Origin of the sequence: Microbacterium sp. CGR1 (assembly GCF_051062835.1) — a bacterium.
Classification (GTDB): Bacteria; Actinomycetota; Actinomycetes; order Actinomycetales; family Microbacteriaceae; genus Microbacterium.
Genome location: NZ_JAOTPG010000001.1, coordinates 2,936,844 through 3,031,235, shown reverse-complemented (window position 1 = coordinate 3,031,235; position 94,392 = coordinate 2,936,844). Strand labels below are relative to the sequence as shown.

85 protein-coding genes and 1 pseudogene (1 of these 86 cut by a window edge) are annotated in these 94,392 nt (G+C 68.7%); 34 read left to right on the top strand and 52 right to left on the bottom strand.

The genetic code is table 11. The features are described from left to right. The coding region (locus tag OD997_RS15010; protein ID WP_434332298.1) for a DEAD/DEAH box helicase at positions 1-668 on the bottom strand (668 nt) is incomplete at its 3' end. Between the two features lie 91 nt (positions 669-759). On the opposite strand from OD997_RS15010, the gene OD997_RS15005 reads away from it, so the two are divergent. Next, entirely contained in the window at positions 760-1,077 is a 318-nt protein-coding gene (locus tag OD997_RS15005) for a GNAT family N-acetyltransferase (RefSeq protein WP_434332297.1), read from the top strand. Between the two features lie 28 nt (positions 1,078-1,105). Here OD997_RS15005 and OD997_RS15000 read toward each other — a convergent pair whose 3' ends face one another. Beyond that, a complete protein-coding gene (locus OD997_RS15000; protein ID WP_434332296.1) occupies positions 1,106-1,483 on the bottom strand; it encodes a hypothetical protein in 378 nt (125 codons plus the stop codon). A gap of 64 nt (positions 1,484-1,547) precedes the next feature. Here OD997_RS15000 and OD997_RS14995 point away from each other — a divergent pair, with 64 nt between their 5' ends. Further along, positions 1,548-2,513, top strand: coding sequence for a pirin family protein (locus tag OD997_RS14995; RefSeq protein WP_434332295.1), 966 nt, complete (start codon positions 1,548-1,550; stop codon positions 2,511-2,513). A gap of 66 nt (positions 2,514-2,579) precedes the next feature. Here OD997_RS14995 and OD997_RS14990 read toward each other — a convergent pair whose 3' ends face one another. The 7 genes from OD997_RS14990 to OD997_RS14960 all read right to left on the bottom strand — a co-directional run bounded on the left by OD997_RS14990 (position 2,580) and on the right by OD997_RS14960 (position 12,174). Beyond that, a complete protein-coding gene (locus OD997_RS14990; RefSeq protein WP_434332294.1) occupies positions 2,580-5,612 on the bottom strand; it encodes a S8 family peptidase in 3,033 nt (1,010 codons plus the stop codon). A 171-nt stretch (positions 5,613-5,783) separates the two neighbouring features. Continuing rightward, positions 5,784-7,241, bottom strand: a complete 1,458-nt coding sequence (locus OD997_RS14985; protein ID WP_434332293.1) for a cation acetate symporter — start codon at positions 7,239-7,241, stop codon at positions 5,784-5,786. Beyond that, complete coding sequence (locus OD997_RS14980) at positions 7,238-7,648, bottom strand: heavy metal transporter (protein ID WP_434332292.1); 411 nt, start codon at positions 7,646-7,648, stop codon at positions 7,238-7,240. Before OD997_RS14980 ends, OD997_RS14985 begins: the two co-directional genes overlap by 4 nt. After that, positions 7,645-8,364, bottom strand: a complete 720-nt coding sequence (locus tag OD997_RS14975; protein ID WP_434332291.1) for a LytR/AlgR family response regulator transcription factor — start codon at positions 8,362-8,364, stop codon at positions 7,645-7,647. Before OD997_RS14975 ends, OD997_RS14980 begins: the two co-directional genes overlap by 4 nt. Before the next feature lie 9 nt (positions 8,365-8,373). Next, positions 8,374-9,555 (bottom strand): histidine kinase, encoded by a 1,182-nt coding sequence (locus OD997_RS14970; RefSeq protein WP_434332290.1) that lies wholly within the window; start codon positions 9,553-9,555, stop codon positions 8,374-8,376. Positions 9,556-9,632: 77 nt separating this feature from the next. Then, the gene (locus OD997_RS14965; protein WP_434332289.1) at positions 9,633-9,878 is read right to left on the bottom strand and encodes a YbdD/YjiX family protein; all 246 of its coding nucleotides are present in this window, start codon (positions 9,876-9,878) and stop codon (positions 9,633-9,635) included. 1 nt (position 9,879) lies between these two features. Beyond that, a complete protein-coding gene (locus OD997_RS14960; protein ID WP_434332288.1) occupies positions 9,880-12,174 on the bottom strand; it encodes a carbon starvation CstA family protein in 2,295 nt (764 codons plus the stop codon). Between the two features lie 184 nt (positions 12,175-12,358). Between OD997_RS14960 and OD997_RS14955 the strand changes: the two genes are divergently transcribed. The 5 genes and pseudogenes from OD997_RS14955 (at position 12,359) to OD997_RS14935 (ending at position 17,139) form a co-directional block, all read left to right on the top strand. Next, positions 12,359-12,901, top strand: coding sequence for an ECF transporter S component (locus OD997_RS14955; protein ID WP_434332287.1), 543 nt, complete (start codon positions 12,359-12,361; stop codon positions 12,899-12,901). A gap of 91 nt (positions 12,902-12,992) precedes the next feature. Beyond that, positions 12,993-14,718 (top strand): annotated as a pseudogene (locus OD997_RS14950) (ABC transporter ATP-binding protein). Next, positions 14,715-15,533, top strand: coding sequence for an energy-coupling factor transporter transmembrane component T (locus tag OD997_RS14945; RefSeq protein ID WP_434332286.1), 819 nt, complete (start codon positions 14,715-14,717; stop codon positions 15,531-15,533). The pseudogene OD997_RS14950 and the gene OD997_RS14945 overlap by 4 nt, the downstream one beginning before the upstream one ends. Before the next feature lie 11 nt (positions 15,534-15,544). Beyond that, positions 15,545-16,420, top strand: a complete 876-nt coding sequence (locus OD997_RS14940) for a siderophore-interacting protein (RefSeq protein WP_434332285.1) — start codon at positions 15,545-15,547, stop codon at positions 16,418-16,420. Then, a complete protein-coding gene (locus OD997_RS14935; protein ID WP_434332284.1) occupies positions 16,417-17,139 on the top strand; it encodes an ECF transporter S component in 723 nt (240 codons plus the stop codon). Before OD997_RS14940 ends, OD997_RS14935 begins: the two co-directional genes overlap by 4 nt. 188 nt (positions 17,140-17,327) lie before the next feature. Here OD997_RS14935 and OD997_RS14930 read toward each other — a convergent pair whose 3' ends face one another. Both OD997_RS14930 and OD997_RS14925 read right to left on the bottom strand, forming a co-directional pair. Continuing rightward, positions 17,328-18,491 carry an acyl-CoA dehydrogenase family protein gene (locus OD997_RS14930; protein WP_056310070.1) on the bottom strand — a complete coding sequence of 388 codons (1,164 nt, stop codon included), beginning with the start codon at positions 18,489-18,491 and terminating at the stop codon, positions 17,328-17,330. 164 nt (positions 18,492-18,655) lie between these two features. Continuing rightward, the gene (locus OD997_RS14925) at positions 18,656-19,591 is read right to left on the bottom strand and encodes a M15 family metallopeptidase (RefSeq protein WP_434332283.1); all 936 of its coding nucleotides are present in this window, start codon (positions 19,589-19,591) and stop codon (positions 18,656-18,658) included. A gap of 83 nt (positions 19,592-19,674) precedes the next feature. Here OD997_RS14925 and OD997_RS14920 point away from each other — a divergent pair, with 83 nt between their 5' ends. Further along, positions 19,675-20,736: an Rv2578c family radical SAM protein gene (locus OD997_RS14920; protein WP_434332282.1), complete on the top strand. Its 1,062-nt coding sequence runs from the start codon at positions 19,675-19,677 to the stop codon at positions 20,734-20,736. An 85-nt stretch (positions 20,737-20,821) separates the two neighbouring features. Next, positions 20,822-21,361 (top strand): YaeQ family protein, encoded by a 540-nt coding sequence (locus tag OD997_RS14915; RefSeq protein ID WP_341956359.1) that lies wholly within the window; start codon positions 20,822-20,824, stop codon positions 21,359-21,361. A gap of 100 nt (positions 21,362-21,461) precedes the next feature. Here the strand turns inward: OD997_RS14915 and OD997_RS14910 are convergent, their stop codons facing one another. Then, positions 21,462-23,801: a DEAD/DEAH box helicase gene (locus OD997_RS14910; protein WP_434332281.1), complete on the bottom strand. Its 2,340-nt coding sequence runs from the start codon at positions 23,799-23,801 to the stop codon at positions 21,462-21,464. A gap of 293 nt (positions 23,802-24,094) precedes the next feature. Between OD997_RS14910 and OD997_RS14905 the strand changes: the two genes are divergently transcribed. Beyond that, positions 24,095-24,991: an aldose 1-epimerase family protein gene (locus tag OD997_RS14905; RefSeq protein ID WP_434332280.1), complete on the top strand. Its 897-nt coding sequence runs from the start codon at positions 24,095-24,097 to the stop codon at positions 24,989-24,991. Positions 24,992-25,101: 110 nt separating this feature from the next. On the opposite strand, the gene OD997_RS14900 is transcribed toward OD997_RS14905, so the two are convergent. The 9 genes from OD997_RS14900 to OD997_RS14860 all read right to left on the bottom strand — a co-directional run bounded on the left by OD997_RS14900 (position 25,102) and on the right by OD997_RS14860 (position 35,371). Then, on the bottom strand, positions 25,102-28,335 hold the full coding sequence (locus OD997_RS14900; protein ID WP_434332279.1) for an efflux RND transporter permease subunit: 3,234 nt from the start codon (positions 28,333-28,335) through the stop codon (positions 25,102-25,104). Between the two features lie 22 nt (positions 28,336-28,357). Continuing rightward, on the bottom strand, positions 28,358-28,951 hold the full coding sequence (locus OD997_RS14895) for a TetR/AcrR family transcriptional regulator (protein WP_434332278.1): 594 nt from the start codon (positions 28,949-28,951) through the stop codon (positions 28,358-28,360). Between the two features lie 105 nt (positions 28,952-29,056). Then, positions 29,057-30,226: a Gfo/Idh/MocA family protein gene (locus OD997_RS14890; RefSeq protein WP_434332277.1), complete on the bottom strand. Its 1,170-nt coding sequence runs from the start codon at positions 30,224-30,226 to the stop codon at positions 29,057-29,059. A 45-nt stretch (positions 30,227-30,271) separates the two neighbouring features. Further along, positions 30,272-31,336: a LacI family DNA-binding transcriptional regulator gene (locus tag OD997_RS14885; protein WP_434332276.1), complete on the bottom strand. Its 1,065-nt coding sequence runs from the start codon at positions 31,334-31,336 to the stop codon at positions 30,272-30,274. Between the two features lie 3 nt (positions 31,337-31,339). Further along, on the bottom strand, positions 31,340-32,233 hold the full coding sequence (locus tag OD997_RS14880) for a carbohydrate ABC transporter permease (RefSeq protein ID WP_434332275.1): 894 nt from the start codon (positions 32,231-32,233) through the stop codon (positions 31,340-31,342). Then, positions 32,226-33,185, bottom strand: coding sequence for a carbohydrate ABC transporter permease (locus OD997_RS14875; protein ID WP_434332274.1), 960 nt, complete (start codon positions 33,183-33,185; stop codon positions 32,226-32,228). Before OD997_RS14875 ends, OD997_RS14880 begins: the two co-directional genes overlap by 8 nt. 6 nt (positions 33,186-33,191) lie before the next feature. After that, positions 33,192-34,463, bottom strand: coding sequence for an ABC transporter substrate-binding protein (locus OD997_RS14870; RefSeq protein WP_434332273.1), 1,272 nt, complete (start codon positions 34,461-34,463; stop codon positions 33,192-33,194). Between the two features lie 162 nt (positions 34,464-34,625). After that, on the bottom strand, positions 34,626-34,985 hold the full coding sequence (locus tag OD997_RS14865) for a fluoride efflux transporter FluC (protein ID WP_434332272.1): 360 nt from the start codon (positions 34,983-34,985) through the stop codon (positions 34,626-34,628). Next, positions 34,982-35,371, bottom strand: coding sequence for a fluoride efflux transporter FluC (locus OD997_RS14860; RefSeq protein ID WP_434332271.1), 390 nt, complete (start codon positions 35,369-35,371; stop codon positions 34,982-34,984). The genes OD997_RS14865 and OD997_RS14860 overlap by 4 nt, the downstream gene beginning before the upstream one ends. Before the next feature lie 87 nt (positions 35,372-35,458). Between OD997_RS14860 and OD997_RS14855 the strand changes: the two genes are divergently transcribed. Continuing rightward, positions 35,459-36,988: an FAD-dependent oxidoreductase gene (locus OD997_RS14855; RefSeq protein ID WP_434332270.1), complete on the top strand. Its 1,530-nt coding sequence runs from the start codon at positions 35,459-35,461 to the stop codon at positions 36,986-36,988. Between the two features lie 6 nt (positions 36,989-36,994). Here the strand turns inward: OD997_RS14855 and OD997_RS14850 are convergent, their stop codons facing one another. The 3 genes from OD997_RS14850 to OD997_RS14840 form a co-directional block, all read right to left on the bottom strand. Then, complete coding sequence (locus OD997_RS14850; RefSeq protein ID WP_434332269.1) at positions 36,995-37,816, bottom strand: nitroreductase family protein; 822 nt, start codon at positions 37,814-37,816, stop codon at positions 36,995-36,997. Between the two features lie 4 nt (positions 37,817-37,820). Beyond that, positions 37,821-38,195, bottom strand: coding sequence for a hypothetical protein (locus OD997_RS14845; RefSeq protein WP_434332268.1), 375 nt, complete (start codon positions 38,193-38,195; stop codon positions 37,821-37,823). A 189-nt stretch (positions 38,196-38,384) separates the two neighbouring features. Further along, a complete protein-coding gene (locus OD997_RS14840; protein ID WP_434332267.1) occupies positions 38,385-39,173 on the bottom strand; it encodes a MerR family transcriptional regulator in 789 nt (262 codons plus the stop codon). 139 nt (positions 39,174-39,312) lie between these two features. On the opposite strand from OD997_RS14840, the gene OD997_RS14835 reads away from it, so the two are divergent. The 3 genes from OD997_RS14835 (at position 39,313) to OD997_RS14825 (ending at position 43,369) form a co-directional block, all read left to right on the top strand. After that, a complete protein-coding gene (locus OD997_RS14835) occupies positions 39,313-41,799 on the top strand; it encodes a glycogen/starch/alpha-glucan phosphorylase (protein ID WP_434332266.1) in 2,487 nt (828 codons plus the stop codon). Between the two features lie 107 nt (positions 41,800-41,906). Then, complete coding sequence (locus OD997_RS14830) at positions 41,907-42,746, top strand: DUF4097 family beta strand repeat-containing protein (RefSeq protein ID WP_434332265.1); 840 nt, start codon at positions 41,907-41,909, stop codon at positions 42,744-42,746. Continuing rightward, positions 42,743-43,369 carry a PadR family transcriptional regulator gene (locus OD997_RS14825; protein ID WP_434332264.1) on the top strand — a complete coding sequence of 209 codons (627 nt, stop codon included), beginning with the start codon at positions 42,743-42,745 and terminating at the stop codon, positions 43,367-43,369. Before OD997_RS14830 ends, OD997_RS14825 begins: the two co-directional genes overlap by 4 nt. Before the next feature lie 120 nt (positions 43,370-43,489). On the opposite strand, the gene OD997_RS14820 is transcribed toward OD997_RS14825, so the two are convergent. Further along, on the bottom strand, positions 43,490-44,032 hold the full coding sequence (locus tag OD997_RS14820) for a universal stress protein (RefSeq protein WP_434332263.1): 543 nt from the start codon (positions 44,030-44,032) through the stop codon (positions 43,490-43,492). A 149-nt stretch (positions 44,033-44,181) separates the two neighbouring features. On the opposite strand from OD997_RS14820, the gene OD997_RS14815 reads away from it, so the two are divergent. Together OD997_RS14815 and OD997_RS14810 are read left to right on the top strand one after the other, a co-directional pair. Continuing rightward, the gene (locus tag OD997_RS14815) at positions 44,182-44,370 is read left to right on the top strand and encodes a DUF3073 domain-containing protein (RefSeq protein ID WP_045254362.1); all 189 of its coding nucleotides are present in this window, start codon (positions 44,182-44,184) and stop codon (positions 44,368-44,370) included. Between the two features lie 133 nt (positions 44,371-44,503). Beyond that, complete coding sequence (locus tag OD997_RS14810; RefSeq protein ID WP_434332262.1) at positions 44,504-45,325, top strand: MOSC domain-containing protein; 822 nt, start codon at positions 44,504-44,506, stop codon at positions 45,323-45,325. 34 nt (positions 45,326-45,359) lie between these two features. Here OD997_RS14810 and OD997_RS14805 read toward each other — a convergent pair whose 3' ends face one another. Genes OD997_RS14805 through purM form a run of 3 tightly spaced genes read right to left on the bottom strand, consistent with a single transcriptional unit; the run spans position 45,360 to position 49,258 of the window. Next, positions 45,360-46,667, bottom strand: coding sequence for an MFS transporter (locus OD997_RS14805; RefSeq protein ID WP_434332261.1), 1,308 nt, complete (start codon positions 46,665-46,667; stop codon positions 45,360-45,362). Continuing rightward, positions 46,664-48,136: an amidophosphoribosyltransferase gene (gene purF / locus OD997_RS14800; protein WP_434332260.1), complete on the bottom strand. Its 1,473-nt coding sequence runs from the start codon at positions 48,134-48,136 to the stop codon at positions 46,664-46,666. The genes OD997_RS14805 and purF overlap by 4 nt, the downstream gene beginning before the upstream one ends. A 6-nt stretch (positions 48,137-48,142) precedes the next feature. Continuing rightward, entirely contained in the window at positions 48,143-49,258 is a 1,116-nt protein-coding gene (purM, locus tag OD997_RS14795) for a phosphoribosylformylglycinamidine cyclo-ligase (protein WP_434332259.1), read from the bottom strand. A gap of 62 nt (positions 49,259-49,320) precedes the next feature. Between purM and OD997_RS14790 the strand changes: the two genes are divergently transcribed. Further along, the gene (locus tag OD997_RS14790; RefSeq protein ID WP_434332258.1) at positions 49,321-49,953 is read left to right on the top strand and encodes a zinc-binding alcohol dehydrogenase; all 633 of its coding nucleotides are present in this window, start codon (positions 49,321-49,323) and stop codon (positions 49,951-49,953) included. 30 nt (positions 49,954-49,983) lie between these two features. On the opposite strand, the gene OD997_RS14785 is transcribed toward OD997_RS14790, so the two are convergent. Continuing rightward, positions 49,984-50,298, bottom strand: a complete 315-nt coding sequence (locus OD997_RS14785; protein WP_434332257.1) for a potassium transporter Trk — start codon at positions 50,296-50,298, stop codon at positions 49,984-49,986. A gap of 101 nt (positions 50,299-50,399) precedes the next feature. Next, positions 50,400-54,251 (bottom strand): HtaA domain-containing protein, encoded by a 3,852-nt coding sequence (locus OD997_RS14780; protein ID WP_434332256.1) that lies wholly within the window; start codon positions 54,249-54,251, stop codon positions 50,400-50,402. 163 nt (positions 54,252-54,414) lie between these two features. Between OD997_RS14780 and OD997_RS14775 the strand changes: the two genes are divergently transcribed. The 3 genes from OD997_RS14775 to OD997_RS14765 are packed head-to-tail and all read left to right on the top strand — an operon-like array spanning position 54,415 to position 57,397. Continuing rightward, a complete protein-coding gene (locus OD997_RS14775; RefSeq protein ID WP_434332255.1) occupies positions 54,415-55,536 on the top strand; it encodes a heme/hemin ABC transporter substrate-binding protein in 1,122 nt (373 codons plus the stop codon). Next, on the top strand, positions 55,533-56,606 hold the full coding sequence (locus tag OD997_RS14770) for a FecCD family ABC transporter permease (protein WP_434332254.1): 1,074 nt from the start codon (positions 55,533-55,535) through the stop codon (positions 56,604-56,606). The genes OD997_RS14775 and OD997_RS14770 overlap by 4 nt, the downstream gene beginning before the upstream one ends. Further along, complete coding sequence (locus OD997_RS14765; protein WP_434332253.1) at positions 56,603-57,397, top strand: heme ABC transporter ATP-binding protein; 795 nt, start codon at positions 56,603-56,605, stop codon at positions 57,395-57,397. The genes OD997_RS14770 and OD997_RS14765 overlap by 4 nt, the downstream gene beginning before the upstream one ends. Before the next feature lie 25 nt (positions 57,398-57,422). Here the strand turns inward: OD997_RS14765 and OD997_RS14760 are convergent, their stop codons facing one another. Next, complete coding sequence (locus OD997_RS14760) at positions 57,423-57,794, bottom strand: sterol carrier family protein (protein ID WP_434332252.1); 372 nt, start codon at positions 57,792-57,794, stop codon at positions 57,423-57,425. Positions 57,795-57,893: 99 nt separating this feature from the next. On the opposite strand from OD997_RS14760, the gene OD997_RS14755 reads away from it, so the two are divergent. The 4 genes from OD997_RS14755 (at position 57,894) to OD997_RS14740 (ending at position 61,908) form a co-directional block, all read left to right on the top strand. After that, entirely contained in the window at positions 57,894-58,574 is a 681-nt protein-coding gene (locus tag OD997_RS14755) for an NUDIX hydrolase (protein WP_434332251.1), read from the top strand. A 144-nt stretch (positions 58,575-58,718) separates the two neighbouring features. Further along, a complete protein-coding gene (gene purD / locus OD997_RS14750; RefSeq protein ID WP_434332250.1) occupies positions 58,719-59,996 on the top strand; it encodes a phosphoribosylamine--glycine ligase in 1,278 nt (425 codons plus the stop codon). A 113-nt stretch (positions 59,997-60,109) separates the two neighbouring features. Further along, a complete protein-coding gene (locus OD997_RS14745; protein ID WP_434332249.1) occupies positions 60,110-60,574 on the top strand; it encodes a winged helix-turn-helix transcriptional regulator in 465 nt (154 codons plus the stop codon). Continuing rightward, positions 60,571-61,908: an MFS transporter gene (locus OD997_RS14740; protein ID WP_434332248.1), complete on the top strand. Its 1,338-nt coding sequence runs from the start codon at positions 60,571-60,573 to the stop codon at positions 61,906-61,908. The genes OD997_RS14745 and OD997_RS14740 overlap by 4 nt, the downstream gene beginning before the upstream one ends. Before the next feature lie 63 nt (positions 61,909-61,971). Here OD997_RS14740 and OD997_RS14735 read toward each other — a convergent pair whose 3' ends face one another. The 6 genes from OD997_RS14735 to OD997_RS14710 form a co-directional block, all read right to left on the bottom strand. Beyond that, entirely contained in the window at positions 61,972-62,700 is a 729-nt protein-coding gene (locus tag OD997_RS14735) for an amino acid ABC transporter ATP-binding protein (RefSeq protein ID WP_434332247.1), read from the bottom strand. Beyond that, positions 62,697-64,175, bottom strand: coding sequence for an amino acid ABC transporter substrate-binding protein/permease (locus tag OD997_RS14730; RefSeq protein ID WP_434332246.1), 1,479 nt, complete (start codon positions 64,173-64,175; stop codon positions 62,697-62,699). Before OD997_RS14730 ends, OD997_RS14735 begins: the two co-directional genes overlap by 4 nt. Positions 64,176-64,294: 119 nt before the next feature. Next, positions 64,295-64,825: a GNAT family N-acetyltransferase gene (locus OD997_RS14725; RefSeq protein WP_434332245.1), complete on the bottom strand. Its 531-nt coding sequence runs from the start codon at positions 64,823-64,825 to the stop codon at positions 64,295-64,297. A gap of 98 nt (positions 64,826-64,923) precedes the next feature. After that, positions 64,924-66,501, bottom strand: a complete 1,578-nt coding sequence (locus OD997_RS14720) for a DHA2 family efflux MFS transporter permease subunit (protein ID WP_434332244.1) — start codon at positions 66,499-66,501, stop codon at positions 64,924-64,926. Further along, on the bottom strand, positions 66,498-67,124 hold the full coding sequence (locus OD997_RS14715; RefSeq protein ID WP_434332243.1) for a PadR family transcriptional regulator: 627 nt from the start codon (positions 67,122-67,124) through the stop codon (positions 66,498-66,500). Before OD997_RS14715 ends, OD997_RS14720 begins: the two co-directional genes overlap by 4 nt. 80 nt (positions 67,125-67,204) lie before the next feature. Next, complete coding sequence (locus OD997_RS14710; protein WP_434332242.1) at positions 67,205-67,753, bottom strand: GNAT family N-acetyltransferase; 549 nt, start codon at positions 67,751-67,753, stop codon at positions 67,205-67,207. 58 nt (positions 67,754-67,811) lie between these two features. On the opposite strand from OD997_RS14710, the gene OD997_RS14705 reads away from it, so the two are divergent. Then, entirely contained in the window at positions 67,812-68,690 is an 879-nt protein-coding gene (locus tag OD997_RS14705; RefSeq protein WP_434332241.1) for a phosphoribosylaminoimidazolesuccinocarboxamide synthase, read from the top strand. 76 nt (positions 68,691-68,766) lie between these two features. After that, positions 68,767-70,122 (top strand): uracil-xanthine permease family protein, encoded by a 1,356-nt coding sequence (locus OD997_RS14700; RefSeq protein WP_434332240.1) that lies wholly within the window; start codon positions 68,767-68,769, stop codon positions 70,120-70,122. 66 nt (positions 70,123-70,188) lie between these two features. Here the strand turns inward: OD997_RS14700 and OD997_RS14695 are convergent, their stop codons facing one another. After that, on the bottom strand, positions 70,189-70,854 hold the full coding sequence (locus tag OD997_RS14695; protein WP_434332239.1) for a TetR/AcrR family transcriptional regulator: 666 nt from the start codon (positions 70,852-70,854) through the stop codon (positions 70,189-70,191). Positions 70,855-70,971: 117 nt separating this feature from the next. Here OD997_RS14695 and OD997_RS14690 point away from each other — a divergent pair, with 117 nt between their 5' ends. After that, entirely contained in the window at positions 70,972-71,775 is an 804-nt protein-coding gene (locus OD997_RS14690) for a DUF1266 domain-containing protein (protein ID WP_434332238.1), read from the top strand. A gap of 88 nt (positions 71,776-71,863) precedes the next feature. Here the strand turns inward: OD997_RS14690 and OD997_RS14685 are convergent, their stop codons facing one another. The 5 genes from OD997_RS14685 to OD997_RS14665 all read right to left on the bottom strand — a co-directional run bounded on the left by OD997_RS14685 (position 71,864) and on the right by OD997_RS14665 (position 77,768). Continuing rightward, on the bottom strand, positions 71,864-72,859 hold the full coding sequence (locus tag OD997_RS14685) for a LacI family DNA-binding transcriptional regulator (protein WP_434332237.1): 996 nt from the start codon (positions 72,857-72,859) through the stop codon (positions 71,864-71,866). Positions 72,860-72,915: 56 nt separating this feature from the next. Then, the gene (locus OD997_RS14680; RefSeq protein WP_434332236.1) at positions 72,916-74,346 is read right to left on the bottom strand and encodes a glycoside hydrolase family 1 protein; all 1,431 of its coding nucleotides are present in this window, start codon (positions 74,344-74,346) and stop codon (positions 72,916-72,918) included. Between the two features lie 5 nt (positions 74,347-74,351). Further along, on the bottom strand, positions 74,352-75,242 hold the full coding sequence (locus OD997_RS14675) for a carbohydrate ABC transporter permease (protein WP_056310182.1): 891 nt from the start codon (positions 75,240-75,242) through the stop codon (positions 74,352-74,354). Continuing rightward, complete coding sequence (locus OD997_RS14670; RefSeq protein ID WP_434332235.1) at positions 75,239-76,342, bottom strand: carbohydrate ABC transporter permease; 1,104 nt, start codon at positions 76,340-76,342, stop codon at positions 75,239-75,241. The genes OD997_RS14675 and OD997_RS14670 overlap by 4 nt, the downstream gene beginning before the upstream one ends. 115 nt (positions 76,343-76,457) lie before the next feature. Continuing rightward, positions 76,458-77,768 carry an ABC transporter substrate-binding protein gene (locus OD997_RS14665; RefSeq protein ID WP_434332234.1) on the bottom strand — a complete coding sequence of 437 codons (1,311 nt, stop codon included), beginning with the start codon at positions 77,766-77,768 and terminating at the stop codon, positions 76,458-76,460. A gap of 184 nt (positions 77,769-77,952) precedes the next feature. Between OD997_RS14665 and OD997_RS14660 the strand changes: the two genes are divergently transcribed. From OD997_RS14660 to purQ, 3 genes are all read left to right on the top strand, one after another. After that, positions 77,953-78,483, top strand: a complete 531-nt coding sequence (locus OD997_RS14660; protein ID WP_434332233.1) for an adenine phosphoribosyltransferase — start codon at positions 77,953-77,955, stop codon at positions 78,481-78,483. Between the two features lie 80 nt (positions 78,484-78,563). Beyond that, positions 78,564-78,812 (top strand): phosphoribosylformylglycinamidine synthase subunit PurS, encoded by a 249-nt coding sequence (purS, locus tag OD997_RS14655; protein WP_434332232.1) that lies wholly within the window; start codon positions 78,564-78,566, stop codon positions 78,810-78,812. Then, positions 78,809-79,531 (top strand): phosphoribosylformylglycinamidine synthase subunit PurQ, encoded by a 723-nt coding sequence (gene purQ / locus OD997_RS14650; RefSeq protein ID WP_434332231.1) that lies wholly within the window; start codon positions 78,809-78,811, stop codon positions 79,529-79,531. The genes purS and purQ overlap by 4 nt, the downstream gene beginning before the upstream one ends. A 56-nt stretch (positions 79,532-79,587) precedes the next feature. On the opposite strand, the gene OD997_RS14645 is transcribed toward purQ, so the two are convergent. The 6 genes from OD997_RS14645 to OD997_RS14620 form a co-directional block, all read right to left on the bottom strand. Beyond that, a complete protein-coding gene (locus OD997_RS14645) occupies positions 79,588-80,697 on the bottom strand; it encodes an ROK family protein (RefSeq protein ID WP_434332230.1) in 1,110 nt (369 codons plus the stop codon). Beyond that, positions 80,694-81,809: an ROK family transcriptional regulator gene (locus OD997_RS14640; RefSeq protein WP_434332229.1), complete on the bottom strand. Its 1,116-nt coding sequence runs from the start codon at positions 81,807-81,809 to the stop codon at positions 80,694-80,696. Before OD997_RS14640 ends, OD997_RS14645 begins: the two co-directional genes overlap by 4 nt. 34 nt (positions 81,810-81,843) lie before the next feature. Beyond that, positions 81,844-83,265 carry a hypothetical protein gene (locus tag OD997_RS14635; RefSeq protein WP_434332228.1) on the bottom strand — a complete coding sequence of 474 codons (1,422 nt, stop codon included), beginning with the start codon at positions 83,263-83,265 and terminating at the stop codon, positions 81,844-81,846. Between the two features lie 51 nt (positions 83,266-83,316). Continuing rightward, positions 83,317-84,219, bottom strand: coding sequence for a carbohydrate ABC transporter permease (locus OD997_RS14630; RefSeq protein WP_434332227.1), 903 nt, complete (start codon positions 84,217-84,219; stop codon positions 83,317-83,319). Beyond that, positions 84,219-85,064: a carbohydrate ABC transporter permease gene (locus tag OD997_RS14625; RefSeq protein WP_434332226.1), complete on the bottom strand. Its 846-nt coding sequence runs from the start codon at positions 85,062-85,064 to the stop codon at positions 84,219-84,221. Before OD997_RS14625 ends, OD997_RS14630 begins: the two co-directional genes overlap by 1 nt. A 244-nt stretch (positions 85,065-85,308) precedes the next feature. Continuing rightward, complete coding sequence (locus OD997_RS14620; RefSeq protein ID WP_434332225.1) at positions 85,309-86,631, bottom strand: extracellular solute-binding protein; 1,323 nt, start codon at positions 86,629-86,631, stop codon at positions 85,309-85,311. Between the two features lie 260 nt (positions 86,632-86,891). Here OD997_RS14620 and OD997_RS14615 point away from each other — a divergent pair, with 260 nt between their 5' ends. Next, positions 86,892-88,526, top strand: a complete 1,635-nt coding sequence (locus OD997_RS14615) for a beta-N-acetylhexosaminidase (RefSeq protein WP_434332224.1) — start codon at positions 86,892-86,894, stop codon at positions 88,524-88,526. A 114-nt stretch (positions 88,527-88,640) separates the two neighbouring features. On the opposite strand, the gene OD997_RS14610 is transcribed toward OD997_RS14615, so the two are convergent. Both OD997_RS14610 and OD997_RS14605 read right to left on the bottom strand, forming a co-directional pair. After that, the gene (locus tag OD997_RS14610) at positions 88,641-89,903 is read right to left on the bottom strand and encodes a hypothetical protein (protein WP_434332223.1); all 1,263 of its coding nucleotides are present in this window, start codon (positions 89,901-89,903) and stop codon (positions 88,641-88,643) included. Between the two features lie 172 nt (positions 89,904-90,075). Beyond that, positions 90,076-90,504 (bottom strand): DUF1761 domain-containing protein, encoded by a 429-nt coding sequence (locus tag OD997_RS14605; RefSeq protein ID WP_434332222.1) that lies wholly within the window; start codon positions 90,502-90,504, stop codon positions 90,076-90,078. Positions 90,505-90,642: 138 nt separating this feature from the next. Between OD997_RS14605 and OD997_RS14600 the strand changes: the two genes are divergently transcribed. Continuing rightward, the gene (locus OD997_RS14600) at positions 90,643-92,304 is read left to right on the top strand and encodes a glycoside hydrolase family 13 protein (protein WP_434332221.1); all 1,662 of its coding nucleotides are present in this window, start codon (positions 90,643-90,645) and stop codon (positions 92,302-92,304) included. A 68-nt stretch (positions 92,305-92,372) separates the two neighbouring features. Continuing rightward, complete coding sequence (locus tag OD997_RS14595) at positions 92,373-93,380, top strand: LacI family DNA-binding transcriptional regulator (RefSeq protein WP_434332220.1); 1,008 nt, start codon at positions 92,373-92,375, stop codon at positions 93,378-93,380. 10 nt (positions 93,381-93,390) lie between these two features. On the opposite strand, the gene OD997_RS14590 is transcribed toward OD997_RS14595, so the two are convergent. Next, positions 93,391-93,732 (bottom strand): ArsR/SmtB family transcription factor, encoded by a 342-nt coding sequence (locus OD997_RS14590; RefSeq protein WP_434332219.1) that lies wholly within the window; start codon positions 93,730-93,732, stop codon positions 93,391-93,393. 81 nt (positions 93,733-93,813) lie between these two features. Between OD997_RS14590 and OD997_RS14585 the strand changes: the two genes are divergently transcribed. Then, positions 93,814-94,392: the start of an NAD(P)-binding domain-containing protein gene (locus OD997_RS14585; protein WP_434332218.1), read on the top strand. It continues 762 nt past the right edge of the window; 579 of the gene's 1,341 nt are visible here — the first part of the coding sequence; its start codon is at positions 93,814-93,816; its stop codon lies off the right edge, out of view.

Here is a 94,392-nt window from a genome sequence, read left to right as displayed (position 1 = left end):
AAGTCGTGCCCCCACTGCGACACGCAGTGCGCCTCGTCGATCGCGATGACGCTGAGGGTTCCCCGCTGCAGCAGAGCGGTCGTCTGCGGCGAGGACAGTCGCTCGGGGGCGACGTAGATGAGATCGAGCTCCCCCGCGACATACGCTCGCTCGACCTCTCGGCGCTCGTCGATCGACTGCGTGGAGTTGAGATACGCGGCGCTGACGCCGTTGGCCCGCAACGCGTCGACCTGGTCGTGCATGAGGGCGATCAGCGGGCTGACCACGAGCCCCGTGCCCTCGCGGACGAGCGCCGGCACCTGGTACGTGACGCTCTTGCCGCCACCGGTCGGCATGAGCACGACGGCATCGCCGCCGCCGATCACATGCTCGACGATCGCCGCCTGGTCGCCACGGAACTCGTCGTAGCCGAAGACCGTGTGCAGCGCCTCACCCGCGGTCGGGTACCTGCTGGGCGCAGCGCGTCGCGCCGGCGCAGCGGATGCCGTCTTCGCCTGCCCCACCGGCGTGACCGGCCCTGGGCCCCAATCGAGCGGCGGCTCGTAGCCTGCACCCTGCGGCACCCAGTCCATGGGCTCCGGCGGCTCCGAGGGCTCCCACTCGGCGCCGTCCCACGGCTCGTCTGCGTACGGCAGATCCTCGTACGGGTCACGGGGAGTCTGCGGCATCCCTCCAGCGTAACGACCCCCGCCGACCTCGGCCCGCCCGTCCACAACTCCGCGGGCGTAGGTTGGACGCAGACAGCCGAAGGAGCACTCGATGACCGATATCACCGTCACCCGCAACGACGACGAGTCCCGCTACGAGATCCGCACGGATGGCGCGCTCGCGGGCTACGCGGAGTACCAGCTGCGGCCCGGGGCGATCCGCTTCATCCACACCGAGCTCGACCCCGCCTTCCAGGGGCAGGGCCTCGCGGGCATCCTCGCCGAGCGGGCGCTGACGGATGCCGCGGCAACCGGCGATGCGATCGTGCCGCTGTGCCCGTACATCGCGAAGTACCTCACGACCCATGAGATCCCCGGCGCAGAGATCCGCTGGCCGAAGAGGCCCGGCGACGCGCCGACGGAAGCCTGACGACCGGGCGCGGTCACTCTCGACCGCGCTACTGCATGCAGGTGCCGTTGTAGTACTCGAAGAGGGCCTCGCCCGACGCCTTGACGTCGTCGTCGTACGCGGTGATCATCGCCGTCGGGTCATCGGTGATGGACTCCGCCGCCACCGTCAGGTAGCCCTTCCACGCCTCGAGGTCCTCGGCCAGCTCGGGCGTCGGCTCGACCTTCTCCATGAGCGCGAGCCTCGCTGTGACGTCGCCCTCGGAGTTCATGCCGGGGATCAGCGGAGAGAAGGCAGCAGCCGACGTCTGCGTGTCGTCGAGCAGCGGGCCGCAGAAGCCCGCGTCTCCGCCGGATGCGCACCCCGACAGCAGCACGGCCGAGGCACCGAGGGCGAGCAGGATAATGGAAGAGCGTCGAGCGTTCATCCGCTGAGCCTATGAGTCCGCTCGTGCGACAGTGCGCAGACGCACCTGAGCGAAGGAGAATCGGATGACCGAGATCGCGAGCGGATCCGCCGACGCCCACGGAGCTGCGCCGATGATCGGAGAGCGCCGCATCGTGCTCGAGCCGCGCGAGGTTCCGCTCGGCGGAGTCCGCGGCATGAATGTGCTGCGCGTGCTGCCGCACCGCAACCTGCCGACGATCGGAGCATGGTGCTTCCTCGACAGATTCGGACCGGCGGACACCAGGATGCGCGTGGAGCCACACCCGCACATCGGACTGCAGACGGTCACCTGGCCGCTCGTCGGCGAGATCCGCCACCGGGATTCACTCGGCAGTGACGCCGACCTGCGTCGGGGCCAGCTGAACCTGATGACCGCGGGCAACGGCATCTCGCACTCGGAGTACTCGATCGGTGACGACCCGATCCCCCTCGACGCTCTGCAGTTCTGGGTCGTGCTCCCCGACGGCGCACGACAGGGGAGCGCCGGTTTCGAACGCCACACAGACCTCCCTCAGGTGCCCCTGGTCGCCCACGAGGGCATGGATGCTGCGGCCACCGTCGTGCTCGGCGAGTTCGCCGGCACGACCTCGCCGGCGACGGTGCACACCCCGATCGTCGGCGCCGAGATCGTGATCCCCGCCGGAACCCGCGTGCGACTGCCTCTGCGGGACGACTGGGAGCACGCGATCATGCTCGTCGAGGGTGATGTCTCGATCTCCGAACACGAGATGACCCGGAACGACATGCTGTACCTCGGGGATTCGAGGGAGGCGATCGACGTCGCCAGCACGCAGGGAGCCCTGCTCTTCCTGATCGGCGGCGAGCCGTTCGACGATGAGATCGTCATGTGGTGGAACTTCGCCGGCCGCACGCACGAGGAGATCGTCGAGGCGCGCACCGAGTGGGAGGCGGCCTCCCCACGGTTCGGAGTCGTCGAGGGTCACGACGTGCGCATCCCCGCTCCTCCCCTGCCCGACGTGCGTCTGATGCCGCGCGGCCGCAGGATCTGATCCGAGTCCCGACGCAGAGCGACGCCCCGCGCTCCGAAGAGCACAGGGCGTCGCCGCTGACCACTGCTACGGCGCGTCGACCGTGACGATCGTGCGCACATCCGACTCGCCGTACTGCACGAGTCCGAGGTAGCGGGTGCCGGCGGTGAGGCCGGTCCAGCTGAGGTCGTAGCTCGTCGCCTGGCCGCGCACGGCCTCGATCGGGTTCGGGGTCGCGGTGAACGCGCCCTCGCCCTCGGGCTGCACGTTGGCGTAGGTCATGTCCCACGTCATCGGCGCCGACGTCGAGTACACGTTGGCGACGACCAGATACGTCCCGGCCGTCGGAGCCGCCAGCGTCACCTGCTCGTCAGCCGACCCCGTCGCAGACTGCCAGCGCTCGTAGTAGCGCAGGTCGTCGGCGCTCACGACCCGATAGACCGTGAGGTCGAGGTCGCTGCCGGTGTCATCAGACGAGTCGAGGTCGAAGCGCGAGAGCGTCGTGCCCTCGGGCACGTCGACGATCCACGACACGTCCTTGTTCGCGTCTCCCGATGCCTCGTCGCCCGAGTGACCGACGACGCGGCCGTCCGGGTCTTCCAGCAGCGAGAACGGCGTCAGACCCGACAGTGTGAGAGCGAGAGCGCCGTCGACACCGGGCGTGATGTCGACCGTGGTCGACCCGTCGACCCCTGCGCCCTCGACCTCGGCCGGAGCATCCGCCGTGACCGGGAACACCGCGATGGGCGACCGCACCGTGTTCTTCTTGCTCGTCCAGGTGAGCGATCCGGTCGCCCACTGCTCGACCGGTGCGCTCTGGTTGTCGAACGTCACCGTGTAGGTCGCGGTCTGACCCGGCTTGTCGAACTTCAACGTCGACGGCTGCACCGTCACGTTCACGCCGGGCAGATCGACGGATGCCGTGAACGTGCCCTTCTCGGTCGCGGTGACCGTGCGGGTGACGGTCTGCGCACTCGCGAGCGACCCGATCGAGAACGATGCGACGTTGAGATCACTGCCGTCGATCGGTTCGCCGGGGAAGTCGGCGAGGCCCTTGCCCTCGAGGAACGCCACCCAGTCGGGCACGTCGTTCAGGTAGAGCAGACCCGGGTTGAACATGCGCTTCGGGTCGACCTGGCCCGCACCCTGCTGGAACGGGTCCTTGTTCGCAGAGCCGTCGGCGTTGACCGTGTCATACGCGGTCGTCATCATGGCGGACTTGATCTCGGCGGGCTTCGCGTTCGGGCGCTCACCGAGGTAGAGCGCGGCGAGACCGGCGATGTGCGGCGACGCCATCGACGTTCCCGACAGGATGCCGAAGGTCGGCTTCTCGCCGGGAGCGTTCTGCGTCGCCGCGAGGATCGCGACACCGGGCGCTGCGATGTCGGGCTTCATGATGTCGCTGCCGTCGGCCAGCATCGGGCCGCGGCTCGAGAATCCGGCGATCTGCGGCACCGGCGTCACGACGCCCGTGGTGTTCTCGCCCACGAGCGTGATCGGTCGGTCGATGCCGCCCTGGACGTAGGCCAGCACGGCCGCGCGGTACGCCGAGGCGAGGTGCACGGTCGGAACGGCGTGGAAGTCGTTGTCGAGCGAATCCGCACCACCCGGCACGTTGACGAGCACGACACCCGTACCACCGGCATCCTTCACGACCTGCGACTTCTCGGCGCGCGCGTTGCCACCGCGATCGCAGACCACGATGTGACCCGTGACCTTCGCGGGATCGAGGCTGCCGGGAAGGCACAGCGCCGCATCGGCGGCCGCCTGACCTGCGGCAGGCGCGTCACCGGCGTAGATCGACGGCCCCGTGACCGTGGTGCCGAACGGCACGCTCACCGAGGCGCCGGCCTGGGCGAAGCCGTCGAACTGCACCGTGCCCTCCCAGGTCGGGATCGTGGATGCCGCGACCGTGGTGTACCACGGGGAGGCGTGGTCGGCGGTGACGGAGTCCGGTCCGTCGTTGCCGGCGCTGGTGGCGACGAAGACGCCGGCCGCTGCCGCGTTGAAGAACGCGATGTCCTCGGGGGCGAGCACGGTGGATGCCGCACCGCCGCCGATCGAGTAGTTGATCACGTCGACGCCGTCGGCCACGGCCTGGTCGATCGCGGCGATCAGGTCGCTGCCGGCGCAGATGTCGTCGGTCGTGACGGCCTCATCGGGTCCGACGTAGCAGGCCTTGTAGGCCGCGACCTTGGCACCGGGCGCGACGCCCGAGATCTTGCCGAAGTCGACATCCTCGATCGATGCCTTCACGCCGAAGTTCCCTGCCGCGGTGCTCGCGGTGTGCGATCCGTGGCCGTCGCCGTCACGCGGTGAGAGGTAGTCGTACTGGAAGTCGAAGCCGGCCGCCTGGGCACCGGTGTAGAAGTACTGGGCGCCGATGAGCTTCGACGAGTAGTCGCCCTTGTCCCACTCCTGAGCCTCGACCATCGCCCCGCGGAACTGGCCGCCGTCCGACTTGTCAAAGTAGACGAAGGTGCCGTCGGTGTAGGGCTGACCACCCTTGTGACGTTTGTCGTTCTTGGGCTGCTTCTTGAGCTTCTTGCCCTCGAAAGAGGGGTGCTCCGGGGCGATGCCGGTGTCGATGACACCCACGACGACGCCCTCTCCGGCCTTGTCGACCCCGCCGGTCTGCTGCCAGACCCCGCCGCGACCCTTCTTGTCGTCACCGAGGCCGAGGAAGTTCGTCGACGTCTGGGCGTCAGGGTGGCGGATGAAGTCGGGGTAGACGTCGTAGACATCCTTCGACGCGCGCAGCTTGTCGACCTGCTCGCCCGTGAGCTCCGCGCTGAAGCCGTTGAGGACGACCTGGTAGCTGATCTCCGGGGTGACGCCCGCCTCCTGCGCGACCGTCTGCTGCTCGGTCTCGAGGTGCTGCACGTAGCGCTGCGAGTCCTGCGACTGCGTCTCGAGCTGCTCGCCCTCGGCGGGCTTGGTCGCCTCGAGTCCGTCGACGTCGCCGGTGTAGCTGGCGAGCGGGTCGGACTTGAGCACGACGATGTAGTGCCCGGGCGTCCCTTCGACCGGAGTGGGGTTGGTCACCTCCTCCGTGCCTGCGTAGCCTGCGGTTGCCGTCGATGCGATGAACAGCGTTGCCAGGGTGGTGGCAGCTGCCATCCGGAGGGGTGTTCGACCCATGTGCTTCTCCCGATGATCTTCGTGCGACCGCGTTGCCGCACCGCCGCTCAAGCTACGCCGGGCTTCCGTCTACACACCAGGGTCGGGGGCGATTCCTGGACGAACGGCCAGCCGAGTCGCCAATGGTCGACCCGTGAGCTCCGACTCGCCTCAGCGTCGCTCGGGCGAGTGCACGCGAGCGAGGAATCGCGAGGTGCGCGGCGACGGTCCGCGCGGATCCAGCAGCGACACGATCACGGTCACGGCAGCTGCGAGAGGGATGGTCCAGGCTGCCGGCTGCGCGAGATAGGGCGCGGCGACGCCGACTCCCCCGACCGCCCCGTGGATCAGCAGCGCGAGCCCTGCGGCGAGTCCGCCTGCGGCCATGCCCGCCACGGCGCCGCGTGCGGTCAGGCCTCCCCACCAGACGCCCAGCAGCACGACCGGCGAGAGGGTGGAGGCAGCGACGACGAACACCACGCCCACGCTCGAGACGAGTCCGGCCGGCGCCGTCATCAGCGCGACGGCGAGCGGCACCAGGGCGCAGAGAACGGCCGATACCCTGAACGAGCGCACGGAACCGGAGAACACGTCCTGGCTGATCACCCCCGCCAGAGACACGACGAGCCCCGCCGAGGTCGCCAGGAACGCCGCGAACGCTCCGGCGACGATCAGGGCCGTCAGCAGCTCGCCGAAGACCCCGGGGAACACCCGCGACGGCAGCAGGAGCACGACGGTGTCGGCGATGCCGGGAACCGCGAGATCCGGCGCCTCGATGCGCGCCAGCAGACCCATCGCGCTCGACACGGCGTAGAAGGCGCTGACCATGGCGATCACGATCACCGTGGTCCTGCGCGCCGAGACCCCGGTCGGGCTCGTGTAGAAACGCACGAGCACGTGCGGCAGACCCATGGTGCCCAGCAGCAGAGCGAGCAGCAGGGATGCCGATTCGTAGGCGTCGAATCCGGAGGGCCCGGCCTCCGCAGGGAAGACGAGAGCCGGGTCGAAGTCGTGCGGCCCGCCGCTGAGCGCGAAGGCGATGCAGATGACCGGCACGAGGAGAGCGGTGAGTTTCAGCCAGTACTGGAACGCCTGGACGTACGTGATCGCGCGCATCCCGCCCGCCGCCACTGCCGCCGCGACCAGCACGGCGACCGTCACGGCGCCCACCCATTCGGGCAGTCCCGCGACCACGACGAGGGTGATGCCCGCTCCGTGCAGCTGCGGCACGATGTACAGCCATCCGATGATCAGCACGGCGAGACTCGTCACGCGACGGGCCGCTGTCGATTCGAGCCGCGCCTCGATGAAGTCGGGGATCGTGTAGGCGCCGCTTCGGCGCAGCGGTGCGGCCACGAACACCAGCACGAGCAGGTAGCCGGCCGCATAGCCGATCGGGAACCAGAACCCCCGGGCACCGTCGAGGAGGACGAGGCCGGACAGGCCGAGGAAGGTTCCTGCCGAGAGGTACTCGCCGCTGATCGCGGACGCGTTCCACACCGGGCGGACCGTGCGCGATGCCACGAAGAAGTCACCTGTGGTCCGCGACACCCTCAGCCCGTACACGCCGATCAGCAGCGTCGCGAGAATGATCAGGGCGACACCGACGAGGTTGGCGACGGTGTTCACTCGCGGTCCCTGAGCTCGCGGAAGCGGCGCTCGTTGCGAGCGGCGGTGCGCGCGTAGAGCACGGCGAAGACGAGGATGACCGGATAGAACGCGAAGGCCTGCAGCAGCCACGACAGCGGCACGCCCCACAGGGTGATGCTCTCCGTTCCGGGGATCAGCGCCACGGCGAGCGCCAGCACCAGCACGACGACGACGAATCCGGCGATGGTGCCGAGCGCCAGTCGGAGTTGGCTGCGCATGAGGGCGCGCGCGTAGACGGCTTCCGCCTCGTCGACCGGTGCGCCTGGGAGCGCGATGCCCCGGGTGAGGGGCTGCGTCCGGCGGGCCGGCAGGTCGGCCGTGACGCGCACCCGCTTGGGCGTCTCGGCCCGTTTCGGCGCCTCACCTCGCTTCGCCGGCTCGGTCATGGCCCTGCCTCGCCGCGCACCAGCGCCTCGCGCACCGTCGGCACGAGGCGTCTGCTCACCGACAGCGAGACGGCGCCGATCACGAGAGACGGGTCGGCGCCCGACAGCCGCGCCTCGGTCACGGCTGAGATCCGCACGAGCACGGAGCGATGGATGCGCAGGAACCCGGCGTCCGTCCACCGGCTCTCGAGCTCGGAGATCGGGATGCGCACGAGGTGCCCGGTGCCGTCCTCGGTGTGCAGGCGCGAATAGTCTCCCTGGGCCTGCGCCCAGACGACGTTCTTTCGGTGCACGAAGCGGACGGCGGATCCGACCGTCACCGGGATCACCTCGTCGTCGCCCGACGCCGCGCTCTCGCCGAGTTCGAGGACGCGATCCACCGCTCGACGCAGCCGCTCGGTGCGCACGGGTTTGAGCAGGTAGTCGGCGGCGCGAAGCTCGAAAGCCTCGACGGCGCGTGCCTCGTCGGCCGTCACGAACACGACGGCCGGCGGATCGGCGAGGGCGAGGAACGCACGCGCGAGCTCGGTGCCGAGCAGCCCCGGCATGTGGATGTCGATGAACGCGATCCGCACAGCCCTCGCGGAGAGCTGGCGCAGGGCATCGGCACCCGTACGCGCGGTGAGGATCTCGCCGATCCGGTCATCCGTGCGCAGCAGATGCACGAGCTCGTCGAGGGCCGGCTGCTCGTCGTCGGCGACGAGGACGTCGATCATGAGCGCACCTCAGTCGTTGTCCGGATCATGGAGCGGCTGCGATTTGGGCACCCGCATCCGCACCAGGGTACCTGCGCCCGTGTTGGTCTCCACGACGAGTCCGCCGTCGGCGCCGTACAGCTGGCGCAGGCGCGTGTCGACGTTGCGCAGACCGATGTGCAGCCCCTCGGCGCCGACCGTGAGCAGCTCGCGCAGACCCTCCGGGTCCATCCCGATCCCGTCGTCCTCGACCGTGATCTCGGTATGGGTGCCGTCATCCCGGGATGCGATGCGGATCTCGCCGCCGCCCTCCCCGGGCTCGAGACCGTGGCGCACCGCGTTCTCGACCAGCGGCTGCACCGAGAGGAAGGGGATGACGGTGGCGAGCGTCTCGGGGGCGATCTGCAGCGTGACCCTCAGCCGCTCGCCGAACCGAGCCCTTTCGAGCTCGAGATACGAGTGGATGCTGCCGAGTTCCTCCGCCAGCGTCGTGAACTCGCCCTGTCGGCGGAACGAATACCGGGTGAAGTCGGCGAACTCCAGCACGAGCTCGCGGGCGCGCACGGGGTCGGTGTGGATGAACGACGCGATGGCGGTGAGCGCGTTGTAGATGAAGTGCGGGGAGATCTGGGCCCGCAGCGACCGCAGCTCCGCCTCGGCCAGCTGTGTGCGCGAGCTGTCGAGATCACCCAGCTCGACCTGGGCGGCGCACCAGTCGGCGACCTCTTCGGCCGCACGCACGAGGGAGGCGCGCACCGGTGCGGCGAACGCGACCACTGCTCCGATCACCCGTCCGTCGACGAGGATGGGCGCACCGACCCCCTCGAGGTCGTCGTCGGCGCCGGGCGAGGGGAACACCTGACGACGCCCCGACGCCGTGACCTGCTCGGCGATGCGCACGGCTGCCGATTCCAGCCCGTCCGAGGGGCCGTCGAACGACAGTGCGCCGTCGGCGTCGACGATCGCGACCGCCGCGCTGCCGAGCAGCACCCGCAGGTGTCGGGCAGCCTTGACCACGTCGGGCCCGGCGAGGCCCGCGCGCAGGTGCGGCGCCGCCAGACTCGCATGGTGCAGGGCGGTGAGGGCCGCCCGCTCGGCATCGCTGCCGAGATCCGCCGCCCCGCGAGCGAGCCGACGGGCGAGCAGCAGGAGAACCGTGAGCACGACGCCGCCGAGCACGCCGAGCACCGCAGCGAGAACGACGTCGGTCATGCTCTCAGCCTAGGCACTCGGCGGTCGGCGACGACCGCGCCTCAGCAGTCGATCGGGTCTCAGCAACCGATCGCGCTTCAGCAGCACCGTGCGCCCGGATTGCGATCCTGATCGTCCATCCGCTGCCGCCAGAACTGCCGCTCGGTCAGCGGCTCCTCCTCCGGGTGCTGCCGATGGTGATGCGCGACGTAGGTCGCGTAGGCGCTGTCGCCCATCAGAGTCGTGATGTACCAGCGGATGCCGCGGGCCACCCGCCCCGCTCCGCTGAGAAGCGTGCGCAGGAGGGTGGTCGCGGCATCCACGCGGTTCATGGTGTCGGCCATCTCAGTGGGTCGATGCCTTGCGCTCGTCGGCGAGGATCGGCTCCCACTCCTTCTCGAGCTCGCGCTCGGCCGGGCTCGGCAGGAATCCGGCCGGAGCGAACCGTCGGGAGGCGACCGGGGTCTCCTCCGTGTTCTCGCCGCCTCCGTTGCGGATCGCCTTGATCGTCATGACGACCGCGGCGACCATCACGATGATCGCCAGCGTCACGAAGATGATCGACAGCGTGCCCTGCACGGCGGTGTTGCGGATGACGGCGTCGAGCACCTCAGGAGCTCCGAGCGAGGTGTCGCCGCTGTCGCGGGCCTCGACGTAGCGGAAATGGTTCGCCCAGTAGCCGATGGCGGGCACGGGCGAGGCGATCTTGTACAGCGACGCGGTGATCGTGACGACCGCCGTGAACGCGAGCGGCAGACCGATGATCCACAGCCACTTGACGTAACTGCGACCCCTCTTGGCCACGATCGCCATCACCACGGCGAGCGCGATCGCCGCGAGCAGCTGGTTCGCGATGCCGAACAGCGGGAAGAAGGTGTTGATGCCGCCGAGCGGGTCGGTGACGCCGAGGATGAGGATCGCTCCCCAGCCGGCCACCATGATCGCGGTGCAGATCCAGACCCCGGGGCGCCACGAGACGTCACGGAACTTGGGGAACCAGGCGCCGATCGAGTCCTGCAGCATGAAGCGCGCGACGCGGGTGCCCGCATCCACCGCGGTGAGGATGAACAGGGCCTCGAACATGATCGCGAAGTGGTACCAGAACGCCATGAGCGCCTGCCCGCCGAGGGCCTGCTGCATGATGTGCGCGAGGCCCAGGGCCAGCGTCGGCGCACCGCCGGTGCGGGAGACGATCGACTCCTCGCCGACGGCCTGCGCTGTGCCGGTGAGTATCTCGGGCGTCAGATTCACCCCCGTCAGTCCCAGCGAGTTGACGAAGGCGACGGCCCCTTCGACCGTGCCCCCTGTCGCCGCCGTCGGTGCGTTCATGGCGAAGTAGATGCCCTGGTCGATCGAGATCGCGGCGACGAGTGCCATGATCGCGACGAACGACTCCATGAGCATGCCGCCGTATCCGATGAAGCGCGTCTGGCGCTCCTTCTCGATGAGCTTCGGTGTGGTGCCCGACGCGATCAGGGCATGGAACCCCGACAGCGCGCCGCACGCGATCGTCACGAACAGGAACGGGAACAGCGGGCCCGCGAACACCGGGCCCATCCCGTTCTCGCCGAAGATGCTGACCGCCGGGACGGTGATCTCGGGACGCACCAGGATGATCGCTCCGGCGAGCATGACGATCACGCCGATCTTCATGAAGGTCGACAGGTAGTCGCGCGGAGCGAGCAGCAGCCAGACCGGCAGCACAGCGGCGATGAAGCCGTAGATGATGATGCCCCACGCGATCGTGGTGCGGTCGAGGTGGAAGATCGCCTGGCCCCAGTCGGTGCCGGCCACCCAGCCGCCGCCGATGATGGCGGCCATCAGCAGCACGAAGCCGATGATCGAGACCTCGGTGACCTTGCCGGGGCGCAGGAAGCGCAGGTAGACGCCCATGAAGATGGCGATCGGGATGGTCATCGCGACCGAGAACACGCCCCAGGGGCTCTCTCCGAGTGCGTTGACCACGACGAGGGCGAGGATCGCGACGATGATCAGCATGATGAGGAGCGAAGCGACGATCGCCGCCGTGCCGCCGATGCGTCCGAGCTCCTGACGCGCCATCTGGCCGATCGTGCGGCCGCCGCGGCGCATCGAGAAGAAGAGCACCGTGTAGTCCTGCACGGCACCGGCGAGGACGACGCCGACGATGATCCAGATCGTGCCGGGCAGATAGCCCATCTGCGCGGCGAGCACCGGGCCGACGAGCGGTCCGGCACCGGCGATCGCGGCGAAGTGGTGGCCGTAGAGCACGCGGCGGTCGGTGGGGACGTAGTCCTTGCCGTCCTGTTTGACCTCCGCCGGGGTCGCGCGGCGGTCGTCGGGGCGGGTGATGTACTTCTCGATCACCTTGGAGTAGAACCGGTACCCGATCAGATACGTGCAGACGGCCGCGAACACGAACCAGATCGCGTTGACGGTCTCGCCCCGCACGATCGCGAGCATGGTCCAGGCCACGGCACCCAGCAGGGCGATCGCCGACCAGATCAGGATCTTCGGCCAGGTCCAGCGGTTCGCCTTCTCGTGGTGCTCGTCGGTCAGGGCGACGGGAGGAAGGGAGGGGTCGGTGGTGATCACCGGTTCGTCGAGTCCGGTGCGATCGCGGCCGGTCCCGTCGCGGCGATGCGACGAAGGTGCAGTCATGGGGGTCTCCTCGGGGTGCGCGTCTTTGCGTTCACCCACGCTAGGAAGCATCCGCAGGACCGGCGAGGGCGTCTCGGGACGGATGCGACGAACGGCGCAGACCACGCGACGAACGGATGCCGGGGGCGGTTTTGCACGGCGTCCGACCGCATCCGGTCGATCGGTGCGCAAGTAGGCTGGAGGTGTGGCATCCTCCCCCGTCCTGACGACTCGCGTGCTGCTGGTCTGTGCCGCGATCGGCGTCGCCACCGGCATCCTCGGGGGGATTGCGGGCTGGATCACGCTCCCCGTCCTCGCGGGCCCGGCGTTCCTGTACGGACTCGTCCTCGGATCGCACGTCCTGCCCGGGATCATCGCGCAGGAGGTGCTGCGCCGACCGCTCGTGGCCCTCGTCACGCACGTCATCGCCGCTCTCATCTCGAGCGCGTTCAACCCGGCGTGGGCACTGCGCTTCATCGGAACCGCGCTGCTGTTCGGGGCGATCCAGGAGGGCATCGCCGCGCTCACCCGCTATCGCTCATGGGGCGCGTGGCGCTTCTTCATCTCGGCCGGCGTGATCGGCGTGATCGTGGCGGTCGTCGTGTTCTTCGCGGCACATCTGGCCGTGCTGCCGCTGTGGGCGCAGATCGCCTACCTCGTGATCTCCGTGCTCGGACCCATCGCCTGGACAGCCGTGGGGCTGGCGATCGGCAGCGCCCTGAGCCGTGCGGGCGTCGCCCGTCGTTGACGCCCGATCACCCGGAATCCGGCGAATGCGGATCAGGTAAGGCTCAGCTAAGTTAGAACGGTACCGATCCGCCGAAACCCGGGGTTATGCCGTGCGCTCACCTGCGCCTCTTCTCCGCGTGCGTGACCTCTCGATCACGCACGCCGATGCCGCGCACCCCTCTCCCGAAGACGTCACCTTCGACATCCACCCCGGCGAGGTCGTGCTGCTTCTCGGCCCCTCCGGTTCGGGCAAATCGACGCTGACGCTCGCACTCAACGGACTGATCCCCCACGCCGTGCCCGCGACCATGACGGGCTCGGTCGAGGCCGGCGGACTCGACACCGCCGACACCCCCACCGCCACGCTGAGCACCCACGTCGCGATGGTCTTCCAGGATCCGGATGCGCAGATCGTCACCGGCACCGTCTACGACGAGGTCGCCTTCGGCCCCGAGAACCTGCTGCTGTCGCTCGACGAGGTGCACACGAGGACCGAAGACGCACTGCGCCGCGTCGGCCTGTGGGACAGGCGAGACGACAACCCCGACCGCCTCTCGGGCGGTGGGCGTCAGCGTCTCGCGATCGCCTGTGCCCTGGCGATGGGCTCGCCTCTCATCGTGCTCGACGAGCCGACAGCGAACCTCGACCCCCAGGGCATCGACGACGTGTACGCCGCGCTCGCCGACGTGGTCGCCGCCGGCGACCGGTCGATCCTGCTGGTCGAGCACAACCTCGATGCCGCGATGGGGTTCCTCACCCGCACGATCGTGATCGACCGCGCGGGTCGCGTCGTCTTCGACGGGCCGCCCCCCCGACGTCATCCGCACGCATGCCGCCGAACTCGTCGCGATGGGGGTCTGGCTGCCCGCAGCGACCCTCGCCGCATTGCGGATGCAGGATGCCGGTACGCACTTCGCCGAGCTGCCCCTCACGCCGGACGAGCTCGCCGCCGCGCTCGCCGCGACCACGAGTCACCGCGTTTCGACTCGCTCCGCTCGCTCATCTATCGAGGAGCGCGCCGACGACAGCACCCGCTCGTCGAGCGAGGAGCGCAGCGACGAGACGGCACGCTCCGCCACCCCGATCATCAGCGCTCGCGGTCTGACCGTCCGCCGCCACCGCTCCGAGATCCTGCACGGCATCGACCTCGACATCGCGCCGGGCACTCTCACCGCGATCGTCGGCACGAACGGCGCGGGCAAGACGACACTGCTGCAGTCGCTCGCCGGAGTCGTGCCGCCTCCGAAGCGACAGGTCACTGTCGACGGCATCGATCCGGGGTCTGCGTCACCGAAGGAGCTCACGAGCCGCATCGGGTTCGTGTTCCAGAACCCCGAGCACCAGTTCATCGCGCACACGGTCTTCGATGAGCTGGCCCACGGACTGCGGCTGCGGCACACGCCGGATGCCGAGATCGCCGAGCGCGTCGATTCGATGCTCGTCCGTTTCGGGCTCGAGGCCAAGGCCGAGGTGCACCCGTTCCTGCTCTCGGGCGGAGAGAAGCGGCGACTCTCGGTCGGCACGGCGCTGATCACACGCCCGCAGGTGCTCGCGCTCGACGAGCCGACGTTCGGACAGGACCGCGCGAGAGCATCCGAGCTGCTCGCCCTGCTGCACGACCTGCGCGATGAGGGCACCACGATCCTGATCGTGACGCACGATCTGCAGCTCGTCGCCGAGCACGCCTCGCACACGGTCATCCTGAGGGACGGTCGGGTGCATGCCGCCGGCCGCACCGATGCGCTGTTCCGCGACGAGAAGGTGTTCGTCGAGGCCGGGCTCCGGCTCCCGGCGCTCCAGCGCGTGCTCGCCGCTGCGGGGCGGGCGATCGCATGAGCGCGCAGACGTTCGATCCGTACGCGGCGGTCACAGCATCCTCTCCGCGTCAGTTCCTCTACGCCCTGAATCCGCTGGCCAAGGTCGCCGGCGTCGTCCCGGCCATGGTGGTGCTGATCTTCGTGCGCGACCTCGCGACCCCTGCCGCCTTCCTGGTGCTGTCGCTCGCTCTGATCGTCGTGGGGGCGCGGCTCACGGTGCGCACCGCAGCGCTGCTGTTCCTCGCGCTGCCCGTGGGCATGCTCGCGATCGGTCTCGGGTTTTCGCTGTGGGTCGACGCGGGCATCGTCGGCGACACCCCGCCTGCTCTGCAGATCGGCGACTGGACGCTGTATCAGGGCGCTCTCGCGATCGGCTTCGCCACGGCTCTCCGTCTCGGCGCGATCATCTCGCTGGCGCTGATCGGCGGCCTCACCACGACCGGGCCCGACCTCGTGCGCGCGAGCGTGCAGCAGCTGCGGGTGCCCTACAGGATCGGCTACACGGCGCTCGCCGCCTTCCGCTTCGTGCCGCGATTCGGACATGAGCTGTCCGTGATCCGCGCGGCGCATCGCGTGCGCGGTCATCATGGCGGCAGCGGTCCGTTCGCGAGGATCGCCCGCGGATGGGGCTACATCGTGCCGCTCCTCGCTGGAGCCATCCGCCACGCCGAGCGCGTCGCTCTCGCGATGGACTCCCGCGCCTTCGGCGCCCACCCCACCCGCACCGAGCGCCACCTCGTGCCGTTCCGCACGCGCGACACCGTCTTCATCGTCGTCTCCATCGCCGCATCCGTCGCGATCCTCGTGTCGTTCTTCCCCTGGCAGCTGCCCTGAAAGGCGTCCCCATGGCATTCAGCAAACTGGTCAAGCCCGAGTCGCCCGAGCTCATCCACCTCAGCGTCCTGCGCACGGAACGGCTCGCCCCGCACTGGATCAGGGTCACCCTCGGCGGGGGCGAGATCGAGAAGTTCCGGCCGATGGGCTTCGATCAGTGGTTCCGACTCTTCCTGCCGATCGGCGGGGACGCCGGACTCGACCGGGTGCCGGCGAAGGCCAACAAGATGTTCGGCTACCTCAAGTTCCTGCGGATCCCCGACGGTGAGCGTCCGGTGATGCGCAACTACAGCGTGCGGGCGTATCGCGCGGCGACCGCAGAGGCCGGGGCCGAGATCGACGTCGACTTCGTGCTGCACGGATCTGCGGCCGACGGCACGGCGGGTCCCGCGTCCCGATGGGCTGAGACGTGCGAGCCCGGCGAGCACGTGCTGATCATCGACGAGGGGCTGACGTTCAATCCGCAGCGCGGCATCGAGCGGGTCGTGCTCGTCGGCGACGAGACCGCGCTGCCGGCGATCGCCTCGATCTGCGCCTCGCTCCCCGTGGATGCGACCGGCACCGCGCTCATCGAGGTGCCCACCGAGGAGGATGCGCTGGAGTTCCCGCATCCAGCCGGAATCGACGTCGTCTGGCTCGTGCGCCCGCATGAGTTCGCCCCCGGCTCGTTCGCCCTCGCCCGGCTGGGCGAGCTGTCGCTGCCCGACGCACCGTTCCACGCCTATGCCGCGGGCGAGCAGTCGCTCGCCTCGGGTGCGCGCAAGCATCTCGTCGGCGAACGCGGCGTCGACAAGAACGCCGTCAGCTTCTGCGGCTACTGGAAGATCGGCGCATCCTCGCCGGCCTCGAAGACCGCCCGCGACGCCGCTGCCGAGCCCCTCGCATGAGCGGGTCGGATGCCATGAACGGGGCGGATGCCGTGCGCGGAGCGGATGCCGTGCGTCCGAACCCCTACGCGGATGCGTCGTCCGGGGCGGTCTCGGCGGCCGGTGCGGGGTCAGAAACGCATCCGAAAACGTCTCCGGAGGTGCAGAATCGACCCCGCACCGGCGGCGGCGGACGCTCGCGCTACCGGTTCCCGACCGCGATCCTGCTGACCTGCGCAGCACTCGGCGTCGCCGGCGGCATCCTGCTCGCACCCGCCAACTGGATCTCCACGCTCCTGTTCCTCGGCCTGCCGTTCGTCAGCGTGGGACTTGCCGGGCTGTGGCTGCTGCCCTCGGTGATCGCCCTGCGCCTGTTGCGGCGCCCCCTGGTCGGGCTGCTCGTCGGACTCCTCGCCGGGCTCGTGATCGTCCCGTTCTCGGGATACGGCTTCAGCAGCGTGGCCACGAACGTCTGGTGGGCGGCATTCACCGAACTCCCGTTCCTGTTCGTCCTCTGGCGTTACTGGGGAACCTGGTTGCACTACCTCGGCGCGGCGATCGTCGGCATCGTCTATCCGATCCTCGCGTGGACCTCTTTCAACCTCGGGACGTTCGACATCGGACTGCAGATCACGTTCTTCGCGATCACGCTCGCGAGCTGCCTCGGAGGCACTGCCCTCGGCATCCTGATCGCCGACCGGCTGCGCCGAGCGGGTGTCGGCGGTCGTCTGCCGCGCTGACCGGCGAGGCTCACGTCCGTGATCTCGGTCACAGACCGTCTGCGGACGTGTTCTCCCACTCACTCTCGATGCCCTCTGCGAAGGCGCATTCGTAAGCGACGGTGAGCGGATCCATGGCAGAAACCTACTTCTGCACAATGGGAAGGGCCCAGGATGCCGGCATCCTGGGCCCTTCCGCAGACGATGCGTCAGCGCTTGCCGACGATCTGGCGACCGACGAGGTCGCGCATGATCTCGTTCGTGCCGCCGTAGATGCGGTGCACCCGGGCATCGGTGAAGGCGCGGGCGATCGGGTACTCCATGATGTAGCCGTAGCCGCCGTGCAGCTGCACGCCCGTGTCGAGCACCTCCCACTCGCGCTCGGTCGCCCAGAACTTGACCTTCGCGGCGTCTTCGGCGGTGAGCGTGCTGTTCTTGTACGCGAGCAGCGCGCGGTCGATGTACGCCCACATCGCGTCGGTGGTCGCCGCCATGTCGGCGAGGCGGAAGCGGGTGTTCTGGAAGTCGGCGATGCGCTCGCCGAACGCCTCGCGGTCCTTCGTGTAGGCGACGGTCCAGTCGAGGGCTGCCTGAGCGGCCGCGGCCGCGGCGACGCCGATCGAGAGGCGCTCGAGCGGCAGGTTGAGCATCAGCTGGATGAACCCCTGGCCCTCTTTGCCACTGATGAGGTTCTCGTCGGGGATGAACACGTCGGTGAAGCTGAGCTCAGCCGTGTCCCACCCGTGGAAGCCCATCTTGCTGAGCTTCTTGCCCTGGTCGAAGCCCTCCATGCCCTTCTCGACGAGCAGCAGGCTGAACGCGTCGGGACGATTGCCCTCGCCGGTCTTGACGAAGGTCACCACGACGTCGGCCGTGGTGCCGGAGGAGATGAACGTCTTGGCTCCGTTGAGGATGTAGCCGCCGTCGACCTTCTTGGCGTTGGTCTTGATGCCGCGGAGGTCCGAGCCGGCACCGGGGTCGGTCATCGCGAGAGCGCCGAGCACCTCGCCCGTGGCCATGCGGGGCAGCCACTTCTCCTTCTGCTCCTGCGTGCCCATGTGCACGAGGTAGGGCACGGCCAGGTCGTCCTGGATGCCGAAGGCGCCGGCCAGCGAACCCGCACCGGAGGCGATGACCTCTTCCATCACGATCGTGCGGAAGCGGTAGTCCTGCAGCATCCCGGCGCCGCCGAACTCCTCGGGGACCGAAAGACCGATCAGGCCCGCCTCACCGGCCGCCAGCATGGTCGCCCGGTCGATCTCACCCGCGGCGTCCCACCCCTCGATCGCCTCATTGGTCACGTGGCGCTTGACGAAATCCTTGACGAGGTCGCGGAATGCCTCGTGATCCTCTTCGTAGATGTCGCGTTCCATTGCGTCCTCCTGAACGTTCGTGCGTCATTGCTCCGGCGATTCTATGCCGGTTCACCGACACCGGGACAGCCCGTTGTGAGAATGCATCCCACAATCGGTGGGACTGGGTACCGCGATTGTCGGATGCCGCAATGCGACCGTCCAGACGACGTTCGACCCTGCGTTCAGTGCGCGTAATCGGGCGCGGCCGGGAGCCCGAAGAACTCCTCGAGCGTGTGATATCCACCGTGGTGGTAGGCGGCCGCGAGGTCGCGTCCGAGATAGCGCAGGTGCCACGGCTCCGGCTTGTATCCGGTGATTCCGGAGCCGACCTGCTCGTATCGGACGATGAATCCGTACTCCCAGGCGTTCGCCGCGATCCACTCCCCCTGCGCCGTGGCACCGAACGCCTCGATCGCCCCGCATCGGGAGTCGCAGGCCACGAGGTCGATGGCGAGACCGGTCTGGTGCTCGCTGTGGCCCGCTCGCGCCGACGACGCGTCTGCACCGGCCTGCCCGCTGTTGCGCACGTGCGAGGCATGGGTCGCCACCTGGAGGTCGTACGAGCGGTAGCCGTTGTTCGCCCCGATGCGCCCGGCCCCCTCGGCTGCCGCGTCGGCGGCCATCTCGCCCACCGCAGCGGAGACGTCGGCGCGCGCCTGACCGGATGCGGTCGTCATCTGCAGCGGGATGTCGGCGAGCGATGACGGCGCGAATGCGACAGGGGCCAGCGGACGCGCCTTGTTCACGACCACCCAGACATGGGCGGGATCGTCGAGCGCCACGCACGGCGCATTGCCGGCGATGACTGCTGCGCGGAAGCTCTCCGCACCGCCGAAGCCGGCGATGATCGCCGTATCGTCGGCCACCGCGATCGCCTCCAGCACAGTCGGCTCCGAGCACGGGTCGGCCGCCGTCGTCGCTCCGACCTCGACCGCCGGGACTTCCTGCACGACGAGCGGCTGCGGCATCTCCGCCTCGCTCGCGCCCGAGTTCGCGATGGGCGCGCCGGCGATCGACAGCAGGATGCCGACGGCGGTCACCGCAAGACCGATGGGCAGTGCGGGTCCGCGAATCGGGGAGCGCGGCGCCGCATGCTGAGGCTGCGGCGCGAAGTACATGCTCCCATTGTCCCTTAAGTCGGATAGAACATATGTCTCACTCCGGTTGACGCCAATATCGTTTCTATGTTCGAATGGTTCTCATGCGGTGGCAAGGACAGAAACTCGGTGACGTCGATGCCGCGGCGCTGCCCGGGCTCGAGAATCGCGCCGGCGTCCTCCGCACGGTGACGACCCCCGATTTCGCGGGCATGACGTTCCACGAGGTGCTGTCGAAGTCCGCGCTCAACCATGTTCCGGGCGCTTCGCGCATGCCGTTCGCGTGGACGATCAACCCCTACCGCGGGTGCAGCCATGCATGTGTGTACTGCTTCGCTCGCGGCACGCACGAGTATCTCGACCTCGATGGCGGATCCGACTTCGACTCGCAGATCGTCGTGAAGGTCAATGTGGTCGAAGTGCTGCAGAGAGAACTGCGCAAGGGCAGCTGGGAGCACGAGACCGTCGCACTCGGCACGAACACCGACCCGTATCAGCGCGCCGAGGGGCGCTACAAGCTGATGCCGGGGATCATCGAGGCTCTTGCAGTCTCGGGCACGCCGATGTCGATCCTCACGAAGGGCACACTGATCCGGCGCGACATCCCCCTGCTGGTGAAGGCCGCGCAGCGGGTGCCCGTCGACATCCAGATGTCGATCGCGATGTACGACGACGACCTGCAGAAGGCGATCGAGCCGGGAACCCCGACGACACAGGCGCGGCTCGACACCGTGCGGGCGCTGCGGGATGCGGGCTTCCGTGTCACCGTCTTCCTGATGCCGATCATGCCGCACATGACCGACTCGGTCGAGGCGATCGACACCGCTCTGCGCCGCATCAAGGAGGCCGGGGCGAGTCGCGTGATCTACGGCGCTCTGCACCTCCGCGCCGGCGTGAAGCCCTGGTTCATGCAGTGGCTCGGCGAGCTCCGCCCCGACCTCGTCTCGTCGTATCGAGGGCTCTATCCCGGTGTCTCGGCCGAGGCACCGAAGGGGTATCGGCAGTGGCTCGCGAAACGGGCACGGCCCCTGATCCGGATGCATGGGCTCGACGGGCAGCATGAAGACGACTACCCCGTGCGCGGCATCCGGTCGTCCGCTCCGCACGGGCGCCCGGCCCCCGCGTTCGCTCCTGCACCCTCCCCAGCGCAGCCGATGCTGTTCTGAGCGTGCATCGGCGCGTTCGGCGAGTCGCCGAGAGCGATCGGCCGAGGTCCGGAGGGTGCCTCCAGGGCGCGTAGGCTCGGACGTTATGGCTATCGGCTCCACAATGCACACGTTCGAGGTCCAGCTGGCCGACATGGATCGCGGTGTGTACGACGACTTCTCGTTGCGCGTGGCACGGCATCCGTCCGAGACCGATGCGTACATGCTCACCCGCGTGCTCGCCTACGGGCTCGAGTTCACCGAGGGCATCACGTTCGGCGGCGGCATCTCGCAGACCGACGAGCCTGCCGTTCTGGTGCGCGACCTCACCGGCCAGACCACCGCATGGATCGAGATCGGCGCCCCCGACGCCGAGCGCCTGCACTATGGCAGCCGCCTCGCCGAGCGCACCGTCGTCTACACGCACCGCGACCCGGCGAAGGTCATGGCCCCGTGGGCCGACAAGAGGATCCACCGCTCGGAAGACATCCGTGTCTACAGCTTCGATCCCGGCTTCATCGACTCGGCCGCACCGCTCATCGAGCGCCGCAACACCATGACCCTCACCGTCACCGAGCAGGTGCTCTACCTCGACCTCAACGGCACGACTCTGACGACGGCGATCCACGAGCACGAACTCGGCTGAGTCGCGCCGCAGCCCGCGGCGTCCGTAGCCGCGCAGCATCCGCGCACGACGAAGGCCCCGCCCCCGCAGATGCAGGGACGGGGCCTTCGAGCGTGACGGATCAGGCCGTGAGGTCTGCCGCGGTCGGCACGCGACCGGCGATCTCCTCGATCAGGTCGTCGTCGAGGCGAGCGTTCTCGAACGGCGCGTCGATCTCGGCGCGCTCGAGCAGCTCGGTCATGCGACGCTGGCGCTGACGCGTGATCAGCGTCACGACGCGACCCGAACGACCGGCGCGGCCCGTACGGCCGGAGCGGTGCAGGTACGTCTTGTACTCGTCGGGGGCGTCGGCCTGGACGACCAGGTCGATGTCGTCGACGTGGATGCCGCGGGCGGCGACGTCCGTCGCGACGAGCACGTTCACTCGGCCCGAGGTCAGACGCTCGAGGTTGCGCGTGCGCTTGGCCTGGTTGAGGTCACCGTGCAGCGAGACCGCGGGGATGCCGGCATCGTCGAACTGCTCGGCGAGCATGTCGGCGTAGGCACGGGTGCGGGCGAAGACCAGGGTCTTGCCGTCGCGGTCGACGAGGGACGTGAGGATGTCTGCCTTGTCGCGGTGCTCGATCACGAGCACACGGTGCTCGATGGTGCTCGAGTCCTGGTCTTCTCCGGCGACCTCGTAGACGGCAGGGTCGACGAGGAACTCGTCGACGAGAGCCGCGACCTCACGGTCGAGCGTCGCCGAGAAGAGCAGCTTCTGGCTGCCGTCGGCCGTGTGACGCAGGATGCGCTGCACGGGCTCGACGAAACCGAGCTCGCACATGTGGTCGGCCTCGTCGAGCACCGCGATGCGGCAGTCCGAGAGGTCGAGCTTGCCCTGGTTGATGAGGTCCTCGATGCGGCCGGGGGTGCCGATGACGATGTCGACGCCCTTCTTCAGCGCACCCACCTGGCGGCCCTGGGGCACACCACCGTAGATCTGCGTGGTGAAGAGACCGACGCTGCGTGCGATCGGCTGGATCGTGCGATCGATCTGCAGCGCGAGCTCGCGCGTCGGAGCGAGGATGATCGCGCGCGGCGACCGACCGAACTCGCGACGCTTGCCGGCCTGCGACTGCAGCACGCGCTCGACGAGCGGTGCGCCGAAGGCGATGGTCTTGCCGGAGCCGGTGCGGCCGCGGGCGAGGACATCGCGCCCCTCGAGCACGGCCGGGATGCTGGCAGCCTGGATCGGGAACGGCGTCGCCGCGCCCATGCCGACCAGCGTCTCGACGATGTTCGATCCGAGACCGAGGTCGCCGAAGGTCACACCGTCGACCTCGACCGCAGCGACGGACTTGGCCTCGAGGCGCTCGTGCACGACGTCATCCGTCTGCTCGAACTTCTTGGCGGGTGCGGCGCTCGATGTGGCGTTCCAGTCGTTACGGCTGGGTCGCTCGTTGCGCGCCGGCCGTCCGCGGGTGTCCGACGTGAGCGGGCGCGGACGCTCGGTGCGGTACGCGCCACCGGTCGAGGGACGCGAACGCTCGTCGCGGCCACCCTCGAACGAACGCTGAGTGCGGTCACGGTCGAAAGCACGACGCGCACGGTCGGCGTCGTAGGAGCGCTCAGGGCGCTCGGCGCCGCCACGGTCGTCACGACGCGGGCCTGCGCCACGGTCGTCACGACGAGGACGGTCGTCACGGTCGAAGCGCGGACGCTCGGATGCTGCGCGGTCGAAGCGCGGACGCTCGGTGCGGTCGCCCGAGCGGCCAGGACGGTCGTCGCGGTTGAAGCGCGGACGCTCGGACGCACCGCGGTCGTCGCGCTGCGGGCGGTCGTCACGGGAGAAACGCTGGCCGCCGCGATCGTCGCGGAAGCCGCCGGAACGCTGGTCACGGCGGTCGTCACGACCCGGCCGTCCGCCATCGCGGTGATCGTTGTCGCGGAAGCCCTGGCGCTGGGTGCCCGCACCGCGGTCGTCACGGCGCGGACGCTCGTCACGCTGGCCGCCGCGCTCATCGCGGTACGTGCCGGGACCGGTCGGACGCTGGCCGGCGCGGTCATCGCGGCGCGGACGGTCGAAGCCCGCGGAGGAGCGGTCGTTGTAGCGCGGACGCTCGTCGCGGTTGTGCGGCGCCTCGCGGCGACCCGACTCGGCACGGTTGCGGATGCCGCGCGACTCGTCGCGACCCGCACGCTCCTGAGCGCTCCAGCGCTGCTTGGGCGCGCCCTCTTCGGCCGGACGGTAGCCGCGGTGGCTCGCGCTGCGGCTGCCGGGGCGACGGTCGAAACCAGCGGTCGAGGTGCGGCGCTCACCGGCATCCGCGCGTCCGCCGCGAGCATCGCGGGAATCGCGCGTGTCGCGACCGGCGTCGCGGCCGCCGGCGTGGCGGTCGTGGAACGAGGTCTTGTTCGCGCCGTAGCGCGGCTCGAAGTTGGCGGCGGGACGGCCGCCGCGCGGCTTCTTGTTCTTGGGCATGGGTGTGTCCTTCTGAGTTCTCGCACGAGAACGGCGCCGCGCACACGCGCGAGCACCCTGCGCCGGATCGGATGCGATCGGGCGGGGTTCCGGACTGTCAGCGGCCGGGGCCATTCATGTGATGGTTGATTAGCGTCGAGCGACGCTCACCATCGGCCCCTGGACTCACACTTCTTACACAAAAACGTCCGCGCGCTGCGCGGGTGTCCGAAGCCGACGCATCAAGTGTAGCGGTCGCTCCTGAAAATCCGCCCAGTCCCCCTGTCCCTCGCGGCTCGCCATACGATTGCGGGGTGAACTCCGCATCCCCCACCGGCACCCAGGTGCACCTCCAGCTCGGCGACGTCAGCGCCCAGATCGCCCAGGTCGGCGCATCCCTCCGATCGCTCCGCATCGGCTCGGTCGATCTGATCTCGCCGTATCCGGCCGACTCTCCGACCCCGTCGTGCTCGGGGGTCGTGCTCGCGCCGTGGCCGAACCGAGTGCGTGACGGCCGTTGGGACGACGAGGGCACCGTCCGCCAGTTGGCGATCACCGAGCCGAAGTTCGCCAATGCGAGCCACGGCCTGCTGCGTTTCACCGCCTACGCCGTCGAAGAGTCAGCGTCGGCGACGACGCTGAGCGCCACGATCGTGCCGCAGACCGGATACCCGTACCTGATCGAGACGAGCGTCACCTACGTGCTGCGCGCTGACGGCATCGACGTCACGCATGCTCTGACGAACCGCTCGGCGACGGCGGCGCCGGTCGCTCTCGGCACCCACCCGTTCGTCACGATCGGCGATGTCGACCCGCACGATCTCGTGCTGCGCGTTCCCGCTCAGACGGAGATCACCACCGATGAGCGGATGCTGCCCACCGGCGCCCGGCCCGCGGATGCCGCGCTTCGCGATGGCGCCCGTCTCGGAGAAGTGACGCTCGACACGGGATTCACCGACCTCGAGCGCGATGCCGACGGGCTCGTCCGGCACTCGCTGACCGCCCCCGACGGACGCCGTGTCACGCTCTGGCAGGGCGCGGGCTTCGACGTCGTCCAGGTCTACACGACCGACAAGTACCCGGGACAGTCGCTCGCCGTCGCGATCGAGCCCATGACCGCCCCCGCTGACGCCCTCAACAGCGGCACGGGCCTCCGTCGCCTCGCACCGGGCGAGACCTGGACCCTGCAGTGGGGCATCACGCTCGACTGACCGCTGACGCCCGCGTGCACGATTCAGCATGAGACGGCCGATGCCCGCCCGGGAATCGCTTCCGGGCGGGCATCGGGCACAGCCGTGCTGAATTGTGAACGCGGCGGCGGTCAGTCTCCGCGCTCGCGGAGCTCCCGACGGGTCAGCTGCGGCGCGTGCGGCAGACCGGACTCGCCAGAACCAGAACCAGAACCCGCACCGGCACCAGAACCCACCAGCGCCAGATCGCCTGCAGGCGCCGGACCGTCGGACGGCTCGTCGCCGTCGACCGGTGCAGACCCGTCATCGCCGGATCCCGCCTTGCGGGCCCGACGCCGCTCCTTCGCACCTTCGACGAGGTTGTAGAGGGTCGGCAGCACGATGAGCGTCAGCACGGTCGACGAGATGAGGCCGCCGATCACGACGATCGCGAGCGGCTGCGAGATGAACCCGCCATGCCCGGTGATTCCCAGCGCCATCGGGGTGAGTGCGAAGATCGTCGCGAGCGCCGTCATGAGGATCGGGCGCAGACGCTTCTCGCCACCGGCCTTGACCGCGTCGAGAGTCGACAACCCCTTCTCGCGGTACTGGTTGACGAGGTCGATGAGCACGATCGCGTTCGTGACCACGATGCCGATCAGCATCAGCACACCGATCAGCGAGGCGACGCCCAGCGGCACGCCCGTGACGATCTGCAGCAGGATCGCCCCGGTCGCCGCGAACGGCACCGACACGAGCAGCAGCAGCGGCTGGCGCAGCGACTTGAACGTCGCCACCATCACGACGTAGACGATCAGGATCGCGGCGAGCATCGCGAGACCGAGCTGCGAGAACGAGTCGGCCTGCTGCGTCGCGACGCCGCCGACCTCGGCGGATGCACCGTCGGGCAGGTCGACGGCGGCGATGGCCTCGTTGACCGACTGAGTCGCCACGGCGAGGTTGTCGGATGCCGGCGGCACGGTGATCGTCGCGGTACGGCGCCCCTGCTCGGTGGTGATCGAGGTCGGGCCGTTGCGCTCCTCGACCGTCGCGATGTCCTGCAGCTGCACGACGCCGAGGGCACTCGGGATGGTGAGCTCGCGCAGGGCCTGCGCGGTGGTCGGCGGCTCGGCCGCCGCGAGGTAGATCGTGAGCGCGGTGTCGTCGATCTCGACCGTGCCCACCTGCTGGGGGCGCATCGTGTTCGACACGAGCGCGCCGACGGCGACCTCGGACAGTCCACGCGCGGCCGCGGCGTCGCGGTCGACGACCACGGCGAGGTACGGCAGAGCGGCGGCGAGGTTGTCGGTGACCTTGCCGACGCCGTCGCGTCCTTCGAGCTCGTCGACCACGGCGGTGGTGGCCGTCTGCAGGTCGTCGGCGTTCGACGCGGTGACCGAGATCTCGATGTCGCTGGAGCCGAGACCGGCGGATGCGGCGACCGACACCTCTCCGACGTCGGTGAGATCCTCGATCGCATCCTGAACCGCGGTGCGGAGCTTCTCCTGGTCGGCGTCCGCATCGGTGAGCACCGAGTAGGTCACGCCGGCGCCGCCCGAGAACGCGTCGCGCAGCGCTGATCCGCTCGATCCGATCGAGGCCTGCACGGTGGTGACGCCGTCGATCTCGAGCAGTGCGTCCTCGACGGCGACCGCCGCCTCCGACTTGGTCTCGAGGCTCGCGGTCGGACCGAGGTCCTGCGTGACGGTCATGGTGTTCTGGCCAGAGTCGCTGAGGAAGTTGACCTTCATCAGCGGGGCCGCGGCGAGCGTGGCTCCGAGCACCACGACCGCGAGGATCACGGTGAGACCGGAGTGCTTCAGGGTCCACCCCAGGATCGGGCGGTAGGCGCTCTGGAGGCGCGTCGGCGGAGCATCCGGGTGCTCGGGGTCGATCTGCACGCCGTTCTCGTCGAGCAGCGGCTTGCCCGGGCGCAGGAACCAGTACGCGAGCACCGGGACGATCGTCAGCGACACGAGCAGCGAGGCCACCATCGCGATCGACACGGTCATCGCGAACGGCCGGAACAGCTCTCCGACCATGTCTCCGACGAACACGATCGGCAGGAACACCGCGACCGTCGTGATGGTCGACGACGTCACCGCCATCGCCACCTCGCGCACGGCGAGCCGGATGGCATCGCCCTTGTCGGCATCGCCGACGTAGTGCCTCTTGATGTTCTCGATCACGACGATCGAGTCGTCGACCACTCGTCCGATCGCGATCGTGAGCGCGCCGAGCGTCAGGATGTTGAGCGAGTAGCCGAAGGCCTGCAGCCCGATGAAGGTGATCAGGACGCTGGTCGGGATAGAGATCGCCGTCACGAGAGTCGAGCGGATCGACAGCAGGAAGACGAGGATGACGATCACGGCGAAGACGAGCCCGAGCAGCCCCTCGGTCGCGAGCGTCTCGATCGACTGCTGGATGAAGGGCGCCTGGTCGAAGATGATCGTGAACTTCGCGTCGGGGAACGCCTCTTCGATCGTGTCGAGCGCGGCGATGACCCCCTGCGACACCTCGACCGTGTTCGCGGCGGGCAGCTTGGTGATCGAGATCGAGAGGGCGTCTTCACCGTCGACGCGCGAGATCGACGAGATGGGGTCTGTCTCCTGCACGACCGTGGCGACGTCGCCGACCTTCGCGGTCGTGCCGACCAGCGGAAGGGCCGCGATCTCCTCGACGGAGGTGATCTTCGCACCGGTCTGCACCGTCAGGGTCTGGCCGTCTTCGGTGATGTCACCGCCGGGGAACAGCGTGCCGTTCTGCTCCAGTGCCGTGCTGATCGCCTGCGTGCTCTCTCCCACCGCGGCGAGCTTGGCCACATCGGGGGTGATCGTGATGCGCTGTCCGACGCCTCCGATGAGCTGCGCGGCATTGACGCCGTCGACGTCCTCGAGCTCGGGAATGGCCACGCTCGTGAGCTCGGCCTGCGCGTTCTCTGCGTCGTCGAAGCCGGTCACCGCGACCTGGATCACGGGGAAGTCGTCGATCGACACCGCGAGCACCTGCGGGCTCAGGTCGGCGGGCAGCTGACCCGAGATGCGGTTGATCGCCTGCTGGATCTTCTGCTCGGCCGTCGCGAGATTCGTGCCGTAGGCGAAGGTCGCCTGCACGATCGACGCGTTGGTCGTGCTCGTCGCCGTGGTGCCCTCGAGCCCGGGGACGCCCTGGATCGCCGACTCGATGGGCGTCGAGACGTCGTTCTCGACGACCTCAGGCGACGCACCGGGGTACGTCGTCATGACCATCAGGTTGGGCAGCTCGAGCGACGGGATGAGCTCCTGCTTGAGGTTCGTCAGAGCGAGCCCGCCGAACACGGCGGCGACGATCGTGATCAGTGCGATCAGTGCGCGGTTCTTGAGACTCAGGACGGCGAGGTTCGACAAGGCGGATTCTCTCTCGATCGGATCAGGCGGATGCAGCGGCGGGGGATGCGGAGGGGGACGCCGGAGGAGGAGTGAGGATCCCGGCGAGGGCGTCGCGGATGAGCTCTTCGTCGAGCGGCTCGTCGTGGATCTGAGAGTGCCAGAGTACGCCGTCGATGAAGACCGCGGCGGCCCTGGCGCGATCCAGTCCGTGAACGGGCGCGATGAATCCCACGACCTCGTCGGACCACTGCCGAGCGAACGCCCGCACCCGCGGGTCGTGCACGGCCGCGGTGACGACGGCGCGGTCGGCCTGGATGGCCCGCGCGTCCGTGAGGCCCTGGTGCACCAGCTTCGCGAGGCCCGCAGGAGTGACGCCCTCGACCACCACCGCACGGCGGGTCTCGTCGATGCGGGCCTCGATCTCGGCGGCGAGCGCGCCGATGGCGGCCTCGCGCAGGTCGTCGAGTGTGGCGAAGTACTGCGTGGTCGCACCGAGCGGCACACCCGCGCGGGCGGCGACCTTGCGGTGGGTGAGCGCGTCGACGCCGATCTCGATGATGAGCTCGGCGGCCGCGGTGACGATCTCGAGACGGCGCGCCTCAGGATCGCGGCGGCGGCGTGTGCCCTCGCTCATGCGGATCCCCCAGCGCTGTCATGCCTGTACGCACGTACATGTACGTTTGTACATTCTGCCGGGCGAACCTGGAGATTCGCCCGGCAGAGGCGCGACGCATCCGGTCTACTCGACCTGACCGCGCTCGAAGTACGCGACGAGATCCGCATCCAGTTCGGGGACCGTGATCGCCGAGCCGTCTGCACGCAGGGACTCGGTGGCGAGGATGCCGGCGGCCACTGCCTCTCGTGCGGCGACGGGTGACGTCTCGGTGACGCCGCCATCACGCACGAACCGCAGGAACTCGGCGACCAGGAGAGCATCGGCGCCGTCGTGCCCTGCGCCCTCAGCCTCGGGAACGATGAACGTCTCGTCGGCCTCTGCCGCGCCCCGGTGGCGCCGGTTCCACAGCCTGACCTCGCTGCCGGCGGTGTCGCCGACGTTCTCGATGCGCCCCTCGGTGCCGATCACGGTGTAGTTGCGCCAGTAGTCGGGCGTGAAATGGCACTGCTGGTACGACGCGAGGATGCCGCCTGACAGGCGCATGTTCACCATCGAGATGTCCTCGACGTCGACCACCGGGTTCAGGCCCGTGAGCGATGCGGGCGGCCAGTTGTCGACGCTGAACCAGTCGGGCATCCGCTCCCCGGTGCGATCGCGGCGGTCGGTGATGCCGCCGTAGACGCTGAGCTCGCCCATCGCCGCGACCTGCTCGGTGTAGGCGCCGGCCAGCCAGTGGATGATGTCGATGTCGTGCGCCCCCTTCTGCAGGAGCAGCCCGGTCGTGCGGCTGCGGTCGGCGTGCCAATCCTTGAAGTAGTAGTCGCCCCCGTGTCCGACGAAGTGGCGCACCCACACGGCCCTGACGTCGCCGATCCGGCCGGCCTGGATGAGCTCGCGCATCAGGGTGATCACCGGCATGTGGCGCATGTTGTGACCGATGTAGAGGCGGCTGCCGGTGCGGCGGGCCGTCTCGAGCATGGCATCGGCGTCGGTGAGGTCGATGGCGAGGGGCTTCTCGCAGAACACCGCGACGCCCGCCTCGAGGGCCCGGATGCTCAGAGCGGCGTGCGTGTCGTCGGGCGTCAGCACCATGACGGCGTCGACTCCTGAGGCGAGCAGCTCGTCGAGCGAGTCGGTGACGAAAACCTCGGGGAGCAGGCGCCGGGCGTCGTTTCGCGCACGCTCCGACGGGTCGCAGATCGCGGTGATGCGCGACCCGTGACCTGGGCGATGCACCTCCTCGCGCAGTGTGGCGCGCGCGCCGAAGCCGATGATTCCGATGGTGAGATCCACGGTGGTCCTTCTGGGAGTCGAGTCGTGTGTGCGCGGACGCCTGCGTCAGCGCACGTGAGAGGTGGGGGCGTCGAGGTCCGTCGACGCCCCGGGGAACAGCGACCAGGCGAACTCGTGCAGCCGCGCGGGGGCGTCGTCTGCCGCGAGCGCGCGGTCGATGATGATGCGCGCCTGCCGGTCGTAGAAGTCGGTCGGGCCGACCGTGGTCAGGGTGGGCGCGATGAGCTGCGCGTCGGGGGTGTTGCCCACACCGATCACCGCGACGTCGTGCGGCACGCGGAGCCCGAGCATGTGCGCCGCATTGATCGCCGCGATGGCCGCGAAGTCGGTGGTCGCATAGATCGCGTCCGGCCGATCGTCGCGTGAGAGCAGCCGCACGGCCGCGGCGAAGGCGCTCGCCTGCCCCTCGGTGTACGTGACCGTCCACTCGGGATCGACCTCGAGTCCGGCATCCGCCATCTTCTCGAGGTACGGCGTGTACCGGGTGATCTGCGTGGGCGCGAGGCGCACGGCACCCTCTGCTGCCAGGCATCCGATGCGCGCGTGCCGCTCGAGCAGATGGTCCATCGCGAGCTCGCACCCGGGGATCGCATCCGAGCGCACGACGTCGAATCCGGCGGGTTCGAGGTGCTCCGAGAACACGACGAGCCGCTGGCCGCGCTGCACGAGATCCGCGAGCTTGCGCTCGGCATCCTCGTCGATCCCCACGCCGTCGAGGTAGGCGACGTCGCTCTCGACCCGGTCGAGAGCCGCATGCCAGTCTCCGTCGGCGAGGATGAGCGTCGTGAGGCCGTGCCTGTTCGCCTGGACGTTCACGGCATCCGCCACCGCGAGCGACCACGGGTCGCTGAGCATGTGCAGCGAGAGCTGCACCATGCCGCTGCGCCCGGTGCGGATCGTCCGCGCCGCGATGTTCGGCCGGTAGTTGAGCTCGTCGGCCGCCGCGAGCACCTTCGCCGCCGTGGCCTCGGCGACGCCGGCACCCGACGCCGCACCCGAGCGCCCCGAGAACACGTACGACACCGTGGCGGTCGAGACTCCTGCGCGCTCGGCGACCATCCGGAGGGTCGGACGCCGGGAGGTCGTCGACTGCTGCCTGCGCTCTGCCATCGGTCAGCCCTTCGATCCGCTGAAGGCGATGCCCTGGATGAACTGCCGCTGCAGGATCATGAAGATCACCAGCATCGGCAGGGTCGCGAGCAGCGCTCCCGCCATCAGCACCGGGTAGTCGGTGCCATGTATGCCGACGAGCTGCGAGAGCCCGACGGACAGCGGCATCTTGGCGGGGTCGGTCGTCACGATCAACGGCCAGAGCAGATCGTTCCAGGACCACAGCACAGTGAACACCACGAGAGCGATGATGCCAGGCTTCGCGAGCGGAACCATGATCCGCCAGAAGGTCTGCCACGGATTCGCCCCGTCGATGCGGGCCGCCTCCTCGAGTTCCGCGGGCATCGACATGAAGAACTGACGCATCAGGAACGTGCCGAAAGCGCTGAAGATCCCGGGAACGATCAGGGCCTGCAGGGTGTTCAGCCAGCCGAGCGACTGGATGATCTCGTACTGCGGCAGCAGGTACAGCTGCGAGGGCACCATGAGCACCGACAGGAAGACCACGAAGAGCGCGTTGCGTCCGGGGAACGGGATGCGGGCGAAGGCGTAACCGGCCATGGTGCACAGCACGACCTGTCCGACCGTGCGGCCGATCGTGAGCATCACCGAGTTGGCGAACATCTGCGCGAACGGCATCGAGTCGAACACCTCGGCGAAGTTCGTGAACACCCACTCGCGCGGCAGCAGGCTCGGCGGCACCTGCACCGAGTCGGACAGCGTCTTGAACGAGGTCAGCAGCTGCCAGATGAAAGGGAAGACCATGAGGATCGCGCCGACGAAGAGCACGACGTGGACGATCCAGATCGCCCTGTTGCGGGGTTTTCCCGGACGGGCCGCCGAGCGACCGGTCGGCGCGCCGACGATGGCGCGCGTGTCGAGCGAAATCTCACTCATAGTGCACCCACTTCTTCTGCAGACGGAACTGCACGACCGTGAGCACCAGGATGATCACGAGCAGCAGGAAGGCGACGGCGGCGGCATAGCCCCGGTCGTTGTCGAGGAACCCCGCTTCGTAGAACAGGTAGACGACCGTGCGGGTGTTGGGCATGGCCGGGTTGCTGCGTCCGAGCATCATGTAGATGAGGTCGAACACCTGCAGCGCGCCGATCACGCTGATGACGCTGACGAAGAAGATCGACGGCGACAGCAGGGGGATGGTGATGGAGAAGAACTTGCGCACCGGGCCCGCACCGTCGAGGTCGGCCGCCTCCATGATCGTGTCGGGGATGCCCTGGAGCCCGGCGAGGAAGATCACGATGTTGGTGCCGAGGCCCGCCCAGATGCCCACGACCGCGATGGCCACGAGCGCCGTGTTCGGATCGGTGAGCCAGCTGCGGCCCTCGATGCCCACAGAGCCGAGGGCGGCGTTGAGCACCCCGTAGTCGCCGTTGTAGATCATGCGCCACACCAGAGCGATCGCCGCGGGCATCGTGACGACGGGAATGAAGTACAGCGTCCGGTACGCGCTGCGCCCCTTGAGCCCTGCAGTGTTGAGGAGCGCCGCGATGCCGACGGCCAGCGGGATGCCGATGAGGGCGATGACCGTGTAGACGGCGGTGTTGCGCAGCGCCCCGATCAGCTCGGGGTCCTGGAACAGGCGGACGTAGTTCTCGATCCCCACCCATTCCGCGCCGCCGAAGGGCCCCGACTTGGTGAAGGAGATGATGAGCGTGCGCACGGTCGGCCACAGGTAGAAGACGGCGATGCCGAGGGCCGTGGGGCCGATGAAGACGAGAGCCCACCAGGGCGACGCACCGGGATTGCGCCGACGGCGGCGGATGCCGGGGCGGGGCGCCTCCGGCATCCGCTCCGCCTGCACGCGCGGGGGTGACGCGACGACGGTCATGTCCGGTTACTCCTGCTCCGCATCGAGCGCCGTCTGCATCTGCTCAGCGAGGTCCTTCAGTCCCTCTGCCGGGGCGACGGCACCCGACCAGACCTGCGAGAGCACCTCGCTCTCGATGCTCGTCCACGCCGACGTGTTCTTCGAGACCGGGTAGGGCACGGCGGTGTCGAGGGCGTCGATGTACACCTGCAGGTCGTACTGCGGCAGGGCGTCGACCCACGCCTGCTGGGTGCCGTTAAACGCGGGGATCACGGTGCCGGATTCAGCCTGGATCTGTGCGGCCTCCTCGCCGCTCGCGAAGGCGGCGAACGCCTGGGCCTCGGCCAGGTGCGCGCTCTTCGCATTGGCGACGTTACCCACACCGTGGATCACGCTCTGGTTGCCCTCCGGCCCCTCGGGGAGCGGCGCGACGTTCACCGTATCGGCGATGTCGGCGTTGTCCCCGTAGGCGATGGCCGCCCACGAGCCGTTCTGGAACATCGCGACCCTGCCCGAGAGGAAGAAGTCCTCGGGGTTGGTGTCGGTCATCTGCTGCGCCGTCGGAGACGACCCCGCCTCGATCAGATCGGTCCACAGCTCGATGCCCGCGAGCGCCTCAGGCGAGCCGTAGCCGCTCTCGGTGCCGTCGGCCGAGATGACCTCGCCGCCCGCCTGCGCGATCGAGTTGTAGAAGTTCTCCTGGCCGTACTGGCTCGCGGCGACGCCGAACTGGCCCTTCGCCGGGTCGGTGAGCGCGGCAGCGGCCGCGGTGAAGTCGTCCCACGTCCAGCCGGCGGTCGGATAGTCGACGCCCGCGGCGTCGAAGAGCGCCTTGTTGTACCAGAGGGCGACGGTGTCGAAGTCCTTCGGGGCGCCGTAGAGCTTTCCGTCGAACGTGTAGAGGTCGATCAGACCCTGCGGGTAGTCGGCCGCGTCGATCCCGGCGTCGTCGAGAGGTGCGAGCTGACCGTTGGAGGCATACAGCGGGAAGTTCGGGCCGTTCATCCAGAACACGTCGGCGGCCGACCCGCCCGTGGCCGCGGTCTGCAGCTTGGTGAAGTACTCCTTGTACGGCGTCACCTGGATGTCGATCGTGACGTTCGGGTTCTCCTTCTCGAACGCGGCCGCGATGTCCTCCATCGCGGGCTTCTGGTTCTCGTCCCAGATGGCGTAGCTGAGGGTGACGTCTCCACCCGACGAGCCCTCACCTCCGGCCTGTGACGAGCAGGCGCTGAGCGCGAGGACGGCTGCCGCAGAGGCGGCGAGGGCGCCGAGGGCGCGACGGGAGGTACGGGGCATCGGTGTCTCCTTTGACGGGTGCAGGGGATCGTGTCGAGCGGAATCGAGTTTGTTAAACGATTAGCAGTTAAACGATTAGCAAGGAGACTAACCCGAGAGATGCGACGTGCGCAAGAGCCGATCCGCCGAGCCTCGACGCGAAGATCCGCGTGCGGGCGCGGGTCAGAGTGCGGAGCCGAGCGCCAGCCCCAGGCCGGCCGCGAGAAGGCCGAGCAGCAGCATCCCGATCGCATCGAACGCGGATGCCGCGCGCTCGCCGTCCCGCCACAGCGCGACGGCGTCGAGCATCGCTGTGCTGAACGTCGTGTAGCCGCCGAGGAGACCCGCCCCGAGGAGGAAAGCGTCTGCCGGCAGCGCCGTGGTCACGAGGCCGAGTGCGAACGATCCGCTGAGGTTGACAGCGAGGATGCCCCACGGGAAGCGTCGGCCTGCGACCTTCGCGACCCCGACATCGACGACGTAGCGGAGCACGGCGCCCACTCCCCCGGCGAGCGCGGCGGCGGCGAACAGCAGCGGGGTCACGAGACGGCTCCCGCAAGCGGAGAGGTCGCCCGCGGCCGGCCGAGCCGCAGGCCCAGCGCTGCCGCGCCCAGGCCGAGCACGAGACTGCCTGCGGAGTATGCGAACGCGAGCAGCGGAGCATCGGCCCAGAGCTCGACCGTCCCGGTCATGAAGGCGCTGTAGGTGGTGAAACCGCCGAGCACGCCCGTGCCGAGGAACAACCGCAGGCCGGTGGTCTGCGGCAGACGGGCGGCGAGGATGCCGATCAGCAGCGACCCGAGCACGTTGACCGCGAGGGTGGCGAACGGGACGCCTCCCGCATCCGGCATCCAGAGCCCGACCGCGAGTCGCGCGGCGGTGCCGATGCTCCCGCCGGCGAAGACGAGGAACAGGCGGCGAGCGGTCACGCCGCCACTCTAGCCGCGTCCGATACGACCCGACCGTCGAATGTCAACCCGGTGGGAGTAGGACGCCCCGAGGCGAAGACTGTCGCCATGAAGCCACTGTGGAAGCTCGACCGGACCCCGCCCACCGGCACGCCGTTCGACCCGGGAGCACGGCACGACGTCATCATCGTCGGAGCGGGCCTCACCGGCCTGAGCACCGCCGTCATGCTGACTCGAGCGGGTCTCGACGTCGCGGTGATCGAGGCGGGCGAGGTGGCCGAGCTCGCGACCGGAGGCAACACCGGCAAGCTGTCGCTGCTGCAGGGCAAGCGCCTCGCCGAGATCCGGGCGCATCACCCGGCATCGCTCGTGCAGGCCTACGTCGAGGGCAACCGCGAGGGCATGGACTGGCTGGTCGCGTTCGCCGACCACGCCGGAGTCTCGTACGAGCGCCGCACCGATCACTCCTACGCGCAGGACCCGAGCGGGCTGGACACGGTGCGCGAGGTGCATGACGCGGCGCAGGAGGCCGGGCTGCCGACCAGGATGCTCACGCGCGACGAGCTGTCGTCGATGGCGTTCCCGGTCTTCGGTGCGGTGGCACTCGACGAGCAGGTGACGATCGACCCCGCGCTCGTGACTCAGGCGCTCGCCGAAGAGCTTCTCGCCGCCGGCGGGACGCTGCACACCGGGGTGCGGGTCACGGCGACCCACGTCCTTCCCGATCCTCGCGTCGAGACGCCGGTCGGACCGATGTTCGCTGAGCACATCGTGATCGCCACGGGTTCCCCGATCCTCGATCGAGGTCTGTACTTCGCCAAGATGCGGGCGTTCCGGTCGTACTGCGTCTCGTTCCGCGTCAACGGCGATCTGCCCACGTCGACCTTCATCTCGGTCGACGGCTCCACCCGCTCGATCCGCCCCGTCTCCGACGCCGACGGGCCCGGCGGTGACGCGCGACTCGTCGTGGGCGGCAACGGACATCCGGTCGGGCGGTCCGACGGCGAGGCCGCCGCGGTCGACGACCTCGTCGAGTGGACGAGGCAGTACTTTCCCGACGCCGAGGAGACCCATCGGTGGTCTGCGCAGGACTACGAGTCGCACAACCAGATCCCGTTCGTCGGCGCGATGCCGCGCGGACTCGGCGTCATCCGCTTCGCGACGGGCTATGCGAAGTGGGGGCTGTCGAACGCTCCGGCCGCCGCGCTGCGTCTGACCGCCGAGATCCTCGGAGCCAACTGGCACGACCGCCCGTCCTGGATGGTCAAGATCGGCACGAGACTGACGGTCCCTGCCGACCTGGCGCGAGGAGCGGTCGAGGGCGCGAAGGTCGCGGCCGCGGCGACGAGCGGCTGGGTCGAGGCCGAGCGACAGCCCGTCCCCGTCCCGAAGCCGTCGGAGGGCGAGGGCGTGGTCGCGAATCGCAGCGGGCGCCCGGTCGCGATCTCGACCGTCGGCGGGGTCACCCGTGCCGTGTCGGCCGTGTGCCCGCATCTGGGCGGGGTGCTCGCATGGAACGACGCGGAGTGCACGTGGGACTGCCCGCTCCACGCCTCGCGCTTCGAGGCCGACGGCACCAGGATCGAGGGTCCGGCCGTGGAGGATCTCAAGGTCCTCCCGCGCAAGAGCGGGGGCTGATGCGGGTCAGGCCCTCGGCGCGTCAGCGCCCGGCGGCGGCGCGTCCCAGCCCTGCTGGGGCTCGTCGCAGTTCTCGCGGAACACGTACTGCGATGCGAGCTTGCGCTGGTGACTCGACCAGTCGATGGCCGGGCGCCGCTGCTCCGGCGGCAGGTAGCCGAGACGGTAGACGGCCATGAGCTCGAGGTCGTCCGGCACCCGCAGCAGCTTCACGATCTCGTCCCACCGCCCAGGGACCTCCATCGGGAACGAGATGAACTGGATGCCCATGCCGAGCTCGACCGTGCTCAGCCAGACGTTCTCCATCGCCGCGCCCATGCTGAACACCGAGTAGAACGACGACAGCTGGCCCGGCCGGTACTCGCTGCGATCGAGCATCACGCCGAGCAGCAGTGGGGACCCGGCGACGAGCTTGTGGTTCTCCTCGCCCAGGGTCTTCGGCACCCCGAACGTGTTCATCAGCTTCTGGCCGCGCTTCGTGAACACCTGGCTCGTGAACGGGCGCAGAGCCGCGGGGAGCTTGTCGAACAGCATCCCGCTGCGCTTCTCCTCCATCTCGGCCTGACTGAAGCGGAAGTAGGGCTTGTAGCGCTCGAAGAACGTGCCGTTCGACATCGCCTCGGTCATGCTCTCGCCCGAGATGCGTGCGATCCGGTCGATGGTCTCGCGGTTCTCGATGACCACGAAGCGCCACGGCTGACTGTTCAGCTGCGAAGGGGCACGACCGGCCGCCTCGAGCAGGATGCGCTGATGCTCCTCCGACACCGGATCAGGCAGGAAAGGCCCGTTGGTGGTCTTGCGGCGGCGGATGGCGTCGAGCAGTTCCATGCGTTCACTTCCGGTCGGTGGTGAGGCGCGCGCACACGAGGCCCGCGACGATGAAGGGGGCCGCGGCGAGCGCGACGAGCGGATGCCGTCGGCTGTGCGTGCCGAGGTACGGGATGGCGGCGAGCGGTGCAGCGGCCGGTGCGAGCGCGAGGGCGGCGCGGCGGCTGGCGTGCGTCGGGGTGCCCCAGAAGATCGACGAGAATGCCGCGGCGGAGGCCACGCAGGTGGCGATGTAGATCGTGTGATGCACCCACCGGAAACTGCTCGTGTCGATGATCTTGGCGGCGACCGCCGAGCCGAGGGCGACGTTCGCGGCGTACGCGCCCGCCGCCACCGCGAACAGCGGCGCGGCGTCGGTGCGTCTGCGGCGGGGGGCCATGGCACGACCCTACGCCCCGCCACGGCATCCGATCTCGGTCTTGCCCTGGTGTCTCGATCTGTGCAAAGCACGACGTTTCGTCTCGCCCCGCGCCGTGCGGGGTCGATAACGCACCGGAAACGGGCGATTCGGATGCGTTATCGACCTCGCAGTGGCTGGCGACTGCGGATGCGGACGCCGCGGGGGGTTCTACAGGTTGCCGTCCGCGTAGACGCGGATCGCGTCGCGGACGAACTCGGCACCGTGCGTGCCTCCGGCCGACGTCGCGTAGTTCGCGCCGAAGCGCGGATCCGCGACGTACATCTCCCCGAGCCCGAGCACGTACGCCTTGACGTCGCCACCGGGCACGGCAGCGGGGGTCCCCGGGATGCCGGTCAGCCACTCGACGTGTCGACGGGCGACGTCCTGAGCCTCAGCGGATGCCGGGTCGATGCCGCTCTCGGCGGCGGCGATCCAGTCCCGACCGAGGTCGGAGACGCGCTGCTGCCAGTCGGCGCGCTCGGCGTCGGTCATCCCGCGCCACCAGCGGTCGCTGTCGGCGTAGGTCTTGCGACCCCAACGCTGTTCGACCTCTTCCCTGTACTGGGTGTGGTCGAAACCGTCGAACATGTTCTCTGCCATGAGTTCTTCACCTCCTCTCAATGCGTCGATGGTGTTCTCGACCGACGCGATCTGCCGCGCCAGTCGGTCCTGCTCCTCGCGCAGCAGCGCGAGGTGTGTCTCGAGAGCGGACTCCTCGCTCTGCCGCGCGTTCGTCGGGTTCAGCACCTCGGCGATCTGGGGCAGACCGAGTCCGAGCTCGCGCAGCAGCAGGATGCGCTGCAGGCGCACGAGCGCGGCCTCGTCGTAGTGGCGATAGCCGTTGTGCGCGATCCGCGACGGCGGCAGCAGGCCGACGTCGTCGTAGTGACGCAGCGTTCTGCTGGTGGTGCCCGCGAGTCGGGCGATCTCCTGGATCGACCAATCACGACCGGTCATCGCGTCCTCCTTCCGTGGATCCGTTCTTCGATGACTCCACGATAGAAGTTGACGTTGCGTCAAGGTCAAGCGAAGCTCCAACCGATATTCTTCATCCGCCCGTCACACGAATCAGCCTCGCTCTCGCTACGGTCGTCACGTGCCCGAATCACGCTCTCCCCTGCACCCGCTCGCTCTCGCCCCCGTGATCTCACCGCCGAGCACGGCGGACGAGTTCGCGAAGCGGTTCCTGCACAATCTCAACTTCGACCGTGGCGTCGCCCTGTCGGCATCCAGCGCCAACGATCGCTATCTCGCCCTCGCGCACACGGTGCGCGACTACCTGATGGCGCGCTGGCTCGAAGACGTTCGGCACCAGAAGGAGGTGCAGGCGAAGGGGGTCTGCTACCTCTCGGCCGAGTACCTGCTCGGCCGTCAGCTCGACAACAACCTGCTCGCGGCCGACCTCACCGAGGTCGCCGCGGAGGCGCTCGCCTCGTGCGGCGTCTCGCTCGACGAACTGCGTGCACACGAGGTCGAACCGGGCCTCGGCAACGGCGGACTCGGACGCCTGGCGGCCTGCTTCATCGACTCGCTCGCCACGATGGCCGTGCCGAGCATCGGCTACGGCATCCGCTACGAGTACGGCATCTTCCGCCAGACCTTCGTCGACGGGCAGCAGGTCGAACAGCCCGACGCCTGGCTCGCGCTCGGCTCTCCGTGGGAGTTCGCTCGCCCCGAAGACGCACAGACCATCGCGTTCGGCGGCCACACCGAGAAATACGACGACGAGGGTGTCACCCGCAGCCGCTGGGTGCCCGCGTGGAACGTGCAGGCCGTGCCCTACAACTACATGGTCCCCGGGTTCCGGAACGGCCGTGTCAACACGCTGCGCCTCTGGAGCGCGGTCGCCACGAGCGCCTTCGACCTGCGGATCTTCAACTCAGGCGACTACGAAGAGGCCGTGAGGGCGCAGACCTTCGCCGAGAACATCTCGAAGGTGCTCTACCCCGAGGACTCCACTCCTCAGGGCAAGGAGCTGCGGCTGCAGCAGCAGTACTTCTTCGTCGCGGCATCGATCCACGACTTCCTCGACAACATGCTCGCCGACGGCTTCGACCTCGCGAACCTGCCCGAGCGTGTGATCTTCCAGCTCAACGACACCCACCCGGTGATCGCGGTGCCCGAGTTCATGCGCGTTCTCATCGACGAGAAGCACCTCGACTGGGATGCCGCGTGGGCGATCACTCGGCAGTGCTTCGCCTACACGTGCCACACGCTGCTGCCCGAGGCGCTCGAGGTCTGGCCGGTCGAGCTGCTCGGACGACTGCTGCCCCGCCACCTCGAGATCATCTACCGCATCAACGACGAGTTCCTCCTGGCCGTGCGCGAGCGTTTCGGCGACGACGAGATGCTCGTGCGCAACATGTCGATCATCGCCGAGCATCCGGTCCGTTCGGTGCGCATGGCGTACCTCGCGACGGTCGCCGGCGCGAAGGTCAACGGCGTCGCAGAGCTCCACTCGCAGCTGCTGCGCGACAAGGTGCTGCACGACTTCGATGCGTTCTTCCCCGGCAAGTTCACGAACGTCACGAACGGCGTCACCCCTCGTCGATTCCTGCGTCTCGCGAACCCCGAACTCTCGTCCCTCATCACCGCGGCGATCGGCGACGGGTGGACGACCGACCTCGAACGACTGCGTGAACTCGAGCCGTTCGCCGAGGATGCCGAGTTCCGCACCGCGTTCGCCGGAGTGAAGGCGGCGAACAAGCGCCGCCTGAGCGAGGTCCTGCGCGAGCGCGACGGCGTCGAGATCAGTGACGGCCACATGCTCGACGTCATGGTCAAGCGCCTGCACGAATACAAGCGCCAGCTGCTGAAGGTGCTGCACGTCGTCACGACCTACGAGGGCGTGATCTCGGGGCGCATCGCCATGTCGGACGTCGTGCCCCGCACCGCGATCTTCGGGGCGAAGGCGGCTCCGGGCTACGCGATGGCCAAGCGCATCATCCATCTGATCAACGCCGTGGGCGAGGTCGTGAACACCGACCCACGCCTCGAAGGTCGACTGAAGGTCGTCTTCCCGCCCAACTACAACGTGACTCTCGCCGAGCGTGTGATCCCCGCGGCCGACCTGTCGGAGCAGATCTCGCTCGCGGGCAAAGAGGCATCGGGTACGGGCAACATGAAGTTCGCCCTGAACGGCGCACTCACGATCGGCACGGATGACGGGGCGAACGTCGAGATCCGCGAGCTGGTCGGCGATGACCACTTCTTCCTGTTCGGCATGAGCGAGCCCGAGGTCGAAGCGCTCAGCATCCGCGGTTACCGGCCGCAGGAGTTCTATCAGGCCGACGAGGGCCTGCGTCGGGCGATCGACCTGATCGCCTCCGGCGCCTTCTCGCGCGGCGACCGATCGGCGTTCGAGCCCGTGGTGTCGAACCTGCTCTACGAGGACCGCTTCATGGTGCTCGCCGACTACGCGTCGTACATCGCCGAGCAGAGCAGAGCGGATGCCGCGTACGCCGATCAGGATGCCTGGACCCGCTCGGCGATCCTCAACGTGGCCCGCACGGGCTTCTTCTCGTCCGACCGCTCGATCCGCGACTACATCGACCGCATCTGGCACACCCCTCCCCTCGTCTGAGGCTGATCGACCCGCGTCGAGGAGCCACTCTTGACAAAGTCGAGATATATCGTGTTATTCTTCTGGAACACGATATATCGTGTTCCCTCAACACAGGAGAAGCAGACATGACCGAGAAGTGGCTCATCGCCCCGGGCGAAGAACGCGTCATCGACATCGAGAACGTCACCCGCCTGAAGATCGGTCTGGTCGGCGGCCAGGTCGACGTCATCGCGCACGACGAACCCGGCATCCGCATCGAGGTCCACGGTGTGACCACCAAGGACCTCCGCATCGAGTCGAACGACGGCGAGGTCGAGATCGACCACCCGCAGCTCGGCTGGGACAACTTCCTCGAGGTGTTCCGCAACTTCGGCTCCGGCGGCCCCAAGGCCGAGGTCAGCGTCGCGGTCCCCCGCTCGATCGCCCTCAACCTCGGCGTCGTCAGCGCCGGCGCGCTGGTGTCCGGCATCCGGAACGACGCCCGCCTCAACACCGTGTCGGGCGACATCATCGTCGACACCCTCATCGGCGACCTCACCGTGAACTCGGTCTCGGGCGACGTGCAGGTGCGCGGACTCACCGGTTCCATCAGCGCGAACAGCGTCTCAGGAGACGTCGCCGTCACGGGCACCGTCCGCCGCGCGACCGTCGACATCGTGTCGGGCTCGACGCTCGTCGATGCCGCGGGAGATGTGAACACGATCAACGTCAACTCGGTCTCGGGCGGCACCACCGTACGCCTCGACGAGTCGCTCGCCGCCAACTACGTCGTGCGCTCGCTGAGCGGACGCCTGCTGATCGACGGCATCGAGCGGAGCGCCTCGGGTCCGAGCAACTACACCGGCTCGACGGGCGAGCTCGCGGGACGCTTCGTCGATCTGCGCGCCAACTCCGTCTCGGGCGGCGTGACCGTCCTTCGCCGCTCGCCTGCCTCGATCACGAATGATGCGGAGTGGGAAGCATGAGTCCCGCAGTCTTCTCCCACGGCGACCTCAGGCTGTACCTCCTGTCGCTGCTCGCCGAGGCACCTCAGCACGGATACGGGATCATCCAGGCTCTGACCGACCGCACCGGTGGCACGTACACCCCGAGCGCCGGCACCATCTACCCCCGACTCGCGAAGCTCGAGGAAGAGGGGCTCGTCACGAAGACCGTCGACGGCCGCACCACGATCTACGCGATCACGGATGCCGGACGCACCGAGCTCGCTTCCCGCGAGGGCGACCTCGCCGGCATCGAGGCGGGACTCACCGATTCGGTGCGCCTGATCGCCAACGAGGTCCGCCAGAGCGTCAAGGAGGCGATGAAGAGCCTCCGCGCCGACCTCGCCACCGCCGAGAAGGACGACCGCGCCGCATCGAAGTCCCGCCCGCGCACCGCGGGTGACGACGAGCGCATCATCACACGCGAGGAGATGCACCGAGCGGATGCCGTCATCAATGCCTTCCGTGCACGCGTGCGCACCGATCTGCGCACGCACATCGCGAAGGGCGGCACGCTGCCCGCATCCGTGGTCACGCAGCTGGAGGACGGACTGGATGCCGCCGCTCGCGGCATCACCACCGCGCTGGCCTCCCTCGGGCGCTGACAACCGACTGAGATCAGGACGACCGCTCCGGATCAGGACACTCTTCGAGATTCTGTCCTGATCCGGAGCGGTCGTCCTGATCTCGGCCCAGCCGGCGCCGTTCGTCCGGAAACGCGCGCGCTATTCGGTCCAGATCTCGGGTTGCGTGTCGGGCACCGGCTCCTGCAGCGGAACGACGAGCACCGAACGATGCTGACGATGTGCGAGGCGGGCAGCGACCGACCCTGTGAAGAACTCGCGGATCGACTCGCCGATACCGCGCTTGCGCGTGCCGACCACGATGAGCTGCGCATCGAGCTTGTTGGCGAGCGCCTTGATGGCGAGCGCCGGGTCTCCGACGAGCTGACGGGCCGTCCAGGTGAGGCCCGTGCCGTCGAGCGCGGCGGATGCTTCGGCCTGCACGGCCTCGAACTCGGCCGTGCCTGCGTCGAAGTTGATGTCGATGGGAGCCGAATGCACATAGCCGTCAGGATCTTCGTAGGTGACGAAGCGCGTGACATCGACGTGCGCGACGACGAGCGGCACGCGCAGGAGCCGTGCGAATCTCGCGGCTTCTTCGATCACCCGCGTGGCCTGTCCCGGCTGCATCCCGACGATCACGGCCTTCTGCAGTGTCGCGTTCTGCGCGGCCTCGTCGGAGGGCGTCGAGGTGTTGTCGGTCATGAGGATCGCTCCCTTCACCAGCTGCCAACGGGCCAGTGCGGTCTGGCCGCGTGCTATTCTGAATGCTACTCTTACCGGCCCTCAGCCGGTGTCGTGAATGACTCGGGCCTGTTGTTGCCCGCAGCTTAACTCGTGAGGGGGTCTCAGGCATGGGCCGTGGCCGTCAAAAGGCGAAACACACCAAGATCGCCCGCGAACTGAAGTCGTTCAGTCCGTCGGTGAACTACTCGGCGCTCGAGCGCGAGCTCGCGCACCCGAGCGACTCTGAAGACGCATACGTCGACAAGTGGGCTGACGAGTATGCAGACGAAGACGAGGACGAACTCGAAAAGGCCTGACCGCCCTTTCGCTCGTCGTCGTCTCCCCCGTGTACCGCACGGGGGTTTCGTCGTGCCCGGAATCCCGGAATCCCGACCCACGATCGCGGCGTCGTTCGACGGTGCGGCGTCTCTCACCTGACAGAATCGCCCCATGCCACACGTCGTCTCGCTCTACCGTCATCCGATCAAGGGCTTCACGGCCGAGTCGGTCGACGAGCTCGCGGTGCAGCCGGATGGTCGGATCGCCGGCGACAGAGTCCTCGCGTTCCGCTTCGCGGATGCGACGGCACCGGAGGATCGCGACGGCCTCGACTACTGGCCGAAGGCGAAGGGGCTCTCTCTTCAGGACTTCGCGACGCTCGCCTCGCTGCGCACCCGCTACGACGACCAGGAGCGACGCGTGCGCATCGAGCACGCCGGGTCCGTTCTCGTGGAGGCGGGGCTCGACGACGACGGGCGCACGCAGCTCGCGGCTGCGGTGACGGAGTTCGTCCTCGCCAGCGCGGAGGGCCGCAGAATCCAGCGGCCGGGCCGGCTGCCGCTGGTACTCGTCGGCGACGGAGTGACGTCGCGGTTCCAGGATCGACCCCGCGGCTACGTCTCGGTGCACAGCAGCGGCAGCGTGAGCGCATTGGGCGAGGCCCTCGGCACGGACGTCGACGACCGTCGCTTCCGTTCGAACATCGTCATCGACGATGCCGCCGCGTGGTCGGAGCTCGACTGGACGGGTGAGGTGACCGTCGGTGACGTCTCCTTCGACGCGGCCGGCCCCATCGTCCGGTGCCTGGCGACGCACGCGAATCCCGACACCGGAGTGCGCGATGCCAAAGTGCTGACGACGCTCACCGCCGCGTTCTCGCAGGCCGAGCCCACCCTCGGGAGACTTCTCCTGCCCGGCTCCGCGTCAGCCGACGAGCAGACCCCCTGGACGGGCGGCACGATCCGTCTCGGCGATGCAGTCACCGCGCACTGAGGTCACCGCGCACTGAGGTCACCGCGAGCTCGACTCACCAGCGACCGTGCCGGCGCTCCCAGTCCTCTTCGATCGTGCGGCGGCGACCCGCGATCCACCCTGCGGGGATCACGGCGATCAGCACGCCCACGAGCAGCCAGAGCGGGATCAGCCAACTGTCGGTCGCGTCATGGAGCAGCCCGATCAGCAGCGGGAACACCGCGGCCACCGCATAGCCGATGCTCTGCACGAACCCGCTGAGCGCGACGGCGCTCTCGGGCGTGCGGGCACGGATGCTCAGCAGCACCAGAGCGAGCGGGAACAGCGCGGGGGCGAGGCCGAACAGCGCCACCCACAGCGGCAGTGCCACAGTGGGCAGGAACAGGATGCCGGCCAGGCCGACGAGTCCCGCAGCGATCGCGACGAAGAAGACAGGACGCGTCGCCTGGAAGCGCACGATGAGGATCGGCACGAGGAGCGAACACGGCAGCCCCATGAGGCCGAACAGCGACAGGAGCAGCCCCGCGTTCGACGGCGAGACCCCGCCGACATCGATCATGATCGTCGGCAGCCACGAGAACGACACGTAGGCCATGGTCGACGAAGCTCCGAACACGAGCGCGATCGACCAGGCCAGCGGCAGACGCCACAGTCGCCCGAAGACGCGGGGGTTCGCAGGCGTCGTGGCGATCGGTCCGGTCGCCATCGATGCCGCGTCGAACTCGCCCGTCGTCGCCTCAGAAGACGACTGCTCGGCGAGGGAACGACCGGTCGTGACGGCATCCGTGCGGTGCGCGACCAGCATCGCCACCCAGGGCACCAGCGCGATCGCGGCGAACACTCCCCACAGTCCGAGCGACACGCGCCACCCCGCCGTGTCGGCGATCGGCACCGCGACCAGCGGCGGCACGAACGTCGACACCGCCATGGTGGTCGAGTAGACCGTCATCATCAGGCCGAGACGGTCGGGGAAGTATTTCTTCACCAGCGGCGGCAGCAGCACGTTGCCCGAGCCGACACCCGCGAACACCACTGCGGTCGCCGCGAGAAGCGAGGTCGAGTCGACCGCGAGGCTGCGCAGCAGCAGGCCTGCCGCGATCAGTGCGATCGCCACCACCGCGACCCGCTCGAGGCCGAAACGCCGCTCGAACAGCGGCGTGAGCAGACCGAAAACCGCGAAGCACACCGGTGGAGCGGCGCCGATGAGGCCGACGACGACTGACGACACCGTGAACTCCTCGGCGATGTGATCGATCACCGGAGACAGCGAGGCGACGGCGGATCGCAAAGAGAACGCGACCAGCACGATGCCGATCAGCGCGAGCGCACGTCCGCGCCAGAGCGGCTGCGCACGCGAGGTCACGAGGTCTGCGACCCCTCCACCCACGCGAGGTATTCGTCCGAGACGGTTCCGGTGACGTACTTTCCGTCGAAGCAGCTCATGTCGAGGTCGCTGAGCACCGATCCCTCGGTGATCGCTGCCTTGAGATCGTCGACTTCCTGGTAGACCAGGTGGTCGCAGCCCAGCTCGGCGGCGATCTCGGGGATCGTGCGCCCGTGGGCGATGAGCTCGTGGCGCGACGGCATGTTGATGCCGTACACGTGCGGGTGACGCACCGGCGGAGCCGCCGAGGCGAAGGTGACCGAGGTGGCACCGGCATCTCGCGCCATCTGGATGATCTGCTTCGAGGTCGTGCCACGGACGATCGAGTCGTCGATCAGGAGCACGTTCTTGCCCTGGAACTCGGTCGACATGGCGTTGAGCTTCTGGCGCACGCTCTTCTTGCGCACGGCCTGGCCGGGCATGATGAAGGTGCGGCCGACGTAGCGGTTCTTGTAGAAGCCCTCGCGATACTCGATGCCGAGCTTGCGGGCGACCTCCATGGCCGCGGGGCGCGCCGAATCGGGAATCGGCATGACGACGTCGATCTTGTCCATCGGAACGTGCTTGGCGATGGTGTCGGCGAGGCGGTCGCCCATGCGCAGACGCGACTCGTAGACCGAGACGCCGTTCATGACCGAGTCGGGACGCGCGAGGTAGACGTACTCGAAAGCGCAGGGCGCGAGCGTGGTCTCGGTGGCGCACTGCTTGGCGTGCAGCTCGCCCTCGCTCGTGATGAAGATCGCCTCGCCGGGCTCGACCTCGCGCACGACCTCGTAGTCGGCGTTCTCGAGCACGAGGGATTCGCTGGCCACGACCCACTCGTCGCGACCCTCTGCCCCAGGGACGGTCGAGGGACGACGTCCGAGGATGAGGGGGCGGATGCCGAACGGGTCGCGGAACGCCAGCAGACCGTATCCGGCGATCACCGCGATGACGGCGTAGGCGCCCTCGATGCGCTCGTGGGTCCGCTCGACCGCCTCGAAGATGCGCTCGGCGTCGAGGTCGACCGTCGAGGTCGTGTTCTGCAGCTCACCGGCGAGCACGTTGAGGAGCAGCTCGGTGTCGCTCGAGGAGTTGAGGTGACGGCGGTCACGCTTGGCCATGTCGGCCGTGAGCTCACGCGTGTTCGTCAGGTTGCCGTTGTGGATGAGGATGATGCCGTACGGTGCGTTCACGTAGAACGGCTGCATCTCCTCTTCGTTCGACGCCGTGCCCTTGGTCGCGTAGCGCACGTGACCGAGCCCGACGTTTCCGAGGAGCCCGCGCATGTCGCGGGTGCGGAAAGCTTCGCGCACCATGCCCTGCGCCTTGGCGTTGTGCATGACGCCGTTCGCCTCAGCGGTGGCGATTCCCGTCGCATCCTGGCCGCGGTGCTGCAGCAGCAGGAGTGCGTCGTAGATGTCCTGATTGACTGGGGCAGAGCCCACCATTCCGACGATGCCGCACATGGGCTCTTACTTCGCTCCGTCCGCGTAGGCGCCGACCAGGCGCACTGCTCCACCGTCGACGCCCTTGGCGCCCTGTTCGAACTCTCCTGCCGGGCGCGCGCCGAAGCCCACGGTTCCGACCTGCCATGCCGGCATGCCCTCGGCCGCGAGGGCCGCGATCGCGGCATCCTTCTTGTCGGCCGCGATGATCGCGAGGAATCCGATGCCGAGGTTCCAGGTGCCCTCGGCCGACTCCAGCGTGGAGCCTGCGATGTCACTGAGCACGCGGAAGACCGGACTCGGCGACCAGGTGCTGCGGTCGACCTCGGCCCAGCTGCCCTGCGGGAGCACACGGGCGAGGTTCGCCGCGATGCCGCCGCCGGTCACGTGGCTGAGCGAATGCACTCCCCCGCCGAGCTGCTCGATGAGGCGCAGCAGCGGAAGCGTGTAGAGACGGGTCGGCTCGAGCAGAGCCTCGCCCCAGGTCTTGCCGAAGTCGGCGGCGTTGTCGCCGTAGCCGATGCCGGCGTTCGTGACGATGTGGCGCACGAGCGAATAGCCGTTGGAGTGCAGTCCGCTGGACTCGACGGCGATCACGACGTCGCCGTCCTGCACGCGGTCGGCACCGAGGATGCCGTCGGCCTCGACGACACCCGTGGCGGCACCCGCCACGTCGTAGTCGCGCGGTCCGAGAAGCCCGGGGTGCTCGGCGGTCTCGCCGCCGATGAGCGCGGTGCCCGTGGCGGTGCACGCCTCGGCGATGCCGCGCACGATGTCGGCGATGCGCTGCGGGAAGACCTTGCCGCACGCGATGTAGTCGGTCATGAAGAGCGGCTTGGCGCCCACCACGACGATGTCGTCGACGACCATGCCGACCAGGTCCTGGCCGATCGTGTCGTGCTTGTCGATGGCCTGCGCGATGGCGACCTTCGTGCCGACGCCGTCGGTGCTGGTCGCGAGCAGCGGGCGACGGAAGTCGCGCAGTGCACTCGCGTCGAACAGTCCGGCGAATCCGCCGACACCGCCCAGCACTTCAGGGCCGTGCGTCGCACGCACGGAAGACTTCATCAGCTCGACGGCGAGATCGCCTGCAGCGGTATCGACGCCGGCTTCGGAATAGGGATTGGTGGGGGAGGCAGCCACCCGACAAGCCTACCGCCCGCCGAGCCCTCCTCTCCCCTCCCTCGATCTCCTACGATGGGGCCATGGCCGACAAGCCGCAGTGGTTGATCCGCGAGGACGCGAGCGTTCCGGTGCTCGTCGCGCTCGCGCTGCGGCAATCGCTCGGCATCCGGGCCCCCGAAGACCTGCCGAGCCTGCGGGATCTGCCCGTCAGAGCGCCCGACGCCACCGAGGTCACCCCCGAGCTCGAGAAGCAGTGGCGGGAGTACTGGGACATGACGGTCGAGCCCCGCGCCCACCCGTCGGACGTTCCGCTCGAACTCGTCGAGGGCTTCGACACGCTCGTCGCCCTGCCCGCGTCGGGATCCGAGCAGCTGTCCGAGGCGATCGTGCCGCACGCGGCGTCCACCCTGCACTACGCCCGCGTCTCTCACGACCGCTATGTGTCATCGATCCGCAGTTCGATGGCGAGCCGCTCGGGCAACGGCACGATCGGCGGCGAGGCGTATCGCGCCTACGCCAGCGCGATCGCCGAGTTCGAGCGCGACATCGGTCGCCGCGCGCACTCGTTCGAGCTGAACGTGCAGGTGCTGCCGTTCTCGCAGCGGGGCATCTGGTGGATCGGCGCGCTAACCGTGGCCGTCACCGACGGCCTCCGTCGCGACGTGGTGTCGTTCGACGCCGCCATCCGACCGATCATCGCCGAGCTGGCGTAGATCGGGAACCCGCAGTCGGAAGACCGGCGGTCAGTCGTTCTCGATGATCGTCTCGTGCTCGACCGTGACGACATGGTCGTGGCGTCGCGCGACGCGCTCGAGGATGAGGGCGACGATGCTCGCGAGCGCGAAGCCGATCGGCACCGTCCACAGCAGCAGGAAGCCGAAGACCTGGCCGGGAGGGTAGACGACGTTGACGGCGTCGGACGGCTCGTAGCTCCCCACCATCGTCAGGATGCCGGCGGCGATGATGCCGAGCACGACGCCGATGCCCATGAACACGCCGAATCGCGGCACGCGTCGGACGGTCGCCTCGACCGTCTGGGAGGAATCGTGGGAGGACATGCATCCATTGTCCCACCGTTGGCTGTGGGTCGCGCCCTCCTCTGCAGAGCGACGCCCTCCCCGCGTCCGCTGCGGGGAGGGCGTCGCCGTTCTGCGGCGGATCAGACCTCGGTCGTGACCTCGGCGTTCTCGGCCGTCGCCCTCGTACGGCGTCCGATCAGCACGCCGCCGCCGACGGCGAGCACGACGATCACGAGGCCTCCGACGACCCACGGCCAGACCGGGGCACCCTCGGTGTCGGCCATGGCCGTGACGGATGCGGCGGCAGCCGTCCCCTCCGATTCGGCAGACTCGTCGTCTTCGACCGCGACACCGCACTCGGCGGCGACCGGGAGCAGCGCCGTCACCGGGTCGAGCTCCTCACCCGCGGCGTAGGTGCCGAATGCGGCAGCGCCCGCCTCGGTGAGGGTCGTCGGGATCGCCTCGAGGGAGAGCACTCCGTCGACCACCGCGGCGCCTCCCAGAGCGAACTCCGCGAGGCGGACCGCCTTCTGGTCGACGCTCTGGCCGTCTTGCGTGGTGCCGAGAACGTCGAACACGAGGTAGCCCGTGTCTCCGGCGAGCTCGACGCGCGCGTTCGCCAGCGTGGTGTTCAGCGCGCCGCCGTGACCGGTGAAGGTGATGCTGCCGCCGAACGTCACGAGTCCGGTGAGGGTCTCGTCGTCGAACGAGCCGGTGCCGCTCGACCACACGTAGTCGGGGTACTCGTAAGCGACGTCGGTGAGCGTCCATCCACCGGCGGCGATGCCTTCGATGTAGGTGCGGAAGGACTCCTTGTAGCCCCACTTGAGCGTGGCGCCGTCGACGGTGCAGGCACCGATCGCTGCCGTCTCCCGTGCCAGTGTGAACTCGAGACCTCGGGCGACGGACCCCTGCAGGGTCAGCGTGTGCATGCCGTCCTCAAGGCTCGCCGGCAGCGTTCCGGTCCAGGTCGCGACGCCGGCGGCATCCGCCGAGATGGTGTCGAGCAGCACGGGCGTCGAGTACACGACGACCTTGATACCCGTCTCGTTCGGCTGGAACCCGGATGCCGAGAACGTCGCCGTCTTGCCGGACTGCAATGCCGCCAGGCTCTGCTCGTCGATCTCGATGCCCGTGGTCGCCGGCGGCGTCGCCGGGAGCGTCGCCTTGGCCTTCACAGCCGCGGCCGCCACCGTGCCGGTCGTACCAGACGGCGCTGCCGCCACCGACCCGATCGTGAAGGACACGGGGTCGAGGTTCGTCGAGAAGCCGGCGAGCACGCGGTTGCGTCCGTCAGCGGTGAGCGAGGCGGGAGCACCCGAGTAGGTGACGGCGCCGTTCGCGGTGGTCACGACTGCACGTGACAGGTCGAGCGTCGCGAACGCCACCTGGGCGCCGGCATGCGTGACATACAGGGTCGCGGCGCCCGCGGAGGTGACGCTGACCTGCGGGTTCGACACGGTGACGTCGAGCACGCCGCCGTGGCCGGTGAAACGCACCGATCCTCGGTACACGACACTGCCGAGGCCCGTCGCCGTGCTGTAGTCGCCGCCGACCGTCTGACCGAACTGGAAGAGCCCGCCCGACCGGGTGGCTCCACCCGAGACATCGACCGCGCCCTTGGCGATGTCGCCGACCACGTACTGCGTGAACGACGTCGAGATGCCCCAGCGCAGCGATCCACCCGGAACAGTCGCTGCAGGCGCTGTCGGGGTGGTGACCGGGGGCTTCGGCTCGTCGGGCTTCTTTCCGAGCAGTGCGTCCCACTGCGCCTCGGTGATCGAGACGGTCGAGCGGGCGTAGACGGTGTCAGCCGTGGGCAGAGTGTGCTGCTGCCACGCGATCACCTCATAGGTCTTCGTGCGATCGAGCGTGTCGGCCGCAGCGTTCAGGTCGACGCTGAACTCGCCACCTGTGATGCCGCGCACGAACTGCATGCCGAGGAAGCCACCGCCCGAAGTGACATCCGCCTCGGTGCCCTTCTCGATCAGAGCCACATACGCACCCGTGATGGCACCGAGCTCCGACCCGGCGGCGGTGACCGTCAGGCCCTCGGTCGCGGTGGCGCTCTTGACCGTCGAGGTCACCGCAGGCGCGAGTCCGTAGTTGAGGGCGACGCTCTGCTCCTGTGCCGCGTTGACGACGCCGCCGGCGCCATAGGTGTAGACGCCGTACGAGCCCGGAGTGGTCGCGGAGTCCTTCAGCGTCAGAGTCGCCCGGAACGTGCCGTCGGCGGCGATGTCGACCCACTGCGAGCGGATCGCGGCCTGGTATTGCGACGGAACCTGGTTCAGCACGGACTCAGAAAGAGCCCACGCCTGAGCACCGACCGAGCGCGTCGCACCCGCAGCTCCCGTCGAGGGCTGCCAGGTCGAGGCGAAGTTGCCGAAGACGACGTACGTGCCCTGCGGAAGGTTCGCCGGGATCGGCACACCGCGTCCGCCCACGTTCGCGGTCGGGTCGTAGCCCGAACCCTTCACGACGACGGTGTCGCCGGCCTTCAGAGCGGTGGTGCCCGCCGGAGTGATGCCGTCGGCGAGGAAGACCTGGATCGAGGGAGCGGCGGGCTCGAGAGCGTCCCAGTCGGCGTCGCTGATCGTGACGGCCGCGCGGGCGAGGATCGTCTGGGCGTTCGGCAGCGTGTGCTGCGTCCAGACGATCACCTCGTAGGTCTTGGTGCGATCGAGATCCGCCGCCTTGGCAGTGAGGTCCACGGTGAACGCGCCACCGGTGACTCCACGCACGAACTGCATGGCCGCGAATCCGCTGCCGGCCGTGACGTTCGCCTCAGTGCCCGCTTCGATCACCGCGGCGTAGACGCCGGTCGCCGAGCCGAACGAGGTTCCGGTGACCTTCGTGGTGATACCGGGCTCGCCCGCCGCGAGCGATGACGCGACGGTGATCTTCGGCGGAATCGTGTAGTTCAGGGCGACGCTCTGCTCCTGCGCGGCGTTGGTGACGCCGCCGGCCCCGTAGGTGTAGACACCGTACGAACCCGGGGTGGTCGCGGTGTCCTTGAGGGTCAGCGTCGCCTGGAACGTGCCGTCGGCGGCGATGTCGACCCACTGCGAGCGGATCGTGGCCTGGAACTGCGACGGAACCTGGTTCAGAACCGACTCCGACAGTGCCCACGCCTGCGAACCGACCGAGCGCGTCGCACTCGCGGCCCCCGCGGAGGGCTGCCACGTCGATGCGAAGTTACCGAAGACGACGTAGGTGCCCTGGGGCAGGTTCGCCGGGATCGGCACTCCCCGGCCGCCGACGTTCGCGGTCGGGTCATACCCAGAGCCCTTCACGACGACGGTGTCGCCCGCCTTCAGAGCGGTCGTGCCAGCAGGCGTGGTGCCGTCGGCGAGGAACACCTGGATCGAGGGGGCGGCGGGCTCGACCTCGCCCGGGTCTGTTCCAGGGTCGGTCCCGGGGTCCGTTCCAGGGTCTGTTCCCGGGTCAGTGCCGGGGTCAGTGCCGGGGTCCGTTCCCGGGTCAGTGCCGGGGTCCGTTCCCGGGTCCGGCGTCTCGGCACCGAAGACGGCGTCCCACTGCGCTGTCGAGATGGCGACATCTTCCCGGGCGTAGATCGTCTCGGCGTTCGGCACCGAGTGCTGCTGCCAGACGAGGACCTCGTACACCTTCGTGCGATCGAGGGATCCCGCCGGAGCGGTCAGCGTGAACGAGCTCGCCCCCGCGGCCACCGCCGGGAACGGCTGCGCGAACGCGGCGTAGCCGCCACCGGGGCCGGAGAGTCCGCTCTCGGTGCCCTTCACGATCAGTGCGGCGTAGACGCTGGGCACCTCGGGAAGCCCCGACGCGTCGACCTGCACCGTGATGCCTGTGGTGCCGGCAGATGTCACCGACGCGGCGACGGACCCGCCGGCGGCTTGCGCGGGAGGAACGATCACCGCGCCCGCCGCGATCAGGACGAAGGATACGAGGGCGGCGAGCAGCACGCGTATGCGGCCGCTCCCCGTGGATGCTGTGGCTGTGGCGTTCACGATTCTCCAGAGCTCCGGGCGCGCAGGAACGGACGCGCGCCAGCGGTGCCGCTATGCAGTCGGGCGAGAGGGTGATTGTTGGTTAGGCTTAGCTAAGTAAGCTCCATTCCTGAGAATAGAGGCGCTCGCGAGGCAGAGTCAAGTTTTAGGATAGCCTTGCCTAATGCGACGCGCTTCTGCCCTTCTTCTCGCTGCCGCTCTCGCCGTCGGTCTCGCCGCGTGCGCAGACCCGGGAGCCTCCGCCGCACCGCAGACAGACGCCGCCGACTCCTGCCCCCAGGCATCCGTCCCCCTCGCCGATCTGGATCTCGTCGACGACGTGCGCGGCGCGACCGGCGGATCCACGGCCTGTCTCTCGAGCCACGCGATCGAGCCGGTCGCCGACGAGACCGCCCCGGAACTCCCCGTGACCGTCACCGACAGCGAGGGTCGCGAGGTCGAGATCACCGATGTCGACCGCATCCTGCCGATCGACATCTCAGGCACGATCGCCTCGACCGTCTTCGCCCTGGGCCTCGGCGATCAGGTGGTCGGCCGCGACTCGTCCACGATGTTCGCCGGCACCGAAGATCTCCCCGTGGTCACGAAGACGGGTCACACGCTGAACGCCGAGGCGATCCTCGAGCTCGCGCCCACCGTCATCCTCACCGACACGACGATCGGCCCGAAGGAGATCCGCCAGCAGCTGCGCGACGCCGGGATCACGATCGTCGTCATCTCGAGCGACCGTCGCCTCGACACCACCGACGAGCTGGTCACCGAGATCGCCACGGCTCTCGGCGTGCCGAGCCGCGGTCACGCCCTGATCGAACGGCTCGACACCGACCTCGCAGACGCCCTGGCCGAGATCACCGAGGTCGTGCCGCCGGAGGCCGAAGACCGGGCGCGGATGCTGTTCCTCTACGTGCGCGGCAACGCCAACATCTATTACATCTTCGGCGAGGACTCCGGAGCCGACTCCCTCATCGACGCCGTCGGAGGGATCGACGTCGCCGCAGAGATCGGCTGGGAGGGCATGAAGCCGATGACCGCCGAGGCCCTCGTCGCGGCACGGCCCGACGTGCTCGTGATGATGACCGACGGGCTCGAGTCCGTCGACGGCATCGACGGGCTGATAGAGCGCATCCCCGCGATCGCGGAGACTCCGGCCGGAGCGAACCGCCGCGTGATCGACATGGCCGACAGCGAGATCCTCAGCTTCGGGCCTCGGTCGGCGGACGTGATCGAGGCGATCGCCCGCGCGCTCTACGCCCCCGAGCCCGCGACCGCCGAGCCCGCGAAGTGAGCGGCGAGGTCGTCACCCGCACCCCGTCGAGACACCTCGGGCTGCGCTTCACGCTCGTCATCATCGGGCTCGTCGCGGCCCTCGTCGTGACCTGCATAGTGTCGATCACGAGCGGACAGTACTCGCTCTCCCCCACCGACCTCATCGGGGTGCTGCTACACGGCATCGGCATCGACACCGCCTGGGCACCCACCGAGGCGGCCGACTACGGCGTGATCTACAACCTGCGGCTCCCCCGCCTCGTGCTCGGCCTCCTCGTCGGCGCAGCCCTCGCCGTGTCCGGCGTGCTCATGCAGGCGATCTTCGGCAACCCGCTGGCGGATGCCGGTGTCGTCGGAGTCTCGTCCGGTGCCGCGCTCGGCGCCGCCGCGAGCATCACCCTGGGCTTCGCCTCGTTCGGCATGTGGACCACCCCCGCGTTCGCATTCCTCGGCGGGCTGATCGCGGTGCTCGCGGTGTACTTCATCAGCCGATCGGGCGGGCGCACCGAGGTCGTCACCCTGCTCCTCACCGGCATCGCGATCAATGCGATCGCGGGCGCCGGCATGGCCTTCCTCACGTTCCTCGGCACGACGTCGACGCGCGAGCAGATCGTGTTCTGGCAGCTCGGATCGCTGAACGGCGCCCTCTGGTCGAACGCGGCACTGGTCGCTCCGCTCGTCGCGATCGGGGTCGTCGTGGCGCTGATCGTGTCGCCGCAGCTCGACCTCTTCGCCCTCGGCGAGCGCACCGCCCGACACCTCGGCGTCAACGTCGAGCTGCTGCGGATGGTCGTGATCGTCACGGTCGCGGTGCTGGTCTGCGCCGCCGTCGCCTTCGCCGGCATCATCGGATTCGCGGGTCTCGTCGTGCCCCACCTGATGCGCATGATCATCGGCCCCGCACACCTTCCGCTCATGATCGCCTCGGTGTTCGGAGGCGCACTGCTGATCGCGATCGCCGACCTCGTCGCCCGCACCGCGGTGCCGCTGGCCGATCTGCCCATCGGCATGATCACCTCGCTCGTGGGCGGACCGTTCTTCCTCTGGCTGCTCGTGCGCACGCGCCGGCGCTCGGGAGGATGGGCATGAGCGCCGTCGACAGGGCCACCCGACTGCAGGCCACCGGCGTCACCGTGCTCGTCGGCGGCGAGCGCGCGATCCTCGACGACGCGTCGATCGAGGTCCGAGCGGGCGAGATCCACGCGCTGGTCGGGCCCAACGGCGCGGGCAAGTCGACTCTCTTCGGAGTTCTCGCCGGCGATGTGACCCCGGGCGCCGGGGCGGTGCTGCTCGACGGTTCGCCGATCACCGGCATCCGCGCGCAGGACATGGCGCGAGCGCGAGCAGTGCTGCTGCAGGAGAACGCGGTGTCGTTCCCGTTCAGTGCCGAGCAGGTCGTTCGCATGGGCAGGGCACCGTGGGCACGCACCGGGGCCGCGGACGGCGACGACGAGATCGTCGCCGCGGCGATGGACTCGACCGAGGTGCTGTCACTGTCTTCACGTGCCGTGACGTCACTCTCCGGCGGCGAGCGCGCCCGCGTGGCGCTGGCCCGCGTGATCGCTCAGAGCACCGGCATCCTGCTACTCGACGAGCCGACCGCCGCACTCGACCTCAAGCATCATGAAGACGTGATGCGCCTGATCCGAGGGCAGGCGGATGCCGGCATCGCCGTCGCGATCGTGCTGCATGACCTCAACGCCGCTCTCGCCCACGCCGACCGGGTGACCCTGCTCTCGCAGGGCCGGGTCGCCGCGACGGGTGCGGCCGCCGACGTGCTCACGGCCGAGCGGATCGAAGAGGTCTACGGACAACCGGTCGACGTGTTCCCACATCCCGTCACGGGTGTGCCCCTGGTGGTCGCACGCCGCGGACTCTGACCCGGTCGCCTCTGGCCTGATCGCCTCAGGGGCGCAACGGAAGGACGTCAGAGAGATCGGCGCGGGTGCCGGAGGCGCTGACGCGACCGGATGCCGCAGCATCCGCCCAGTGCTCCCTGCCGGTGGCGACGGCGATCCACGTCGCCGCATCCATCTCGACGACGTTCGGCGGGGTCCCTCGCGTGTGCCGAGGCCCCTGGATGACCTGCACCGCACCGAACGGAGGCACTCGCACCTCGACGCTGTTGCCCGGCGCCTTCTCGTCGAGGAGCTGCAGCAGGTACCGCACGGTCGTCGCGAGGTCGGTGCGCTGCGGCTTCTCACCGGCGGCATCCGCGCGTCGCACCGCATCGAGAGCGGCGCGCCCGTCGATGATGTCGATCTTCCTGGAGGGCATGGTGACCAGGCTACGCCGGGCTCATTCGCCATGGATGCCCGTGCGCTCCCCGAACGCCACCCGCGCTGCCGCGTCGCGCACAGGCATAGGCTCGAGTCGATGAGCCAGAATCCCGATACCTTGCACGGCGCACGGGCCGAGCTGCTCGCGGCGACGCGACGCCCCGAGAGCTGGTCGCGGCCGTTCCCACCGCTCGTCGGCGACGCCCATCCCGCGTCCGTGCTCGTTCTGTTCGGCCGGCTCGACAGCATCCCGGCGCAGACCGACGAGGCCACCGTCGCAGCCGACCTCGACGTGCTGCTGCAGCGTCGGGCCGCGACTCTGTCGTCGCATCCAGGTCAGGTCTCGTTTCCCGGCGGCAGGCGCGAGGAACAGGATGCGGATGCCGTCGCCACCGCCCTGCGCGAGGCGGAGGAGGAGACGGGGCTCGACCCGGCCGGCGTCGATATCCTCGCTACGCTGCCCGAGCTGCCCCTCGCCGCGAGCAACCACGTGGTCACCCCTGTGCTCGCCTGGTGGCGCTCGCCCTCGCGCGTCGCCGCCGTCGACCATGCCGAGACGGTCGACGTCTTCCGCGTGCCGGTCGCGCAACTGCTCGACCCGGCCACTCGGTTCACCTCGACGATCCATCGCCTGGGTCGCACCTGGCGGGGCCCCGCCTTCGACATCGACGGCACGATCGTGTGGGGCTTCACCGCGATGGTGCTCGACGCCCTGTTCGACGCGACCGGCTGGACGCTGGAGTGGGACCCGTCAGTCGAGCGCCCCATCGAACTCTGAACCGTCTCGCCGGTCGCGCGTTCACGATTCAGCACGGATGTGTCCCGGGGCCCCTCCAGCGCCCGATACCGGCACCGGTCGCGGTTCTGTGCTGAGACGCGCACACCGCCGAAACCCGCGCCCCCGCCTCGGTAGTCTGGACGGGTGAAGATTCTCGTCCTCGGTTCCGGTGCCCGTGAGCACGCGATCATCCTCGCTCTGCGAGCAGAGAAGGCGGAGCACGAGATCTTCGTCTCCCCCGGCAACGCCGGTATCGCGCAGGATGCGACCCCGGTCTCGGTCGACATGCTCGACGGTGCCGCGGTGACCTCGTTCGCGAACGAGCACGCCGTCGACCTCGTGGTCGTCGGTCCCGAGGCTCCGCTGGTCGCCGGTGTCGCCGATGTGCTGCGCGCGCACGGCATCCCCGTGTTCGGCCCCGGCAAGGCCGCGGCTCAGCTCGAGGGCTCCAAGTCGTTCGCGAAGCGGATCATGGACGCCGCGGGCGTGCCCACCGGTCGCGCGGTGCGTGCCACCACCACCGCCGAGGTCGAGGCAGCGTTCGACGAGCTCGGCGCCCCGTACGTCGTGAAGGCCGATGGCCTGGCTGCGGGCAAGGGCGTCATCGTCACGTCCGACCGCGCAGATGCGCTCGCCCACGCCGAGCACTACCTGCCGTCCGGCCCCGTGCTGATCGAGGAGTTCCTCTCGGGCCCCGAGGTCTCGCTGTTCTTCCTGAGCGACGGCGACACGGTTCGCGCTCTCAGCCCCGCGCAGGACTTCAAGCGCGCGCTCGACGGCGACGAGGGACCGAACACCGGCGGCATGGGCGCGTACTCGCCGCTGCCGTGGCTCGCCGACCAGTTCGGCAGCGAGCAGGCCTTCGTCGAGGAGGTCACGCGGGACGTCGCGCTTCCCGTCATCCGCCAGCTCGACAGCGAGGGCACGCCCTTCATCGGCCTGCTCTACGCCGGCCTCATCCTCACGCCCGCCGGCGTGCGCGTGATCGAGTTCAACGCCCGCTTCGGCGACCCCGAGACGCAGATCGTGCTGCCGCGGCTCGTCACGCCGCTGTCGGAGCTGCTGCTGGCCGCGGCATCCGGCACCCTCGAGGACCAGCCGGAGCCCGTCTTCAGCGACGACGTCGCGATCACCGTGGTGCTCGCCAGCGAGGGATACCCCGAGGCGCCGCAGACCGGTCGCCCGATCGAGGGCCTCGCCGACGCGGCGGCCGTCGAGGGCGTCCGCCTCGTGCACGCCGCGACCGCCAGCCCCGACGCACCGGGAGGCTCGCTCGTCGCTGCCGGTGGACGTGTGCTGAACGTCGTCGCCGTGGCATCCGACTTCCGCACCGCGCGCGATCGCGCCTACGAGGCCATCGGCCGCATCCGCCTCGACGGCTCGCACTTCCGCACCGACATCGCCGCCCGCGTCGCGGAGTAGTCCTCACCGCCGGAGCCCTCCGGCTCGTCGGATTCCTGCCGATTCGAGCAGGGATTCCGCCATCTCGGCGAATCGCTCTTGACTCCGCGCACTTTCTTCAAGAAAGTTGGCGGATGCCGCTTCGCTCCGACTGGTCGACCGCCACGTGCCCGATCGCACGCTCCGCCGATGTGCTGGCCGACCCGTGGGTGCTGCTGATCCTGCGCGAGATGTTCTCGGGGCGCACGCGCTTCGACCAGCTTCGGGCTGCCACCGGAGCCGCCGACTCGGTGCTCGCTCGGCGCCTCGCATCGATGACCGACGCCGGCCTCGTCACGCAGGATGACCCCGGCTACCGACTCACCGACGCCGGGCGCGAGACCCTGCCGATCCTGCACGCCTACGCACGGTTCTCGCGCATGACCGATCCGGACGGCCCCTGGGGACTGACGGTCAGCTGCGCGCGCTGCGGCGAGGTCGCCGCAGCGTCCGACTGGTGCACGCACTGCTCCGCGCCGCTGGATGCCGACAGCACTCGCTGGGCGCGGCGCAGCATGGGCGGCGAGCCGTTCGCTCTGAGCACGGGCAGCGCGGCATGACCGCCGAATCGGTCGACGAGCCCACCGAGACGCCCGCGGCCGCGGCCACTCCGCAGCAACGGCAGCGCCGCATCCACCCGGCCTGGATCGTCGCCCTCGTCGCTCTGATCGCTCTGATCGGTGCCGCCGGATTCCGTGCTGCGCCCGGCGTCCTGATGCTGCCCCTGCAAGAGGAGTTCGGCTGGACCACCGCCGAGCTCTCTCTCGCCGTCACCGTCAACCTGCTGCTGTTCGGGCTCACCGCACCGTTCGCCGCGGCCCTGATGCAGCGCTTCGGCATCCGCGCCGTCACTGTCACCGCGCTGTTCGTGATCGGTGCGGGCGCAGCCCTGAGCGTCTTCGTCGCCACTCCCGCGCAGCTGATCCTGACGTGGGGCGTGCTGATCGGTCTCGGCACCGGGTCGATGGCGCTCGTGTTCGCGGCGACCATCACCGACACGTGGTTCGCGACCAGGCGGGGCCTGGTCTCCGGCGTGCTCACGGCCGGAAGCGCCACAGGACAGCTCATCTTCCTGCCGGTGATCGCGGTCGCCGCCGAGGATGTCGGCTGGAGAGGGGCATCGCTCATCATCGCCGGGGGCGCGCTCGCCGTCGTGCCCCTGGTCTGGATCTTCCTGCGCAACCGCCCGAGCGACCTCGGCGTCACGCGGTACGGCGACACCGGCCCGCTCGTGGTGGCACCACGCCCGAAGGGCAGCGCCTGGGGAGCAGCCAGACTCGCGATCACGACTCTGCGCGACGCCGCACGCACCAAGACGTTCTGGGCACTGGCGATCGGTTTCGCGATCTGCGGTGCGACGACCAACGGGCTCATCGGCACGCACTTCATCCCCAGTGCGCACGACCACGGGATGCCGACCACCACCGCCGCCGGCCTGCTCGCGGTCGTGGGGATCTTCGACATCGCCGGAACCGTGTTCTCGGGCTGGCTGACCGACCGGGTGAATCCCCGCATCCTGCTCGCCGCGTACTACGCGCTGCGCGGGGTGAGCCTGCTGTTCCTGCCGAGCCTGCTGTCGGCCGAGGTACAGCCGAGCATCGTCGTCTTCATCGTGATCTACGGCCTCGACTGGGTCGCCACCGTGCCGCCCACCATCGCGCTCTGCCGCGAGGTCTTCGGCGATCGCGGGCCGCTCGTGTTCGGCTGGGTGTTCGCGTCTCATCAGATCGGTGCCGGGATCGCCTCGGTCCTCGCCGGGCTGGTGCGCGACCACACCGGCCAGTACACGGTGGCGTGGTTCGCGGCCGCCGGCCTCTGCGCGGTCGCCGCTCTCGTCAGCGCGACCATCCGTCGGCATCCGGCCCCGGTCGCATCCTCGGTCGCACCCGACTGACCCGCTGCACGACGAAGGCCCCCGCCCGATACCGGATGGGGGCCTTCGACACGGGGTGACAGCTCAGAGCACCTTCGACAGGAAGTCCTTCAGGCGCTCGTTCTTCGGAGCGCCGAACAGCTCGGCGGGCGGTGCCTCCTCGACGACGACGCCGGCGTCCATGAAGACCGTGCGGCCCGAGACCTCGCGGGCGAAGCCCATCTCGTGGGTCACGAGCACCATCGTCATGCCACCGGACGCGAGGTCGCGGATCACCTGCAGCACCTCGCCGACCATCTCGGGGTCGAGCGCGCTGGTGGCCTCGTCGAAGAGCATGATCTCGGGATCCATCGCGAGCGCACGGGCGATCGCCACGCGCTGCTTCTGTCCGCCCGAGAGGGATGCTGGCTTCGCATCCGCCTTCTCGGCGAGGCCCACGCGGTCGAGCAGCGCCAGCGCGCGCTCCTTCGCTTCGGCCTTCGACAGCTTGCCGAGTTCGATCGGAGCGAGCGTGATGTTCTCGAGCACGGTCATGTGCGGGAACAGGTTGAAGTGCTGGAACACCATGCCGATGCGCTGGCGCACCTCATCGAGCTTCACGCTCTTGTCAGTCAGGTCGACGCCGTCGATGACGACGTGACCCGAGGTCGGCTCCTCGAGCTTGTTGAGGCACCGCAGCAGAGTCGATTTGCCCGACCCCGACGGCCCGATGACCGCGACGACCTCGCCGTCGTCGACGGTCAGGTCGATGCCCTTGAGCACATGGTTGTCGCCGAACGACTTGTGCAGGTCTCTGACTTCGATCTTGCTCATGCGTTGAACTTCCTCTCCAGGCGGTTCGCGAGCAGCGTGAGAAGCGTGATCACGACGAAGTAGATGATGGCGACGATCGTCAGCACCTGCGCCGACAGATACGTCGAGGCGATGATCTGGCGCGAGACGAACGTCAGCTCGGCGAGGCCGATGACGCTGATCAGCGACGTGTCCTTGAGGGTGATGATGCCCTGGTTCACGAACGACGGGATCATGATGCGGAACGCCTGCGGCAGCACGACCTTCTGCATGGTCTTCCAGTGCCCGAGACCCAGCGAACGCGATGCCTCGGCCTGACCGGGGTCGACGGCCTGGATGCCGCCGCGGATGATCTCGGTCATGTACGCACCCGTGTTCAGCGAGAGCGTAATGGCTCCGGCGACGAACGGGTTGAACGTGAGCCCGGGGAACAGCTGCGGGATGGCGAAGAACACGAAGAACGCCTGCACGAGGATCGGCGTGCCGCGGAACACGTAGACGTACGCCGTCGCGACCCAGCGGAACGGCGCGAACGCCGAGACGCGGCCGAAGCCGAAGATGAGCCCGAGGATGAACGCGGCCACGATCGCGACGAGAGTCGCGAGGATCGTGAGCCAGAGGCCCTCCATAAGAGCGGGCCAGTACTTCACGGCGACGGAGAAGATGTCGGTCGCCTGCGTGGTCTCCTCGCCGCCGGCGAGGTAGCTGTCGACGATCTTGTCGTACTCGCCGGATGCCTGGAGGTTCTCGAGCCCCGCGTTGAACATCTCGATCAGCTCGGGGTTCTGCCCCTTGTTGACCGCGAAGCCGTACTCGCCGCCGAGCTCGGGCTCACCGATCAGACGGAAGCCCGATCCCTGCTGGATGCCGTAGGCGAGCACCGGGAAGTCCTCGAAGTAGCCGACGGCCTGGCCGGCCTTGACGGCATCCACCATGTCGGTGGTGTCCTGGTACGGCGTGATGCGGAAGCCGTACTCGTCCTGGTTCTCCTCGGCGAAGGTCTGCCCCTGCGTGCCGGTCTTGACCGCGACGGCCTCGCCGTCGAGGTCGTCGAGAGACTGGATGTCGCTGGACTCGAGCACGCCGAGCTGGATGCCGCTGGTGAAGTACGGCTCGCTGAAGTCGAACGTCTTCTCGCGCTCGTCGGTGATCGACATGCCCGCCATGACGGCGTCGACCTGGTTGGCCTGCAGCGCCTGGACGGCGGCGTCGAACCCGAGCTGGCGGATCTCGACCTTGAAGCCCTGGTCGTCGGCGATCGCGCGGAGCAGGTCCATGTCGATGCCGACGAGGTCGCCGTTCTCATCGGTGAACTCGAACGGCGCGAACGTCGTGTCGGTGCCGATGACATAGGTCTCGGCGTCGTCGGCCGCGGTGGCGGCGGATGCTCCGCCGAGCAGCGCACCGGCCGCGATGAACGCCGTGAGCGCCATCGCCCCGACGGTGCGTCCGAACGTGCGCAGACGCGCAGACGCGGAAGAGGGATTTCGGATCACGACGGATGCTCCTCGGATCGGATGGGCGACAGGATGCTGCCACCGGGATGGTCGTCGACCATCCACCCTAACCGGCGACGGCGTGTCGCCGTGTTCCGAGGGCCCGCGCAGGCTCCCCGCTACAGCGTGATCCAGTACCGGCGCAGCATCGCGTGGCCGCGGGCCGACTGGTCGCTGACGTCCTGCAGCACGCCTCCCGCACCCTCGATCGTGCGGAAGGAGCCGACGTTGTCGTCGTCGCACGTGACCATCACGCGGTCGAGTCCGATCTCGCGCGCGCGGTCGAGGCCGAGGCGCAGAGCAGCCGACGCGTAGCCCTGACGTCGACGTGATTCCCGCACGGCATAGCCGATGTGGCCTCCCACCTCACGCAGGTAGTCGTTGAGTTCATGCCGGAACGAGAGGAACCCGACGACCTCGCCGTCATCCACGACCCAGTACAGGTCGTTGTGCACGGCATCCTCCGGCAGCTCTGCTGAGGTGTCGGAGAGAAGCGTCGACTTCTCGATCAGAGCGTCGAGCGTCGCCCGGTCCGGGGTGACGGGTGCCTGGAGACCCGACCCGTCGACGTGCCCGTCACCGAATTCGGCGACGGCCGCCGCCCAGGAGTCGAACAGGTCGGTGGTGGGCCTCGTGAGCTCGATCGTCATCGCCCGATGACATCACACCGGCGTGGCCGTCGCAAACCGGGAAGAGCCGGGCCCTCCGCGCGATCGTGCAGAAGACCCGGCTCGTGGTCAGGCGTGGGTCAGGCCGCGGGCGCGGATGCCTCCGCCGGTGCGGATGCCGCGGCATCCGCCTTGTCGTAGCGGCCGAGGAACAGCGAGGCGACCAGGGCGACGACCATCACGCAGGCCGGGAGCAGGATCGCCTGCGACATGCCGGCCGCGAAGCCCTCGGCGACCTGCGGCGGCAGCGATCCGCCGCCGCTGATACCCGACGGAGCATCGGAGAGACCCGGAAGGTTCGCCTCGAGACGCGACTGCATGAACGCGGCGATGGATGCCGAGCCGATGACGGATCCGATCGTCCGGGTGGTGTTGTAGATGCCGGCGCCGGCACCGGCCTGGCGCGGAGGCAGCTTGCGGGTCGCCGTCGTCGCGAGCGGACCCCACATGCCCGCGTTGCCGACACCCATCAGGGCCGAGGGCAGCAGGAACATCCAGATCGGGGTGTCCATGTTGATGAGAGCCGAGTACCAGATCAGGGCGACGACGACGCACAGCAGACCCGGGATCAGGATGATGCGCGGGTCGACACGGTCGAGCAGCTTGCCGGCGAACGGAGCCAGCACACCCGACAGCACAGCCATCGGGATGAGCAGCAGCGCCGCCTCGGTCGGGGTGAGCCCACGAGCCGTCTGCAGGAAGAACATCATCGGCAGCGACATGCTCGTCACCGTGAAGCCGACCGCGGCGATCGCGACGTTGGCTCCCGAGAAGTTGCGATCGCGGAAGAGCGCGAGAGGCACGAGCGCCTCACTGCGGGTGCGCGCCTGCTGCACGATGAACAGCGCGAGCACGACGAGGCCGACGATGATCAGGCTCCACACCGAGATGGGCCCCCAGATGACACCCCAGTCGAACTTCTCGCCCTCCTGCAGCCCGAAGACGATGAGGAAGAGCGCGACGGCACTGAGTATCACACCGAGGATGTCGAAGCGGTGCGGGCTGGTCTGCAGCTTCGGCACGAGCCGCCATGCCAGCACGAACGCGACGATGCCGACCGGGAGGTTGACGAAGAAGATCCACTCCCAGCCGGAGCCGTCGACGAGCAGACCGCCGACGAGCGGGCCGACGAGGGTCGCGACGCCCGCCGTCGCACCCCACAGCCCCATGGCCGCGCCACGGCGCTCGGGCGGGAACGTGCGCGTGATCACGGCCATCGTCTGCGGCGTCATGAACGCAGCACCGAGACCCTGCACGGCACGGGCCGCGATCAGCATCTCGAGCGAGTTCGACAGGCCGCACCAGAGCGACGCGAGAGTGAAGATGGCCAGACCGATGAGGTAGATGTTCTTCGGCCCGAACCTGTCACCGAGGCGGCCGGTGATCAGCAGCGGCACGGCGTACGCGAGCAGGTAGGCACTGGTGACCCACACCACGTTGTCGAGGTTGTTGGTCGTCGGGTCGAGGGCGGCCTTGATCGCGGGGTTCGCGACCGAGACGATCGTCGTGTCGACGAGGATCATGAAGAAGCCGATGACGAGCGCCCAGAGGGCGGGCCAGGGGCTCGCGGGTCGGTGCCCCGCGGCGAACGTGCCGGTCGAGGGGCCTGACGACGAGGATGCCACGGGCGGGCGTCCCGTCGAGGAGGAATCGGTCATTGCTGTGCAGCCTTTCGCTGAGCGAGGTAGCGGTCTGTGTTCTCGAAAGCCGTCGGCCCCCAGGGGAATTCCTCGGCATCGAGGCGGTCGATGAGCGAGTCGAGCCAGCGCAGCTCGGCTTCGAGCAGCACCTCCTGGCGCTCGAACTCGACGAGCACCTGCTCGGGCACGGCCTTGGCGCGCGCGCCGACCAGTCCGTCGCGGTGCATGACGTGCGCCTCGTCGAGCGCCACCCGTCGCGCACCGAGGCACTCGATGACGTCTGCGCGTTCGAGGTTGTGCGCCTCGGACAGCGCGATGCGGAACTCGGCGGGCCGGTCGATGACTGAGAGCTCCCGCCGCAGCCAGTCGACCAGGGCTTCTGTTCCGGCATCCGTGAGCGTGTAGGTGGTGCGCTCGGGGCGGTTGCCTTCGCGGTCGATGCCGACCTCGTCGATCAGCCCCTCCCGCTGCAGTCGGCCGACCGTGTGATAGAGGGTGCCGTTCGTGATGGTCAGCAGGCGTTCGTCGCGGCGGGAGCGCATAAGGCGCACCATCTCATAGGGATGCATGTCGCCCTCGCGCAGCAGCGCGAGCACCATCACCCCCATGGGGGTCAATCGCTCGGCAAGGTCCTTCGTCACGTGCTCCACCTCAAATAGTCCACGTGGACTATACGCCTGTTCCCCGGTCACGGCAACGTGGATGGCGGCGAGGCGACGCGCTACCGCAGCGCGGCTGCGAGCTGCTCGGGTGTGAGCGATCGATCCGCGTATACGACGCGCACGACCGCCGGGTCGGGATTGCCCACATCGGGCGCTCGGTGCACGAGTTCGAGACCCAGCTTCTCGGCGACGCGAGCAGAGGCGTGGTTGTGCTCGACGAGGTAGGCGATCACGGGGCGCTCGGGGTCGATCTCCCTCGCCGCTTCGACCCCCGCCCGCGCCAGCTCGGTCGCCAGGCCCTGACCGTGGCGATCGGCGGCGATGCGGTAGCCGACGTTCCACACCTCTCCGCCGAGCAAGGTGCACCCGCCGTTGCCGACGACCTCGCCGGTGTCTCGTAGACGGGCGACCCAGGATCCGAGACCGGCTTCCGTCCAGCTGCGATCCCAGCGATGCATCATCTCGACGGTCTGAGCGGGGTCGGTGTGCCTCAGGCTGGGGTAGTGCGTCCACACGCGCGGATCGCTCTGGATGGCGAACAGCGCGTCGAGATCCGAGGGAACAGCGCGAGACAGCCGAAGGCGGTCGGTGAAGAGATCGTCGGTCACACGTCCACGCTAGACAGCCCCGCCGACACCCGGCGCGGCGAACCGGGATAATGGGCGGGTGAGCACACCTTCGGACAGCAACGCGCAGACCATCCCCGGCTGGCGCCACATCTACTCGGGCAAGGTCCGCGACCTCTACGCGTCGGACGACGCGGCCGACACCCGCATCCTCGTGGTCGCGTCCGACCGCGTGAGCGCGTTCGACTTCGTGCTCTCCCCCGGCATCCCTCACAAGGGCGCGCTGCTGACGCGTCTGAGCCGCTGGTGGTTCAGCCAGCTGAGCGACGTTCCGAACCACCTCGCTGAGGGCGAGATCCCCGCAAGCGTCGCCGATCGTGCCATGCTCGCGCAGTCGCTCGAGATGCTCCCGGTCGAATGCGTCGTGCGCGGCTACATCACCGGCTCCGGATGGGCCGAGTACACCGAGAGCGGCACCGTGTGCGGCATCCCGCTGCCCGAGGGCCTGCAGAACGGCGACCGCCTGCCCGAGCCTCTGTTCACCCCCGCCTACAAGGCGCCGATGGGTGAGCACGACGAGAACATCACCTTCGAGCAGACCGTCGAGCTCGTCGGCGCCGACCGCGCGGCCGAGCTGCGCGACGTGTCGCTCGCGCTCTATACGCGCGCCGCCGCGATCGCTGAGGAGAAGGGGCTGATCCTCGCCGACACCAAGTTCGAGTTCGGAACGGATGCCGAGGGCATCCTGCATCTGGCCGACGAAGTCCTCACCAGCGACTCGTCGCGCTACTGGGATGCCGAGGCCTGGCGCACCGGCACGACGCCGAAGGAGCGCATGGCGAGCTTCGACAAGCAGATCGTGCGGGACTGGCTGGCCGGCAACTGGGACAAGCAGGGCGAACCGCCCGTGCTGCCCGACGACATCGTCGAGCGCACCGCCGACCGCTACCGCGAGCTGATCGAGCGTCTCGGGGCCTGAGCCCCGCACCCAGGGAACACTCAGGAATCGGTAGTGTTGCTCCAGCACTCCCCTCCCCCGATCCTGAGGAGCCCGCATGCCCCTGTGGAAGACCCACGGAAACGGCCGCACGGTCGAACCCGGCGCCGTCGTCAAGCCCGATGAACGCCTGAACTGGCCCGCCACGATCGCGATCGGCGCCCAGCACGTCGTCGCGATGTTCGGCGCCACGTTCCTCGTGCCGACGCTGACCGGCTTCCCGGTCTCGACCACACTGCTCTTCAGCGGTCTCGGCACGCTGATCTTCCTGCTGATCACGAAGAACCAGCTGCCCAGCTACCTCGGCTCGTCGTTCGCCTTCATCGCGCCGATCACCGCCGCGGTCGCGGCAGGTGGCACGAGATCCGCCCTGGCCGGCGTCGTCGCGGTCGGCATCCTGCTCACCGTGGTCGGTCTGGTCGTGCAGTTCGCCGGCCTCCGCTGGGTCGACGCCCTCATGCCCCCGGTCGTCGCCGGTGCGATCGTCGCCCTGATCGGCTTCAACCTCGCGCCCACCGCGTGGAACAACTTCCAGCTCGACCCGGTGACCGCGACCATCACGCTCGTCGCGATCATCCTGTTCGCGGTCTTGTTCCGCGGCTTCCTCGGCCGCATCTCGATCTTCCTCGGCGTCGCGGTGGGCTTCATCTACGCCGCCTTCACCGGATCGTTCGAGGTGCCCAATGCTCTGCGCGGCGGCAAGACCCCCGCAGAGCTCATCGCGGATGCTCCCTGGGTGGGCCTCCCCGAGTTCCAGTTCCCGGACTTCGTCGAGCCCGGCACGTGGTCGACGATCGCGATGTTCCTGCCCGTCGTCCTGGTGCTGGTCGCCGAGAACGTCGGCCACGTGCGCGGCGTCGCGACCATGACCGAAGACCCCGCGATCAACAAGCACACGGGTCGCGCGCTCATCGCCGACGGCGTCGCGACGACCATCGCCGGTGGATTCGGCGGTTCGGGCACCACGACCTATGGCGAGAACATCGGCGTGATGGCGGCCACCCGCGTCTACTCGACCGCGGTCTACTGGGTCGCAGGTCTCTTCGCGATCCTGCTGGCGTTCTCCCCGAAGGTCGGCGAGGTCTTCAACTCGATCCCCGCCGGCGTGCTCGGCGGCGCGACCACCGCGCTGTACGGACTGATCGGCATCATCGGCATCAAGATCTGGGTCGACAGCAAGGTCGACTTCTCGCGCCCGGTGAACCAGTACACGGCAGCCGTCTCGCTCGTGATCGGCATCGCCGGATTCTCGATGCAGCTCGGCGACTTCGCCTTCGGCGGCATCGTGCTCGGCACGGTCGCTGCTCTCCTGATCTACCACCTGGGCAACCTCATCGCCCGCGCTCGCAAGACCGGCGCCGACGATCCGAAGCCGCTCGAGGCCGTGGGCCCGCTGGGCGGCGACCCCGCGTAACTCCAGAATCTGAGACAGATCCCGGATGCTGCAGCGGCGGCATCCGGGATCATCGCGTGCAGTGGTTCAGAGCTCGGGGCGGAGCACTCCGGACGCCCTGGTCCTGGCGTCGGGATCGCGCGGGGCGAGGTGCAACGGCAGCGGCACCACGGGCTCGGGCAGGCCGTAGAGCCGGTGCACCCAGCGCCGCGCATCCTCGAGCGGGAACGTGTCGCCGTACACCGCGAACTTCATGAAGATCCCCTCGAGCGTGCTGCGGAGCATGATCTCCTCGAGCGGCGGGTCGGCCGCTCCACGCTCCCGGAAGATCTCGCGCACGATGTTCTCCGAGAGTCTCGTCTGCTCGGCATGCCGCTCTTCCGCCTCGGCGTACAGGCGGTGGGTACTGGGCTGCTGCTGCATCGCGAACACGGCTCGCTGCACCGGCAGCGCGTATCCGGTGGCCGTGAGCGCGCCGTCGATGATGCCGGCCAGACGCAGATCGGCAGGCCCCTCGACCTGGGGGATGCCGAACAGGACATCGAACCAGCTGTCGAGCACGGCCGCGATCAGCTGCTCCTTGCCGCCGAAGTGGTAGTTCGCCAAACCCTGTGCCACCCCCGCCCGACGCGTGATCTCGGCGATGCTCGCGCCCGAGACGCCGCGTTCTGCGAAGAGGTCGATCGCCGCCTGCAGGATGACCTGGCGGGAGCGCTCCCGCGCGACGCGATTCATTTCATCGTTACGCGTCATGCATGTCCACCTCCCCAGGATTGGACGACTCGGAAAAAGGCTCCGAAACCTATATATTACTGACTGAACGGCTATTCAAGCTTTGCGTGTCGTCGATGCCGCGTCGGAAGGAGTGCGATGCATCCCCTCTCGTGGGTCCTGCCTGCACCAAGGGTCACGACGTCGAGCAGCCATTCCACGGACGATGCCGCAGCGAGTGAGATCGCTCTGGGATACCTCCAGATCCGCACCGTGCCGTCGGGCCCGTGGAACGATCCGACCGCACCGGAACTCGGCGAGGACGAGGGTCGGATGCTCGCCGAGCAGTGGGGGATCCACTCCCGAACGGACTGGCTCGGCATGATCGATCACCTGTGCACCGTGCGGCGTCGCCGCCATGCGTGGATGCTCCACCTGGGCGTCCGCAACGATCTCGCCACCGCTCTGGGCCGCGTGCCGACGACTCGGGAGTGGCTCGACGCCATCGCCGCGGACGGCGGTGACGAGCACGACGCGCATCCGTTCGTCGTCGGCATCGAGCACATCGAGCGGGAGGTGCGCAAGCGCGTCGGCAAGGAGGTCGTCACGCCCGACCTCTTCGTCCGCACGCTCGACGCCTATGCCCTCGGCCAGGCCGTGGCATTGACGACGTGGGGTGTCGCGCTCGGGTATGCCGACGTCGCCGAGGCCCGCCTGATCATCCACCGCATCAGCATCAAGGCCCGACCGTCGTTCGTGTCGTGGGCGGACTTCGGGCTCAGCTACCTCGCAGGACGCATCATGCACTGGAGCGACGGCACCCTCGACGACGAGTCGTTCGCGAAGTTCGGCGACGGGTGGAGCGACTTCAAGGAAGCGACGTCGACGAAGCGCAACGGACCGTGGGCGATGCTGCCCTGGCCGGCGCCGATCGAACTCCGGTCGGCCCAACGCATCGGCTGACCGCACAGGACCACGGATGCGGACCCACCTGGAGGGGCGTCGGGTCCGCATCCGTGTCGCCCTTCCCTGTGCAGGGGTGAGGGCGCGGCTACGACGAGGCGCGCACGACCAGCTCGGTCGGCAGGATCGTGATGTGCTCAGGATCGCGCCCGGCGAGCCGCGACAGCAGGACGCCGGCCATCGCCTCACCCTGCGCGTACATCGGCTGCCGCATGGTCGTGAGCTCCGGGTCGGTGCTCAGCGCCACCGACGAGTCGTCGAATCCGACCAGCGCGACGTCTTCGGGAACGCGGATGCCGGCGGCGCGCAACGCCGTCAGCGCTCCCCGCGCCATCAGGTCACTCGCCACGAAGATCGCGTCGGGGCGTCCGGTCGCGAGGATCCGGCGCGCAGCATCCGCACCGCTGGCTTCGCTGTAGTCCCCCGCCTCTTCGGCGAAGGGCGAGAGGCCGGCGTCGGCGAGCGCCCCGCGGAAGCCCTGCACACGATCGACGGAGGAGACCATCGTGACGGGGCCCGAGATCGTCGCGATGCGGGTGCGTCCGGTCTCGATCAGGTGCTGGGTCGCTGTGCGGGCACCGGCGACGTTGTCGACGTCGACCACGTAGTCGCCCTCGCGAAGCCGCACCGGGCGGCCGCCCCAGACGACCGGCACGGCGTCGGCGACCCGGTCGATGAAGGCGTCGCTCGTGTGATGCGAGACGATGAGCGCCCCGTCGACGCCGCCGTTGCGCACGAAGCTCGTCATCTTGTCGCCGGGGTCGTCGCTCGCGATGAGCAGGTTGAGCAGGTAGTCGGAGCCGCGGAGCGCGCCGGTGATGCCCGCGACGATCGCCGCGAAGAACGGGTCGCCGAAGAAGCGGGTGGTGTCCTCGGGCACGATCAGCGCGATCGCGTGCGTCTGCTTCGAGGCGAGGGAGCGGGCCGCGCGGTTCGGAACGTAACTGAGTTCCTCGATGGCCCGCTGCACGGCGAGAAGAGCCTCGGGGCTCACGGCCGTCGACCCGTTCACGACGCGCGACACGGTCGATCGCGAGACTCCGGCGGCCGATGCCACCTCTTCGATGGTCGCTCGTAGTGACACGACTCTCCCTCCGTCCGGCGGCGAGGCCGGATGCTCCCTGGTGCCGCCGCCCGGCGTCAGAGAGCGCGAGCGGCGATGATGCGAGCGTACTCCCGACCGGAGTCCTTCAGACTCCGCTCCTGGGTGTCGTAGTCCACGCGCACGATCCCGAAGCGCTTGTCGTAGCCCCAGGCCCACTCGAAGTTGTCGAACATCGACCAGTAGAAGTAGCCCCGCACGTCGACTCCGGCCTCGGCCGCATCGAGCACCGCGCCCAGGTGCAGACGCAGGAACTCGGTGCGGTCGACGTCGTGCACGCGAGTCTCGCCGTCTTCGACGACCGCGACGTCGTCGTAGGCGGCGCCGTTCTCGGTCATGTAGAGCACGGTGCCCGCGGGCTCGGCGTAGTCCGTCCACACCCGCTGCAGCAGGCGGGTGAGCCCCTCGGGCTGCACCTCCCAGTTCTGCGCGGTGCGCGGCAGCCCGCGCTCGACGGAATGGATGCCCTCGAACGAGGGGTAGGGGCTGCGACCGATGCGGTCCGTGGCGGGCCCGCCGCTGACGGGAGGGACCTCGGGAGCCGTGCCGGACAGGAAGTCGCCGTGGTAGTAGTTCACGCCCTGCGTGTCGATGCGCTGAGAGATCGTCTCGAGGTCGCCATCGTGGACGGCATCCGTGAACCGCGCCACCGCGTCGGCATCCACGGCCCTGATGTCCCTGATGATGTCGTCCGGGTACACGCCTCGATAGATCGGGTCGAGGAACCAGCGGTTGAACTGGCCGTCGACGCGGCGAGCGGCATCCACATCGGCCGGGTTCGTCGGGTCGGCGGGGTCGGCGACGGTGTGGTTCAACGTGATTCCGAGGTTCAGGCTCGCGTCGCGTCCGCGCAGCTCGCGCACCGTCTCGCCGTGCGCGAGCAGCAGGTGATGCGCCGACAGCAGGCCCTCGGCCACGCTCGTGTGTCCCGGCGCGTGCTCGCCACCGGTGTACGAGAGGAACGACGAGCACCACGGCTCGTTCAGCGTGGTCCAGACGTTGACGCGGTCTCCCAGTGCATCGTGCATGGTGCCCGCGTACTCGAGGAAACGGCCGACCGTATCGCGGTTCGTCCAGCCGCCGGTCTCCTGCAGCGCCTGCGGCATGTCCCAGTGGTACAGCGTCAGCCAGGGGAGGATGTCGTTCGCGAGGAGCTCGTCGACCAGGCGCTCGTAGAAGTCGACGCCCTTGGCGTTGACGGCTCCTCCGTCGGGACGCACCCGCGACCAGGACGTCGAGAATCGGTAGGTCTGCAGCCCCAGCTCCTTCATGAGAGCGACGTCCTGCGGGTAGCGGTGATAGTGATCGCACGCCACGTCGCCGTTGTCGCCGCCGATCACCGCACCGGGCTCGCGGCTGAAGGCATCCCAGATCGACGCGGTGCGCCCGTCTTCGAAAGCCGCCCCTTCGATCTGGTACGCCGCTGTCGCGGCGCCGAACAGGAAGTTCTCGGGAAAGGCTCGGGTCATAGGGGTCATCCTTTCACCGCGCCCGCCATGATGCCACTGACCAGCTGGCGTCCGGCCACGACGAACAGGACGAGCAGCGGGAGGGTCGCGAGCACGGCTCCGGCGAGCACGATCGAGTAGTCGATGTAGTAACCCGACTGCAGCTGGCTGAGCGCCGTCTGCAGGGTCGGGTTCTGCGGGGAGAGCACGATCAGCGGCCAGAGATAGTCGGTCCAGGCCGTCATGAAGGTGAAGAGCCCGAGGATGGCCATCGCGGGCCGGGCGGCCGGGATGCCGACCGTGAGGAAGGTGCGGAACTGGTTCGCACCGTCCATGCGCGCGGCTTCGATGAGCTCGTCGGGGATCACGTCGACGAGATACTGCCGCATGAAGAAGACGCCGAACGCCGTGACCAGCGTCGGCACGATGACCGCACCGATCGAGCCGGTCCACCCGAGCTCGCGCATCAGCATGAACAACGGGATGATGCCGAGCTGCGTCGGGATCGCCATGGTCGCGATCACGAAGATCATCAGACCGTCGCGACCCTTGAAGCGCAGCTTCGCGAACGCGTAGCCGGCGAGCGTCGAGAACGTCACGACCGAGAGCGTGATGATCGCCGAGATCAGGAACGAGTTTCCGAGAGCGAGCCAGAAGGGGATCGCGTCGAACACCTTGGCGGCGTTGGCGAAGAAGTTGCCACCGGGGATCAGCGGCAGGGTCTCGCCGCGGGTCGCGTTGGTGCCGCTCGCCACGACCACGGACCACCAGAGCGGATAGACGCTGCCGATGATGAACGCGGCGAGCAGGCCGTAGGTGAGGAAGCCGGGACGACTTCCGATTCCGGCGTTGCCGCCGACGGCTCCGCGACGCCTGCGGATCTTCTCGGGGACGCTGAGTGCCTGAGTGGCGGTCATCGCGCGTTCTCCTCGGTCGTGGTGGCGATCGTCGTGGTGGCTGCAGCGGCCGTGGCTGCGGCAGCGGCGGTGCGTGCGCGGCGGCGCGCGGCGCGGTTCTTGGGGGCGTCGCCTGTGGAGATGCGCCTCGAGACGAGGAAGTTGATGATGCCGATCCCGACGATGAGCAGGAAGAGCAGGATCGCGACGGCGGACGCCTCGCCGAGGTCTCGGCGGAAGAAGGCGAGCTCCCACAGGAACAGCACCGTCGTCTGGAACTGCCGGTCGCTGCCGCCGATGCCGCCGGCGGTCGAGACGTCGAACAGGCGCGGCTCCGCGAAGATCTGCAGACCGCCGATCGTCGCGGTGATGATCACGAAGATCAGCGTCGGGCGGATCGTGGGGATCGTGATCGAGAAGAAGCGACGGGCAGCACCTGCACCGTCGAGCGCGGCGGACTCGTAGAGGTCGCGCGGCACGGCCTGCATCGCGGCGAGCAGGATGAGCGCGTTGTAGCCCGTCCAGCGGAAGTTCACCATGATGGCGATCGCGAGGTGCGAGAGGGCCGTGTTGTGCTTCCACTCCTGGTCGGCGATGCCGATCAGGTTCAGCAGGTTGTTGGCGAGACCGTCGGCCTCGTTGAAGATGCTCGAGAAGATGATGGCGACGGCCACGGGCGTGACGACGAACGGGATGAGGATGCTCATGCGCCAGAACGTCGGGGCGCGCAGGCCGCGGTCGAGGAGGTAGGCGATCACCAGGGCGACCGCCAGCTGCGGGATCGCCGACAGCAGGAAGATGCTGAGCGTGTTGAAGATCGAGTTCCAGAACATCGCATCACCGAGGATCTCGACGAAGTTGCCCGCGCCGACGAACTCGCCCTGGCCCTTGAGCAGATCCCACTCGTGCACGGCCACCCAGACCGTGTAGATCAGCGGGAACAGGCCGACCAGCCCGAACAGCAGGAAGAACGGCGAGATGTAGAAGTACGGCGAGGCGTTCTGGTCGAACCGCGAGAGGCGGTGCCGCCAGGGACGCCGGCCGGCGGCATCCGTCTTCACGTTCTTCGCACTCTTCGTCGACTCGGTCGTCGCCTGTGAGCGCTCATGGGTGAGTGTCATGACTCTTCCTTGGTCCTGGTCCTGGTCCGTGCGGCCGTGGTGATCCGGTCGCAGTCCGTGCCGCCCCAGCGAAGGCGGTGCGGCACGGACTGCGGCCGGAACGGATACGGCTGGGTCAGTCGACCAGCTCGTTCAGGAGCTTGATCGCTGCATCCCAGGCGCCCTGGGTGTCGGTGTCTCCGCGGTCGAGTCCGCTGAGGGCCGGACCGAAGACGTTCTCCTGGATGACCGAGTCATCGGCGCCCTTGAACTGGGCGACGACGCCCTTCGCACGCTCGGCGAGGATCGCACCGGTCGGTGCATCGTTGAAGAACGCGTTGGGCGTGGCCTCGGACGACAGGGTCTCCTGAGCGGTGATCGTCGAGGGGAAGTTGCCCGCCGCCTCGGACTGCTTGACCTGCTGCTCGGGCTGCGTCAGCCAGTCGGCCAGCTCGGCCGCCGCTTCCTTGTGCTCGGAGCTCTCGGGGATCGAGAGGAACGCGCCGCCCCAGTTGGCTGCGCCGCCGGGGAAGACGTCGGCGAAGTCCCAGCCGGTGGAGGCGTCTCCGCCGCCGGCCTCGACCTGACCCTGCACGACTCCGAGCATCCAGCCCGGGCAGACGAAGGTGGCGAAGGTGCCGTCGACGAACGACTTGCCGCCGTTCCAGTCCCACGCGGTCTGCGCGGCTGACTGGCCACCCTCGGTGGCGGCTCCGAGCAGTTCGAAGCGCTCCTTCAGCTCGGCGTTGTCCTCGACGTTCAGCTCGCCGTCGGTCGTGTAGTAGCCCTCGTCGAGCTGGTTGACCATGGCGTTCCAGACGAAGCCGGAGTGGTCGTACCAGGCCTTGCCGGTCTTCGCCGTGTACTCGGCGCCGACGGCGAAGTAGTTCTCCCAGTCGCCGTTCAGGAGCTCGGCGACCGACTCGCGGTCGCTGGGCAGGCCTGCGGCCTCGAAGGCCGCGCCGTTGTAGCAGATACCGCTGGGGCCGATGTCGGTGCCGTAGCCGATCACGCGGCCCTCCGCATCCGTCGCCTGTCCGTACTTCCAGTCGACCCAGTCGGCCTTGCGGTCTTCGATGCCATAGTCGCGCAGGTCGACGAAGGTGTCGGAGACGTCCATGATGGCGCCGAGCCAGCCCTCTTCGATCGCGACGATGTCGCTCAGGCCCGAGCCTGCGGCGATCTTCGTGAAGGCGTCGGTGCGGGCGTTGCCGCCGGTGTCGATGTTGGTCGCCTCGATCGTGACGTTCGGGTGCTCCTTCTCGTAGGCCTTGTAGAGGTCCTCGTATCCGAAGGTTCCGAACGTGGTGACGGTCAGCGTGACCTTCTCGTCGCCGCTGCCGGCGTCGCCGTCTGCGCCGGGAGCGGCACAGCCGGCGAGGGCCAGAGCGGAGACGGATGCCGCGGCTGCTGCTGCCAGGATCCGGGTGCGGGCACGTGTGTTCACAGTTCACTCCTTTGTGGTGGGTCGTGCAGTGGTGGTGCGGGGTGGTGCGGGGTGGTGCTTGGGGTGTGCGTGGTGTTCCGCGTTCCGTGAGGATTCACGTGGGAGCGCTCCCACGCACTGTCCAGTGACTCTATGGGAGCGCTCCCACGAATGTCAACCCCAGGCGATGGCGTACCCTTGTCCGGTGCCAGACACCGAACTCTCCCCCGCTCTCGTCCGGGCCGCATCGCTGATCCGCAGCATCCCGGACTACCCGGAGGCGGGGATCATCTTCCGCGACATCACCCCGCTGCTGGCGGACGCCGAAGCGCTCCAGGCCACGACCGAGGCGATCATCGCGCCGTTCGCCGGCCAGTTCGACGTCGTCGCCGGCATCGAGGCCCGAGGGTTCATCCTCGCCGGAGCTGCGGCGATCGCGGCAGGCGTCGGCCTCATCCCGATCCGCAAGGCGGGCAAGCTGCCCCGGCCCGCGGCATCCGTCGACTACGCCCTCGAGTACGGCACCGCGACGATCGAGATGCACGACGATCTGCCCGCAGGGTCTCGCGTGCTGCTCATCGACGACGTCCTCGCCACGGGCGGAACCCTGGCAGCCGGCCGCGAACTGGTCGAGCGCCTGGGAAGCCACGTCGTCGGCATCTCGGTGCTGTTCGAGATCGACGGCCTGGGCGGCCGTGACGCCATCGGCGACCTGCACACCGTCTTCCACGCCTGAGGCGCTACGCCCGGGAATCAGGCGAGTCGCGAGCCGGTAGACTGAGCACGCCCGTCCGCCCGCGACTTCCGGAGCCGTTCATGCCCACCATCGTCGTCGACGTCATGCCCAAGCCCGAACTGCTCGACCCGCAGGGGAAGGCCGTGTCCGGCGCTTTCGCGCGTCTGGGCGTCGAGGGCTTCTCCGATGTACGCATCGGCAAGCGCTTCGAGCTCACCGTCGAGGGCGAGGTCACCGACGAGATCCTCGCCGAGGCCCGCCGTATCGCCGACGAGGTGCTCTCCAACTCCGTGATCGAAGACGTCGTCGGCATCGAGGTCGCACGGTGACATCCAGGGCAGGGACCACGCGCATCGGCGTCATCACCTTCCCCGGCTCGCTCGACGATCGCGACGCGCAGCGCGCCGTCCGCATCGCCGGCGCCGAGCCCGTCGCCCTCTGGCACGGCTCGCACGACCTCGAGGGCGTCGACGCGCTCGTCCTTCCCGGCGGCTTCAGCTACGGCGACTACCTGCGCGCCGGCGCGATCGCCGCACTCTCGCCGATCATGGCCGAGGTCAAGGACGCAGCGGCCAAGGGCATGCCGATCCTGGGCATCTGCAACGGCTTCCAGATGCTCGTCGAGGCGCACCTGCTGCCCGGCGGCCTGATCCGCAACGACCACCAGCACTTCGTGCGTCGCGACCAGAAGCTCATCGTCGAGAACTCCGACACGGCCTGGACCAACCGGTTCCGCACCGGCCAGGAGATCACGATTCCGCTGAAGAACGCCGACGGCGGGTACATCGCCGATGAGGAGACGCTCGACCGCCTCGAAGGTGAAGGCCTCGTCGCGTTCCGCTACGCAGGTGTGAACCCGAACGGCTCGCTGCGCGACATCGCAGGACTCACCAACGAGGCCGGCAACGTCGTAGGACTCATGCCGCACCCCGAGCACGCCACCGAGGCGGGCTTCGGACCCGACACCGCGGCCGCCATGCGGTCGGGCGTCGACGGACTCGACTTCTTCACGAGCGCGATCGCGGCAGTCGCCCGCGTCGCCGCGTAAGCACGGCACAGCGAGAGCACAAGCGGTCTGCGGAGAGCATCCGCAGACCGCCGCGTTCAGCGGATGCCGAGCTCCTCCGCGACCACGAGCGCGGTGCCCCCGAGCAGCACGATGTCATCGCCGCGCACTGCGACACGGATCTCGAAGTCGTCGGTCACGATCGCCAGCGCCTCGTGCTCGATCGCCGCGCGCGTCTCGTCGAGGAACACCCCGCCGACGATGTCGAGGGGTCCGGAGAGCACGACCTGCTCGAGCCCGAGAGCGGCGACGACCGGGGTGAGCACCCGACCGAGAGCTCGACCTGCTCGAGTCAGGATCTCGTCGGCTGACGCGTCGGGCTCGGCGAGCAGGCGACGCACATAGGGCACTGCTGCCACGACCTCGAGGCAGCCGCGTCGGCCGCATCGGCACACCTCGCCGCCCTCGTCGACGAGCACGTGCCCGATCTCGCCTGCTGTGAAGCGGTCGCCGGTGACGAGCGCGCCGCCGACGATGACGCCGCTGCCGATGCCCTGGCCGATCCGTACGAGCGCCAGGTTGTCGACGCCCGGCTGACCGTAGGTGCGCGCGGCGAGAGCAGCGGCATTGGCGTCGTTCGCGATGTGGACGGGCACGGAGATCGCGGCCGAGAGCGCCGCACCGAGATCGAGCCCATGCCAGTCGAAGGCCACGGCCTCGAGGACGACGCCCTCGGTGTTCACGACTCCGGGTGACCCGATACCCACTCCGAGAACGCGCACGGTCGAGCGTTTGACCAGCGCCGAGGCGAGCGCGCAGACCTTGTCGACCAGCGCTGCGCCCCTGGCGCCGTCGGTGGGCACGCTCGTCGAATGCACCACCTCGCCCTCGAGGTTCATGATCGCGCCGCTCAGTTCGGCGTAGGCCGAAAGGTCGAGAGTGACCACGTGATACGCGTCGGGGTTCAACGCGATGAGGGTGCTCGGCTTGCCGACTCTGCCCTCAGGGCTCGGCCCGCTCTCGCGCACGACCCCCTCCGCCGCGAGGTGATCGACGATGCGCGACACGCTCACCCTGGTGAGTCCGGTCGCTCTCGCCAGATCCGCTCGACTCATCGCGGCGCTGCGGAAGAGCGTGCGCAGGATCAGCGAGCGGTTGACCTGTCGCGTGTGCTCCGGCAGAGCCTTCTCGGTGCCGCGGTTCGTCACGAGATCCCCAGTTCGGCCGAGAGCACCGCGACCAGAGGCCCCTGCAACGCGAGCAGTCCGCCGTCCGAGCCGATCTCGACGCCGATCGTGCTGGTCGTCGAGGGCAGGGTGCGATCGGTCAGACACCGCTGGGTGCGCTGCGCGAACGCCTCGTCGAGGATGTCCTCGGGGCCCACCAGCACGATTCGGGTCGCACCCAGCATCGAGATGATCGGCGCCACGGCAGCGGCGAGCGCATCCGCCGCATCGTCCATGACCTCGTCGCGGTTCTCACCGGCGTCGAGGCGCGCGCGCAGCGCCGGTACGGCGACGATCGCGTCAAGGCATCCGGGGCGCCCGCACAGACACGTGGTGTCGCGCTTCGGATCCACCACCACGTGGCCGATCTCGCCTGCCATGAAGTCGACGCCGTCGATCAGCGTCTCGCCGATGATCAGCCCCGCCCCCGCTCCGCGCTGGATGGTCAGGATCAGGATGCTGCGGCCGTCGTCGTTCTCGCGGAAGGTATGCACCGCGAGCGCCATGCCATTGGCGTCGTTGACGATGTGCACCGGCAGGCCGAAGCGCGCACTCAGAGCCCCTCGCAGGTCAGCGCCGAACCAGCCGAGATGGGGCGCGAAGCGCACGACGCCATCACGGTCGACCACGCCGGGGCTGCCGACGCCGATCCCGAGGACGGGAGCGGATGTCTCGGCGAGCAGCTCCTCGATCATCGCGATGACGCGCGCGATCGCGTCGTCGCCGCGCTCTGTGAGCGCATCGACCCGGCGCTCGTGCGACAGCTCCCCGCGCAGGTTCATGACCGCGCCCCGGAACGACTGCGCGTCGGAGAGGTCGAGGCTGATGATCGAGCGGGAGTCGTCGTCGAGAGCGACCAGCGTTGCCGGCTTTCCCACGCGGCCCTCCGCCGCATGACCCGCCTCGACGAGGATGCCCTGATCGATCAGCTCGCCGACGATGGTCGAGACGGTGACCTTGTTGAGCCCCGATCCGCGGGCGATGTCCGCCCGACTGCGCGGCCCCTCGTGGAACAGCGTCTGCAGCAGCATCGCGCGATTGCGCACGCGATTGTGCTCGGGGAGCGCCTTGGTCGTGATGCGGAGATCGGCCACAGCCCATTGTCTCCCGCCCGCCCGGGGATCGGCATCACCTCGCGGCATGACGTCGTCGCAGCAGGGTCACTCCGACGAGGAGCGCGAACCCGGCGACACCGATCGCGATGATCGGGGCCTCGGAGCCGCTCTCGGCCAGGACATCGTCAGATGCGTCGGAGGTCGGCGCGATGCCTTCGCCCTCGGGGCTCGGGACCGTCGGTGTCTCGGATTCCACCGCGAGGCGGAACGGGTTGTACCCCGTGACCGCGAGGAGGTACCACGCGGTCGCTCCGGTGTGGAGGCTCGAGTAGTAGAGGTCGCCGAACCCGGTGTCGAGTCCGTCGCTCGACGACGCGACGATCCCTCGGCCGTCGCCGTTCGCGGCCTGCCGCTGCGCGAGCTCTGCCGAAGCGAGGATCTCCTGCGTGTAGCCCGCGTCACCGGCGGAGTCGCGGGTGCGCAGGGCGAGAGCCAGCTGCCCCGAGCCCTCGAACCAGACCTTCGACACATCGGCGCTGCTGAACGCGGGCCCCGCGTACGGGCCGTCGGTCGCGTGCAGATTCTCGACGGTCCATGCCAGCGCTGACGCGTACCGGTCGTCGAGCGTCGCCAGGTAGCTCCAGGTCTGAGGGTCCTCGGGGATCGGGTAGTAGTTCGTCGATACGCCGTCCGGATGGGTCCCGGTCCACAGGTGGCCGTCCTCGGTCTGCATCGCGGCGACGAAGCCCGCGGCGACGGCCGCCCTGTCGGCCCACACCGCATCACCGGTGAGCGTCGACATCTGAGTGAAGAAGGCGGTGACATCGATGTTGTGCTCGGTCGACTTGAACGTGAACGGGTTGCCGTCGGCATCCTGCCCGCCGGTGTAGCCGAAAGGCGCCTGCTCGGTGTCGGCCGTGTTCTGCTGGATCCAGTCGGCCAGCCGCAGGGCTCCGTCGAGATACTTCCGCTCGCCGGTGACGTCGAAGAGACGCGCGAGCGCCATTCCCACCCACGCCTGATTGCCGGTGTTCGACGCCGAGGATCCGATCTCGACAGCACCGGCGCTGAGGCTCGCAGGCTGATACGACGCCCTGGTGCGCCCGTCGGAGAAGTCCGGGTCGTTCTGCTGCACGAACAGCAGCGCGTCACCGATCGACTGCGCCCGACGGATGTCGTCGGGAAGGCCCCTCGCCGCATATGCCATGACGATCAGCGCGTCGTCGTACAGGAACGACGACGTGAAGTCCCAGTCCGGGGTCGTGAAGAAGCCGCCCTGGTAGCTCCGCGGCAGGCACATGCCGTCTGCGCTGCAGTACTCGTCGACCCGGTCGTCGAGGAACTCGTAGGCCAGCGCCGCCGACTGCTCGTAGTCCACCGTCCCGTCGGGCGCGACGTACCAGTCCACGGTTCCCGCCGAGGGCGGTGCGGCGAGTGACGGCTGCGCACCGGCGCCGATCGCCGCCAGCATCATCAGGGTCGCTGCGGTGGTCATGACGACAGCCTTCGTCTTCGGCCGATCGCGGCCGTTCGTCGCAGACATCGGTCAGCCCTTCACGGCGCCGGCGGACATGCCGGTCACCAGGTTGCGTTGGATGATCATGAAGAAGACCACCACGGGGAGCGCGAACAGCGTCGCTGCGGCCATCTGCCCGCCGTAATCCGTGCCCATCTCGCCGCCGACCGAGACCGTGAACGAGTTCAACCACACGGGGAGCGTGTAGTTCGACTGGTCCTTCATGAAGGTGAAGGCGACGATGTAGTCGTTCCACGCGGCGATGAACGCGAACACACTGCTCGAGATGATGCCGGGCATGACGAGCGGGAACAGCACGCGGGTGAGCACCTGCCAGGTCGTGGCGCCATCGATACGGGCTGCCTCGTCGAGCTCGATCGGGATGGCGAGGAAGAACCCGCGCATGACCCAGATCGAGAACGGGAGCACGCTCGCGACGTACGAGAGGATCAGGCCCCAATAGGTTCCCAGAAGTCCCATCGAGTTGAAGATCAGGAACTGCGGGATGAGCAGCGCAGTGCCCGGCAGCATCTGGACGATGAGGATGAGCACCAGGATGGGCCGACGTCCGCGGAACCGGAACCGCGACAGCGCCGCCGCCGCGAACAGCCCGAGGACGATCGCGAAGACGACCGCACCGGTGACGACGATCACGGAGTTCTGCAGATAGATGTGGAACTGACCCTTGCCGATCGCCGTGAAGAAGTTGTCGAGGGTCGGCGACTCGGGGAGGAAGTGCGGCGTGCTGCTGAGCATCTCCGACCGCGGCTTGAACGCGGTGTTGATCATCCAGTACACCGGGAACGCCCACACGATGCAGAAGAGGATCGCGATGCTGCTGCTGACCCAGGGGGTGCGGCGTCGCCGGCGTCCGGTGGCGGTCGTCGCGGTCGTGGTCGCCGCGGGAGCCGGGGCGGTGGTCGTCGTGGTCATCAGAGGTCCTCTCCAGACCGCACGAGGTGTCGGATGTACACGGCGCTGAGCGCCGCGAGGATGACGGTCGAGGCCACGGCGATCGCCGACCCCGCACCGATCTGCAGGTTGCCGGAGAACGCCGTCGTGTAGGTGAAGACGCCGAGTGTCGACGTCGCCCCGTCGGGCCCGCCCTCGGAGATGAGCCAGATCTGGTTGAAGACGTTGAAGTCCCAGATTATGGAGAGCATCGTCACGAGCAGGATCGTCGGGGCGATCGAGGGCAGTACGACGACTCGATAGATGCGCCATTCGGACGCCCCGTCGAGTCGCGCGGCCTCCTTCAACTCGACCGCGACCTGCGTCTCGGCGGCGTACAGGGTCAGCGCGATGAAGGGAACGGCCTGCCAGACGACGAGCAGCCAGATGCAGACCCACGCGAGCACCGGGTCAGAAGACCAGTCCTTGCTGGTCATGTCTCCGAAGATGCCGAGCTGCGTGAGCATCCAGTTGATCACGCCGTATTGCGGCTGGAAGAGCCACGACCAGACGATCGACGACGCGACGTTCGGCATCGCCCAGGCCAGGATCAGCACGACGGTGGTGAGATAGCGGATGCCGGAGGGCAGGCGCGTCATGAGATGCGACATCCCTGCGCCGATCGCCACACTGCCCACGACGAGCGCCGCCGTGAAGATGATCGTGCGCGTGAGGGACAGCCAGAACTCCGGGTCGGCCAGCACCGCCGAGTACTGATCCAGGCCGACGAAGTCGAAGGCTCCCGTGAACAGCGTCCGCTGGTTGTAGTTCGTGAACGACGTGAAGACGAGGAAGCCGATCGGCAGCAGGGTGACGAAGAGGATCATCAGGCCCGCCGGCGTCAGGAGCCAGAACGGGGCCGAGCTTCGACGGCTGCTCGCCGTGCGCCGAGTGCGGGGGGACGGGGGACGAGGTGTTCGCGTCTTCGCTGACGGCGGTGACACGACGGGTGTGGTGACCACGGGTTCGCCTTTCGGGTGGTCGGGGCACCGCCGGTTCACGGGGCCGAGGAACTGCAGGACGAGGGGATGCCGCGCGTCCGCGACGCGTGGGCGCGCGGCATCCGGTGCGCTACTTGGTGTTGAGCGTCTTGTCGGCCGCGTCGTCGAAGGCGGTCGCCGCCTCGTCGACGGACTTCGAGCCCGAGGCGACCGAGGAGAACAGGCTGTTGATGTCCTTGTTGCTCTCGATCGTGGTCCAGTTCGCGTTGGCCGGTGTGGCCTTCGAGCGGAGCGCGGCGGTGAAGAAGCTCACCTTGACGTCGTCCAGCGTCTCCTGCGCGAACTCGATCCCCTCTGTGCTGTTGGGGATCCACCCGTCGACGCCGAACACGAAGTCCTTCTGCACCTCGGGGCTGGCGGCGATCTTGACCCAGTTCAGGGCGAGATCGGAGTTCTGCGACTTCACCGGGATCGCCCAGTCCGAGCCTCCGAGCATGACCGGCTGAGCCTCGCCAGACAGGCCGGGGAAAGGGAAGGATCCGAGATCCGGTTCGAGATCCGGGTTGATCTTCAGGATCGCGCCGGTATTCGTGTTGAGGATCGCCGAGGTCTTGCCGTCAGCGAAGATCTGGCCCTGGTTCGGCTCGAAGGTGTCGAGCGTCGCGGATGCCGCGGTGGAGTAGGTGTTCTGGAACTCCTTGAATGCCTCAAGACCTTCCAGCGCCTCATCTGAGCCGAAGCCCGAGGTCCATTCGCCGTCCTTCTCTGATGCGATATCCCCACCGGCGTCCCACACGAACTGCATTCCTGCGTAGAAGTACTGACCCGGCAGGTAGAACGGCGAGAAGTCGGGCGTCTGCGCGTTGGCTGCCGCGACCTTGTCGAGAGCCGCGGTCAGCTCGTCGTAGGTGGTCGGGACACCGGTCACACCCGCGGCCGCCCACATCTTCTTGTTGTAGATCACGGCGCGAGCACCGGCGAAGCCGGGCACACCGTAGAGGCTGCCGTCGATCGTGGCAGGGTCGACGAGTCCGTCGAGCCAGGTCTGGCCCTGTGCCAGGTCGTCCTTGTACGCCGTGAGGTCGAGCAGTCCGCCGTTCGCGGCATAGCTCGCGATCTGCGTGTTGCCCATGTCGATCACATCGGGCGGGGTGTCGGTGGCGAGGGCCGTCGTGACCTTCGTGGTGATCCCGTCCCAGGTCTGCTTCTGCAGATTCACCTCGGCGCCGGTCTCCTCTGTGAAGCGCTTGTTGATCTCGGCGAGAGTGTCGGGCGTGTAGTCGCCGTCCATGACCCAGACCGTGAGGGTCTGCCCCGCGCCGTCGACCTCGGGGACCTTCCCGTCGCTGGGAGCACCGGCGTTGCCGGCGCCGGCCGAACCCGAACATGCGCTGAGCGCGAGGGCGGCGACGATGCCGATGGCACCGGCCGTCGCAGACTTCTTGATTGCCACTGAATTCTCCTTGGTAGGTGGGTTACCGCGAACGGATACGTCGATGTGTCGTTCGTGAAAGTTAGTACACATCTGTTTCATATCCGTTGTCAATCATTATGTTGGCATTTATAGATCTGTTAGGTTTCAGCGTTATGACGGCATTGTTTCGCTATCGCAGGGAATCTTCACCCGTCGAATTAGGTCACTTTATTTACTAACCATTAGGGCATGTAACCAACTAATTCATGCCTGTCCGAAATCCCCAGGGAGTTGCCCCAATGCCGACCCTTCTGCCTCGACCCGCGTCTCAGACCACCTCTCCGGGGGAGTTCGTGCTCACCGCGGATGCGACGCTCTCCGCGCACCCGGATCTGGTGCAGCCGGCGCTCAGACTTCAGGAGCGGCTACGGGCCGCCACGGGATTCGTCCTCCCGCTGAACGTCTCCGACACCGGCTCGGACGTCACCGCGAGCATCCGCCTCGGTCTGGATCCGACGCTTGCCGTCGAGGCCTTCGAGCTCGAGACGACGCCAGGGTCGGTACACCTCATGGCATCCAGCGAGCGCGGCGGTCACTGGGGCGTGCAGGCGCTGCTGCAGCTCTTCCCGGCAGCGGTGTACCGCCGCTCCGCCGTCGCCACCGGCGCATGGACCACGCCCGTCACTCACGTGCAGGACGCCCCGAAGTTCCCCTGGCGCGGAGCCATGCTCGACGTCGTCCGCCACTTCGCACCGACCCGCGACGTGCTGCGGTTCATCGACCTGCTGGCGATGCACCGCCTCAACACCCTGCATCTGCACCTCACCGACGACCAGGGCTGGCGCGTCGAGATCGCCCGCTACCCTCGACTCACCGAGGTCGGCGGCTGGCGCCCGGAGACGCAGGTCGGTGCCGCACACGGATCGGCCACGGACGGGCGACCGCACGGCGGCTTCTACACGCAGGATGACATCCGAGAGATCGTCGCCTACGCCGGGGCGCGCGGGATCACCGTGGTTCCGGAGATCGAGCTTCCGGGCCACGCGCAGGCGGCCGTGGCCGCGTATCCCGAGCTGGGTGTCGGTGACAGCGCGCCGACCACGCCCTGGACTCTCTGGGGCATCAATCCGGTGATCTTCAACGTCGAGGAGTCGACCATCCGGTTCCTGTCGGACGTGCTCGACGAGATCGTCGATCTGTTCCCCTCGGAGTACATCTGCATCGGCGGGGACGAGTGCCCCAAGATCCAGTGGATCGAGGACGAGCGGACCCAGGATCGGATGCGGGAGCTCGGCGTGCACGACGAGGAGGAGCTGCAGAGCTGGTTCGTCAGCCGCATCGGCCAGCACCTCGCCTCCCGCGGACGCAAGTTGCTGGGCTGGGATGAGATCCTCGAGGGCGGCCTCGCCGACGGCGCGACCGTGCTCTCCTGGCGCGGCAAAGTCGGCGCCGTCACCGCTGCCCGCTCGGGGCACGATGTGGTCGCCTGCCCGGAGGACACGGTGTACCTCGACTATCGCGAGTCCGACCTCGACTCGGAGCCCATCCCTACCGGCACCGTGACGACGGTCGAGAAGGCCTATTCCTTCGACCCCGTGCCCGCGGAGCTCGACGCCGACGAGGCGCGACACGTGCTCGGCGGCCAGGCGAACCTCTGGACAGAGCACATCGATTCGATGCGCGGCCTCGACTATCGCGCGTTCCCTCGCCTGTCGGCCGTCGCCGAGGCGCTGTGGTCCAGCGGAGACCGGGACTACAGCGAGTTCGCCCCGAGGTTGACCGAGCACCTCGCCCGGCTGGACGCAGCGGGGGTCGAGTACCGTCCGGCCGATGGGCCCCGCCCCTGGCACGAGCGCCCCGGCGTGAGCGGTCGGACCAGGTCCGCGGAGGAGTCGGCGGCGCATCTCGCGAAGATCACCGCGAACATCGGCTGAGCCGACCTCCCCGCCGTTCGGGAGGAACCCTCAGCCAGGGGAGGAGAGAGCCTCGAGATCTCTCCTCCCCAGGGCAGGTTCTCCGCCCGAGGCGCCGCGGGAGCGGAGCGCCGATCAGTCGGCCGGGAGGCTGAAGGGGTTGTCGCCCGCGGCCGCGAGCAGATACCACGCGGTCGCGCCGGTGTGCAGGCTGGCGTAGTAGAGGTCGCCGAAGCCGGAGTCCAGGCCGTCGGTCGAGGTCGCCACGATGCCCTTGCCGTCGCCGTTCGCGGCATCCCGCTGTCCGAGACGGATGCTGTCGAGCAGCGCCTCCGCGCGGTCGGCGTCGCCCGCCGCGCCGCGCAGTTTGAGCGCGAGCGCCAGGTGCCCGCTGCCCTCGAACCACACCTTCGACACGTCGGTGTCGCTGATCGACGGCCCCTGATACTGGCCGTCGGTGGCGATGAGGTTCGCGAGCGTCCAGTCGAGCGCCGTGTCGTAGCGGGCGTCGCCGGTCGCGAGCGAGGTCCACGTCTGCGAGTCCAACGGCACGGGGTGGGTGTTCACCGTGCTTCCATCGAGGAGAGTCCCGGTGTCGACGTGACCGTCGGCACTCTGCATGGCGGCGACGAAATCCGTCGCGACGGCCGCGCGGTCCGCCCAGACAGGGTCTCCGGTGAGCGCGGCGAGCTGGGTGAAGAATCCGGCGATGTCACTGTTGTGCTCGGTGGACTTCCACACGAGCGAGGTGCCGTCTTCGAGCTGACCGCCCGTGTAGCCGTAGGGCGCCCGGACCATGTCGGCCGTGTTCGTCTGGATCCACTGCGCGATCCGCACCGCGCCGTCGAGGTACCTCTGCTCCCCCGTCGCATGGAAGAGCCGCGTGAGTGCCATGCCCACCCACGCCTGGTTGCCGGTGAACGTACCGGGTCCGGTGATCTCGACACGGCCCTGCCGGATGCCGTGCGGTTCGTACGAGGTGCGCACGCGCCCGTCGCCGATCGGGTCCTCGTCCTGCACGAAGAGCAGGGTGTCCCCGATCGCCTGTGCGCGGCGGATGTCGTCGGGCAGCCCGCGTGCCGTGTAGGCGATCACGACGAGCGCGTCGTCGTAGACGAACGAGGGGGTGAAGTCCCAGGTCGGCAGGTCGGTGAAGAATCCGCCCTCGTAGCTGCGAGGAAGGCAGTGGCCGTCGCCGTCGCAGAACTGGTCGACGCGTGCGTCGAGGAACTCGTAGGCGAGCGCGACCGACAGCGTGGGATCGGGGGCTGCGCCCGCTGCGGGGTCATCGGGAACCGAGTCGCCGGACGCGGCGGACGCAGCGCCCGCGACCAGCGCCGCGGCGACGAGCGCGGCGGCGATCATCCACGGAGCCGACCGGCGCGATGAACCCGACATGATGACCCCCTCGGTCTGAACAGCGGTCCGAGTGCGGGCCCCGCAGGCGACCAGGAGGTCACGAGCAAAATGCTGGCATACCAGGAAGTCTCGACGGAAGTGGCGAAGGTCTAGTCTTTCGGCGCGGCATCCTCGTGATGCTCGCGCAGGACCTGACGAAGAACCCGGGGATCTAGCCGAGCGCCGGCGGCCAGACGCCGATGAGCACCGCCATGATGACGATCGTGACGAGTTCATGCGCGATGTTCATGACCGTCAGCCCCGTCGGGCGGCCCTCGAACGCGTCGTGGGTGATGAAGCGCGCGGCGGTGAAGCCCGCCCACAGCAGCACACCGGTGACAACCGCTGCCCAGAAGAACGACCCGTCGTAGAAGTGCCAGGCGATGGCGGATGCTCCGGCCAGCACCCATGACGTGACGAAGCTCACGATCACGGTCGTGATGATCGCCACGGTCGCGCTCGAGCCCGGCCGATCCATGTCGACGTTCGCCAGCTTCGACCAGCGCGTGCCGAACACCTTCGGTGCGTACCAGACCGAGCCGACGATCATGCTCGACGCCGTGGCGATGAGGACCGCCCAGTAGTTGATCTCGGGAACCATGACAGCCTCCAGTCATCGGATGCCCGAAGCATACTCCCGGACTGCAAGCCGCCGAGGAGCGGCGTGGAATATCGCGCTACCGAATCGATTCGAACCCACCTCTGGCAATCATGTAAGCGTTTGCACTAATCTGTTGCCATGGCACAGCTTGAGCAGATCGCAGCCCCCGGTTCCGAGTGGTGGCGCAGCGCGGTCATCTACCAGATCTACCCCCGTTCGTTCGCCGACGCCTCGGGTGACGGCATCGGCGACCTGCCCGGCATAACCAGCCGACTCGACTCCCTGAAGGAGCTCGGCGTCGACGCGATCTGGCTGAGCCCGTTCATGACGAGCCCGCAGCGCGACGCCGGCTACGACGTCGCCGACTACCGCGACGTCGACCCGCTGTTCGGCACGCTCGACGATTTCGACACCATGCTGAACGAGGCGCATGCCCGTGGCATCCGCGTGGTCGTCGACCTGGTGCCGAACCACTCGTCGGCTCAGCACGCCTGGTTCCAGGAGGCACTGAGGGCCGCCCCCGGCAGCCCCGAGCGCGCGCGCTACATCTTCCGCGACGGCAAGGGCGAGAACGGCGAGCTGCCCCCGAACAACTGGGAGTCCGTCTTCGGCGGCGGCATGTGGGAGCGCGTGACAGAGGCCGACGGCACCCCCGGTCAGTGGTACCTGCACATCTTCGACCCCACGCAGCCCGACTTCGACTGGAACAACGAAGAGGTGCGTGAGGAGTTCCGCTCGATCCTGCGCTTCTGGCTCGACCGCGGCGTCGACGGCTTCCGCGTCGACGTGGCGCACGGCATGATCAAGGCCGAGGGCCTTCCCGATTACACGCCGCCGGCCGACGCCGACTCGATGGGTGGCGGCGAGGCGAATGTGCCGTACTGGGGCCAGGACGGCGTGCACGACATCTACCGCGACTGGCACACGGTGCTCGCCGAGTACGACGGCGACCGCGCTCTGTGCGGTGAGGCCTGGATGCCGACGCTGAAGCAGACCGCTCTGTGGGTGCGCCCCGACGAGATGCACCAGACCTTCAACTTCCCGTACCTGATGACGGAGTGGGATGCGAAGGCGCTCGGCGACGTCATCCGCGAGTCGCTCGACGCGTTCGGCGCCGTCGGCGCGCCCAGCACATGGGTGCTGTCGAACCACGACGTGGTGCGCCATGCCTCGCGCCTGGCTCTCACCGACGACAATCCTCAGGGCGAGGGCATCGGCCCGAACACCCCGCACAAGCCCGACACCGCCATCGGTCTCGCCCGCGCCCGCGCGGCGACGACCGTGATGCTCGCGCTCCCCGGTTCGGCCTACCTGTACCAGGGCGAAGAGCTGGGACTTCCTGAGGCGATGGAAATCCCCGACGCGTTCCGTCAGGACCCGACCTGGTTCCGCACGAACGGCGAGCGCTACGGACGAGACGGATGCCGCGTGCCGCTGCCCTGGGAGGCGGACGCTCCTGCCTTCGGCTTCAACGAGACAGGCGCATCGTGGCTGCCGCAGCCGGCCGACTGGGCCGCGTACTCGCGTGACGTCGAAGAGGTCGACCCCGCGTCGACGCTCGCGCTCTACAAGCGTCTGCTCGCCGGACGCCGCGAGTACGGCTTCGGCAGCGGATCGCTCGTCTGGGAAGACGCCGGGGCCGATGCCGTGGCATTCCGCCGCGGCGACGTTCACGTGCTCGCGAACCTGGGAACCGAGCCCGTGCCGCTGCCGACCGACGCGTTCGTGATCCTGCAGAGCCAGCCGTTCGACGGTGGCGCAGTCCCCGTCGACACCGCGGTCTGGTACACCAAGCCGTAAGGCGTCTGCGGTGGGGCTGCGGCATCCGATCCGGACTCCGCAGCCTCACCCACTCTGAGAGGAATCGCATGGCGAGCATCGATGAGGTCGCCCGGCTCGCCGGGGTGTCGACGGCCACGGTCTCGCGTGCCCTGAGCGGCCGAGGCCATGTCTCGGAGTCCGCGCGCCTGCGCGTGCAGGAGGCGGCGTCGGCGCTGGGCTACGTCGTGTCGTCTCGGGCTTCGAGCCTGGCGTCAGGTCGCACCCGCAACATCGGCGTGGTCGTGCCCTTTCTCGACCGCTGGTTCTTCAGCACGGTGCTCTCGGGCGTCTCGGCCGCGCTGATGCGCGAGGGCTACGACATCACGCTCTACAACATCACCGCCGACAAGGACGTGCGCCGGCACGTGTTCGACACGTTCCTGCGCCGCCAGCGGGTGGATGCCGTGATCGCCGTATCGATCGAACTCGACGACGACGAGACCCAGTACCTGCTCGACCTCGGTCTGCCGGTGATCGCGATCGGCGGCCCGAACCCCAAGCTCGACACCCTCACGGTCGACGACGTCGCGGTCGCCCAGCTCGCGACAGATCACCTGATCAGCCTCGGTCACCACGACATCGCACACATCGGGGCAAACCCCGAGTTCGACATCGACTTCCACATCCCCACGAACCGTCGCCTCGGCTTCGAGAAGGCGCTGGCGAAAGCCGGCATCCCGCTGAACCCCGCCTTCCTCGAACCCGCCGACTTCACGGTCGAGGGCGGATACCGCGCGGCGAAGCAGCTGCTCGGCCGCCCCGGTCCGCGCCCCACGGCAGTGTTCGCGGCGTCGGACGAGATGGCGATCGGCGCTCTGCTCGCGGCGCGCGACCTCGGCTTCGCGGTGCCGGAAGACCTCTCGATCGTCGGGATCGACGGTCACGAGCTCGGCGAGTTCTTCCGCCTCACAACCGTCGACCAGTTCCCCCTGGGGCAGGGCGAGCGGGCGGCCGATGCGGTGCTCGCCAAGCTCGCCGAGGGCGACGCCGCCGGCATCCCCGCAGCCCTCCCCTACGAGCTGAACGTCCGAGGCACGACCGCTCGACTGGTGTGACCCGGGTCGGTCAGACGCCCCGCAGCGCCTCTCCGGCCGCGTCGAGCGCGCCGTCTGCCAGCGCGAAGTAGGCCCACTTGCCTCGTTGCTCACGGGTGACGAGGCCGGCGTCGGCGAGCAGCTTCATGTGGTGCGAGACGGTGCCCTGCGAGAGCCCGACGGGGTCGGTGAGATCGCAGATGCAGGCCTCGCCGCCCTCGGCCGACGAGATCAGCGAGAGCAGGCGGATGCGCGTCGGGTCGCCGAGTGCCTTGAACAGACGAGCGATGCGCTCCGCCTCGGCGAGGGGCAGAGCGGATGCCGTGCGCGGCGTGCAGCAGGCGGCGTCTGCGATGGTCACCGGGAGCGTCATGCCGCCATCCTCTCACGTATTGACATTCTTCGATACGTGCCCGATGCTTCATATTGAAGTTCATCGATTCGAGGAGACGTGATGTCCGACCTTCCTGTCGTCGTCATCGGCGCAGGCCCGCAGGGCCTCGCCGCCGCAGCGCACCTCATCGAACGCGACATCGATGTCGTCGTGATCGAACAGGGCGCGGGCGCCGGCGCCGCCGTCTCGGAGTGGGGACACATCCGGCTCTTCTCCTCGTGGCCCGAACTGATCGACTCGGCCTCTCGGCGCCTCCTCGAACCCACAGGATGGGTCGGCGCTTCCTCCGGCTATCCGACCGGGGCCGCTTGGGTGTCCGAGTACCTCGCACCACTGGCCGCCGCTCTCGGCGACCGGGTGCGGTTCGACACGACCGTGACCGGGGTGGCGCGACGGGGCCGAGACAAGGTCGTCGACAGCGGTCGGAGAGGTCAGCCGTTCACCGTGCACACCCGCGACGGCCGCGGAACGGAAGGACGGATCCTCGCCAGGGCCGTCATCGACGCCAGCGGCACCTGGGGCAGGCCGAACCCGGCCGGGGCCGACGGTCACCCCGCTGTCGGCGAGACCTCGGCATCCGACCTCATCTCGTACCGGACGCCCGACGACGTCTCGCCCTTCGTCGGGTCGCACATCGTG

Bases quoted from the DNA above. Each gene is read 5' to 3' on its own strand.
- OD997_RS14635 (WP_434332228.1), bottom strand. From the start codon at position 83,265: ATGACCACCGCAGCGACCCTGATGATGCTGGCGGCGATCGGCGCCGGT.
- OD997_RS14680 (WP_434332236.1), bottom strand. From the start codon at position 74,346: ATGACCCGAGCCTTTCCCGAGAACTTCCTGTTCGGCGCCGCGACAGCG.
- OD997_RS14815 (WP_045254362.1), top strand. From the start codon at position 44,182: ATGGGCCGTGGCCGTCAAAAGGCGAAACACACCAAGATCGCCCGCGAA.
- OD997_RS14910 (WP_434332281.1), bottom strand. From the start codon at position 23,801: ATGCCCAAGAACAAGAAGCCGCGCGGCGGCCGTCCCGCCGCCAACTTC.
- OD997_RS14820 (WP_434332263.1), bottom strand. From the start codon at position 44,032: ATGACCGACAACACCTCGACGCCCTCCGACGAGGCCGCGCAGAACGCG.
- OD997_RS14935 (WP_434332284.1), top strand. From the start codon at position 16,417: ATGAGCGGGTCGGATGCCATGAACGGGGCGGATGCCGTGCGCGGAGCG.
- OD997_RS14930 (WP_056310070.1), bottom strand. From the start codon at position 18,491: ATGGAACGCGACATCTACGAAGAGGATCACGAGGCATTCCGCGACCTC.
- OD997_RS14965 (WP_434332289.1), bottom strand. From the start codon at position 9,878: ATGGCCGACACCATGAACCGCGTGGATGCCGCGACCACCCTCCTGCGC.
- OD997_RS15005 (WP_434332297.1), top strand. From the start codon at position 760: ATGACCGATATCACCGTCACCCGCAACGACGACGAGTCCCGCTACGAG.
- OD997_RS14850 (WP_434332269.1), bottom strand. From the start codon at position 37,816: ATGGAACTGCTCGACGCCATCCGCCGCCGCAAGACCACCAACGGGCCT.
- OD997_RS14615 (WP_434332224.1), top strand. From the start codon at position 86,892: ATGCCGACCCTTCTGCCTCGACCCGCGTCTCAGACCACCTCTCCGGGG.
- OD997_RS14845 (WP_434332268.1), bottom strand. From the start codon at position 38,195: ATGGCCCCCCGCCGCAGACGCACCGACGCCGCGCCGCTGTTCGCGGTG.
- OD997_RS14990 (WP_434332294.1), bottom strand. From the start codon at position 5,612: ATGGCAGCTGCCACCACCCTGGCAACGCTGTTCATCGCATCGACGGCA.
- OD997_RS14630 (WP_434332227.1), bottom strand. From the start codon at position 84,219: ATGACCACGACGACCACCGCCCCGGCTCCCGCGGCGACCACGACCGCG.
- OD997_RS14915 (WP_341956359.1), top strand. From the start codon at position 20,822: ATGGCTATCGGCTCCACAATGCACACGTTCGAGGTCCAGCTGGCCGAC.
- OD997_RS14670 (WP_434332235.1), bottom strand. From the start codon at position 76,342: ATGACACTCACCCATGAGCGCTCACAGGCGACGACCGAGTCGACGAAG.
- OD997_RS14970 (WP_434332290.1), bottom strand. From the start codon at position 9,555: ATGACCGACGTCGTTCTCGCTGCGGTGCTCGGCGTGCTCGGCGGCGTC.
- OD997_RS14765 (WP_434332253.1), top strand. From the start codon at position 56,603: ATGAGCGCCGTCGACAGGGCCACCCGACTGCAGGCCACCGGCGTCACC.
- OD997_RS14885 (WP_434332276.1), bottom strand. From the start codon at position 31,336: ATGGCAGAGCGCAGGCAGCAGTCGACGACCTCCCGGCGTCCGACCCTC.
- OD997_RS14790 (WP_434332258.1), top strand. From the start codon at position 49,321: ATGGCCGACAAGCCGCAGTGGTTGATCCGCGAGGACGCGAGCGTTCCG.
- OD997_RS14600 (WP_434332221.1), top strand. From the start codon at position 90,643: ATGGCACAGCTTGAGCAGATCGCAGCCCCCGGTTCCGAGTGGTGGCGC.
- OD997_RS14755 (WP_434332251.1), top strand. From the start codon at position 57,894: ATGAGCCAGAATCCCGATACCTTGCACGGCGCACGGGCCGAGCTGCTC.
- OD997_RS14940 (WP_434332285.1), top strand. From the start codon at position 15,545: ATGGCATTCAGCAAACTGGTCAAGCCCGAGTCGCCCGAGCTCATCCAC.
- OD997_RS14995 (WP_434332295.1), top strand. From the start codon at position 1,548: ATGACCGAGATCGCGAGCGGATCCGCCGACGCCCACGGAGCTGCGCCG.
- OD997_RS14595 (WP_434332220.1), top strand. From the start codon at position 92,373: ATGGCGAGCATCGATGAGGTCGCCCGGCTCGCCGGGGTGTCGACGGCC.
- OD997_RS14975 (WP_434332291.1), bottom strand. From the start codon at position 8,364: ATGATCGACGTCCTCGTCGCCGACGACGAGCAGCCGGCCCTCGACGAG.
- OD997_RS14720 (WP_434332244.1), bottom strand. From the start codon at position 66,501: ATGACCGATTCCTCCTCGACGGGACGCCCGCCCGTGGCATCCTCGTCG.
- OD997_RS14695 (WP_434332239.1), bottom strand. From the start codon at position 70,854: ATGACGCGTAACGATGAAATGAATCGCGTCGCGCGGGAGCGCTCCCGC.
- OD997_RS14825 (WP_434332264.1), top strand. From the start codon at position 42,743: ATGAGTCCCGCAGTCTTCTCCCACGGCGACCTCAGGCTGTACCTCCTG.
- OD997_RS14605 (WP_434332222.1), bottom strand. From the start codon at position 90,504: ATGGTTCCCGAGATCAACTACTGGGCGGTCCTCATCGCCACGGCGTCG.
- OD997_RS14760 (WP_434332252.1), bottom strand. From the start codon at position 57,794: ATGCCCTCCAGGAAGATCGACATCATCGACGGGCGCGCCGCTCTCGAT.
- OD997_RS15000 (WP_434332296.1), bottom strand. From the start codon at position 1,483: ATGAACGCTCGACGCTCTTCCATTATCCTGCTCGCCCTCGGTGCCTCG.
- OD997_RS14735 (WP_434332247.1), bottom strand. From the start codon at position 62,700: ATGAGCAAGATCGAAGTCAGAGACCTGCACAAGTCGTTCGGCGACAAC.
- OD997_RS14960 (WP_434332288.1), bottom strand. From the start codon at position 12,174: ATGACTGCACCTTCGTCGCATCGCCGCGACGGGACCGGCCGCGATCGC.
- OD997_RS14895 (WP_434332278.1), bottom strand. From the start codon at position 28,951: ATGAGCGAGGGCACACGCCGCCGCCGCGATCCTGAGGCGCGCCGTCTC.
- OD997_RS14920 (WP_434332282.1), top strand. From the start codon at position 19,675: ATGCGGTGGCAAGGACAGAAACTCGGTGACGTCGATGCCGCGGCGCTG.
- OD997_RS14590 (WP_434332219.1), bottom strand. From the start codon at position 93,732: ATGACGCTCCCGGTGACCATCGCAGACGCCGCCTGCTGCACGCCGCGC.
- OD997_RS14690 (WP_434332238.1), top strand. From the start codon at position 70,972: ATGCATCCCCTCTCGTGGGTCCTGCCTGCACCAAGGGTCACGACGTCG.
- OD997_RS14785 (WP_434332257.1), bottom strand. From the start codon at position 50,298: ATGTCCTCCCACGATTCCTCCCAGACGGTCGAGGCGACCGTCCGACGC.
- OD997_RS14740 (WP_434332248.1), top strand. From the start codon at position 60,571: ATGACCGCCGAATCGGTCGACGAGCCCACCGAGACGCCCGCGGCCGCG.
- OD997_RS14675 (WP_056310182.1), bottom strand. From the start codon at position 75,242: ATGACCGCCACTCAGGCACTCAGCGTCCCCGAGAAGATCCGCAGGCGT.
- OD997_RS14840 (WP_434332267.1), bottom strand. From the start codon at position 39,173: ATGACCGGTCGTGATTGGTCGATCCAGGAGATCGCCCGACTCGCGGGC.
- OD997_RS14875 (WP_434332274.1), bottom strand. From the start codon at position 33,185: ATGACCGTCGTCGCGTCACCCCCGCGCGTGCAGGCGGAGCGGATGCCG.
- purF (WP_434332260.1), bottom strand. From the start codon at position 48,136: ATGTGCGGCATCGTCGGAATGGTGGGCTCTGCCCCAGTCAATCAGGAC.
- purS (WP_434332232.1), top strand. From the start codon at position 78,564: ATGCCCACCATCGTCGTCGACGTCATGCCCAAGCCCGAACTGCTCGAC.
- OD997_RS14870 (WP_434332273.1), bottom strand. From the start codon at position 34,463: ATGCCCCGTACCTCCCGTCGCGCCCTCGGCGCCCTCGCCGCCTCTGCG.
- OD997_RS14745 (WP_434332249.1), top strand. From the start codon at position 60,110: ATGCCGCTTCGCTCCGACTGGTCGACCGCCACGTGCCCGATCGCACGC.
- OD997_RS14775 (WP_434332255.1), top strand. From the start codon at position 54,415: ATGCGACGCGCTTCTGCCCTTCTTCTCGCTGCCGCTCTCGCCGTCGGT.
- OD997_RS14980 (WP_434332292.1), bottom strand. From the start codon at position 7,648: ATGACCGAGCCGGCGAAGCGAGGTGAGGCGCCGAAACGGGCCGAGACG.
- OD997_RS14855 (WP_434332270.1), top strand. From the start codon at position 35,459: ATGAAGCCACTGTGGAAGCTCGACCGGACCCCGCCCACCGGCACGCCG.
- OD997_RS14700 (WP_434332240.1), top strand. From the start codon at position 68,767: ATGCCCCTGTGGAAGACCCACGGAAACGGCCGCACGGTCGAACCCGGC.
- OD997_RS14810 (WP_434332262.1), top strand. From the start codon at position 44,504: ATGCCACACGTCGTCTCGCTCTACCGTCATCCGATCAAGGGCTTCACG.
- OD997_RS14925 (WP_434332283.1), bottom strand. From the start codon at position 19,591: ATGTACTTCGCGCCGCAGCCTCAGCATGCGGCGCCGCGCTCCCCGATT.
- OD997_RS14625 (WP_434332226.1), bottom strand. From the start codon at position 85,064: ATGATCCTCTTCGTCACCCTGCTGCCGATCGGCTTCCTCGTCTTCACG.
- OD997_RS14610 (WP_434332223.1), bottom strand. From the start codon at position 89,903: ATGTCGGGTTCATCGCGCCGGTCGGCTCCGTGGATGATCGCCGCCGCG.
- OD997_RS14945 (WP_434332286.1), top strand. From the start codon at position 14,715: ATGAGCGCGCAGACGTTCGATCCGTACGCGGCGGTCACAGCATCCTCT.
- OD997_RS14725 (WP_434332245.1), bottom strand. From the start codon at position 64,825: ATGACGATCGAGCTCACGAGGCCCACCACCGACCTGTTCGACTCCTGG.
- OD997_RS14830 (WP_434332265.1), top strand. From the start codon at position 41,907: ATGACCGAGAAGTGGCTCATCGCCCCGGGCGAAGAACGCGTCATCGAC.
- OD997_RS14880 (WP_434332275.1), bottom strand. From the start codon at position 32,233: ATGAGTGAGATTTCGCTCGACACGCGCGCCATCGTCGGCGCGCCGACC.